At 34.6% G+C, this 115,343-nt stretch carries 85 protein-coding genes and 1 pseudogene (1 of these 86 running past the window's edge); 57 read left to right on the top strand and 29 right to left on the bottom strand.

The window, feature by feature from the left end:
* Positions 1 to 100 precede the first annotated feature (100 nt).
* Together ABDW27_RS03110 and ABDW27_RS03105 are read left to right on the top strand one after the other, a co-directional pair.
* Positions 101 to 1,519 carry a gluconokinase gene (locus ABDW27_RS03110; protein WP_343694595.1) on the top strand — a complete coding sequence of 473 codons (1,419 nt, stop codon included), beginning with the start codon at positions 101 to 103 and terminating at the stop codon, positions 1,517 to 1,519.
* 204 nt (positions 1,520 to 1,723) lie between these two features.
* Positions 1,724 to 2,158 (top strand): cupin domain-containing protein, encoded by a 435-nt coding sequence (locus ABDW27_RS03105; RefSeq protein WP_343694594.1) that lies wholly within the window; start codon positions 1,724 to 1,726, stop codon positions 2,156 to 2,158.
* A 9-nt stretch (positions 2,159 to 2,167) separates the two neighbouring features.
* Here ABDW27_RS03105 and ABDW27_RS03100 read toward each other — a convergent pair whose 3' ends face one another.
* The 3 genes from ABDW27_RS03100 to ABDW27_RS03090 form a co-directional block, all read right to left on the bottom strand.
* Positions 2,168 to 2,587 carry a hypothetical protein gene (locus ABDW27_RS03100; protein ID WP_343694593.1) on the bottom strand — a complete coding sequence of 140 codons (420 nt, stop codon included), beginning with the start codon at positions 2,585 to 2,587 and terminating at the stop codon, positions 2,168 to 2,170.
* Between the two features lie 32 nt (positions 2,588 to 2,619).
* A complete protein-coding gene (locus ABDW27_RS03095) occupies positions 2,620 to 3,216 on the bottom strand; it encodes a hypothetical protein (protein WP_343694592.1) in 597 nt (198 codons plus the stop codon).
* A 141-nt stretch (positions 3,217 to 3,357) separates the two neighbouring features.
* A complete protein-coding gene (locus tag ABDW27_RS03090) occupies positions 3,358 to 3,693 on the bottom strand; it encodes a hypothetical protein (protein ID WP_343694591.1) in 336 nt (111 codons plus the stop codon).
* Between the two features lie 479 nt (positions 3,694 to 4,172).
* Here ABDW27_RS03090 and ABDW27_RS03085 point away from each other — a divergent pair, with 479 nt between their 5' ends.
* Positions 4,173 to 4,721: a type 1 glutamine amidotransferase domain-containing protein gene (locus tag ABDW27_RS03085; protein ID WP_343694590.1), complete on the top strand. Its 549-nt coding sequence runs from the start codon at positions 4,173 to 4,175 to the stop codon at positions 4,719 to 4,721.
* A gap of 675 nt (positions 4,722 to 5,396) precedes the next feature.
* On the top strand, positions 5,397 to 5,627 hold the full coding sequence (locus tag ABDW27_RS03080) for a hypothetical protein (RefSeq protein ID WP_343694589.1): 231 nt from the start codon (positions 5,397 to 5,399) through the stop codon (positions 5,625 to 5,627).
* Positions 5,628 to 5,727: 100 nt separating this feature from the next.
* Here ABDW27_RS03080 and ABDW27_RS03075 read toward each other — a convergent pair whose 3' ends face one another.
* The 6 genes from ABDW27_RS03075 to ABDW27_RS03050 form a co-directional block, all read right to left on the bottom strand.
* Positions 5,728 to 6,456: a YEATS-associated helix-containing protein gene (locus ABDW27_RS03075; protein WP_343694588.1), complete on the bottom strand. Its 729-nt coding sequence runs from the start codon at positions 6,454 to 6,456 to the stop codon at positions 5,728 to 5,730.
* Positions 6,457 to 6,663: 207 nt separating this feature from the next.
* On the bottom strand, positions 6,664 to 7,242 hold the full coding sequence (locus ABDW27_RS03070; RefSeq protein WP_343694587.1) for a Swt1 family HEPN domain-containing protein: 579 nt from the start codon (positions 7,240 to 7,242) through the stop codon (positions 6,664 to 6,666).
* A 4-nt stretch (positions 7,243 to 7,246) separates the two neighbouring features.
* Positions 7,247 to 7,870 (bottom strand): DUF5343 domain-containing protein, encoded by a 624-nt coding sequence (locus ABDW27_RS03065; RefSeq protein WP_343694586.1) that lies wholly within the window; start codon positions 7,868 to 7,870, stop codon positions 7,247 to 7,249.
* A gap of 370 nt (positions 7,871 to 8,240) precedes the next feature.
* The gene (locus ABDW27_RS03060) at positions 8,241 to 9,326 is read right to left on the bottom strand and encodes an efflux RND transporter periplasmic adaptor subunit (RefSeq protein WP_343694585.1); all 1,086 of its coding nucleotides are present in this window, start codon (positions 9,324 to 9,326) and stop codon (positions 8,241 to 8,243) included.
* Between the two features lie 114 nt (positions 9,327 to 9,440).
* Positions 9,441 to 12,731 carry an efflux RND transporter permease subunit gene (locus ABDW27_RS03055; protein ID WP_343694584.1) on the bottom strand — a complete coding sequence of 1,097 codons (3,291 nt, stop codon included), beginning with the start codon at positions 12,729 to 12,731 and terminating at the stop codon, positions 9,441 to 9,443.
* Between the two features lie 12 nt (positions 12,732 to 12,743).
* Complete coding sequence (locus tag ABDW27_RS03050; protein ID WP_343694583.1) at positions 12,744 to 14,129, bottom strand: TolC family protein; 1,386 nt, start codon at positions 14,127 to 14,129, stop codon at positions 12,744 to 12,746.
* Between the two features lie 162 nt (positions 14,130 to 14,291).
* On the opposite strand from ABDW27_RS03050, the gene ABDW27_RS03045 reads away from it, so the two are divergent.
* The 4 genes from ABDW27_RS03045 (at position 14,292) to ABDW27_RS03030 (ending at position 17,238) form a co-directional block, all read left to right on the top strand.
* Positions 14,292 to 15,329, top strand: a complete 1,038-nt coding sequence (locus ABDW27_RS03045; RefSeq protein WP_343694582.1) for a histidine kinase — start codon at positions 14,292 to 14,294, stop codon at positions 15,327 to 15,329.
* Positions 15,329 to 16,027, top strand: coding sequence for a LytTR family DNA-binding domain-containing protein (locus tag ABDW27_RS03040; RefSeq protein WP_343694581.1), 699 nt, complete (start codon positions 15,329 to 15,331; stop codon positions 16,025 to 16,027). Before ABDW27_RS03045 ends, ABDW27_RS03040 begins: the two co-directional genes overlap by 1 nt.
* Positions 16,028 to 16,117: 90 nt before the next feature.
* Positions 16,118 to 16,576: a hypothetical protein gene (locus ABDW27_RS03035; RefSeq protein WP_343694580.1), complete on the top strand. Its 459-nt coding sequence runs from the start codon at positions 16,118 to 16,120 to the stop codon at positions 16,574 to 16,576.
* A gap of 203 nt (positions 16,577 to 16,779) precedes the next feature.
* Positions 16,780 to 17,238 carry a hypothetical protein gene (locus ABDW27_RS03030; RefSeq protein ID WP_343694579.1) on the top strand — a complete coding sequence of 153 codons (459 nt, stop codon included), beginning with the start codon at positions 16,780 to 16,782 and terminating at the stop codon, positions 17,236 to 17,238.
* A gap of 82 nt (positions 17,239 to 17,320) precedes the next feature.
* Here the strand turns inward: ABDW27_RS03030 and ABDW27_RS03025 are convergent, their stop codons facing one another.
* The 9 genes from ABDW27_RS03025 to ABDW27_RS02985 form a co-directional block, all read right to left on the bottom strand.
* Positions 17,321 to 18,085, bottom strand: a complete 765-nt coding sequence (locus ABDW27_RS03025) for an SDR family oxidoreductase (protein ID WP_343694578.1) — start codon at positions 18,083 to 18,085, stop codon at positions 17,321 to 17,323.
* Between the two features lie 246 nt (positions 18,086 to 18,331).
* Positions 18,332 to 19,054, bottom strand: coding sequence for an SDR family NAD(P)-dependent oxidoreductase (locus ABDW27_RS03020; RefSeq protein ID WP_343694577.1), 723 nt, complete (start codon positions 19,052 to 19,054; stop codon positions 18,332 to 18,334).
* A 293-nt stretch (positions 19,055 to 19,347) separates the two neighbouring features.
* Entirely contained in the window at positions 19,348 to 20,271 is a 924-nt protein-coding gene (locus tag ABDW27_RS03015; RefSeq protein WP_343694576.1) for a helix-turn-helix transcriptional regulator, read from the bottom strand.
* Between the two features lie 268 nt (positions 20,272 to 20,539).
* Entirely contained in the window at positions 20,540 to 21,103 is a 564-nt protein-coding gene (locus ABDW27_RS03010; RefSeq protein ID WP_343694575.1) for a 2'-5' RNA ligase family protein, read from the bottom strand.
* 127 nt (positions 21,104 to 21,230) lie between these two features.
* The gene (locus tag ABDW27_RS03005; protein ID WP_343694574.1) at positions 21,231 to 22,601 is read right to left on the bottom strand and encodes an alginate export family protein; all 1,371 of its coding nucleotides are present in this window, start codon (positions 22,599 to 22,601) and stop codon (positions 21,231 to 21,233) included.
* A gap of 3 nt (positions 22,602 to 22,604) precedes the next feature.
* Positions 22,605 to 24,389: an amidohydrolase gene (locus ABDW27_RS03000; RefSeq protein ID WP_343694573.1), complete on the bottom strand. Its 1,785-nt coding sequence runs from the start codon at positions 24,387 to 24,389 to the stop codon at positions 22,605 to 22,607.
* Positions 24,390 to 24,567: 178 nt separating this feature from the next.
* Positions 24,568 to 25,257 (bottom strand): hydrolase, encoded by a 690-nt coding sequence (locus ABDW27_RS02995; RefSeq protein ID WP_343694572.1) that lies wholly within the window; start codon positions 25,255 to 25,257, stop codon positions 24,568 to 24,570.
* A gap of 226 nt (positions 25,258 to 25,483) precedes the next feature.
* The gene (locus ABDW27_RS02990) at positions 25,484 to 25,798 is read right to left on the bottom strand and encodes a hypothetical protein (RefSeq protein ID WP_343694571.1); all 315 of its coding nucleotides are present in this window, start codon (positions 25,796 to 25,798) and stop codon (positions 25,484 to 25,486) included.
* Between the two features lie 788 nt (positions 25,799 to 26,586).
* Positions 26,587 to 27,522: an alpha/beta hydrolase gene (locus ABDW27_RS02985; RefSeq protein WP_343694570.1), complete on the bottom strand. Its 936-nt coding sequence runs from the start codon at positions 27,520 to 27,522 to the stop codon at positions 26,587 to 26,589.
* Between the two features lie 403 nt (positions 27,523 to 27,925).
* Here ABDW27_RS02985 and ABDW27_RS02980 point away from each other — a divergent pair.
* The 8 genes and pseudogenes from ABDW27_RS02980 to ABDW27_RS02945 all read left to right on the top strand — a co-directional run bounded on the left by ABDW27_RS02980 (position 27,926) and on the right by ABDW27_RS02945 (position 38,087).
* Positions 27,926 to 29,520, top strand: a pseudogene (locus ABDW27_RS02980) (MFS transporter).
* Positions 29,521 to 29,610: 90 nt separating this feature from the next.
* Entirely contained in the window at positions 29,611 to 30,450 is an 840-nt protein-coding gene (gene kduI / locus ABDW27_RS02975; RefSeq protein WP_343694569.1) for a 5-dehydro-4-deoxy-D-glucuronate isomerase, read from the top strand.
* 4 nt (positions 30,451 to 30,454) lie between these two features.
* On the top strand, positions 30,455 to 31,246 hold the full coding sequence (locus ABDW27_RS02970) for a gluconate 5-dehydrogenase (RefSeq protein ID WP_343694568.1): 792 nt from the start codon (positions 30,455 to 30,457) through the stop codon (positions 31,244 to 31,246).
* Positions 31,247 to 31,272: 26 nt separating this feature from the next.
* Positions 31,273 to 32,676, top strand: a complete 1,404-nt coding sequence (uxaC, locus tag ABDW27_RS02965) for a glucuronate isomerase (protein ID WP_343694567.1) — start codon at positions 31,273 to 31,275, stop codon at positions 32,674 to 32,676.
* A gap of 193 nt (positions 32,677 to 32,869) precedes the next feature.
* The gene (locus ABDW27_RS02960; protein WP_343694566.1) at positions 32,870 to 33,892 is read left to right on the top strand and encodes a sugar kinase; all 1,023 of its coding nucleotides are present in this window, start codon (positions 32,870 to 32,872) and stop codon (positions 33,890 to 33,892) included.
* 10 nt (positions 33,893 to 33,902) lie between these two features.
* Complete coding sequence (locus ABDW27_RS02955; RefSeq protein WP_343694565.1) at positions 33,903 to 34,571, top strand: bifunctional 4-hydroxy-2-oxoglutarate aldolase/2-dehydro-3-deoxy-phosphogluconate aldolase; 669 nt, start codon at positions 33,903 to 33,905, stop codon at positions 34,569 to 34,571.
* Between the two features lie 210 nt (positions 34,572 to 34,781).
* On the top strand, positions 34,782 to 36,230 hold the full coding sequence (locus ABDW27_RS02950) for a tagaturonate reductase (protein WP_343694564.1): 1,449 nt from the start codon (positions 34,782 to 34,784) through the stop codon (positions 36,228 to 36,230).
* Between the two features lie 234 nt (positions 36,231 to 36,464).
* Entirely contained in the window at positions 36,465 to 38,087 is a 1,623-nt protein-coding gene (locus tag ABDW27_RS02945; protein WP_343694563.1) for an altronate dehydratase family protein, read from the top strand.
* Between the two features lie 305 nt (positions 38,088 to 38,392).
* Here the strand turns inward: ABDW27_RS02945 and ABDW27_RS02940 are convergent, their stop codons facing one another.
* Positions 38,393 to 39,421, bottom strand: a complete 1,029-nt coding sequence (locus ABDW27_RS02940; RefSeq protein ID WP_343694562.1) for a LacI family DNA-binding transcriptional regulator — start codon at positions 39,419 to 39,421, stop codon at positions 38,393 to 38,395.
* Between the two features lie 291 nt (positions 39,422 to 39,712).
* Here ABDW27_RS02940 and ABDW27_RS02935 point away from each other — a divergent pair, with 291 nt between their 5' ends.
* The 15 genes from ABDW27_RS02935 (at position 39,713) to ABDW27_RS02865 (ending at position 59,471) form a co-directional block, all read left to right on the top strand.
* Entirely contained in the window at positions 39,713 to 41,155 is a 1,443-nt protein-coding gene (locus tag ABDW27_RS02935; protein WP_343694561.1) for a glycoside hydrolase family 28 protein, read from the top strand.
* A 31-nt stretch (positions 41,156 to 41,186) separates the two neighbouring features.
* On the top strand, positions 41,187 to 44,291 hold the full coding sequence (locus tag ABDW27_RS02930; protein WP_343694560.1) for a TonB-dependent receptor: 3,105 nt from the start codon (positions 41,187 to 41,189) through the stop codon (positions 44,289 to 44,291).
* 12 nt (positions 44,292 to 44,303) lie between these two features.
* A complete protein-coding gene (locus ABDW27_RS02925) occupies positions 44,304 to 45,977 on the top strand; it encodes a RagB/SusD family nutrient uptake outer membrane protein (protein WP_343694559.1) in 1,674 nt (557 codons plus the stop codon).
* Positions 45,978 to 46,079: 102 nt separating this feature from the next.
* Complete coding sequence (locus tag ABDW27_RS02920; RefSeq protein WP_343694558.1) at positions 46,080 to 47,015, top strand: alpha/beta hydrolase; 936 nt, start codon at positions 46,080 to 46,082, stop codon at positions 47,013 to 47,015.
* Positions 47,016 to 47,025: 10 nt separating this feature from the next.
* Entirely contained in the window at positions 47,026 to 47,991 is a 966-nt protein-coding gene (locus ABDW27_RS02915; protein ID WP_343694557.1) for a DUF4861 family protein, read from the top strand.
* A 151-nt stretch (positions 47,992 to 48,142) separates the two neighbouring features.
* Positions 48,143 to 49,336 (top strand): glycoside hydrolase family 88 protein, encoded by a 1,194-nt coding sequence (locus ABDW27_RS02910; protein ID WP_343694556.1) that lies wholly within the window; start codon positions 48,143 to 48,145, stop codon positions 49,334 to 49,336.
* Between the two features lie 22 nt (positions 49,337 to 49,358).
* Positions 49,359 to 50,579, top strand: a complete 1,221-nt coding sequence (locus tag ABDW27_RS02905; protein ID WP_343694555.1) for a glycoside hydrolase family 88 protein — start codon at positions 49,359 to 49,361, stop codon at positions 50,577 to 50,579.
* Between the two features lie 200 nt (positions 50,580 to 50,779).
* Positions 50,780 to 52,378, top strand: a complete 1,599-nt coding sequence (locus tag ABDW27_RS02900) for a glycoside hydrolase 43 family protein (RefSeq protein ID WP_343694554.1) — start codon at positions 50,780 to 50,782, stop codon at positions 52,376 to 52,378.
* Between the two features lie 80 nt (positions 52,379 to 52,458).
* The gene (gene pelA / locus ABDW27_RS02895) at positions 52,459 to 53,574 is read left to right on the top strand and encodes a pectate lyase (RefSeq protein ID WP_343694553.1); all 1,116 of its coding nucleotides are present in this window, start codon (positions 52,459 to 52,461) and stop codon (positions 53,572 to 53,574) included.
* Positions 53,574 to 54,458: a pectinesterase family protein gene (locus ABDW27_RS02890; RefSeq protein ID WP_343695271.1), complete on the top strand. Its 885-nt coding sequence runs from the start codon at positions 53,574 to 53,576 to the stop codon at positions 54,456 to 54,458. The genes pelA and ABDW27_RS02890 overlap by 1 nt, the downstream gene beginning before the upstream one ends.
* 24 nt (positions 54,459 to 54,482) lie before the next feature.
* Positions 54,483 to 55,832: a glycoside hydrolase family 28 protein gene (locus tag ABDW27_RS02885; protein WP_343694552.1), complete on the top strand. Its 1,350-nt coding sequence runs from the start codon at positions 54,483 to 54,485 to the stop codon at positions 55,830 to 55,832.
* Positions 55,833 to 55,983: 151 nt separating this feature from the next.
* Positions 55,984 to 56,727 carry a rhamnogalacturonan acetylesterase gene (locus ABDW27_RS02880; RefSeq protein ID WP_343694551.1) on the top strand — a complete coding sequence of 248 codons (744 nt, stop codon included), beginning with the start codon at positions 55,984 to 55,986 and terminating at the stop codon, positions 56,725 to 56,727.
* 238 nt (positions 56,728 to 56,965) lie between these two features.
* Positions 56,966 to 57,415 (top strand): hypothetical protein, encoded by a 450-nt coding sequence (locus tag ABDW27_RS02875; protein WP_343694550.1) that lies wholly within the window; start codon positions 56,966 to 56,968, stop codon positions 57,413 to 57,415.
* 192 nt (positions 57,416 to 57,607) lie between these two features.
* On the top strand, positions 57,608 to 58,897 hold the full coding sequence (locus tag ABDW27_RS02870; RefSeq protein WP_343694549.1) for a DUF4861 domain-containing protein: 1,290 nt from the start codon (positions 57,608 to 57,610) through the stop codon (positions 58,895 to 58,897).
* A gap of 397 nt (positions 58,898 to 59,294) precedes the next feature.
* Positions 59,295 to 59,471 carry a histone H1 gene (locus tag ABDW27_RS02865; protein WP_012026201.1) on the top strand — a complete coding sequence of 59 codons (177 nt, stop codon included), beginning with the start codon at positions 59,295 to 59,297 and terminating at the stop codon, positions 59,469 to 59,471.
* 269 nt (positions 59,472 to 59,740) lie between these two features.
* Here ABDW27_RS02865 and ABDW27_RS02860 read toward each other — a convergent pair whose 3' ends face one another.
* Complete coding sequence (locus ABDW27_RS02860) at positions 59,741 to 60,496, bottom strand: LuxR C-terminal-related transcriptional regulator (protein WP_343694548.1); 756 nt, start codon at positions 60,494 to 60,496, stop codon at positions 59,741 to 59,743.
* Positions 60,497 to 60,716: 220 nt separating this feature from the next.
* On the opposite strand from ABDW27_RS02860, the gene ABDW27_RS02855 reads away from it, so the two are divergent.
* Complete coding sequence (locus ABDW27_RS02855) at positions 60,717 to 61,901, top strand: serine hydrolase domain-containing protein (protein WP_343694547.1); 1,185 nt, start codon at positions 60,717 to 60,719, stop codon at positions 61,899 to 61,901.
* 132 nt (positions 61,902 to 62,033) lie between these two features.
* Here the strand turns inward: ABDW27_RS02855 and ABDW27_RS02850 are convergent, their stop codons facing one another.
* Positions 62,034 to 63,074 (bottom strand): GntR family transcriptional regulator, encoded by a 1,041-nt coding sequence (locus ABDW27_RS02850; RefSeq protein ID WP_343695270.1) that lies wholly within the window; start codon positions 63,072 to 63,074, stop codon positions 62,034 to 62,036.
* 385 nt (positions 63,075 to 63,459) lie between these two features.
* Between ABDW27_RS02850 and rhaT the strand changes: the two genes are divergently transcribed.
* The 19 genes from rhaT (at position 63,460) to ABDW27_RS02755 (ending at position 95,657) form a co-directional block, all read left to right on the top strand.
* Positions 63,460 to 64,509: an L-rhamnose/proton symporter RhaT gene (gene rhaT / locus ABDW27_RS02845; RefSeq protein ID WP_343694546.1), complete on the top strand. Its 1,050-nt coding sequence runs from the start codon at positions 63,460 to 63,462 to the stop codon at positions 64,507 to 64,509.
* 24 nt (positions 64,510 to 64,533) lie between these two features.
* Positions 64,534 to 66,675, top strand: a complete 2,142-nt coding sequence (locus ABDW27_RS02840; RefSeq protein WP_343694545.1) for a bifunctional aldolase/short-chain dehydrogenase — start codon at positions 64,534 to 64,536, stop codon at positions 66,673 to 66,675.
* A gap of 198 nt (positions 66,676 to 66,873) precedes the next feature.
* The gene (locus ABDW27_RS02835; RefSeq protein ID WP_343694544.1) at positions 66,874 to 68,148 is read left to right on the top strand and encodes a TIM barrel protein; all 1,275 of its coding nucleotides are present in this window, start codon (positions 66,874 to 66,876) and stop codon (positions 68,146 to 68,148) included.
* Between the two features lie 43 nt (positions 68,149 to 68,191).
* Complete coding sequence (locus ABDW27_RS02830; protein ID WP_343694543.1) at positions 68,192 to 69,553, top strand: FGGY-family carbohydrate kinase; 1,362 nt, start codon at positions 68,192 to 68,194, stop codon at positions 69,551 to 69,553.
* 144 nt (positions 69,554 to 69,697) lie between these two features.
* On the top strand, positions 69,698 to 70,438 hold the full coding sequence (locus ABDW27_RS02825; RefSeq protein ID WP_343694542.1) for a (Fe-S)-binding protein: 741 nt from the start codon (positions 69,698 to 69,700) through the stop codon (positions 70,436 to 70,438).
* Between the two features lie 181 nt (positions 70,439 to 70,619).
* Entirely contained in the window at positions 70,620 to 72,023 is a 1,404-nt protein-coding gene (locus tag ABDW27_RS02820) for a lactate utilization protein B (RefSeq protein WP_343694541.1), read from the top strand.
* Positions 72,013 to 72,600: an LUD domain-containing protein gene (locus ABDW27_RS02815; RefSeq protein WP_343694540.1), complete on the top strand. Its 588-nt coding sequence runs from the start codon at positions 72,013 to 72,015 to the stop codon at positions 72,598 to 72,600. The genes ABDW27_RS02820 and ABDW27_RS02815 overlap by 11 nt, the downstream gene beginning before the upstream one ends.
* 388 nt (positions 72,601 to 72,988) lie before the next feature.
* Positions 72,989 to 73,894: a carbohydrate kinase gene (locus tag ABDW27_RS02810; protein WP_343694539.1), complete on the top strand. Its 906-nt coding sequence runs from the start codon at positions 72,989 to 72,991 to the stop codon at positions 73,892 to 73,894.
* A gap of 176 nt (positions 73,895 to 74,070) precedes the next feature.
* Positions 74,071 to 78,099: a two-component regulator propeller domain-containing protein gene (locus tag ABDW27_RS02805; RefSeq protein WP_343694538.1), complete on the top strand. Its 4,029-nt coding sequence runs from the start codon at positions 74,071 to 74,073 to the stop codon at positions 78,097 to 78,099.
* 666 nt (positions 78,100 to 78,765) lie between these two features.
* Positions 78,766 to 80,163 carry a hypothetical protein gene (locus ABDW27_RS02800; protein ID WP_343694537.1) on the top strand — a complete coding sequence of 466 codons (1,398 nt, stop codon included), beginning with the start codon at positions 78,766 to 78,768 and terminating at the stop codon, positions 80,161 to 80,163.
* A 45-nt stretch (positions 80,164 to 80,208) separates the two neighbouring features.
* Entirely contained in the window at positions 80,209 to 83,220 is a 3,012-nt protein-coding gene (locus ABDW27_RS02795; protein WP_343694536.1) for a TonB-dependent receptor, read from the top strand.
* A gap of 11 nt (positions 83,221 to 83,231) precedes the next feature.
* A complete protein-coding gene (locus ABDW27_RS02790) occupies positions 83,232 to 84,833 on the top strand; it encodes a RagB/SusD family nutrient uptake outer membrane protein (protein ID WP_343694535.1) in 1,602 nt (533 codons plus the stop codon).
* Position 84,834: 1 nt separating this feature from the next.
* Entirely contained in the window at positions 84,835 to 86,472 is a 1,638-nt protein-coding gene (locus ABDW27_RS02785; RefSeq protein ID WP_343694534.1) for a glycoside hydrolase, read from the top strand.
* A gap of 280 nt (positions 86,473 to 86,752) precedes the next feature.
* Positions 86,753 to 88,336 (top strand): glycoside hydrolase, encoded by a 1,584-nt coding sequence (locus ABDW27_RS02780; protein ID WP_343694533.1) that lies wholly within the window; start codon positions 86,753 to 86,755, stop codon positions 88,334 to 88,336.
* A 115-nt stretch (positions 88,337 to 88,451) separates the two neighbouring features.
* Positions 88,452 to 90,872 carry a sugar-binding domain-containing protein gene (locus ABDW27_RS02775; RefSeq protein WP_343694532.1) on the top strand — a complete coding sequence of 807 codons (2,421 nt, stop codon included), beginning with the start codon at positions 88,452 to 88,454 and terminating at the stop codon, positions 90,870 to 90,872.
* Between the two features lie 145 nt (positions 90,873 to 91,017).
* On the top strand, positions 91,018 to 92,385 hold the full coding sequence (locus tag ABDW27_RS02770; protein WP_343694531.1) for a glycoside hydrolase family 27 protein: 1,368 nt from the start codon (positions 91,018 to 91,020) through the stop codon (positions 92,383 to 92,385).
* The gene (locus ABDW27_RS02765; RefSeq protein WP_343694530.1) at positions 92,385 to 94,316 is read left to right on the top strand and encodes a family 43 glycosylhydrolase; all 1,932 of its coding nucleotides are present in this window, start codon (positions 92,385 to 92,387) and stop codon (positions 94,314 to 94,316) included. Before ABDW27_RS02770 ends, ABDW27_RS02765 begins: the two co-directional genes overlap by 1 nt.
* Positions 94,317 to 94,631: 315 nt before the next feature.
* Complete coding sequence (locus ABDW27_RS02760) at positions 94,632 to 95,039, top strand: hypothetical protein (RefSeq protein ID WP_343694529.1); 408 nt, start codon at positions 94,632 to 94,634, stop codon at positions 95,037 to 95,039.
* A gap of 225 nt (positions 95,040 to 95,264) precedes the next feature.
* Entirely contained in the window at positions 95,265 to 95,657 is a 393-nt protein-coding gene (locus tag ABDW27_RS02755) for a helix-turn-helix transcriptional regulator (RefSeq protein WP_343694528.1), read from the top strand.
* 49 nt (positions 95,658 to 95,706) lie between these two features.
* Here the strand turns inward: ABDW27_RS02755 and ABDW27_RS02750 are convergent, their stop codons facing one another.
* The gene (locus ABDW27_RS02750) at positions 95,707 to 96,039 is read right to left on the bottom strand and encodes a YegP family protein (protein WP_343694527.1); all 333 of its coding nucleotides are present in this window, start codon (positions 96,037 to 96,039) and stop codon (positions 95,707 to 95,709) included.
* A 183-nt stretch (positions 96,040 to 96,222) separates the two neighbouring features.
* Between ABDW27_RS02750 and ABDW27_RS02745 the strand changes: the two genes are divergently transcribed.
* The 3 genes from ABDW27_RS02745 (at position 96,223) to ABDW27_RS02735 (ending at position 98,568) form a co-directional block, all read left to right on the top strand.
* Positions 96,223 to 96,708 carry a copper resistance protein NlpE gene (locus ABDW27_RS02745; RefSeq protein WP_343694526.1) on the top strand — a complete coding sequence of 162 codons (486 nt, stop codon included), beginning with the start codon at positions 96,223 to 96,225 and terminating at the stop codon, positions 96,706 to 96,708.
* 143 nt (positions 96,709 to 96,851) lie between these two features.
* On the top strand, positions 96,852 to 97,976 hold the full coding sequence (locus ABDW27_RS02740) for an XdhC family protein (protein WP_343694525.1): 1,125 nt from the start codon (positions 96,852 to 96,854) through the stop codon (positions 97,974 to 97,976).
* Positions 97,966 to 98,568 carry a nucleotidyltransferase family protein gene (locus tag ABDW27_RS02735; RefSeq protein WP_343694524.1) on the top strand — a complete coding sequence of 201 codons (603 nt, stop codon included), beginning with the start codon at positions 97,966 to 97,968 and terminating at the stop codon, positions 98,566 to 98,568. Before ABDW27_RS02740 ends, ABDW27_RS02735 begins: the two co-directional genes overlap by 11 nt.
* Before the next feature lie 238 nt (positions 98,569 to 98,806).
* Here the strand turns inward: ABDW27_RS02735 and ABDW27_RS02730 are convergent, their stop codons facing one another.
* Positions 98,807 to 99,943, bottom strand: a complete 1,137-nt coding sequence (locus ABDW27_RS02730; protein ID WP_343694523.1) for a cysteine desulfurase family protein — start codon at positions 99,941 to 99,943, stop codon at positions 98,807 to 98,809.
* A 454-nt stretch (positions 99,944 to 100,397) separates the two neighbouring features.
* On the opposite strand from ABDW27_RS02730, the gene ABDW27_RS02725 reads away from it, so the two are divergent.
* The 3 genes from ABDW27_RS02725 to ABDW27_RS02715 are packed head-to-tail and all read left to right on the top strand — an operon-like array spanning position 100,398 to position 104,226.
* The gene (locus tag ABDW27_RS02725; protein WP_343694522.1) at positions 100,398 to 101,036 is read left to right on the top strand and encodes a 2Fe-2S iron-sulfur cluster-binding protein; all 639 of its coding nucleotides are present in this window, start codon (positions 100,398 to 100,400) and stop codon (positions 101,034 to 101,036) included.
* Positions 101,033 to 102,013, top strand: a complete 981-nt coding sequence (locus ABDW27_RS02720) for a xanthine dehydrogenase family protein subunit M (protein ID WP_343694521.1) — start codon at positions 101,033 to 101,035, stop codon at positions 102,011 to 102,013. The genes ABDW27_RS02725 and ABDW27_RS02720 overlap by 4 nt, the downstream gene beginning before the upstream one ends.
* A gap of 8 nt (positions 102,014 to 102,021) precedes the next feature.
* Positions 102,022 to 104,226: a xanthine dehydrogenase family protein molybdopterin-binding subunit gene (locus tag ABDW27_RS02715; protein WP_343694520.1), complete on the top strand. Its 2,205-nt coding sequence runs from the start codon at positions 102,022 to 102,024 to the stop codon at positions 104,224 to 104,226.
* 55 nt (positions 104,227 to 104,281) lie between these two features.
* On the opposite strand, the gene ABDW27_RS02710 is transcribed toward ABDW27_RS02715, so the two are convergent.
* From ABDW27_RS02710 to ABDW27_RS02685, 6 genes are all read right to left on the bottom strand, one after another.
* Entirely contained in the window at positions 104,282 to 104,845 is a 564-nt protein-coding gene (locus ABDW27_RS02710; protein ID WP_343694519.1) for a DUF2911 domain-containing protein, read from the bottom strand.
* Between the two features lie 103 nt (positions 104,846 to 104,948).
* Positions 104,949 to 106,766 (bottom strand): glycoside hydrolase family 2 TIM barrel-domain containing protein, encoded by a 1,818-nt coding sequence (locus ABDW27_RS02705; protein WP_343694518.1) that lies wholly within the window; start codon positions 106,764 to 106,766, stop codon positions 104,949 to 104,951.
* Positions 106,767 to 106,988: 222 nt separating this feature from the next.
* Entirely contained in the window at positions 106,989 to 109,310 is a 2,322-nt protein-coding gene (locus ABDW27_RS02700) for a glycoside hydrolase family 2 TIM barrel-domain containing protein (protein ID WP_343694517.1), read from the bottom strand.
* 160 nt (positions 109,311 to 109,470) lie between these two features.
* Positions 109,471 to 110,643 (bottom strand): glycoside hydrolase family 88 protein, encoded by a 1,173-nt coding sequence (locus ABDW27_RS02695; protein WP_343694516.1) that lies wholly within the window; start codon positions 110,641 to 110,643, stop codon positions 109,471 to 109,473.
* Positions 110,644 to 110,888: 245 nt separating this feature from the next.
* Positions 110,889 to 112,409 (bottom strand): RagB/SusD family nutrient uptake outer membrane protein, encoded by a 1,521-nt coding sequence (locus tag ABDW27_RS02690; protein WP_343694515.1) that lies wholly within the window; start codon positions 112,407 to 112,409, stop codon positions 110,889 to 110,891.
* 15 nt (positions 112,410 to 112,424) lie between these two features.
* On the bottom strand, positions 112,425 to 115,343 hold the 3' portion of the coding sequence (locus tag ABDW27_RS02685) for a TonB-dependent receptor (RefSeq protein WP_343694514.1). 84 nt of this gene lie beyond the right edge of the window; the window shows 2,919 of its 3,003 coding nt (coding positions 85-3,003); its start codon lies off the right edge, out of view — the gene reads right to left on this strand; its stop codon occupies positions 112,425 to 112,427.

The following is a 115,343-nucleotide window of genomic DNA, read 5'->3' as shown; positions in this document are numbered from 1 at the left end:
GCGACTTTTTACGTGTAGAAAGTAATATTTTTACAAGACAATTAGGAGTAATGGAATCAATTGGAGTATTACTTTTAAATTTATGGATTAAATAAATAATATGGGAGCATTGTATATTGGCATCGACATAGGAACAACAGCTACAAAAGCCGTTTGTTTTGATAAACAGGGAAATGTGCTTCGACAAATTGTGAAGTCGTACGAAATGTATCATCCCAAGCCGGAATGGAGTGTTCAAAAACCATACGAAATTCTACAAACCGTAAAGGAATGCATTAACGAGATTACAAACGGAATTCAGCCTCAGTTTATCAGTTTTAGTTCGGCGATGCAAAGCGTTATTGCCATTGATGAAAATGGAAAACCACTGACAGACGCTATTTTATGGGCTGATAACAGAGCTACGGGAATTGCCGAAAAACTTAAAAATTCAGATCTGGGAAAACACTTTTATCAAAAAACCGGAATACCAATTCATCCTTTTTCTCCCTTCTCAAAAATTGCCTGGTTTAAAGAATTTGACGCTGAACTTTTTTCCAAAACTTATAAATTCATCAGTATAAAAGAATATATCTGGCATCATTTGACCAATGAATATTATACAGACACCTCCATGGCTTCCGGAACCGGATTGTTAAACATTCATACTTTAGATTGGGATGATGAAGTTTTAAATTTCTTAAACATTAAGCCGCATCAACTATCTAAAGTTTGCGAAGTCACACATCAATGCAAAGGAATTTCAGATAATTTTCTTTATATAATGGGCGGTGGCGATGGTGCGCTGGCCAATCTCGGAACAGGCGCCATGAACAAAAATTGTATTGCTTTGACTATTGGCACGAGCGGAGCAGTGCGGCTACCTATTGAGAAACCTTATCTTGACGACCAAATGCGCACGCAGTGTTATCATTTGATGGACAATCAATATCTTACTTTAGGTGCTGTCAATAATGGTGCGATAATTTTACAATGGCTGAAAGAAACTTTGCTGAAAACCGAACAATCTTTAGAAGTTCTTATTGAAGAAGCCGCAAAAATTCCTGCGGGTTCTGACGGACTGCTTTTTGTACCTTATTTATTGGGAGAACGTGCGCCAATTTGGGATGCTTCGGCTCAGGGAACCCTTTTAGGAATGCAGATTACGCATACACAAGCGCACTTGGTAAGAGCTACTTTAGAAGGAATTTTATTTGGATTGTTCCAAATCACAGAGATTTTAATTCCGGATCCCGAACTTAGAAAAGAAACAAAAATTATGGCCAGCGGCGGATTTGGCAAAAGCGAACTGTGGCTCCAAATGGTTGCTGATATTTTTCAGATGCAGGTTGAAACTTCGCAAACTATCGAAGGATCTTCCTGGGGAGCTGTTCTTATAGGTTTAAAATCAATCGGCGAGGAGATCATAAATGATAACAAAACCGGACAAACCTATTTTCCTAATACAGAAAATAAAAGTGTGTATGAAGCTGCGTTCAACAAGTTTAAAAAAATATATCCTTTATTGAAGGATTTTTAAGAGCCAATGTGATTTTTTTTTAGAGAATTACGGCGGAATGATTCGATTATTAAACTGGACTGAAGTCCAGCTCTACAAAATAGCTCGAGCCGTTGGCTCTTTCTTTGAAAGAAATAAAATTCCGAAGGAATGATCCATATTGTAGGGCTGGACTTCAGTCCAGTTTAAACAAAAGAGATTTTTTCGTAACATAACAATAAAAAAATGAAACCAACAACCATAATAAAAACCACAATTGCAGTTTTGTTTCTCCAGCAAACCTATTCTCAGGAAACCAAAAAAGAAACCGGACAACCAAAATACACAATCGAAAACTGTGTCAATCATTTTGAAATAGACAAAGCCACGAAAACAAAAGTGGGATATCAATACTGGTTTGCCGATAAAGATTTTACTCTGGAAAACACCCTTAAAATGAGTATTGTCGAACCCGGAAAATCAACACATGCGCCACACAAACACATCGAAGAAGAACTTTTCTATATTCTGGAAGGCACGGCAGAATTCTATCTCGACGGAAAAACCATAACTGCCGGACCAAATACCAGTCTTTACTGTCCGTCAAACGTAGAACACGGAATCAAAAATGCTGGAAATACCGATTTGAAATATTTGGTAATTAAGAAAGATTTGAGGTAGAATTAATAACTACCAATATGTAAAACTATTCCATTGTAGTTGAAAGGACTTAGCTTTAACTTTCCATATTATATAATCGGTGTCATCATATTCATCATAAGGTTGATTATTTTTCCATGTGACAATATCCAATTCTATATAATTTTCTATTTCTACAATTTGTTTAATATCTGTGATGTAATAATCATTATTAATATTAATTAGATCCGTTTCTTCTTTAGATCTATTAAAATGAAATGATTCTGAAATAATATCTTTAAGTACTAAAACTGACTTTCTAGCTGTAATTTTATTTTGATAACCTTCTTCGAGAAAATTGCTTAATTCAATAAGATGAAAATTAATTGACAGGACATTATTATTTTTTTCGAAAGAATTGATAACGCATTTCTTTAATCGATTTAAATTGCTCTTTATGATGTAATGCATTATATATGTCTATTGCTTTATAATATAAATATTTACTTTTTAGTCCTGTCCTTTGCCAAATGATTATTTTTCTTAGAATATCCAGCTTCTTCTACATTAAAAGAGTCGATAATTCTGTTCATCCTTTCGGTATATTGTTTTTCTTTTCTCGACTCTGTCCATGACATAATTTGATAATATCTTTCTTTTCCCTGTACAATTGCAAATCGGTAAAAAATATCAAAACCGTCGCTTGATCCAGAGATTGAAAACACAATAGCATTTGAAGAATTAATTTTCTTTTTCTTGATATCGTATATTTTAAAATTCTTAATATCAGCTTTTTTTAAGTGACTTAAAGTCGCATTATAATATCCGTCAAGATCCGGAGTTGCATTTAATAAATTATTTTCGATAGCATTTACGAAATCACTGCTAGATTCATCAATTACAATAACATAAAATTCATCCAACGGATTTTGTAATTGCAAAGAAGCTTCTTTATTTAATTCGGTAGTTACGCCAAGGTTTTCGGGAACAGAGATTGAATATTTATTTTCAACTGTTTTTTTGTCAAATTTTTCATTGGCAGGAACCTGATCACAGGAATAAAATACTATAAGAAGTAATAAAGGAATAATTTTTTTCATGTAATAATTTGGGTCTATTTAGCTGATGTAATATTAAGTTAAAATCAAATAATGTCCAAGATTTGCAGTCTGGTTTTTTAGAAATACCGTAGATATACGCAGCTAAAAAGTGTACAAAATTTTTGATGTAAAATTCAATAGCTAAAGTTTGTGTTTTTCAAAATAGGCTTCGGCCATTGTTATAACTTCTTCTTTTGAAACAAAACTATATTTCAGGTCGTTTTTTAGGGTAAAACAATCACCTGTTTTTGGAAAATGCTCCTGACCATCAACGCTAAAAGAGTCTATAGCAGTAAGCCATAGATTTCCGTTTTGATCTTTAAATGAAGCTATTGAGTCGTTTAAAGCGATAAATATTGTTTTGTTGAAAGTGTCGAGAATTGAAGCCGGTTTGCGTGTTTGAAAATCACCTAATATGCTAATGTTAGAATTGTATTTTTGAGACAATAATTGGATGATTTTTACAGTAATGGGCATAAAAAAAATATTTTGTTTTTGGGGTCAGGTTTGTAAATGTAAGACATGGCTTTTGATAAAAACAGCCTCTAAAAGTTTTAATTATATTAAAATAAGCTTTTTTTTGAAACTTAATCAATTGGCAGAAGTTTGGAATATTTATTTGAATGACAACTGTAGTTATCCTTTTAAAACAAAACCTCGATTTTATAGATCGAGGTTTTGTTTTAAATATTTGTCTGTTATAACTCTAGCGTAATCAAAAAAAGAATAATAGCAAGTAGTAATGATCGAATTCCAAAAATTAATATAGGGTATAAAATAGTAAACCAAATTGACTTAAATTTTATATAATTTCATTTTATTGTTTAATAAAAATTTGATTGTCAATTAATTAACTTTTATTAAAGAAAGCTTTAACACGTTCTGTTTTCTCTGGCTTTTTCAAATAACTAATTTTAGGTAAATCAAAAATTAATAACGTTTAAATATTTGAAATTATGAAAAAGAATATCGCCATATTAGCCACAAACGGTTTCGAAGAATCAGAATTAGCATCGCCTAAAGCCTATCTGGAGGAGCAAGGCTGGAATGCAGATATCGTCAGTTTGAAATCTGGAACCATCAAATCTTGGAAAGACGGAAATTGGAGCAACGAATATAATGTTGATGTTGTATTAGATCAGGCAAATGAAGCCGATTACGATGCTTTGGTTCTGCCTGGAGGAGTTATAAATCCTGATTCATTAAGAAGAGAAGAAGCTGCAGTAAATTTTGTTCGTTCCTTTTTTGAAAGTAAAAAACCAGTAGCCGCAATTTGTCACGGACCTCAAATTCTGGTTGATGCTGATGTTTTAGAAGGTCGAAAAGTAACTTCATTCTTTTCTGTTAAAAACGATTTGAAAAATGCCGGAGCACAATGGGAAGACTCAGAAGTAGTCGTTGACAACGGATTAGTAACCAGCCGAAACCCAAATGATTTACCCGCTTTTAATAAAAAAATGGTCGAAGAAATTAAAGAGGGAATACACGAGCGCCAGAGAGTCTAAAAAAGAAATTTCTATTTAGATTTATCAAATTAGGAAAATGCAGGATCATATTTTGGTCTTGCATTTTTTTATTGTGTAGCCCCTAGTTTTAACTAGGGCATTATAAGATTAAATAGTAACATGGCTTTAGCCAAAACAAGCATTTTGGCTAAAGCCATACTATGTTTATTATTAAACCTCCAGCTAAAGCTGGAGGCAATTGATTCTTTTAATTAAAATGTGTTTTTTAAATCTGCAAAAGAAAATTCCGGAGGAATGAAATATTTATAGATTAAAAAAACGCACCGACCAAAAGCTCCAGCGGAGCGACATATTGTAGACAAGATTTCACCCCGCTGGGGTTCTTTTGAAATGGGTAAAATTGTTTCTATAAATATTTCGCCCCGCTGGGACTTTCTCGAGACAATTCATATAATTTTAAAATATTATTTCTACTAATGATTTTATACATTTGCTATAATATAAAGTTGATAAATATAGAAATATAATTGAAAGAAAAATCTTTCTTTTTAAACAGTTTTCGTATATTTGGATTTCCTAATATTACGACTTTGAAATTAAAAAAGATTTGCCCTTGCATAATGTGTGCGGTATCGGAAACGACCGCAAATACTGTCGTAAGTATTAGGAACACTAAAATGCAAGGGTTTTTATATTCCTAATTTTACGACAATTATGAAAACAAACACACTTTCCAAAGAAGCCGAAACAAGGCTGCTTGATTTTTTCAACCATATTATAGATCCCGAAGATATGGCGAAAGTATTAAGACAAGTAAACTGCATTTTAGCTTTAGCCGTAATGCGACAACATGAAACCCTCCAAATAGGACTAACTAATTTTGAAGACAATTATTATTGGCTTAATGAATTGGCGGAGGTTTTGAATCCTTATTTGAGTGAATAGTGTTTTAATTGAAAAACCTCGATTTTTTTTAAGATCGAGGTTTTTTGTTTTGATTTCTTTCTTTAGCGCAGTCACTATCAATGTGATTGCAGTAATACAACTATTCTTTGCTGCTTTCTAAAAGTTCTCTTCCAAGGTTAGTTAAACTCCAAAGAACAGTATTGTCTTCTTTTGAAACAATTTTGTTGGTTACACCGAGCGTTCTTAATTCTTCTAGTATTTTTATAACTACAAAACGATTTGACTCTGTAACTTTAGCTATTCCATGAGAAGTTCTAAATTTAAATTTTGAATGGTCAAAAGCTTTTATAATTTTTTCTATAAGATTACGAGAATTACTTAAATTATCAGGTAAAATATCTTGAATAGATTTTAATTCTTTTTTTTCTATTTCTATTGTATCCGATTCTGATTCAGTTGAAACCAATACATCTACTTTTTCTTCAGTAGCTTTTGCCGAGTCAATAGCCTCATTAGCTTTATTTTTAGTTTCTTGCAAATCTTTCAAAATTTTCTCACCCATTGAATTAATGAATCTGTCGGAAAAATAGCCTGCAATGAAACAAAATCCTGCGAAAACAAAGTAGTTTATTGAATCAAATTTATTATTGTCTTTTATTAAATTACTTGATAACATATTCAGTAAAAGAGGAACAAGAATTGCTGCCCCAATACTATTAAGTAAATATTTTATAACAATTTTTACTTCACGTTTATCTTCGCGTTGTTGAAAGTAATACGTAAAGAAATTTATGAGGCCGGCAAGCCCGCCAATGATGATGATAATTAATGCAAGTATTATTCTATGATAATCTGTAACGCAATTCATTTTGGTCGTTTTTAGTTTTTTTGCAATATGTTAAATATTCCCATTACTCGCATGGACTTCATTCGTACACAGTTGAAAATATTTTTACAATAATTTTATTTATGTAATTACATTTTAAATTTTAGCTGGTTTGTTGTCCTAACATATTTGCTCTAGCTTAATGAAGCTAATTTTTTTCAATTTTTGTAAAAAAAATTATATTATAAATTATTCCATTAATCTAAACCAATCTTTTACTGCTAAGTTTAATCTTACAACTTCGTCTTCTGCTAACGGACAACAATGTGCAATTGGTCCTCTAAGTTGGTTTAAGCTACTCATAATCTTGATGAAAGCTCGTTCATTTCTAAATAGATTTTCAAATGCTTCCCAATTAGCTTTTACTATTTCAGTTAATTCACCAAAGGTAGTATAATCAATTTTTCTCTCCGATCTTTGAGTAAAACCTGATTCGGCTTCGCGTTTTATATTACCATCTGCATTTCTTCTTATATCTTCTTTTACTTTTAAATCCCACCAGTTTTCCCCAAATTTTTCTAACATAAGTTGGAGAACGAGACTTCTGATTGATGTTTCTAGGCAATAGAAAACTTCATAATGTTTTCCCATGTCTCTTGCTTCTTTTCTAAAAGATGAATCAAATTGCTTGTAGTAATCTTGTTCTTTAATTTCTTCTTTAGTTTTTCTGCCTAGATCAATATCAATATCTTGTTCAATCTTGTCTAAAGAATTTTCTGCTAAAGAATTTGATAGCACAAATAATTTAATTCTAGCTTCTATATCCATAAAATTAATCATTTAATAGGTTTTCTTTTAACGATTTGAATATAGCATTATAAATTGCAGGATCGTCAGTTTTAGGTAAAACTAAATTAATAGTGTAGTTTAAACCTAGATTTACTCTTTTTTTTATGCTATCAGAACTAGAAGTGACTTGCTTTTCAATTTGAGGAATTGAATTATCTAAAATATTCTCTTCGATATCTCCGAACTCTGCAATAGATTTTGCATTCCAAAATGTATTTACAATATTCTCAAGAACTTTTGAATCATGTGCAAGCCCAGTAGCTTCCATAATTAAGCCTTTAAGGTTCGCCTTATCAAGCTTATCAGCATTTTCATCTTTAAGAAAAATTTCAGCATATCCTTTTTTTAATCCTTCACCTAGGCTACTCTTTGAAGTGGATGGGTTACGAAATTTTTTGTATAATGCAGTTGGAGTACCATCACTATTTATAAAACCTATCTTCTTTGCCCAAGGAATAAAAGTTCTATAATTGCCACCTTTAAAGCCAAGTGTAGTAGTTAGAAAATCACCATTAAAATTGTCAGGAGTTCCTGCTGTCTTTATTTTTTCTAATATTTTTACAATTGACCCTGCAACTGAAAAACTAGGTAAGTTTATTGATGACATAATATATTTTGTTTTGATTAAAAATTAAGTATTAAACAAATATCATTTTTTCATGGTAGATCTTTTTATGGAAAACCATATTGACTTTAATTAATCCGTAACAATTTTAACAATAAAAAAAATGAAATAAACAAGTAGTTTTACCTGTTTATTCAATAGTTAAATAAATTCTGAGTATTCTGAAATAATCAATATATTATTATATACAAGGTTTTAAAAACCTTGCAAGAGAGCATAAAAAAAGGTGGTACAAAAAGCACCGCCCCTTAGGCAAATTTTAGATTTTGCATTTTAAAACCAGTAACTATTTTAAAATGCCGCATTAAGCGTACAGTAATTGGTAATCACTAAAATGAAGGCTAAACGCAGGTTATTCGTTTATTGGGTCACCTTCCTTAGTTTCTTCGCTGGCAATTTTAACCAATTTATCTTTTGGGTTTAAGTCGCCAAATATTTCGATTTTGTCGTCGATTTCTCTACCTTTTTTAATATCAACTCTTGTTGCTTTGTGGTTTACCACTTTAATGACAAACAAACCTTCTGCAGAACTTACCACTGCTGATTTCGGAACTACAAATGTGCTGTCTTTTGCGTTAAGCGGTAATAAAACTTCAGCCACCATTCCTGGTAATAAATTACCTTTTGTATTGTGAACGTCCATTTCTACTCTTTCAGAACGCAGTTTTAAGTCTAAAGCGCCAGACATTCTGGTAATCGTAGCTTTAAAAGTTTCCGGTAACGATTTTACGTTAAAACTCATTTCGTCGCCATTATGTAAATATCCAGTATACAATTCCGGAACCGAAACTGCTAAACGTAATTTACTTTGCTCCTGAATCGTTAATAAAGGCAAATCAGATCCTTTTCCTGCCGGACCAACAAATGTTCCTAAGTTTACGTTTCTGGCTGCTACAACACCATCAAAAGGCGCACGAATCTCTAAATAACCTCTTATAATCGAAACTTCTTTATGAGCTGCAATTGCTGCCTGATATTGTGCGTAATCAGAATTCTTTTTTCCGCTTGCCATTTCTAAATCGTTTTTAGAAATAGTTCCTTCTACTTTGCTCGTTTCGTACAAACGGTTGTAAGTACTTTTGCTGGTTGCATAAATCGCTTCCATAGATTTTAGTCTCGATTCGGCTGCAGCTAATTGTGAAGTGATTTCAGGCGCTTCTAAAACAATTAAAAGCTGTCCTTTTTTTACTTTAGAACCAATATCTACTTTTAAGGTTTTTACGAAACTGCTCACTTTTGCATACAAGTCTACTTGTTGAAAACCAGTTAATTCGGCTGGTAAACGCAATTCTGTGCTCAGTTTTTCTTTTTCTAAAAGAAACGTTTCTGTTTTAGGTTCGATTTCTGCTACAACTGGTTCTTCTTTTTTAGAATTACAGCTGTTCAGGAAAAATAATGCTGCGAAAAACAGCGCGCTATATTGTATTTTATTTTTCATTTTTTGGTTTTATATGATAAATATGTTTTTTAAGTATACGGAAAGTATAAAAGTTTATCGAAGTATTTTCGCGACGTTTGTAACTTTATACTTTATGACTTTCGACTTTCGACCTTATGACTTTCCAACTTTCGACTTACTTATTGATGAAATATAATGGATGCTTTCTTCGTCTTCAGGATCTAAAGAAACAGATTGTGTCGTTGTTTTTTCTTGTGCCCACGCAAATATCTGCGGAAGGATTAACAGTACGGCAAATGTAGAAAATAATAATCCACCAATAACCGCTCTTCCTAACGGAGAAACCTGATCGCCTCCTTCACCGTGTCCAATTGCCATTGGTAACATACCCATAATCATCGCAACAGATGTCATGATAATCGGACGAAGACGCAGCGCTGCCGCTTCTCTCGCAGATTCTAAAGCATTTCCGTTTATTTTTCGAAGCTGTTCGGCATTCGTGACTAATAAAACGGCATTGGCAATAGAAACCCCAACCGACATGATGATCCCCATATACGATTGTAAGTTAAGCGTAGAACCTGTAATGGTAAGCATTAATAAAGCACCTAAAACTACAGCCGGAACAGTTGTTAAAATTACCAGCGAAACTTTGAACGACTGGAAATTAGCGGCCAACATTAAGAAGATTACAAATACGGCAACCAATAATCCTGATTGTAAACTGCTTAATGTTTCTGTCAGTACAGTACTTAATCCAATTGGCGTTATGAACAAACCACGCGGCAACTCGCCTAATGAACTAATTGTTTTGCTTACATCATTTGTAGCCGTTCCTAAATCGGTCTGGTTGATGTTGGCAGTAACGGTAATGTACGGCATGGCCCCTAAATTGTCATTTTCTCCACTTACTACAGTTGGTGTAATTTTGGCAACGTCACTTAAAACAGGACGAAGCGAGTTCTTTAATACCGGAATTTCTCCAATATCAGTTTTGCTTTTCATTTTATTTAATGGTACCTGAACCTGAACGTTGTATGATAATCCCGCTCTTTCGTCAACCCATGTATTTTTTTCCGTATATCGTGATGATGAGGTCGAAGCTACAAGCGAACGTGAAATATCGTTCATATCAACTCCTAATTCGGCAGCACGGGTTCTGTCAATATCAATATTCATTGCCGGATAGTGAATTGGCTGACCAATCTGCACGTCTCTGAAATACGAAATTGCTTTTAGTTTATCTACGATTTGATTGGCATACAATTCATTTCGTTTTTTGTCTTTCCCTGCAATACGAATTTCAATTGGAGTAGGAGAGCCCTGGCTTAAAACTTTATCCGTTAATTCGATTGGTTCAAAAGAAACTTTAGTATTAGGCAGTACTTTTTTAAGTCTGGCTCTAAATTCGTCTTTAAACTCGTCCATGTCTGCCTCATAGTCTTTCAAACTCACTTGGAAAACAGCTTCGTGTGAACCCGCCATAAAAAGGTAAATCGGGTTAATTGAGAATAAAGACGGGTGTTGTCCAACATATACAGAAGAAATTCCGATGTGTTCTTTGCCCACCATTTTTTTCAATTCTTTCAAAACAATGATCGCTTGTTCTTCTGTTCTTTCCAAACGTGTTCCGTCGGGAGCGCGCATTCTCAGCTGAAACTGACTTGAATTGGTTTTTGGAAATACATCTTTACCAATAAAAGTAATCAATGTAACCGCTAGTAATATGGCAGAAACCAGATAAACAACCGTTGTTATTTTTTTATGTACAAATAAGCGGTCGAGAGTTCTCATAAAACGAATTTTAAAACGCTCAAAAAGACTTATTTTTCCATTGCTATTGGTGTCTTCTCTTTCTACATATCCTTTTTTCTGAGTGATCAGATTTTGTTCAGATTCAGGAGTCAGACCACAATCATTAAATTCAGCTTCGTCATCTGTAATTTCCGGTCCATGTGCGTGTTTTTCATGTCCTTTCATTAACCAGTTCGCCATTACAGGAACAAATGTCTGCGAAAGCAGGAATGAAATAACCATTGAAAATCCAATTGCTAAAGCCAAAGGTAAAAACAATGCTCCCGGAATGCCGACCATCGTAAAAGCAGGTGCAAATACCGCCAAAATACATAATAAGATCAATAATTTAGGCAAAGCAATTTCCTGACAGGCATCCCAAATAGCGAGTGCTTTTGGTTTTCCCATGTCGAGATGCTGGTGAATATTCTCAATCGTAACCGTACTTTCGTCCACCAAAATACCAATAGCAAGAGCCAATCCTGATAAAGACATTAAGTTGATTGTTTGTCCAAATAATTTCAGGAATAAAACTCCCGAAATAACCGAAATCGGAATCGTCATAATTACGATCAAAGCGGCACGTCTATCTCCTAAGAATAATAAAACCATTAATCCCGTTAAAACCGCTCCGATAATACCTTCGGTAATCAAACTTTTAACCGAGTTAATTACATAAACAGACTGGTCAAATTCATACGATAATTGTACGTCTTCCGGTAAAGTACTCTGAATTTTAGGAAGTTCTTTTTTCAATTTCTGAACCACATCCCAAGTCGAAGCATCTCCGGCTTTTGCAATACTAATATAAACTGAACGTTTTCCGTTTACCAAAGCATAACCCGCTGTAATATCGGCACCGTCTTTTACCGTTGCCACATCACCTAATTTTAAATTTTGTACACTTCCTTTGAATAACGGAATCTGTTCGAAATCTTTAACTTCTTTAATCGTATTGTTGGTTGGCGTAATGTAGTTTTTATCGCCCATACGCACGTTTCCTGATGGAGCCGTCTGGTTGTTTACACGAATTGCTTCAACAATTTGATCTGGTGTCATATTGTGCGAACGCAATAAATCCGGATCTACGTTTACTTCAATAGTTCTTGGGCTTCCTCCGAAGGGAGCCGGAGATAATAAACCGGGAATAGAAGTAAAGGAAGCACGAACGTAAACGTTGGCTAAATCCTGTAATTCGTTGTTTGAACGTATTTTACTGCTCAAAACCAGTTGCCCAATTGGCAATGAAGAAGCATCAAAACGAATGATAAACGGAGGCTGTGTTCCCGGAGGAAAAGCCGCCTGAATACGGTTTGAAAGCGCACTTAACTCGGCAGCAGCCTGCGCCATGTTGGTTCCTTCATAATAGGTTAATTTCATGATCATTAACCCCTGAATATTTTTGGTTTCTACGGATTTGATACCGTTAGAAAATGGTAAAACGTTTACGTAGTTTTTGGCAAAATAAGCCTCCATCTGGTCTGGTGTATAACCTCCAAACGGATGCGCGATGTATATAACCGGCAAATTCATTTTTGGCAGAATATCTACCTTAATGTCTTTGATGGCACCAATTCCGAAGAAAAATAGACCCGCAACCAATACTAATATGGAAATGGGTTTGCGGAGTGCAAAGCGTATTAAATTCATTGAGATCTATAATTAAAATTCATTTATAAATAAGTCAAAATTGCCCGTTGCAGCAACTTTCAGCAAGAACGACTGCCATACATTATTATTGACAATATCACGATCGATTTCGGCACGGTTTAAAGTGTAAATCGTTTGTGTCAAATCAGTTAAATCGGTTAAACCGTTTTTATATAAAGTCGATTTCTGAATGTAAGCTCTTTTTGCGGCATCAACCTGAATTGGCGCTTCGGCATAATTTTCAAGCGTAATTTTGATTTTATCTTCAGCAAAAGTCAACTGCGATTTCAGTTCTCTGTCGGCCTGATTGTATTCTTCCTGTAAAGCCTGAGAAACAAATTTCTGAGCGCTTACTTGTTTGCTTGATCTAAAAGGCGTCGTTAAATTCCATGTAATCCCAACTCCAACCAAATAATTGGTACGATCCGGATTCACGCCATCCCAGTAATTTCTGCTAAAAGCATGCTGGTCTGTCGCATAACTATTTTCAAATCCCGAAGCTCTGGTTTGTAAAACACCAAAAGCACTCATTGTTGGGTAATAAAAACGTTTGTACAGTTTAACCTGCTGATTGCTGTAATCTATTTTTGTTTTATAGTATTGTAATAATGGATGAAGACTGTCTGTTGCGGCATTTTCCTTAATTAATTCTTTCGGAATCTGCGTTACAAAAAGTGTATCGGCAACAAAATCCTGTGGCGCAACGCCCATTAAATCAACCAGTTTGTTGTTTTGTTCTTTTACGAAGTTACGAGCAAGATTTAAAGCAATTTTAGCTTTTGAAACTTCGGCTGTAGCCAATGTAGAATCTACTCCGGCCAATAATCCGTTTTTAACTCTCGCAACCGCTGTCTTTTTGAAAACTTCGGCACGATCCAGATTTTTCTGCTGCGAAATCAACAATCTCTGGCTCGCTAATAAATTCAAATAAGCAGCAGAAATTTTGATTTCCTGCTGGAATTTTTCCTGCTGTAAATCTTTTTCTTTAGCCTGAACATCAATTTTAGACAAATTGATTCTTTCCTGTGTTTTTCCAAAAGTGAAAAAATCCCAGTTCATGTTAACCAGATAAAGTGCGCCAAAAGCCGAATTCCAGTTTTGTTCCGGCAACGGAAGTCCTGATGAAGCCACTCCTAAACCACCAAATCCGTATAATGGTCCATTTTGTCCATTTACGGTTCCGTAATCCTGCTGTGCCGATAAATTAAGATTCGGCAGATAATCACGGCGAGTTTGTTTTAAGAGTTCTTTTGAAGCGTTGGTGTAATTGCTTTTTGCTTTGACCGACCCGTAATTTTCAAGCCCTGTTTTTATTGCTTCTTTTAAAGACAAGGTTTGAGAATAACCGATTGAGGCAAAAATCAAGAAAAATAATAAGGTAATTTTTTTGAAATACATAAACTCAAGTGTGAAATTATGCGACAAATTTATTTCTCTTATGCTGATAAAAGTCAGGTTTAGTGATGTACTGCAATTAAAAATGACCAATTCAATTGGTCATTTTTTAGAAATAATAATTAAATATTTGTCCGTACTTTGTGAACTATTTAAGTTGAAAAAATGAGCATAAAATTTGATAATATTCTGGATAACAAGTGGTGGCAGGAAATTGCCGTCGTCGCGTTTTCCTTCACCATATATACCCTGAAAAACGACTGGATGTTATTTAGTTCTTTAACATCTGTATTAATGGGCATTTTCTTTTACTGTATTCTTTACATGCATGCCCAGTTCAATCGTTTCTTTCTTTTTCCAATACTATTCAAAACCCGTCGTCCCTTTACTTATCTGCTTTTAACGCTTTTTGGCGTTCTTGTTTTCTCAATAGTTTTGTATGAGATTACCATGCTGGATATGTTTAAAAATCTTTATTTCTATCAAAACTCGCATCAAAGAAGTTATTTGTACCAATTGGCAAGCGTTTTGGGAACTTTGGTTTGTATTCTGAGTCCGATTATTGTTTTTAAATTCTACAGAATCCACAGAAAACGCACCGAAGAAGCATTGCTTTTCAACCAAATGCAGTTGAATTCTTTAAAAGGACAATTGAATCCACATTTCTTATTTAATACTTTTAATACGCTTTACGGAATCAGCTTAGAATTTCCGGACAGAACGCCGGATTTAATTATGAAGGTTTCACAATTAATGCGTTATCAATTAGAAAGTAACAGTAAACAATGTGTATCTTTAGAAGACGAATTAGAGTTTATAAACAGTTACGTTCAGCTTGAAAAAGAACGTGTTGGCTATCGTTGTGATATTACTTTAGATTCTAAAGTTGACAACGAAAATGCCTATAAAATTTCGCCAATGCTTTTAATTGCATTTATAGAAAATGCCTTTAAACACGGAACCTGCGCGATTGAAAAATGTTTCGTTCAGATTTTTATTACTGTTGAAGACGGACAGCTTCATCTTCATGTTGTAAATTCAATTCCGACAAAACAAACAGATGTTGTTTCTACCAAAATTGGTTTAAAAAATACAATCGAAAGACTGAATTTAATTTTCGGAAAAAATTATACACTCGATATTCAGGAAAACAAAAAAACTTATATTGTTGATTTAAAACTGCAGTTGAAAAGATTTGCGTAATGAGAGATCCAAAAAAATGCATTATTGTTGATGATGAGCCGGCAGCGCATTATGTTTTAGCCAATTATATAAAACAAAATCCGCAGTTAGAATTGGTTTTTCAGGGATATAATGGCATTGAAGCAATGGATTATCTTAGAGAAAATAAAGTTGATTTGATGTTTTTGGATATTAATATGCCGGAAATTTCAGGTATGGAATTATTGAAAATTATTCCCAATCATCCTAAAACTATTTTAACCACAGCTTATTCTGAATTTGCACTTGAAAGTTACGATTACGGAGTGATTGATTATTTGCTGAAACCTATTTATTTTCCAAGATTTTTGAAAGCTGTTGACCGCTTTTTTTCAACAGAAAATGTAAAAGCAAAGGAAGAAGAAGCTATAGTAAATTCTATCTCTGTAAAAATTGACGGTTATTTTATTGATATCGAATTAGATCAGCTTTTGTACGCGCAGAGTTTTGGAAACTACGTAAAACTTCATACGATAAAACGAACATATCTGGCCTCAATTACGACAACCGAACTCGAAAAATGTCTTCCGGAGAAAAATTTTATGCGTATACATAAATCTTATATTGTGGCTTTGGACAAAATTGACACTACTGAAAAAGATTTTGTCATTATTAAAAATGAAAAATTACCTATTGGAATAACCTACAAAAGGGAATTGACCGACAGACTGAAAAAGTAATATTCTTTTTATTAAAAAATATTTGGAAATTATTTAAAAAGTAATAATTTTATTACGCTGTTTTTGGTTGTTTAATTTAATAGTCAAATCATGAAAAACATACTTTTAATAATAATTTTATGCTGCAGCGGTTTTTTAAGTGCACAAAATGAAGTAGTAACACCGCCTGAAAAAGTGAAATTTACTTTTGAAAAAGAATATCCAAACAAAGTTCCGGTTTGGTCTATTGATTATGTTGGCGATGATAATGATGAAATTAGATACGAAGCAAAATTCAACACAGATAAAAATGTCAAAGCGCTTGCGGTTTATGACAACTTAGGCGTTTTAAAAGCTTTTGAACAGCAAATTCCATTAAGCAAGCTGCCACAAAAGGCACAGAACTATTTGAAGAAAAATTACTCACTAAAAGCGATAAGAGAAATTGCGGTTGTTGTAAATGATAAAAATAAAACGACTTATGAAGTGGGCATAGAAAAAGATTCTAAATTTTATGATGTTGTTTTTGATCAAAATGGAGGCTTTGATGTTAGCATAGAAAAAAATTAACGAACACTTACTAATTCAATTATATTTAAAACGGCAAACCCGATGAGTCTTATGCTTATCGGGTTTTGTTTTGTTTTTAAAAATCTCAAAGTTTATTTCGTTTTATCATAAAATGTAGTAATTTTACCACAATTTTTAATTGTAATTTTTTGAATATGAAAAACGTTTTTTTCTTTTTTACCTTTTTGTGGTGTAACTTTTTAATGTCACAAAGCATTCTTCTTCCGTCAGAAAACATTATAAAAGCTTTTGAAAAGCAATATCCTAAAAAAAATCCAAATTGGTCTATGCAATATGGAGCTAAAGAAGATGATATTACATTTATAGCAAAGTTTAAAGCCACAGGAAATACTCAGGCTTATGCTGTTTATGAAAGCAATGGAAATTTTAAAGCCTATAAAGAGCAGATTCCAGGTAGTAAACTGCCAAAAGAGATACAAGCTTACCTTGATGCCAATTATCCGATTAAATCAAATACGAAATCAAAAACTAAATCTAAAGTAAAGGTAAAAACTCCCGCTGTACCTGCCAGAGAAGCTTATTCTGTTGTAGACGCCAAAAATAAAATGACTTATGAAGTGAAAACCAAAAAGGATGGAAAAAATTATAGTCTCCTTTTTGATACAGAGGGTAACTTAATCAAAACAATTCAGATAGGATAAAAAAATTACTCGTTTTAAAATAGCAAACCCGACAGGTTTTCAAAACCTGTCGGGTTTAATTCTCTCAACAGAAATAAATAAATTACAAATTCATTCCACCAGAAGCTTCTATTCTTTGGGCATTTACCCAACGAGCATCTTCAGTACATAAAAAGGCAACAACACCCCCAATATCATCTGGTAAACCAACTCTTCCTAAAGCCGTTACTGATGCAATTTGCTGGTTTAATTGTTCATTGTCACGAACAGCTCCGCCTCCAAAATCAGTTTCAATTGCGCCTGGAGCTACCACATTGGCTCTGATTTTTCTTGCGCCTAATTCCTTTGCCTGATATTTGGTTAAGGTTTCAATTGCGCCTTTCATAGAAGCATAAGCTGCATAACCGGGAAATGAAAATCTTGCCAGACCAGTAGAAATATTTATAATTCCGCCGCCGTCATTCATTACATTTAATCCTTTTTGAGTCAGGAAAAATGGACCTTTGAACTGAATGTTAGTTAATTGATCAAATTCAGCTTCCGTAGTTCCAATGAAAGAATTATGGATTCCGATTCCGGCATTGTTTATTAAAAAGTCAAATTTATCGGTTTTAAATGTGTCTTTTAAAGTTGTTTTAACTGCTTCAAAAAAAGCATCAAAAGTTCCTGAGTCAGCAACATTTAATTGAAGTGATGCGGCTTTCTGTCCTAAGTTTTCAATTTCTTTTACAACAGCATCTGCTTCATCTTTTTTGCTGTTATACGTTATAATTACATCAAGTCCCTTTTTAGCAATTGCAATTGCCATATTTTTTCCTAAACCTCTGCTGCCTCCGGTAACAAGAGCTATTTTTGTATTTACTGCCATTTTTATAATTGTTAATTGTTAATGGTTGATTGTTAATGGTTGATTGTTAATGGTTAATTGTTAATGGTTAATTGTTAATGGTTGATTGTTAATGGTTAATGGTTAATGGTTAATTGTTAATGGTTTATTGTTAATGGTTTATTGTTAATGGTTTATTGTTAATGGTTTATTGTTAAATGTGGAGGTGAGATGTCAAATTCTTTTTTGTCTTTTTTAATTAACAATTCACCATTCATAATTCATAATTTAAGAGTGCATTGCATTAAAATGATTTCTTAATTCTTCTGCGCTTGCATTTAATCTTGTTTCGCTGGTTCCGAAAGTCAATTCAGGTCTTCCTTCTTTTAACTGTTCGAAAATAGATTCTATAAAACTGCTTACGCTTGGATGTGCATCGTGCAATCCAATTCCGCCTAAATCAGTATTTAATGCTGGTGGAATGATTTCGATTACTTCGATGTTTTTTGCTTTTAGCAAATGACGAAGTGAAAGTGTAAACGATCTAAAAAACGCTTTTGTAGCTGAATAAACCGGAACTTTTGCAAAAGGAGAAAATGCCAGTCCAGAAGTTACATTCATTACAGTTGTTAAAGATTTCAATTCAATAAATAAAGAAGTTAAATGTAACGGTGCTTCAATATTAGTACTTATTTCCGTTTTCATATTTTCGTAGAAATCAGTATCTGTTATCGACATCCATTTTTGAATTCCGGCGTTGTTGATTAATACGTTTAAATCAGGATGGTTTTCAGAGATCCATTTGTAAAGTGCGATTCTTTCTTCTTCTAAAGATAAGTCGCATACTTTTGTAATTACGGTTGGAAATTTTGCTTTTACTTCGTTTAAAACAGATTCTCTTCTGCCGCAAATAATTACGGTATTGTTTTCCTGAATAAATCTTTCAGTAAGTCCAAGTCCAATTCCGCTTGCACCGCCTGTTATTAAAATTTTGTTGTTTGATAAATTCATCTTTTTGATCTTTTAAATTGATAAGACAAAGGTAGGAGCAAAGTAGATGTGGGGAATTGTAAATATCAAACCGATGTTTGCGAAATTCAAATCAGATATTGGAATTAAAAATTAAAAATTGATAATTAAAAATTCTAATTCTCATTTTATGTCTTACTGAGCGAAGTCGAAGGACGCGCAAAGTAGGACGTACTGTATGGATTTAGCATGCGATCCTTCGACTTCGCTCAGGAGGACAAGCTTTGCGGTAATCTACAATCTAAAATCTAAAATCTACAATCCGCAATCTAAAATTAACTCCTAAAAGCAATCGGCGTAAAAGAAGTTTGTTTTTTGAAGAAGTTAGAAAAATGTGCTAGTTCTTCAAAACCAAGTGAATAAGCGATTTCAGAAATATTCCAATCTGTTTGTTTTAAAAGGATTTTCGCTTCGTTTGTTAATCTGGTGCTGATTAATTCTGTTGTGGTTTTTCCGGTGTTTTCTTTTAAAACTTTGTTTAAATGATTGACATGAACAGATAATCTTGCAGCAAAATCTTTTGCAGTTCTAAGCTCTAATCGTTGATGCGGTGATTCGATAGGGAATTGTCTTTCAAGTAATTCGGCAAATAAAGAGGAAACTCTCGCTGCTGAATTGTGTTTAGAATATAAAGCTGTTATTGGCTGTAATTTTTGTCCGAAATGAATCAGCTCAGCAACATAATTTCGAATTAAATCGTATTTATAAATATAATCTGAATTGATTTCTTTTTGTATCTTTTTGAAAATCAACGCTACTTCTTCAACTTCTTCATCTGATAACTGAAAAATAGGATAGCCGTCTGAAGCAAAAATAGGCAGTTCGTCCAAATCGATTCCGCTTTTACTTTTCGATAAAAATTCACTTGTAAATACGCAAAACTGTCCACCCTGATTAGTATCCTGTGGAAGATAATTATACGGAATTTTTGGTGTTGCAAATAACAATCCCTGTTTTTCTATTTCAATTATTTTATTCGCGTATTCTGCTTTATTATGTCCTCTTATTAAACTTATTTTATAGTAAGCTCTTCTATCATAAGGCATTCCGGGTTTTCCTTTCATGCGTTCTAAAAGCTCCTTAATATCAAAAACATTAAAATGACCGATTTCTTTTTGAATGTCGTTTGGTAATAACGAAGTAGGTTCTACGGTTGAACCTACGGTAATATCATGGTAAAATGAATCTAGAGATTTCATATTGTTTCGAATTGTAAAATTCAAATATACAAAAAATTTTGGCACACGGATTTTACAGGTAAAAACAGATTTGCACAGAGGTTAGTCTTTGCGAGGAACGAAGATCGAAAGGTTTTCAAAGTATTTATTCGCATTTTATGTCATTTCGACGAAAGGAGAAATCTGCGCAAGTAGCTCTACAAAGATTGTCGATTAAGATTACGGAGCTACTTGCGCAGATTTCTCGTTCCTCGAAATGACAAATTATACGTTTTTCTGTAAAAAAAAATCAAAACAAACTTCCCTGAACAAACTCAGGCTGAACATTTCCATTAAATGAAAAAGTATCAATTACAAAAAACTGTTTTTTGACAGGATCAAGTTCTCTTAAAACAATTTCTTTGCATAAAAAATCAATATCGATTGTAGTGAAAAGCTGTGATGCAATTTTAAGATTTTCTGGAGTTAATTTCCTGCCGATTGACATATGCGGATCATCACTCTTTTTGAGTTTTAAAGATTTTAAAGATTCCTGAACCTTTTTCATAATTGGTTTCAGGGCGTTTTTAGAATCTTCATTTGGAGCTATAAAAAAGGCTCCGGCATTTTCGTAAAATCCAAAATGATCTAAATAAACTTGAAATGAAGTAAATGTATCGCAGATTTTAAAAAGCTTTTGTTTGTATTTTTTAATTTCGGATTCGTCAATTGTGAATTCACAAATCGTAATATGTCCAACAGAATTACAGCTGTTATACCAATCAATTTTGCTTTTTAAATAATCTTTCATTGTTTTGACAGAATCAATAACATCTTGCGAAGGATAAATGGCAGCGGAATATTTTTTCTCCATTATTTGGATTTTGAATTACACAAATTTAGAATTTAAATTGTGCTGTCAACGCTTTACAAAATAATCTTTTCGCTCAGACGGATTGAAATCCGTCTCTACAAAATGCATCGAACCTTCGGTTCTTTTATTAAAACTTAAATTGTGCTGTCAACGCTGCATAAAAATAATCTTTTCCAGAACCAACTTCTTTTAAAAATGAACCTGCATTAAACCATCCCGTTTCCAGAGTAAAACCTAGATAATTATTCATGTCATAATTTAGATTTGAAATCAACTGAGAGCCTATAAAACGTTCTGTTGTGTCTTTCCCGGAATATAAAAGCTGCATGTTGGGTGCATATAAACCGTCACTTAAGGTTTGTCTCCAGAAAATATCATAATCAATTCCAAGTCCCCATTTTTCGGATAAACTGAAATTAATGGATGGATGAACATCTATTAAATTTGATGGGCCAATTAAAGCTACTAACCCAAAATAAGCGCCTCTTGGATATAAAGGATTAAAGGTTTGTAAATCACCATCTCCAGAGTTTTTATCACCCGAAATGATTTCTGTTTTAAGTCCTATTTCTGGACTGAATTTTATATTTTCGAAAGTATAACAGGCAAAAGAAGATAGTGTCCACGCCGAAATTGTTTTTTGATTGATGTTTCCGAATTGGTACAAACCTTCAAAATCATATTTCCAGTTTCCTTTGTTTTTCCAGATTCGTGTTCCGATAGATTGTCTGTTTTCTTCGCCAATGGCATCATCAAAAACAGATCGGCTTTTCCATAATCCTAAATAATAGAAATCAATATTTTCAATAAAAGGGACTTTATGTATTACCGTATAACTTCCCCAGAATTTGGCATTTTCATTAAAATTATCGTTAAATGTTCCTTGTTTATTGGCAATTGGATGCGTGAAAAAAGCGTCTGACTGCCAATTGTTTTTTTTATAGAATAATTTCAATCCGTCAAAAGCAAGTCGGCTGTTTGGACCTTCGCGCACTGCGATTAAACGCTGAGAACCGTATAACATTTCTTGTCTTCCAGAACGGAGTGTTAACTGTTCATTTTCTTTTCGGATAAAATCAATATCCAGAAAAGCCTGATGAATGTCTAACTGATTTTCATCAACCGGACTTGGATCTGTTTTGCCATTTGCTAAACTGCTTTGTAATTCAATAAAGGTTCTGAAAGCTCCCAATTGAACATTGGCATGAAGCAAATAACGTGATAATAAATAGCCATCGTTTTCATCAATTTCGTCTCCCCATTTGTTATTAACGGTATAAGTATATTGCAGTCTCGCTTCACCGCCAATCGAGGCGTAGAATTTATCGTTTTTTCCTAGCGGAATATATTTGATTTTCTCGTATAAGTTTTTCGTCGAATCGGCTTTTAGATAAGTGAAATCATCATTATATCGCAGCTTTTGAAAAACGGGTTTCTGCTGTGCATGGGCTGTAAAAATGAATCCCAAAAGCAGCAATATTCTGAATGTATTTTGCATGGTTTAATTTTTTTGATAACCTCCAAAGTAATTTACCGGACTCCAGTCTGGAATTGCTTTTGGTTTTTCGTTGGCGAAAGTTCTAAAATCATTGTCGGCGTAAACTACTTTTCCGTTTACCACTGTCAGTTTTGATTCGATGTTTAAGATTTTTTCTTCAGATGTATTAAAATAATCATCAGAAAGAATTGAAAAATCAGCCAATTTATCAGCAGTAAGCATTCCTCTGTCTTTTTCAATATTAATTAACTGAGCGCTTCCGTAAGTAAATAGTTTTAAAGCAGTCGTTCTGTCTACAATATTTTCGTCATTCATGTATTTTAAACCGCCCAAAGTTTTTCCGGTTGTTAACCAATACAAACCAACCCACGGATTGTAACTTGCCACGCGAGTTCCGTCAGTTCCCATTCCTACTTTAATTCCTAATTCGAATATTTTCTTTAACGGAACTGTGTTTGAAGCAGCGGTTTTTCCATATCTTTTGATGAAACTTTCGCCCTGATACGCCATTCTATGCTGAATTGCGATTCCTCCGTTTAAAGCTTTAATACGTTTTAAGTTCTCTGTAGAAACTGTTTCAGCGTGATCAAAGAACCATAAAAGACCGTTTAAAGGCGTTTCTTTATTGATATCTTCAATTACATTTAAAAATCTTGTAATGCTTTCGTTATAAGTAGCGTGAATTCTAAATGGCCATCTGTTTTTAATTAATAAAGACAAAACTTCTTTTAATTGTCCTTCCATTGCCGGGCTTAATTCTGGTCTTGGTTTATCGAAATTTTCAAAATCTCCGGCACTCATTACCAGATTTTCTCCGGCACCCTGAACATGATATTCAACTTTGTCTGAATCATGGTCGTCGCAGCCTTCGCCAATTTCAACCGTATTAATCCACTTGGTATAATCGTTTAATTCGCTTCCAGCTTTTTGTGCAAACAAATAATAAGGCATTCTAATGGTTAAATCGCTGTCTTTGCATAAACCATTTGTTACGCCATAATCATCGGGAAAGTTTTGAAATCCGCCTCCAGCATCCATAATTGCCGTTACGCCCAGACGATTCATTTCGGTCATAAATTGTTTGGTCGAATTGAATTTTTCTTCTTGTGTTAATTCTGGAAGTTTCGCCAGTGTCGAATATAAAATGAAAGCATTTGGTTCTGCAACTAATAAGCCTGTTGGATTTCCGTTTGGATCTTTTTCAATTAATCCCGCATTTGGATTGGGCGTATTGGCATCGATTTTTAAAGCTTCTAAACCTGCTTTGTTCAAATAAGCGTGTCCGTATAAATGAAGAATAAAAGTTGGAACATCGCCTGTTGCTTCGTTGATTTCAGCTAAAGTGGGCAGTCTTTTTTCTTCAAACTGGTAAGCATTCCATCCGCCTACAACACGAACCCATTGTCCTTTTGGAGTTCTTTGCGCCTGTTCTTTTAACATTGCTAAAGCTCTTTTTAAAGAACGAACGCCGTCCCAGCGCAATTCGGTATTAAAGAATCTTCCTCCGCGGATAATGTGCATGTGAGAATCGAATATTCCGGGAATAATGGTTTTTCCTTTAGCATCGATTATAGTGGTTTTTTTGTCTTTTAATTTTAAGATTTCGCTGTTTGTGCCTGTCTTTAGGATTTTTCCATCGGCAACCGCCATAGCTTCTACAATTGTATTTTTATTGTCTAAAGTGTGAATTACAGCATGATGCACAATAAGAGTCGCTTTTTTATTTTGACCAAAGCCAGGAAGGGAAATAAGTAAAAGAAAAGCTAATATTTTGAAAGAGAGTTTCATAGTGGAGGTTTTTGTTTGGTTTTGGACATTTAATTAAAAATTGAGAATTAAAAATTAAAAAAATCTCCTAGATCCGCTAAATCTGCGTGAAAAACTGAAAAGATTGAATCTGTTTTTAATGACAGCTTTATTTAAACTTTTAATTTTTAATTCTCAATTTTTAATTTCTAAAATTAAATTAATGTTTCAACATTTCGTGTGCATATTGAACACCAACACCATAAGCACCACCGTATTTTTTAACTAAATCGGTAACAGGTACATAAGTTTCCTGACGAGCCCAGTCGCGTTGTAATTCTAATAAATATTGTAATGAAGTTATTGGGTGAGCACCAGCCTGAACCATGCGGGTTACAGCCATTTCGTGAGCTTCTTTAGAAACGTCACCGCTTGCATCTGTAATTACATAAACATCATAACCTTCGTTGATTGCAGATAATACTGGTCCAACAATACAAACGCTTGTCCATAAACCGCCAAATACGATTTTCTTTTTACCTGTAGCAATAATGGCTTTACGGGCAGGAACATCTTCCCAGGTGTTCATTGTAGTACGATCGATATAGTTTGAAGATTTTTGAGGATAGAATTCTTCAATTTCTCTGAAAACAGGTCCGCTGAATGATTTTTCGGCAACCGTTGTTACCACAGTTGGTACTTTAAATATTTTTGATGCTCCAGCTACTAAAGCGGTATTGTTACGTAATTGATCGATTGGAATGTTGCTTACTGCAAATGCCATCTGGCTTTCGTAATCAATTAAAACTAAAGTATGATTTGTTGGATCTAATAATGCCGGGCTTGGTTTTTGTGCGAAACCAATAAAAGTTACTAATAATAATGCTGTTGTTAGGATTAATTTTTTCATGATAATGTGATTTTGTTGTTAATTAAAAGGTTTAAAAATATTTTGTATTTGACTTTCAGTTTTTTGCATTCAAATTAAATGCCTTGTTTATAATGTATTGATTTTAAAAGGTTTTTTCAGAAAAGGCAATAGTGATCCTAGCGATATATCGTCAATAAAATTGGATATTCGTTAAATGAATTTTCGTTATGCTTTTAGTGAATTTTTAAAAGAGAAAAATGGGCGCCTAAATTTTTCCTTTAAGATGTAATCGGTGAAGAATTTCTGATTTTAATAATCCGCTTCCCCCGCCAAAATGTTCAATTACTTCTACGTCTGGCTGATGTTTTAAGCAAAATGAACTAAATTCTTTTTCGACATGATCTTCGATTCCGGAACTCAAAAGAACGACGTCGATTTTGTGATTCTGAAAATATTCCTGAGCTTCTGTTTCATTGCTGAAAGAAACTGCGTTCCAGTCTTCATAAGCATTTACAAGGCGAAGTAAAATAGCCAGAATTGCTTCGTTTTTTCCGAGTAATAAGAATTCAAGAGTTTTCATTTTTTTTCTAGTTTCTGAGGTTCTGAGATGCTAAGTTTCTAAGTTTTCTTCACTTTAAAAATTAGCTTTGACAGAACTTCTAATTTACTTTACAAATTTATTGCTTTCATTTTTGTTTCAACTTAATCTAGAATAAGAAAGATTCTGAGGTTCTAAGATGCTAAGATTCTAAGATTTTCTTTTTTATTTTTGATTTCAGTTTTTGACAGAACTTGTAATCTACTATGCAAATTTATTAGTTTCAATTTTGTTTCAACTTAATCTAGGATAAGAAAGATTCTGAGGTTCTAAGATGCTGAGAAACTAAGGTTTTCTTTTTTATTTTGATTTCAGTTTTTGACAGAACTTTTAATTTACTATGCAAATTTATTAGTTCCGATTTTGCTTTGGCTTAATCTAGAATAAGAAAAGATTTTAAAATTCTATTTTGATCTTTATCAGAATAAAAATTTAAAATCTTAATGCTTTTTGAAGAAATACGGAAAACCCGTAATAGGAATTGAAAAACCTCAATTAGATTTGTCACCGTTGAGATACTGAGATAATGATTTATCACTTTTTAGATCTTTAACGTTAAACTGTTTTTGGAGAAACAATTTTTTTAATTTTTTAAAAATAAGACATATTCATTTAGTGGGTAACTTGTAGAAATTTGCAAATAATACAAATGTCTAAATTTTTTATAGGTTTTTAGATTAGGTTAAAGACCCTTTCTAAAAACCTTTTTTTATGCAATAAACCGTAGGTTTAAAGTAAACGACAAACCATCAACCATCAACAATTAACGATTAATAATTATTCGCCTTCAGCCATTCTTCACATTCTCTTGTCCAGTTTTTACTGGTGTCATTTACGCCTAAACCAAAACCGTGACCGCCTTTTTCATATAAATGTAACTCCGCTGTAACTCCATTTTTCTTAAGGGCTAAATAGTAGTTTATACTATTTTCAGGAATCACAACAGTATCGTCGGTTGCGTGAATTAAAAAAGCTGGAGGTGTTTGTGTAGTAACTCTCTTTTCATTTGAAAATGAATTTATTAAATCCTCAGAAGGATTATTTCCTAACAAGTTAATTTGCGAGCCTTTGTGAGTAATGTCATTTTGCATGGAAATTACAGGATAAATTAAAAGAGAAAAATTAGGTCTCGCACTTACTTTATAATCAGACTCATACACTTTATCATCGTAATGTGTTGATAAAGTTGCAGCTAAATGTCCTCCTGCAGAAAAACCTAAAATTCCAATTTTATTAGGATCAATATTCCATTTAGCAGCATTTTGTCTTACATAACGAACGGCTTCCTGTGCGTCCTGAAGTGGGCCAACATTTTTGTTTTTCATGATTAAATCGCTCGGCAGACGGTATTTCAGTACAAAAGCCGGAATTCCTAAACTATTAAACCACTGTGCCACTTTTGTGCCTTCTTTATCAATCGCTAAATGCTGATAACCGCCGCCCGGCAGAATAATTACTGCAGTTCGATTGGGTTTTGTTACCGAAGGAAAAAATGCTGTTAGAGTAGGTTTTGTAACCATACTTGTACTTTGTACTTTGCCATCATTTACAACTTCTTTCTCTTTATAATCTGGCGCTTTAATTTCATCCGGAATTTTGTTCCATAGAGGCAGTACCTGATTTTGTGCGTTTGTATGAAATATTCCTGAAAAAAGAATACATAATAAAGCGGCTTTTCTTAAATATTGTTTTTTTGTGTTTTTCAATTTTAATTTAATTATTTGTTTTACAATTGTTTATTTCATTTTTGAGATAGATTTTAAAATAAAATCCAATAAGCGAAAGGTAATAAATTGCCTATTACATTTACAGGGTTTCGGTACAATTTTACCCCTAAATACGGATAAATTTAGCCTGTTAGCTTTTAACAAATATATTGTTTAATGTGTAATTTTGAGTTCTTTTTTTTACGCAATGTCTTAAATTTGATACAGAAAATAATTTTATATATAATTTATTTGGAATATAAAGATTAAAAACTATATTTGTGCAATCGATTACATTATTGCGATCATATAATTTTAATCAGTTGATTCTAATGAGGTTAAATTATGCATTTCGTGTATTGATTTCAAAAGAAAAATATCTAACTATAATAACCACACAATCATGAATCAAACTGATACTGTTACAGTAAACCAAAATAGTAAAGCTGCAGGGAAATACCGTTGGAGTATATGCGCACTGTTGTTTTTTGCCACCACAATTAATTATCTGGACAGACAGGTTCTTTCATTAACATGGAGCGAATTTATTGCGCCGGAATTTCACTGGACTAATACTGACTATGGTGATATTACCGCTTTGTTTTCAATATTTTATGCCATTTCATTAATATTTGCCGGAAGATTTGTGGATTCGTTAGATACTAAAAAAGGATTTCTTTGGGCAATTGGAATTTGGTCAATAGGAGCCTGTCTTCATGCTTTTTGCGGAATTGCTACTTCTGGAGTTATTACAGGTAATTGGTTTGTTGGTTTTGAAGGTTCGAAAGAAATAATAGGAGCTCTTAGCGATACCAGCAGAGTTATCAGTGTAAGTGTTACATTGTTTATTTTTGCCCGTCTTATTCTGGCAATTGGAGAAGCAGGAAATTTTCCTGCAGCCATTAAAACTACGGCAGAATATTTTCCTAAAAAAGACAGGGCTTTTGCAACTAGTATTTTTAATGCAGGAGCAACTGTAGGTGCTTTAGCAGCACCAATTTCAATTCCGTTTATTGCAAAATCATTCGGTTGGGAAATGTCTTTTATTATCATTGGAGCACTAGGATTTATCTGGATGGGGTTTTGGATGTTTATGTATGATAAACCAGAAAAACATTCAAGAGTAAGTGCAGAAGAACTGGCTTATATTCAGCAGGATGAAATTGCTGATAGTAAAATTGAAGGTTATGTTCCTGAAAAAACTTCAAAAGTTTCATTTATAGAATGTTTAAAATACAATCAGACATGGGCATTTGCTTTTGGTAAATTCATGACCGATGGTGTTTGGTGGTTTTTCCTGTTCTGGACTCCGGCTTATCTAAGTTCTGTTTACGGAATGGATTCCACTCAATCGGCACTGCCTTTATTTATTCTTTATGCGATTACATTGTTGTCTATTATAGGAGGCTGGCTTCCAACTTATTTCGTAGAAAAAAAGGAATGAACCCATACGAAGGAAGAATGAAAGCGATGTTAATTTTTGCATTTTTCCCTTTATTGGCTCTAATCGCACAGCCTTTAGGATATATTAGTTACTGGGTTCCAATTATTATCATCGGAATTGCAGGTGCTGCGCATCAGTCCTGGTCGGCCAATATTTTTACCACTGTAGGCGATATGTTTCCTAAAAAAGCAATTGCAACCATTACAGGAATTGGAGGTTTAGCAGGAGGTTTAGGATCAACTTTAATAAACAAAGGTTCAGGAGTTTTATTTGATTATACACAGAAAAACTGGAGTTTAGTAAACGGTCAGCCATTGTTAGAAAAATATCCTCAGTTTTTAGATCCGGAAACTGCTAAAGTATTTTTAAAAGAGCAGGGAGTAGGTAATCTGGGAGATTTCTTAAAACATTTGTCTACATCTGGAGATACAGTTGTAAACGGTATAAATTCAGGATATATGATTATTTTCTCAATCTGTGCAGTTTGTTATTTAATAGGCTGGGTTGTAATGAAAACTTTAGTGCCAAAATACCGTCCGATTACAAATCTATAATTAACTTTATTTTGAAATAATTTCATTGGAATTATGGTTTTTCAATATAAAAAATTAAATTTGTGCAATCGATTACATTAAATTAAAATTATGACAAAGTATAGTTCAAGATACGCATCAAGCCCAGAAGCTGTAAAAAAATATGATACACAGCAGTTGAGAGAAGAATTCTTAATCGACGACTTAATGCAGGAGGATGAAATCGTATTAGTTTATTCTCATTACGACAGATATATTGCAGGATCTGCAGTTCCGGTAAAAGGAGATTTACCTCTTGAAACAATCGATCCGCTAAAAGCGCCTTATTTTTTAGAAAGAAGAGAATTAGGAATCATTAATGTTGGCGGAAACGGTTCTGTTGTAGTAGAAGGAACAACTTATGAATTAGGATTTAAAGATGCTCTTTATATTGGAGCAGGAAATAAAGAAGTAATTTTTAAAAGTGCCGACAGTAAAAATCCGGCTAAATTTTACATCAACTCGGCACCGGCACATACAACATATCCTACCAAGAAAGTAAGTTTAGCTGAAGCTAATAAATTACAGTTGGGAACAATGGAAACGGCAAATCACCGTACAGTAAACCAAATGATTATTGGAAGTGTGGTTACAACCTGCCAATTGCAAATGGGAATGACGGAATTGAAACCTGGAAGTGTTTGGAATACTATGCCGGCACACGTACACGACCGCAGAATGGAAGTGTATTTTTATTTAGATATTCCGGAAAATCAGGCAGTTTGTCATTTTATGGGACAGCCGCAGGAAACAAGACATATCTGGATGAACAATCATCAGGCAGTAATTTCTCCGCCTTGGTCAATTCACTCAGGATCAGGAACCAGCAATTATACTTTTATCTGGGGAATGGCGGGTGAAAATTTAGATTACGGAGATATGGATGTTTGTAAAATCACTGATTTAAGATAAGAAAATGACAAACTTATTTGATATAAAAGGAAAAATTGCCCTTATCACAGGAAGTACACACGGACTGGGAATGGCAATGGCAAAAGGACTTGGACAAGCCGGAGCAACAATTGTGGTAAACGGAAATTCGTCTCAGGAAAAAATTGACAATGCTGTAGCTGAATTGAAAAGCGAAGGAATCGATGCAGTTGGTTACAAATTTAATGTAACTGAAGAAAACGAAGTAAAAGCCGCTGTTGCTAAAATTGAAAGCGAAGTAGGGCCAATCGATATCTTAATCAACAATGCGGGAATTATTAAAAGAATTCCATTATTGGATATGGAAGTTTCAGATTTCAGAGAGGTAGTTGATATTGATTTAGTAAGTCCGTTTATCGTTTCTAAACATGTTGCAAAAGGAATGATCAACAGAAGACAAGGAAAAATCATCAACATTTGCTCGATGATGAGTGAATTAGGAAGAAATACAGTTTCGGCTTACGCTGCTGCAAAAGGAGGGTTAAAAATGCTGACAAAAAATATGGCAACAGAATGGGCAAAATACAATGTTCAGATCAACGGAATCGGTCCGGGTTATTTTGCTACAGAACAAACAAAACCAATTAGAGTTGACGGACATCCGTTTAACGATTTTATTATAAGCAGAACACCGGCTGCAAAATGGGGAGATCCGAGTGATTTAGCCGGAGCCGCCATATTTTTATCATCTAAAGCGAGTGATTTTGTAAACGGTCATATTTTATATGTTGACGGTGGAATCCTTGCCACAATTGGAAAACCTTCAAACGAAGAATAATTCTCAAAAATATATTTTAAAAAGACATGAGCTCAAACACATTCATACACGATAATTTTTTACTAGAAAATAAATACGCTGAAGAGTTGTATCACACTTACTCTAAAAACCAGCCAATTATTGACTATCACAATCACCTTAATCCTCAGTTTATTGCAGAGGATAAGATTTTTGATAACATTACCAATGTATGGATAAAAGGAGATCATTATAAATGGCGTGCAATGCGTACATTAGGGATCAACGAGCAGTTTGTAACCGGAAATGGCTCTGATAAAGATAAATTCTTAAACTGGGCAAAAACTGTTCCGTATACAATGCGTAATCCTTTGTATCACTGGACACATTTAGAATTAGCGCGTTATTTTGATATTTATGATTTATTAAATGAAAAAAATGCTGAGAAAATTTATATCGAAACATCAGAAAAAATAAATTCTCAGGCATACAGCACGCAAAACCTTCTTAAAAAAGTAAACGCTGAATTAGTTTGTACTACCGAAGATCCGATTGATTCTTTAGAATTTCACCACAAAGTGAATAAAAATCCAATTGGATTTAAAATGAGTACAGCTTTCAGACCTGATAAAGCCATCTTAATTTCAAACGATGGTTATAATGCATATCTGGACACATTAGGGGATGTGTCCGGAATTGCAATTAATACATACGCTGATTTACTTTCGGCATTAAGAGACAGAATTGAGTTTTTTAATCTGAATGGCTGTAAATTAAGCGATCACGGTTTAGATCAGATTTATTTTGAAGAATTTACAGAATCTGAAATCAATGTTATTTTCAAAAAGAAAAGAGAAAACAGAGTAGTGACGCCAGAAGAAGCTTTAAAATTCCAAAGTGCCGTTTTATTATTCTTATCAGAAACGTATCATGAATTTGGATGGGTGCAGCAATTTCATTTAGGAGCCTTACGTAACAATAATGCCCGTATGCACAGAATTTTAGGGCCAGATACAGGTTGGGATTCTATTGGAGATTATCCTCAGGCTCAAAAATTATCAGGATTTTTAAATGCTTTAGACAGCAAAGATAAATTGACTAAAACAATTATCTACAACTTAAATCCGGCTGATAACGAAGTTATGGCAACTATGATTGGAAATTTCAACGACGGAAGTGTTCGCGGAAAAGTACAATTAGGTTCTGGATGGTGGTTTTTAGACCAGAAAGACGGAATGACAAAGCAGTTAAACGCGCTTTCAAATATGGGATTAATCAGCTGTTTTGTTGGAATGCTTACAGATTCAAGAAGTTTTCTTTCATTTCCAAGACACGAATATTTCAGACGCATTTTATGTAATCTTTTGGGAGATGAAATCAAACGAGGAGAACTTCCAAATGATATGGAATGGATTGGAAAATTAGTTGCAGATATTTCATACAACAACGCTAAAGAATATTTTAAATTTTAATTTTTTTTTGAACCATTAAGATATTAAGGAAATTAAGTTTTGAGCTTAAAATTTATTTTAAGATGAAAAGATAATAAAGCAGAAAAGCTTAATAAACTTAATTTTTTAAAGTATAGAATTTAAAAAGTAAAGCTTAATTCTCTTAATATCTTAATGTTGGAAAAAAAAATACTGGTAAAAACAATAAAAAAATATGAGTAGAGTAGTTGCATTTGGAGAAATCATGCTGCGTTTATCAACAGAAAGACATTTGCGTTTTTCGCAGTCTACGGCATTTGGTGCTACATACGGAGGCGGAGAATTTAACGTATGTGTTTCTTTGGCCAATTATGGCGTAAATGCTGAATTTGTAACAAGATTACCTCAAAACGAGATTGGTTTATCGGCATTGAAAGAAATGCGAAAAATGAATGTCGAGACTAAAAATATAGTATACGGTGGAGAACGTTTAGGAATTTATTTTCTTGAAACAGGAGCCGGAACACGTGGCAGTAATGTAGTATATGATCGTGCACATAGTGCGATGGCAACTATTGAAAAAGGGCAGATTGACTGGGATAAAGTTCTCGAAGGAGCCGAATGGTTTCACTGGAGCGGAATTACACCAGCGATTTCTCAAACTGCTGCTGAGGCTTGTTTAGAAGCTATTAAAGCAGCTCATAAAAAAGGAATTAAAATTTCATGCGACTTAAATTACAGATCAAAATTATGGCAGTATGGTAAAACGCCAAGCGAAGTTATGCCGGAAATGCTGCAATATAGCAATGTAATTTTAGGAGATATCGATACCGCTTATTTTATGTTAGGAATTCCGAAAGTGAATCCGAATTATCAGGATGAAAAAACGCTTCCGGTTTTATACGAAAAGTTGTTTCAATTGCTTCCTAATTTAAAAATTGCTGCAACAACACTTCGCTATTCTGTTAGTGCTTCACATCAAAGAATTGGAGGAATTCTGTTTGATGGAAAAGCCATTTACAGTGCAGCAGTAAAAGAAGTAACTCCGGTTGTAGACAGAGTAGGAAGCGGCGACGCTTTTATGGGAGGATTAATTTACGGATTGTTAGAATATCAAAATAATAACCAGAGAGCATTAGATTTTGCCGTGGCGGCTTGTTGCTTAAAACATACCATTGCAGGCGATTACAATTTGGTTACATTAAAAGAAGTTGAAAATATGATTGATGGTGATGGTTCTGCATTAGTATCAAGATAATAAAATAAACATGGCAAAATTTTCAAGAATAGAAGTTGCACAAACCATGAAAGATAACGGAATGGTGCCGTTGTTTTTTCATTCGGATATTGAATTAAGTAAAAAAGTTTTAAAAGCTTGTTACGACGGAGGTTCCAGATTAATGGAATTTACAAGCAGAGGCGACTTTGCACATGAAGTTTTTGGAGCTTTAAATAAATATGCTTTAGCAGAACTTCCGGGAATGATTTTAGGAGTGGGTTCAGTTACAGATGCGGCTTCGGCATCATTATACATGAGTTTAGGAGCTAATTTTATTGTAACTCCGGTATTTAGAGAAGATATTGCCATTGCCTGCAATCGTCGAAAAGTACTTTGGTCACCGGGCTGCGGAACGCTTACAGAAATTGCAAGAGCGGAAGAATTAGGCTGTGAAATCGTAAAATTATTTCCGGCTGATACTTACGGTCCGGAATTTATAAAAGCTATAAAAGGACCTTGCCCGTGGACAAATATTATGCCTACAGGCGGTGTTTATCCAACTGAAGAAAGTTTGAGTTCATGGTTAAACGCAGGAGCGACATGTGTAGGTTTAGGTTCGCAGTTAATTTCAAAAGATATATTAGAAAAGAAAGATTTTGACGGTTTAACAGCTAAAGTTCGTCAGGTTCTTGACATCATAAAAAATATAAGAAAATAAATAAGGAGTAATCATGCCAATCCTTATTTAGATTGCGTTTTTTTTAGATTTTAGAGATTGTAATTGAGCATTACGCTTGAAAAATAAATCTTGTGACTCCTCACAGCAAGATTTGTTTTAATGCGGGTGTAATGTTTCTTTTACAATGTTATAAAGTTGATCAATAAGGTATTAAGTGGTTATTTATAACACTTTAAAGTTAAAATTAAAATGGAAAAAATAAACAGATCAAATTCAGAGTTTTCAAACAAACTGCCTATAAAAATAGTTCAATTTGGAGAAGGTAACTTTTTAAGAGCCTTTGTAGAATATGCTATTCAGAAATTAAACCAAAAAGCAGATTTTAATGCGGGAATAGCTGTAGTTCAGCCTATTGATAAAGGTTTGGTGAATATGATCAATGCGCAGGACGGATTGTACACTTTGTTTATGAAAGGTGTGAAAAAAGGTCAGGAAATTCAGGAAAAAGAATTGATTACCAATATTGTAAAAGCAGTTGATCCATATGCTTCTTTTCAGGAATATTTGTCTTTGGCAAAAGAAGAAGAATTAGCTTTTATTATATCAAATACAACTGAAGCAGGAATCGAATATATTGCTTCAGATCTTCCTACAATGCAGCCTCCTGTATCTTTCCCTGCAAAATTAACCGTACTTTTGCATGAAAGATTTAAACATTTTAATGGCGCTGAAGATAAAGGATTAACCATCATTCCTTGCGAGTTAATTAATTACAATTCAGATACTTTAAAAGAAGTTATTTTAAAATATTGCACAGACTGGAAACTAGGTCAGGAATTTGTTTCCTGGATTTTAAACAGCTGTTCTTTCCACAATACTTTAGTTGATAGAATTGTTCCGGGATATCCAAAAGATCAAATTGAAGAATATAACAGCCAGTTAGATTATAAAGACGATTTAATCGTTAGTGCCGAAACTTTCTTTTTATGGGTTATTGAAGGCGACGACGAATTGAAAGCAAAACTTCCGTTTGAAAAAACCGATCTTGATGTAAAAATCGTCGAAGATATGCAGCCTTACAGAACGCGCAAGGTTAGAATTTTAAATGGAGCGCACACCGCAATGGTGCCGTTTTCATTACTTTACGGAAACGAGACTGTAAAAGAAACGGTTGATAATCCGTTTACGGGAGAATTCATTAATAAAGCTGTTTTTGAAGAAATCAACGAAACTTTAAATATGGATAAAGACGAACTGGCAAGTTTCTCTGAAGAAATTTTAGACCGTTTCAGAAATCCATTTATCAAGCACTTATTATCATCAATTGCTTTAAATTCAATTTCGAAATTTAAAGTTCGTGTTTTACCAAGTTTAACAGGATATGTAAAAATTCACAAAAAACTTCCGGTTCATTTAACCTTTGCATTTGCAGCTTTAATTCGTTTTTATAAAGGAACTTGGAACGGACAAAGTTTACCGGTTAATGACAGCGAAGATATTGTTTCGTTTTTCAATAGCCTATGGACTTCAGATGATTATGAGAAAATAGCAAGACTGACTTTGCAGAATAAAAATTTCTGGGAAGAAGATTTAACTGAAATACCTTCGTTAACAAATGCCATTACAATTGCTTTAGAAGAAATTGATTCAAATGGAATTGAAGCAGGTTTTGCGAAGTTTCAGGAAAGAATAAAATAAAATATTTTATTCACAATAAAGAAAATCTAATTTGATCTGCTTTAATCTGTATAAATCTGCGTGAAAAATCGATATGCAAAAAATATTTCACGCAGATTTATACAGATTAAAGCAGATTTACACAGATTTAAATCTAAGCTGGAGGATAAAATTTAGAAGAAATAATTTTAATCAAAGGTTTAAAAATAAAAAGAAAACAAAAAGAGCAAAAAGAACAAAGAACAAGGGTTAATTATGGCAACGCAGAAAAAATTAATAAAAGTTCACCCAACCGATAATGTTGCGGTTGCTTTGGTGGATCTTACAGCAGGCGAAGTAATTGATTTCGAAGGAGAATCAGTTACCGTTGAGTCTGATGTAAAAATGAAACATAAGATTGCAATGGTTCCTTTTAATGTAGGAGACAGAATCATTATGTACGGTGTTTTAGTTGGTAAAGCAAGTGCCAGAATCGAAAGAGGAGGATTGCTTTCTACAGCAAATGTAAAACACGAAAGTGATAAAGTTACTGGTAAAACAGAAACGATTGGCTGGAATGCTCCAAATATTGACAAATGGAAAGACAGAACCTGGCAGGGATATCACAGAGAAGATGGACAGGTTGGAACTGAAAATGTTTGGTTATTCTTCCCGTTGGTATTTTGTGAAAACAGAAATATCGAAATCTTAAAAGATATTTTTGAGAAAGAATTGATGAAACCTAAAGAAAATGATTATCAGTTATTATTACGTTCTTTAGTAAAATCAGAAACGGGTGGAGCAGGAAATCAGGAAGCTTCAAACGATGCGAATTTATTCAACAATATTCAGGTAAAATTCATTACGCACCAAGGCGGCTGCGGCGGAATTCGTCAGGATTCTCATAGTCTGGCTAAACTTTTGGCTGGTTATGTAAACAATCCAAACGTTGCCGGAGCAACTGTATTGAGTTTAGGATGTCAGAATCTTCAAATTTCGATTTTCAAAGATGCTTTAAATGCAATTAATCCAAATAGTAAAAAACCGGTTTTAATTTACGACCAGCAGTCTATCGGAACAATTGAAACAATGTTGAGCAGTGTGGTGAAAGATACTTTTGAAGCCATTAAAAAAGCAAACGAAATAAAAAGAGAACCAGCTCCATTATCTAAACTTAGAATTGGTTTAGAATGTGGTGGATCTGACGGATTCTCTGGAATTTCTGCAAATCCTACTTTAGGTGTAACTTCAGATTTATTAGCAGCTTTAGGCGGAACTACAATCCTTTCTGAATTTCCGGAATTATGTGGTGTAGAGCAGGAATTAGTAAACAGATGTGTTGAAGACGAAAGCGGAAAACGTTTCTTGGATTTAATGCAATGGTATGAAAAAACGGTTGTTGATGCGGGTTCGGGATTTGATATGAACCCGTCTCCGGGGAACATTAAAGATGGTTTAATTACCGATGCAATGAAATCAGCCGGAGCAGCTAAAAAAGGTGGAACTTCGCCAATTACAGGCGTTTTTGATTACGGAGAATATATCACAAAACCAGGTTTAACTTTGCTTTGTACGCCAGGAAACGACGTTGAATGTACAACGGCAATGGTGGGTTCTGGTGCCAATATGGTATTGTTCACCACAGGTTTAGGAACTCCTACAGGAAACCCAATTGCGCCGGTTGTTAAGATTTCTTCTAACACGCAGTTAGCAAACAAAATGTCTGACATCATCGATATTGATACTGGTGGAATCATCACGGGAGAAAAATCAATTGAAGAAATGGCAGATGAAATGCTGGAATTTATCATAGAAGTTGCCAGCGGTAACGTTACAACAAAAGCGGCACTTTTAAATCAAAATGACTTTATTCCTTGGAAAAGAGGAGTATCACTTTAATTTTTAGGTACAAAGGTACAGAGATACAAAGTGACAAAGGTTTATATGTAGAGACGCACAGCTGTGCGTCTTTTTTTTAGAGAAAGCTCCAGCGGAGCAAAATATTTATAGAATTGCAATAAGACAGACAAACAAAAACTCTGGAGGAGCGACATCTATTTGGTTTGCAGAAAAAATATGTCGCTCTTCCAGAGCTTTTGTTGTAATTATTTATATTTAGCTTTAAATATTTCGCTTCTCCGAAGTTTGCATAAAAAGCTTATCCTTAAATGAGCTTATATCACTTATATGGTTTATTTTTTTATCTAGAAATTGGTTCTTGACGAAGATTTACGGATGTGTAATTCAGGTGCGAGAACAACCTTTTTCTCAATCTTAATGGTGTCTGTTTTATCAACTTGTTCTAAGAAAACACGCGCCGACATTTTCCCCATTTCAAGAGGCGACTGATCTACAGAAGTAATAGACAATTCCATGAATTTAGTAAAAGGTTCGTTACTAAATCCAGCCACACAAAACTCATTCGGAATACTGATATTTCGCTCTTTTAACTCCTGAATAGCGCCTAAAGCGGCAAAATCACTCGCAGAGAATATAGCATCTGGCGGCGTTTCTAACTGCAATAGTTTATCTACAGCTTCTTTTCCGGCTTCGACCGCACTTTTAGTGTAAATTACATATTCTTCATTAAAATCAATTCCGTGATCTAATAAAGCTTGTTTATAGCCTAAAAATCGGTTTTTGAAAATTTCAAGAGATTGATCTCCGGAGAAGTGAGCGATTTTTCTACATCCTTCATTAATTAAATGTTTGGTTGTTAAATAACCGCCTCTAAAATCATTTATGGTTACAGAGCTTACACCTTCAATATGTTTACTTCTGTCAAAAAAGATCAACGGAACATTTTTTTGAAGCACATATTGAAACGCACCGTCATTTTCGTCGGTTACATCAGTTACAGACATTAAAATTCCGTCAACCTGAGCATCAATTAAAGTATATAAATTTTCGTTTTCTCTTTTTTTACTCTCGTGAGTCTGGCAAATAATTACCTGATAACCATGGGGATGCAGTTCTTCTTCAATTCCCCGGATAACAGAGGCAAAAAAGTTGCTGTCGATACGCGGCACAATTACGCCAATATTATTACTTCTACCGCTTTTTAATGCTAAAGCAAGTTTGTTTTGCTTATAGTTCATTGAGGCAGCAGTTTTAATAACCAACTCACGAGTACTTTCTTTAATCTTCGGGTTGTTATTCAACGCTCTGGAAACAGTAGCTGCAGTGATATTTAATTTTTCGGCAATATCATAAATGGTTACTTTTTCGCTCATTAAAAAGGGTTTTTACTAGTTAAATTCTATGACAAAAATACGTTTTTTTTATATAATCTGATATTTAATGTTATCGATTACCATAATGAATTACTACAACGTTTTATATTCTACAATGATAATAAATTATAATAATTTTTGCATTAAATGTAATTATAATTCTTAATAAAAATTAAAAATACAATTTATTTCTAAATAAATTTGGTTGACTGAAACATATTTTTTACTTTCGTGTAATCGATTACATGAATTATTGATCTTTTCGATTATCAAACACGAAATTTCACTGAAATGATTACAAACATGGTTACAGCCCGCAAATCAGTTGTTTTTTTAAGTATAATGGTTATTTTGACTATATCATGCTCAAAAAAAATAAATGTTGTTCAGGAATCTGATCCGTGGAAAACAATGGAATTAACCGTAAAAAATCTCCCTCAAACTCATTTTCAGGAAAAAACATATAATATTAATGACTTTGGAGCTGTCGCTGACGGGCATACTTTAAACACAAAAGCGTTCGAAAAAGCAATTAAAATTTGTGCCGAAAATGGAGGTGGAAAAGTATTGGTTCCGAATGGAAAATATTTAACCGGAGCCATTCATCTTGAAAGTAATGTAAACCTGCATTTAGAAGACCATGCAGAAATTCTTTTCAGCTTAAATCCAAAAGATTATCCAATCGTTCATACTTCCTGGGAAGGAACAGAAGTAATGAATTACTCACCGCTTATTTATGCTAAAGGAAAAACGAACGTTGCAATAACCGGAAAAGGAACTTTAAACGGTCAGGCCGATAGCACAAACTGGTGGATTTGGTCTGGAGGAAAAGGCTACGGCTGGAAAAAAGGAATTCCGTCTCAAAATGATCCAACGAATCGTGAAGTTCTGGTTGATATGGCAGAAAAAAATGTTCCCGTTGAACAAAGAATTTTTGGTGAAGGAAGATATTTACGACCAAACTTTATTGAATTTTTTGAATGCAATACGGTTTTAGTAAAGGATATCACCGTTATAAATTCTCCATTTTGGATTTTGCATCCAATTAAAACCAATAATATGATTATTGACGGAGTAACGGTAAATAGCCACGGACCCAACAACGACGGCTGCGATCCGGAATATTCTCAAAATATCATCATTAAAAACTGCACCTTCAATACGGGAGACGATTGTATTGCTATTAAAGCCGGACGTGATGCCGACGGTAGAAGAGTTGCTATTCCAAGTAAAAATATCATTGTGCAAAACTGTAAAATGATCGACGGTCATGGAGGTGTTGTAATTGGCAGCGAAATCTCAGCAGGAGTAAACAATGTTTTTGTTGAAAACTGTTTAATGGACAGTCCGAATCTGGATCGCGCCATTCGCATAAAAACCAATACCAAAAGAGGCGGGATTATCGAGAATATTTATGTTCGAAATCTGGAAGTTGGAACCGTAAAAGAATGCGTTCTGCTGGCTACGATGTTCTATAATGTTTATGGCTCGCAAACCGGAAATTTTATGCCAATAGTACGAAACATCAGCCTTGAAAATGTAAATGTAAAAAATGGCGGTAAATACAGTGTTTTAGCCGAAGGATATAAAGAATCGCCAGTAGAAAATATCACACTCAAAAATGTCAAAATAGAAAAAGTAGACTCGGTCTATTTATTAAAAAACGTAAAGAATATCAATTTTATAAATACTTATATCAATGGGAAAAAAGCAGAACCAATAAAAAACTTATAACTATCATTAAACCAAACCACGAAAACCACTTATGAAAATTAAACAACCATTACAGAAAAAAATAAAATGCAATCTTGTATTTTTATTTTTCCTGAATTTCCTTCTGAGCAATACCATCAATGCTCAAACAACTACAATAGAAGGAAAAATTACAGATGCAGCAGGATTATCACTTCCGGGCGTTAATATTCAGGAAAAAGGAACAAAAAACGGAACTTCGACTGATTTTGAAGGAAGTTTTAAAATCAACGTATCAAACCCTAAAGCTGTTTTAGTAATCAGCTATTTAGGATTTCAAACGCAGGAAGTAAGCGTTGCCGGAAAGAAAAACATCAATGTAAGCCTTGCAGAACAACCTAACTCCTTAAATGAAGTTGTAGTTGTGGGATATGGATCTGTAAAGAAAACAGATTTAACCGGATCTGTAAGCACAATCAGTGCAGCGACCATTACAGAAAGAAATACAACAAGTCCGTTAGAAGCCATTCAGGGAAGCACGCCAGGAGTACAAATTTCATCAAGTTCAGGACGTACCGGAGACGGATTTAAAGTTGTTATTAGAGGAAATAATTCATTAGTAGGATCATCTCCATTATATGTTGTGGATGGCGTTCCTGTTGATAATATTGACTTTTTGAATCCACAGGATATTTCCAGAATGGACGTTTTAAAAGATGCTTCTTCGGCAGCAATTTACGGTTCAAGAGGAGCCAGCGGAGTTATTATCGTAACAACAAAAAGCGGTGCTAACGTAAAATCCGGAATCAATGTAACTTTTGATTCTTCTTATGGTACTAAAGAAGCAGCGAGAATGCCCAAAATGATGAGCGGAGAAGAGTGGTGGAAATTCCATCAGGTTGCTTATATGAGTGCAACACCAAACACTCAGACTCCGGCTCAGTTAGCAGCATTAGCAGGAAATCAAAGTCCGTTATTAGTTTCAAGAGCCAATAATGGTTATAGTTTTGATTGGGCAGATGCTGTTTTGAAAACGGGTATGACGCAAAACAATTACTTAAATGTTACAGGACGCTCTGATTCTGGTTTGAGTTATAATTTAGGATTCGGAATTCAGAGTGATGAAGGACTTATCGATAACGACGGAACAGATAAATATTCTTTTAAATTAGGATTAAATCATAAAATAAACGACAAATTTACAACCGGCGCCAACGTTACTATTGCCCGTGTAGATACACAATTAGGAAGTGATTTAGCAATGCAGGATGCTTTCAGATTAAGTCCGTTAATGTCGCCGTGGGCAATTGATGCTGATGGAAATGAAAAAGTGGGAACTTTATTTTTCCTTCCGGGAAAACTAACTTATCCTGATGGTTCATGGGCGATTAACAAAACAAGTACAGTGAATCCATTAATGGAAATTGCTAATTCTTCGCAGACAGAAAAAACATGGCAGACAGTTGGAAATGTTTTCTTTCAATACCAGCCGTTGAAATGGCTTTCGTTTAAAACCACTTTTGCAGCCGGAATAGAAAATACGGTTACAAGTGCCGCTTATGGCGCGCAGACTAATGCAGGAGTTACATTAAACGGAAAAAATTCAGCATCAATTAAAAACTTCAATAATTTCAATTACACTTGGGATAACCAGATTGACTTAAAACATACTTTTAATGAAGTGCATGATTTCAGTGTTTTATTATTACAGAGTTTATACTCAAATGTTGATGAAACGTCTTATTTATATTCTAATAATCAGCCCTTTGATGTAGGATCTGATAATATGGGTTCAGGAGTTCAAACGAGTTATAACATTAGTTCTGGATATCAAAAAAACACTCTAAGTTCGTATGCCGTTCGTTTAAACTATACGTTTAAAGACAAATATTTATTGACGGCTTCTACAAGATGGGATGGTTCATCGGTATTATCAGCAGGAAATAAATGGCAGAGTTTCCCTTCTGTAGCTTTAGGATGGAAAATCAATAAAGAATCTTTCCTAGCCAACAGCAATGTAATTTCAGACTTAAAACTTCGTGCGAGTTTAGGTTATACAGGAAATGATAATGTGGCGCCGTATACTTCTCAGGCCTTATTAAATCAGCAGACTTTTTATGCAAACGGAGCCAATGTCGTTTCGGGATGGCAGTCTGAAAATCTGGCTAATCAGAATTTAACGTGGGAAAAAACAAGAGAGCTCAACTTTGGTCTTGATTACGGATTCTTCAAAAACAGAATTTCAGGAAGCGTTGATGTTTACGACAGACTTTCTGACAAACTAATTTACAAACAACAGCTGCCAGCAGAAAGCGGATGGAAAAATACTTTCGCCAATGTAGGTTCTGTGAGTAATAAAGGAGTTGAAGTTTTGCTTACGACAAAAAACATCAAAAGTGAAAATATCAACTGGGAAACCACTTTTACATTTACTAAAAACGTAAACAAATTAGAATCTATTTACAATCAGGATAAGGTAAGCGATATCGGAAATAAATTAATTCTGGGATCAGAACTCAATCCAAATTACAATTATGTTTACGATGGTGTCTGGCAGGAAAGCGAAGCAGCACTTGCAGCTTCTTACGGACAGGCTCCGGGGCAGGCGAGACCAAAAGATTTAAACGGTGACGGTAAATTTAATCAGGATGACAGAACGGTAATTGGAAATGCAAATCCGGAATGGCAGGGAAGTTTATATTCTAAATTGACTTTTTGGAATTTTGATTTCAACTTTTCTGTGCTGACAAGTCAGGGACAAACTGTTTTGAGTACGTTTCACCAAAATTTTGCCGATGTAAGCGACAGAGGACGTCAAAAACTGGCAATGGATTATTTTATTCCAACAAACAGTACGGGTATCGAAGCTAATGCCAACAATACAAACCCAAGACCAGGACCTGTAGCAACAGGTGCAGGAGCTTACTGGACCTCTTTATTTGGTTACTACAGAGATGTTTCTTATGTAAAAATCAAAAATATATCTTTAGGATACACATTAGATTCTGAATTATTGAAAAGATTAAAAATCAGTAATTTAAGGGTTTATGTGAATGTTTTAGACCCATTTGTATTTACAGATTTTGACGGATATGATCCGGAATGGGCCGCTTCTCCTTTTGGAGTAAACCGCCCGGCATCTATAACTACCCAATTGGGATTAAGTGTTAAATTTTAATAAAGATATCAAATGAAAAAGATAATAGTAATGTTAGGAATAGCTGCTTTGGTTTTAAACTCTTGCAGCAATTATATAGAAGAAGAAAGTCTTTCAAACGTTCCTGCCGACGGTACTTATAAAACCGCTGCCGGATTTCAGTTATTGGTTAATACAAACTATGCATGGCTAAAAGGAATTTACGGAGGAAATCCGTGGTTGTTTGAAGCCGGAACCGATATGTATGCAGAAGGAAGAACGCCGGAACCAGCTGGTTTAAGCCAATATACACTTTTGATTCCGTCTTCGACAAATGTAGAAGATTTGTATAACTCTTGTTATCAATTAATTCAGTCGGTAAACAAAACTATGTATTATTCGACAGTTACAGAACAAACCGCTAATTTGAACACTTTGGTAGGTGAAGCCAGATTTTTAAGAGCCAACGCTTATTTCTTATTGGTACAGACGTATGGCGGAGTTCCAATTGTAAATGAAAATATTACAAGTCCGGTTTTATCTTTCCACAGAAATACTGCCGAAGAAGTGTATACACAAATTATTAGTGATCTGGATGCAGCTTTAGCAAGCGTAGGAACAAATGCTTATGCGACAACCGGAAAAGTAAACAAAAGAGCCGTAAACGATTTATTGGCTAAAGTATATTTAACCAGAGGATATGAAACTTTTGGTAAAGCCGATGATTTTGCAAAAGCGGCCGCTTATGCAGATGCTGCAATTGGCGGACAAACTCTGGCTCTTGCTTTCGATCAGTTGTTTAAACCGGGTAATGATCTAAATGCCGAAACTATTTTTTCTGTACAATACGACAAAGCTTCAACAAGCACAAGCCCGACAACATTAGGAAACAATCAGTTTTACTATTTCAGTTCTTATTTAGGCGGAGCCGAAACCGGAGCGCCATTAAGAAGTTATAATTTATGTCCAACAGATTACGCTTTAGGTCTTTATGAAAAAGGAGATAAAAGATGGGAAGCAACTTTTATGACTGAAATTCTCGAAGGCCCGGAAACCACAAACGGTGTAACCAAAACCGTTTTGTATTACCCATATTACAGAAGTACAAATCCGGCATCATTAAAAGTGAGACATTTTTATGAGCCAAAATGGTTTACTCCGGCAGACAGAACGGCTTGGGAAACAGCAAATGCGTCAAGAAAATCGGCGACATTTGTTTATCATCCTTGGGGAGAATATTCTGCAGCGCATACTTTAATTAAAAATTTAGACTGTTATACGATTCCTGTAAAGAAATTTGATGATCCGGATCCTACAACACCTTCAAGCACAGGACCAGTAAGTACAAGAGATATAATCGTTTCAAGATTGGGCGAAACCTATTTAATTGCTGCCGAAGCCTATTTAAAAGCAGGACAGGCAGGAACTGGTTTAGATCGTTTAAATGAAGTAAGAAAAAGAGCCGGAGTGGCGAATGCAACGGCAGCGGAATTCAATATCGATTATATTTTAGATGAAAGAGGAAGAGAACTTTTAGGAGAATACAAACGCTGGTTCGATTTAAAACGTACCGGAACTTTAGTAGCCAGAGCATCGGCACATAATTATAAAATAAAAGCGTCAAACTTTGTTGGAGTTGACGGTCAGCTTAAAATTTTAAGACCAATTCCGCAAGTGGCTTTGGACTTAAACCAAAATAAAGATTTTCCTCAAAATCCTGGTTATTAGTAATTTTTTAGTTTTTTGAGAACATTTGTTTTTTTGAAGAAGTTAAAAAGGAGTTTGGGCAGAACACCAAACTCCTTTCTTAACGAAAAGTAATTGATTGTAATGCGAAAAATAATTTTCATTTTATTCTTGCTTTCCTGTGTTGTAAAGGCACAGCAGACTTACAGTGTCGACACTTCGTACACGGTAAAAAGCACGTATAATAAATTGATAAAAAAATATCCTTCCATCACGATTCCGCTTATAGAAAAACATAAAGAACTTAATAAGATTACTGATGTTGTTTATTATAATGAAAACGGAAGAGCATTACATTTAGATGCTTTTATATACGACACCAGAAAACGAAATCCGGCAGTTATTATAATTCATGGCGGCGGCTGGAGATCAGGAAATAAAAACCAGATGAATGCTTTTGCAGAGGAAATTGCAGATAAAGGGTATTCTTGTTTTACAATAGAATACAGATTGTCGCTGGAAGCCAAATATCCGTATGGCATTTATGATGTTAAAAATGCAATTAAGTTTATAAAAGATAATGCAAAGAAATTCAAAGTAGATCCGGACAAAATTGCGGTTTTAGGCTGTTCTTCGGGAGGGCAAATGGCAGCTTTAATTGGTACTACAAATGAAAATCCTGCTTTTGATGATCCTTTAAATGAAAGTAAATCATCCTCAAAAGTAAATGCAATTATCAATGTAGATGGAGTTTTGGCATTCAGGCATCCCGAATCTTCAGAAGGAGAAATGGCATCGTTTTGGCTTGGAGGTACTTATGAAGAAAAAACAGAAAACTGGAAAAATGCTTCGGCTTTAAATCATACAGATAAAAATACTCCGCCCACATTGTTTATAAACAGCAGTATCGACAGGTTTCATGCAGGCAGAGATGACATGATAAAAATTCTGAATCAGAATAAAATTTACAATGAGGTTCATACAATCGAAAATTCACCTCATTCGTTTTGGTTTTTTCAGCCCTGGTTTGATCAAACGGTTCTTTACACGACAAATTTTCTAAACAAGATATTCAAATAATTTACATAGAATGAAAACAAAAATCACAATTGCAGCTTTATTTTTAATGGGATTAACCTCTGTAAATGCTCAAAAATATGATATTAATACAGCTAAAACATACGCAGAAATTTCCGCAAAAACTGATGGACACTGGGAAGGAAGAAAATACAAAGGCGGAACCGTTTTTAAAAATGTAGACCGATTAAAATTAGCTCCCGAACATACAGATCATTCTTTTGATATTCGTTATGAAGGTCCGGGCTGGGAGAATAACCGAATTGGATATCGTTTGTATTTGGATTGGAGAAATGCGATAGATATTTTTGGAAAAAAAACTTCTAAAATGATTCTGCCAATCGTAGGTCAGGATAATTTTGATTCCTATCATGAAATGAGCGATTGGGGAGCTGATATTTTAAAAGCCGGAAAAGGAATCGGAATTGGGTCAATCGATCGTTATTTAAACAATGAAAAACTGCATTTCCGCGAAGTTGATTCTACAATTGCAACGGTTGTAAATAAAGATAACGAATCGGGTGTAAAAGTAAATTATTATGGTTGGAAAACAGCTTCTGATAAAATAGATTTTACTTCAACTTTAACTATAAAACCAGATCAGCTTTATACAAAACATACCATTCAGGCTTCAAAAGAAATCAAAGGAATCTGTACCGGAATTGTAAAACAAAAAGAAACTGAATTGCTTAAAAAAGAAAGTAAAAATAAAAAATGGGCTTATCTGGCGACATATGGTACACAGTCTTTAGTTCCGGATAAATTAGGAATGGCTATTTTTTATGAAGTAAAGACAGTTGAAAGTGTAGCTGATACTGATTTGGATTATTTATTGGTTTTTAAACCTACAACAAAAGCAAATTCTTTTTATCTTTTAGGTGCCTGGGAACAAGAACAAAACGGAATAAAATCGAAAGAGGATTTCGTGAAATATCTTGATGCGCAATTGGATATTTTAAACAAAAAAGGGAAGATGTAAATTGTTTTTTGCCACAGATTTCAGGATTAAAAATGTTGTTTGAAATTAAAAATTAAAGATTAAAAATTAAAAAATCTGCTGATCTGCTAAATCTGCGTGAGAAAAAATAATCCAAATAATCCATTAATCTGTGGCAAAAAAAGATATAATTATGAGTAATAAAACAACAGCCTTATTGACATTATTTCTGCTTTTCAATGTTTTTGCAATTGCACAAAATAATTCTGAAACTGTATTGGCAGATGATTTGAAATGGTCAGAGAGAACGGCACTTTCTATTTTGGATAAATATCCCGAAGCATGGAAACTAGATGGAAATGACAGTCCGAAATGGGATTATAAAATGGGTTTTGTATTATCTGGTTTTGAGAAATTATATCAGGAAACCAATAATAAAAAGTATCTCGATTATATCAAAAATTACGTCGACGGAATGATTGATAGTGACGGAAATATTAAAAAATACGACACTAAAGAATACAATATTGATTGTTTGAATCCCGGAAAACTGCTGTTTAATTTATATGATGTAACGAAAGATGCACGCTATTTTGAAATCATTGGAAAATTGCGAAATCAATTAGAAAATCAGCCAAGAACCGCCAGCGGAGGATTTTGGCACAAACAAATTTATCCCAATCAAATGTGGATTGACGGTTTGTATATGGCTGAACCTTTTTATGCGCAGTTTACCATTAAATATGAAAAAGGAAGAAGTCTGGATGATATTGCCAAACAATTTCAATTGGTTCACGATCATATGATCGATAAAAAAAGCGGACTGGTTTATCAGGCTTGGGATGAAAGTAAAGAAATTGCCTGGGCAGATAAACAAACCGGAACTTCGCCAACAGTTTGGGGGCGCGGCATCGGCTGGTACATGACGGCACTGGTAGAAACATTAGATTATTTCCCAAAATCGCATCCCAAATATAAAGTTTTGGTTCAGTACTTAAATGAAATCGCAGCATCAGCAGATCAATATAAAAGTGATAACGGATTATGGTATCAGGTGGCAGATAAAACACAGTTGTATGCTAATTATACAGAACCTTCTGCTTCCGGAATGATAATTTATGCTTTCGCAAAAGGTACACGAAAAGGATATCTGCCTTCAAGTTATAAAAGAACGGCAAAGAAATCATTTGACAGTTTTATAAAAGAGTTTGTAAAAGTGGATAAAAAAGGAGAAGTCAATATTATCAATGTATCATCAAACGTAGGTTTGGGAGGAAAACCTTTTAGAGACGGAACAAATGATTATTACCTAATTGCCAAAACAAAAGAAAATGGCGCAATTGGTTTAGGAGCTTTTTTACTGGCTTCCATTGAATTAGAAAAATAAAAGAATTAAAATATATTTTGAAATGAAAAATAGAAGAAAACAAAGTTTTATGTCGGTTTTATTGGTTTGCGCGATGGCTTTAGCTGGCTGTAAAGCAAAATCACAAGAAACTGCAAAAAAAGAAATTACTATTTCTAAAGACATGAAATGGTCAGATAAAATGGCTCTAACGCTGATGAAACGTCACACAGAAAGCTATATGATCGACGATTCTAAAAAACCAAAATGGGATTATGTTCATGCATTGGTTTTACATTCATTTGAAGAATTATACAAGAAAAATCCTGATCCGCGCTATAAAGCCTATATACGTGCTTATATAGATGAACTGGTGCAGGAAGACGGAAGTATTAAAACATACGAATTTGATAAATATAATATCGATTTGGTTGTACCCGGACGTTTGCTTTTTGCTATTTATGACGAAACAAAGCAGGATAAATATTTAAAAGCGATGCAGTTGGTTCGCAAACAATTAGCAGAGCAGCCGCGTACAGCAAGCGGCGGTTTTTGGCACAAACAAATTTACCCAAACCAAATGTGGTTAGACGGTTTGTATATGGGTGAACCTTTTTATGCACAATACACAGCCACGTTTGAAAACGGAAAAAGTTTTGATGATATCGCAAAACAATTTGAGTTAATTCAGCTGCATGCCACAGATCCCAAAAAGGGATTACTATATCATGGCTGGGATGAAAGTAAAGAAATGCCATGGGCCAATAAAGAAACAGGAAATTCACCAAATTTTTGGTCCAGAGCTTTAGGCTGGTATGTAATGGCTTTAGTTGATGTTTTGGATTATATGCCAAAAGATCATCCAAAAAGAGCAGAATTAATTAAATATCTGAATAATGCATCTGCGGCTTTGGCTAAATATCAGGATAAATCTGGTTTGTGGTATCAGGTTACCGATAAAGGAGGAGAAAAAGGAAATTATCTGGAAGCTTCAGGTTCTTCAATGTTTGCGTATGCTTTTGCAAAAGGTGCTAACAAAGGATATTTACCTTCAAAATATAAAAAACTAGCTAACAAAGCTTTTGACGGATTAACTAAAATCTTAATTAAAAAAGTTGATGAAGATGGCGGTATTACTTTGACAAACTGCTGTCAGGTTGCAGGATTGGGTGGAAATCCATACCGCGACGGTTCTTATGAATATTACGTAAACGAAAAGAAAAAAGACAACGATCCCAAAGCTACAGGGCCTTTTATTTTGGCAGCTATAGAATTGAATAGATAAATTTTAATTGTTAATTGTTGATGGTTAATTGTTGATGGTTAATTGTTGATGGTTGATGATGAAAAACTGAAGTGAATGTTTAAGTTGTCATCCTGAGCGAAGTCGAAGGAACGCAAAGAAACTCCAATTGCAAATCACGATAGAAACCCGACAGGTTTTTAAAACCTGTCGGGTTTAAGTAAGAAGTAAATAATACCCAAATGAAAAATATAAAAATCATCTTTCTTCTTCTTTCTGTTTTCTCTTTTCAGAAAAATTCGGCACAAGTCTGGACACCAGATAATGGAGACGGAACCTATACAAATCCTATTATTCATGCTGATTATTCAGATCCTGATGTAGTGAGAGTAGGTGATGATTTTTACATGACAGCTTCTTCTTTTAATTGTATTCCGGGACTTCCAATTCTGCATTCGAAAGATTTAGTAAACTGGAAAATTTTAAGTTATGCATTGCCAAAACAGCCTCCTTTTGAAACTTATGATAAAGTACAACACGGAAATGGCGTTTGGGCGCCCTGCATTACGTATCATAACAACGAATTTTATATTTATTATCCAGATCCTGATTTTGGGATTTATATGATAAAAGCTAAAAAAGCGGAAGGACCATGGTCGGAGCCATTATTAGTAAAAGCAGGAAAAGGAATAATCGATCCGAGTCCGCTTTGGGATGATGACGGAAAAGCCTATTTAGTTCACGCATTTGCAGGCAGCCGCGCACAGATTAAAAGTTTAATTGTGGTTTGCAGCATGAATGAAGAAGGAACAATTGCCAATAATGATGAAGTAATGGTAATTGATGGTCATGAAGGAGAAGGTACAATTGAAGGTCCAAAATTCTACAAACGAAACAATTACTATTACATTTTTGCTCCGGCAGGAGGAGTTCCTACAGGCTGGCAGACCGTTTTAAGATCTAAAAATGTTTTTGGACCATATGAAAAGAAAAAAGTTTTAGAACAAGGATCAACCAACATCAATGGGCCACATCAGGGTGCATGGGTACAAACCCAAACAGGCGAAGACTGGTTTATTCATTTTCAGGATAAAGGTGCTTACGGGCGAATTGTTCATCTTCAGCCTATGAAATGGGAAAAAGACTGGCCGGTTATGGGACAGGATTTCGATAAAAACGGAATTGGAGAACCCGTTACCACTTATAAAAAACCAAATGTTGGTAAAAAATATCCAGTTGAAAACCCTGCTACTTCAGATGAATTTAATGAACCAAAATTAGGACTTCAATGGCAATGGCAGGCAAATTCGAAGATAAATTGGGGATTTCCAACCAGCATGGGATATCTGAATTTGTTTTGTGTTAATACGATCAAAGACAGTAAAAGTATTTTTGAGGCTCCCAATTTACTGTTACAAAAATTTCCTGCTGAAGAGTTTTCGGCGACAGCCAAAATAACTTTCAACACAAGATTGAACGGAGAATCAACGGGGTTAATTATTATGGGATTAGACTATAGTTATTTGTGCTTTAAAAACGATAACGGAAAATTATATCTTAGTCAAAAAACGGGAACTTTTAATAAAACAGTTTCAGAAACAGAAACGAAACCAATTTTAATTTCTACTAATACAATTTATTTAAAAGTAAAAGTTAGTAAAGGAGGAATTTGCAGCTTCTATTATAGTACAGATGATAAAAATTATCAGTCAATAGGAACTGATTTTACATCGAAAGAAGGAAAATGGATTGGAGCCAAAGTCGGACTTTTTGCTTTAAGTGAAAAAGTCACCAATGATTCTGGAAATGCAGCAGTAGATTGGTTTCGAATTACGAAATAATAAATAAGCTTTTTTTGGATGAAAATTAGTTTTAGTATTTAGAAAAATAAAAAAGAATAAAAATCTGTAAATTGATTACAATGATTGAATTAAAAAAAATAGCACTGCTTTTTATAGTTGGTTTTAGTTTTGCAGTTAATGCGCAAAACAATTATAAAAACTGGCCGGATATAATTCGTAAAAGCGAAGCTTCGTGGTTTGGAACAGAAGAGGCAAAAAAGATTGCTGAAAATGTTTTGTTGTATCAAAGAGACATTGGCGGCTGGCCAAAAAACATTCAAATGCAGAATGAACTAACTGCAGCGCAGAAGAAAGAACTGCTTGAAATAAAAAAAACAACTAAAGAAACCACAACAGACAATGGAGCAACAACTCAGGAAATGCTTTTTATGTCTAGAATGTATGCGCAGGTAAAAGATGAACGTTATAAAGAATCGTTTCTTAAAGGATTAAATTATCTGCTTGAGGCACAATATGCAAATGGCGGCTGGCCTCAATTTTATCCATTAAAAAAAGGATATTATACACATATAACCTATAATGATGATTCGATGGTGCGTATTTTAAATGTACTGAAAGAAGTTAGCGAGCAAACTGATTTTTATAGTATTAAACCATCAAAAGAAATAGTTGAAAAATCAAAAACAGCTTTCAATAAAGGAATAGACTGCATTATAAAAACACAATACAAACAAAATGGAGTTTTAACCGCTTGGTGCGCGCAGCATGATGAAGTAACTTTTGAACCGGCTAAAGCAAGAGCGTATGAACTTCCTTCTCTGAGCGGAAAAGAATCGGCTAAAATTGTTTTATTGTTAATGTCTATAGAAAAACCTTCACCAGAAATTGTAACAGCAGTTAAAAGTGCTTACGCATGGTTTGAGAAAACAAAAATTACAAATCTTGAAGAGAAACGCATTTTAAACGATGCAGGAAAAATTATAGATAAGAAAATGATTCCGGTTCAAAATGGAGATCCTATATGGGCACGTTTTATGGAATTAGATAACAATGAACCATTCTTTTGTGATCGCGACGGAATTAAAAAGAAAACTCTTGACGAAATTGGTTTAGAACGTAAAAACGGCTATGCCTGGTATACAGATGAACCAAAAGAAGTATTAAAAAAATACGCTTCCTGGGCGGTTAAAAATGGAACAAAAGCCCCAGAGGCTGAAAAAAAAAAGTTGAATTAATTACGGTAGCACAAGACGGTTCAGGTGATTTTACGAAAATTCAGGATGCCGTATATGCTACTCCTGCTTTTCCTTATGAGAAAATAACAATATTGGTAAAGAATGGGATTTACAACGAAAAAGTCAGAATTCCTGAATGGAACACCAATGTAATTTTACTCGGCGAAAGCAAAGAAAAAACCATCATTACATTTGATGATAATTTTTCTAAAATAGGCTTGGGCAGAAACAGCACATTTTATACTTCAACACTTTTAGTAGAAGGAGATGATTTTACAGCATCAAACTTAACAATTAAGAATGTTTCAGGAGATAAAGGGCAGGCAATAGCGCTTTCGGTAATAGGAAATCGGGCTAAAATTTCAAACTGTATTATTTTAGGAAATCAGGATACAGTGTATTTATCAGGAAAAAATGCAAAACAATATTTTAAAGATTGTTACATCGAAGGGACAACCGATTTTATTTTTGGAGGCGCTACAGCTTTATTCGAAAATTGTACAATTCACAGCATTAAAAGTTCTTATATAACAGCAGCTTCAACTCCGGAAGGTGTAGAATACGGGTTTGTTTTTAAAAACTGCAGTCTTACGGCCGAAGCTTCTGCAAATGCTGTATATTTAGGAAGACCGTGGCGTATTTATGCAAAAACAGTTTTTATAAACTGTGAAATGGGTAAGCAGATAAAACCGGAAGGCTGGGAAAACTGGTCGAAACCTGATGCCGAAAAAAAGAGTTTTTATGCTGAATATAATAATAAAGGTGAAGGATTTCAGCCTCAAAAAAGAGTTTCGTGGTCACATCAGCTTACAAAAACTGAATCCGATAAATACTCAGCCGAAAATATTCTAAAAGATACGGTTCCAAACTGGTATTCTAATTAACATAGGACTCTAATAAGATAAAATATGAATTTAAAAATTATACTGTTTTTATTAGTTTCTGGAATTTCTTTCTCACAGAATAATGATTTTCCAACTTCAAAAGTAGATTCTATAGTAAACAGAATTCAGCTTCCTGTATTTTCTGCTTATCAAATTAATATTTTAAAACTGGGAGCAAAAGGAGATTCTATTACAAATAATAAAGCCGTTTTTGATAAAGCCATGGCCTTGTGTAAAAAGAACAATGGCGGTACTATAATAGTTCCAAAAGGAGTTTACAAAATAAACGGGCCTATACATTTTGTTAGTGGTGTAAATTTAAAAATCGAAAAAGGCGCCAAAATAAAATTCAGCGACAATCCTCAAGATTATCTGCCATTAGTTCTCACAAGCTGGGAAGGCACTATGTTATATAATTACAGTCCTCTTATTTACGCTGTAAATTGTAGCAATATCGCTATAACCGGAGAAGGAACTATTGACGGAGAAGGAGGCAAAAACTGGAAAAGTTTTAAAGCCAAAGAAGAATCAGGGAAAAATCTCAGCCGTGAAATGAACCACAATAAAACAGCAATAGAAAACAGAAAATTTGGGGAAGGCTATTATCTGCGTCCACAAATGATTCAGTTTTTGAACTGTAAAAATATTTTGGTAGAAAATATCCGAATCGAAAATTCTCCATTTTGGTGCCTTCACCTTCTAAAATCACAGAGTATTACTATTCGTGGTATTAGTTACAAATCATTAAATCACAATAATGACGGAATCGACCCCGAATATTCGAAAGATGTTTTAATAGAAAATGTAACCTTTAACAATGGAGATGATAATGTTGCCATAAAAGCGGGTCGTGATCACGAAGGAAGAGCGAATACAGCCACACCAAGCGAAAATATCGTAATTAGAAACTGCAATTTTAAGGGATTACATGGTGTTGTAATAGGCAGCGAAATGTCGGCAGGAGTACAGAATGTATTTGTAGAAAACTGCAAAACCATAGGATATTTAAAAAGAGGAATTTATTTAAAAACCAATGCAGACCGCGGCGGTTTTATTAAAAATGTTTTTGTTCGAAATATACAACTAGATGAGGTAGAAGATTGTCTTTACATTACAGCAAATTATCATGGAGAAGGAAAAGGATATCAATCAGATATTTCAAATATTTCATTTTCAAATATTCTTTGCAATAAAGCCACAGAATCAGGAATCGTTATTCAGGGTTTTGCGGATAAAAAAATTAAAAACATAGTATTAAGAAATATAGAAATCAAAGAAGCCAAAAACGCTTTGTCGAATGAAAATGCAGAAAATGTTATAATGACGGATGTATTTATTGGAAAAAGAGCAACAATACCAACAGCGGCAAAATAGTTTTTTTTTGAGGCTCAAAGAGGCAAAGGTTCAAAGAGGCAAAGCTTAAAACAGCATTGTCATTTTGAGTGAAGTCGAAAGGCTCCATACGCATCAAACAATAAACAATAAACCACCAACCATAAACTATCAACCACCAACTAAAAACCAAATGAAAAAATACCTAATATTATTTGTAATTATTTCAACAAGTTGTCTGGCACAAAAAACAACCTTATATACGATAGGCGATTCTACAATGGCCAACAAAAAAGATCCTGACAAAAATCCGGAGCATGGCTGGGCGCAGGTATTACAGCCTTTTTTTAATGATAATGTAGTTGTTGTTAACAAAGCTGTAAACGGCAGGAGCACAAAAAGTTTCATCAATGAAAAACGCTGGGACTCTATATATAATAAATTGAAGAAAGGCGATTATGTTTTTATACAATTTGGGCATAATGATGAAAAAATAGAAGATTCAACCCGCTATACAAATCCGCATACCGTGTACAGGTATAATTTAATTCGTTTTGTAAAAGAAACACGCGAAAAAGGCGCAATACCGGTTTTACTTACTTCAATAGCCAGACGTAATTTTAATGAAAAAGGCGTTTTGGTTCCTACGCATGGAGATTATCCTCTTGAAACACGTTTAACAGCTCAGGAATATAAAGTACCACTTATTGATTTAGAATATTATACCGAATTATTAGAACAGTCATACGGACCAGAAAAATCAAAATTGCTGCATCTTCATTTTAAAGCTGGAGAAAATAGTTATTACGACAAAGAAAAGGCTGATGATACGCATTTATCTTTATTGGGTGCCAAAACAATCGCCCAAATCGTATTAAATCAAATTAGAACCAGCGACGATAAATCTATGGAAAAATTAAAAAAAGCAATCAGATAATTTTTTTCTTGCTTTACAATTTAAATACTTAATGCAGGTAATGTTTCGGTAACCTAACCTTTGATTTCATATATACCTTAATCTGTAAGTTTTAAGACTTTTTCGGGCAAAATTAAATCTATTTTCAAAAGAATTTTGCACCATCAAATTTAGATATTTCATTTTAAATACTTAAGAGAATACTTGGAACTAAAATTCCCGGTTCATCATTTTAACAGGTGATTTTAAAAAGAAAACAATGGAAAAAGAAAGAGTTTTGGTTAGGGATAATAAAGGTTTCTTTTTAAAGATGTTTAAAAGGAGATTCAAAGAAGAATTTGATTTTTACGAAGATTCTTTTTTACTTGGCAATGGTAACAACTCTAAAGATTTTGAGCGATCTGTATTTGTTGTTTATGATAAAAATGAATTAATTGATTTTTTAAAATTAGACAAAAAAGGAACCAACGTAATGGTTTGTTTCTTTAATAAAGACTTACATAATAGTTTGATGCATTTTGATGAAATAAAAAATTTAAAACTGATAGATGCTTCAAAACCAAGAACAGAAATTTTTAAAGACCTTACATCATATTTTAAAAAATCATCTGATTTTATTTCAAAAGTACCAGAAATTAAATTCTCAGGTTCAAACATTTATCAGATAAAGTTTGAAAGCTTTCAAAGAGCTTTATTTTTTATGATGTAAAATAAATACAACCTAACCTTATAAAGGTTTCATTAATTTCCCAATTGACGCAGTACAATTGGGATTTTTTTATTTACAAAAGCAGGAGAGGACAGGATAGAAAACATCTTTCACAAAACTATATTTAGAAGTTGAATAAAATCAATTTTGGTTTAAGATTAATTAAGTAAATTGGTTTAAAAATAAAAAAGAATGAAAAACAGCTTCAAAATTTACATGTCATTTGTGTTCGCAGCAATCATTTTTGAAAGCCCAAAAGCCCAGCAAAAATTAGATTTTACTACCATTACCTTAAAAAACACCAGCGATTTGGAATTAAAGGAAAAAGCAGTTTCAGTAAAAAGAAAACAGTTTTCTTTTAAAAATGAAACAGCAGGTTATCCTATTTTGTTGTGCAAAAATGATACAATTCCGGCGCAGGTAAATGATTTAGATGGAGATGGAAAGTGGGATGAACTATTTTTTGTGATTGATTTTTCTGCTAAAGAAGAAAAAAAACTTCAGTTAATATGGTCTCAGAGAAATCCTGAATTTCCGGTAAAAACCAGTGCAAGGTTTGGAAAAAGAGAAGGGAAAAACCTTCCTGTGCATCCTGATACACAGGAAATTTTAATGGCAGATCAGGTGCATAAAAAATTAGGTTATCAAAAATACCAAACCGATGGACCAACCTGGGAGAATGATAAAGTGGGTTTTAGGCATTATTTAGACGGAAGAAATTCTAAAGATGTTTTTGGTAAAAAACTTCCGGGCATTACTCCCGAAGATGTTGGAATAAACAGTAAAGGCGCCGTTGAAGATAATTATCATGTTATGTACGATTGGGGAAGAGATATTTTTCCTGTTGGAAATTCTGCCGGTTTAGGCGGTTTTGCTTTATTGGTTAATAATAAGATTAATAGGCTTGGAATTATTGCCAGCGACACCATAAATAATATAGAAAAAACTACTTTTAAAATCGTAAGCGAAGGTCCTGTTAATTCGGTTTTAAGTTATCATTATGAAAATTGGAAAGTTTCAGGAAACAAATATCAGGCGCAGGAAACGTCTTCAATCTGGCCGGGAATGTATGGTTATAGAAATACAATTTCTGTAAATGGTTTAAAAGGAAATGAAATGCTTTTGGTAACGCTCTCAAATCTAAATAACCAAAATCCTTTACAAGTAATTGATTCAGGAGATTTTGTCTGCTTTATTCAGCATGATAAATTGACTTATGAGCGCCAGTGGATTTTGGGTACGGCAGTCATTGTTCCAAAAGACGTTTACAAAGGCTATATAGAAGCTCCAAAAACAGGTCAGCTGACAGACTCTTATTTAATTAAACTTAAAGTGAAAAACAATCAGGAGATAAGTTATTACCCAATAGCCGGATGGGAATTAAGTCAGGATACAAACTTTAAAGATTCGGTTTATTTTTCTAATTACGTTACGAATCTGGCCAAACAGCTTTCAGCAAAAATTAAAATAGAGATAAAATAATTTTAAACTATTCAATTTTAAGATTTAGTCATTTTGACAATATTGCAGTAAATACTATTTATTTTAAGTTTTTTGTGTTTAATAGCTATTCGATCGGGTAATTTTTACTCAATTTTTCAACGGTCTAAAGAGAATTTTAAGCGAAAATCTGATACTTTACTTTAAATTTTGATTTTTTTACAAATCTATTTTTAGACGCTGAATAAAAATAAAAAAAAAATATTTTGATAGTAATTGTCTGATTAATAGTTTATTGAAAAGAAAGAATTTAAAAAAAGCTTAAAAGTAAATTTTGCGTTAACTCAAAGTGCGAAAAACAATGATAATTTTAACAGCAAATTTGTTGTAACTACCAATCAAACTTCTATTTTTGCGCCTTAATTTAATAATTATAAGCATGAAAGATCTATTAGTAAAAATCAACGCCGAAATTGAAACATTCAAAGCAGAAGCTGAATCTTTAACTGAAAAAGGTATTAAAGCTGCAGGACCAAGAGCTCGTAAAGCTACTTTGGAAATTGAAAAACTTCTAAAAGAATTCAGAAAAGTTTCTATCGAAGAATCAAAAAAATAATACAACTAAAACCTCGTCAACCGACGAGGTTTTTTTATGGGATTTTATGAGTTATGAGTTATGAGTTATGAGTTATGAGTTATGAGTTATGAGTTATGAGTTATGAGTTATGAGTTATGAGTTATGAGTTATGAGTTATGAGTTATGAGTTATGAGTTATGAGTTATGAGTTATGAGTTATGAGTTGAAGGCTTACAATCTCAGGATCTCAAATCTTTTAAAAAAACTTAGCACCTTAGAACCTTAGTCCCTCAGAACCTCAAAAAAAACTATATCCACTTAAGTTTTAATGCAAGCGTACAGGCTTCGGCTGTATTGCTGACTTTCATTTTTTCGATAATATTTTGTCTGTGACGGCTTACGGTATTGATACTGATAAAAAGGAGAGAAGCGATTTCTTTACTTTGTTTTCCCTTTTGCAGCATTTTTAGGATTTCTTTTTCTCTGCTGGATAAAAATGAAGCATTTTCGGATTCATTCTGTTTTATAATATTACCGTTTGCAGTATTTATGATAGCTCCTTCATAATGCAAAGCCAAAGAAAAATCAAAATTATAAAGACAAAGTGCCAATTCTACATCTTCATATTGATTTGAAAAATAAAACATTTTGTGCACTAGAGATTTATTAGCCGTTTTATCCTTCATTCTCAATTTACTAATCACACAAAAATCTTTTCGTTCCTCAACCGGAATGGTTTTAATAAACTTAAAGAAATGAAGTTCCAAAAGATATTTCTGTAATACATCATCAGGATTTAGTTTCCCAAAAAGATCATCTTCCCAAATACTTTCAATTTGACGAACCTCATTTTTTTTAAAGATATCAAGTTCATCAGCAATTTTTCCAGAGTATATATAACTTTTGTTGTTATACAAATCGCTTAAAACGGCGATTCCGTTTTCCAAGTCGGCGAAATTTTGTGCAATTTCCTGAAATGTTTTTAATTCTTCTGTGTTATTCAAATTACCCGAATTTTTCTGCAGCAATAGCTGTTTACTCAAATCATCTTTTATGTTTTTCATAAAAAAAATGGTTATTAATAAGTATTGTCTTATGCTTTTACGGGGGATATATTTGTATGATTTTTAGGATTGAAATATAATAAAAAATGGGATTTAAAATGATTATAAAATTCCTGATATTTTTATTAGACTTATTATCAGGCTATATTACTTGAATTGTCGTTTGAAAAAGTTGGATAAAAAGCGGAGTTAATTAACCACAACGTAATAAATCAGAAACATGAAACATTTTCTTTTAATTATTTTTTCAGCAGGTATTTTTTCTGTTCAGGCGCAAAATTCATCTTCAATAAAACGACTTGACGGAAGCACTATTTCTTCAGACAGTTTAACTGCAGCAATCGAAAAATTGATGGGCAAAGCCGATGTTAAAGGATTGGCTATATCAGTTTTTAATTCGAAAAAGCCTGTTTATATAAAAACTTTTGGTTTTAGCGATGTAGAAGCCAAAAAGAAGTTAGAGCCGCAGACAAACCTTTACGGAGCCTCTTTAAGCAAGGCAGTATTTGCAGTCTTGGTTATGAAAATGGTAGACGATGGCGTAATAACTCTGGATAAACCGCTTCAGGATTATCTGCCAAAACCTATTTACGAATATGAACCAAAGGTGTGGCATGAAGATTTTAAAGAATTAAAAGATTATCCCGAATACAAAAAAATAACAGCCAGAATGTGTCTGGATCATACGTCAGGTTTACCAAACTGGCGCTGGTTTGAATCAGATGAAAAATTAAAAATTAAGTTTCCGCCCGGAAGCCGATACAGTTATTCTGGCGAAGGATTGACTTATCTCCAAGTAGTTTTAGAAAAAATTACCGGAAAACCTCTTGAAGAATTGGCTCAGGAAAAAATATTCAAGCCACTCGGAATGACAGCTTCAAGCTATAAATGGCAGGAGAAATTTGAAAAAGATTATGCTTACGGATATGACAATGATGGAAAAGTGCAGGAGAAAGACAAAGATAATGCGCCAAGAGGAGCTGGAACGCTGGAAACTACTATAGAAGATTACAGCAAGTTTTTGACAGCAATGCTGAATAAAAAAATACTAAGCTCAAAATCATATAAAGAATTATTTAGTCCGCAGATACGTATTCATTCTAAAAATCAATTTGGTCCGGGCGCTTTAGAAGACGGAAACTGGAACGACGGAATCGAACTTTCATACGGTTTAGGCTGGGGAGTATTAAAATCACCTTACGGAACAGGAGCTTTTAAAGAAGGCCAGGGTTCAGGATTTCAGAATTACAGTATTATATTCCCAGAAAAAGGAATTGGAATGCTGATAATGTCCAATAGTTATAAAACAGGCGAAATCATAAAATATTTATTAGAAACAGGAATTAAAGATACTTATACACCATGGCAATGGGATCAGTATATTCCTTATGATGCTAAACCTTAATTTTAATAAAAGGCTTTAGTCAAAACTTAAATGTTTGGTTAAAGCCTTTTTGAATAACTTTTTATACCTCCAGCTAAAGATAGAGGTAATTAATAAAAACTTAGAACCTTAGCATCTCAGAATCTTAGTAACTCAAATAGAATTCCTATCAATAAAATTAAACGGAACTTTAAACTGTCCTTTTTCTTTATTCAAAATCATTCTGGCAGCAGTTTCTCCCATAATATTAAAATCAGTAGACATTACAGTAATGCCCAATAAATCCTTTAAAGGCGTGTCGTTGTATGAGATAACACCAATATCTTTTCCTAAAACAAATTCTTCGTCACGAATCTGTTTTACTAAATTAACCAAATCAGATTCTTCAATAGTGATAAATAAATCCCCTTTTTTAAGAATCATATCGTCGTAAACTTCACTCAGGATTTCAAAATTAATCTCGTGTTCAACACAAAATTTTCGAAATCCATGCAAAATTCTTCTCGGATATGGATAAACCGCTTTATCAGGATAAACCAAAATTAAGCGTTTGTATTTTGTTATTTTCGAAAGACCTTCTTTTAATGCATTATAAATATCATTTTCAAAATCCTGATAAATCTTAATGACATTATCGCTCGTTCCTAATTTTATATTGTCTAAAACAACTAATTTTTCCTGTGGAATTTTTTTAATGGCTTCAACCACTTCATCAGTAAAACTAAGATGTTTTAATTCGTCGGTTTTAAAATGAGTTGTAATAACATAGTAGTCATAAGCACCTTCAAATTTGTCAAGAATATTTAAGAAAAGCGTTTCATCACAGTGATAAATCTGAAGATCAACATGTGCATTGGCTCCTAAAGTATCAATGAAAGCGCTATAAGTCTTCATTTTATAAGAGCTCAGTTTATTGGTCAAAAACAAAACATTTACTTTCGATTCCAGTTTTGTTCTCGTGATATAATATCCTTTTCCCCTAATCGAAGAAATGATTTTTCTTTCTTTTAAAATATTATAGGCTTTTTCAACCGTATCACGAGACATATAAAACTCTTCGCTGAAACTGTTAATAGAGGGAATTTTTTGATTGATTTTTAAATTTCCGTTAGCAATATTCTGCAAAATCGAGTCAACAATCTGTTTGTATTTTGGAACCCTCGAATCTTCGTCTATTTTAATTAATTTAATCATGCTGGTATTTTGCATATCGAATTCATGTTTTGGGGCATGAAAAAGAATTTTTTAATTATAATTTTATAAAAAGCAGTTCTAAAAACCGCCTCATATACTGATTTTATTACTTTCCTTACAAAAAACTAAAATCCAATAAAGGTTTACTTTATTTTCAGGCAGTTATGCAGAATTGAGAATATAACAATTACGAAATCGATTGCTAAAATAGGATTTTTAAATTTATTTTTCCAATATAATACGAGCGTTCTTTGCAATTAGTTCGCACTTTTAACAAAAAATACACGAATCATAAAGGATAGTACAGGACAGTTTTGTTTTTTACATTACATTATTTTACAAAACCAAATTAACTATCACAATTAACCACAAACAAAATTAGTAAATGGAATCATTATTAGGAATCATTTTTCATTCTATCGGAGGATTCTCTTCGGGTAGTTTTTATATGCCTTTTAAAAAAGTAAAAGATTGGGCTTGGGAAAGTTACTGGCTTGTAGGAGGGTTTTTCTCCTGGCTGATAGTTCCTCCGGTTGCAGCTTATTTAACGATTCCGAATTTTACTGAAATTATTGTGAGTGCTTCTCCGTCTATTAGAGTCTTTACTTTTTCGATGGGTTTAATCTGGGGAATTGGCGGATTAACATACGGTTTGGGCGTTCGTTATTTAGGAATGTCGCTGGGAAACTCAATTACATTAGGATTTTGTTCTGCATTTGGGGCTTTAGTTCCTTCCATATATTATGATTTTAACCCAACCGATGGTAAAGTTTCTTTCTCTGATATGCTTTCTCATTCTGGCGGACAATTGGTTTTACTTGGCGTTGCAGTGTGTCTGTTAGGAATTGCTATTTCCGGAAAAGCGGGAATGATGAAAGAAAAAGATTTTGCTACAGGACATGAAGATAAGGATCAGGATTTTAGTTTGGTAAAAGGTTTAATTGTAGCAGTTATTTCCGGGATTTTAAGTTCGTTTTTCAATTACGGAATTGAAGCCGGAAAACCAATGGCGGAACAAGCCGTAATTAACGGATGCAATCCATTATTTCAAAATAACGTAACCTATATAGTTTTGCTTTGGGGAGGTTTAACAACCAATCTTATCTGGTGTTTGTACCTTAATTTCAAAAATAAATCTATTGGAGATTATACCAATAAAACAACACCAATTACAAAAAATGTTTTGTTTTCTGCGCTTGCAGGAACAATGTGGTTTTTGCAGTTTTTCTTTTACGGAATGGGCGAAAGCAAATTAGGAAACGGTGCCAGCTCATGGATTCTGCACATGGCGACCATTATTTTAACGGCTAATTTTTGGGGATTCTATTTAAAAGAATGGACTGGAGTTTCGAAAAAAACATTCAGAACTTTTATATGGGGAATCGGATTAATAATGCTTTCGATCGTTTTGGTCGGAATTGGGAACTCTTTGTAAATACTCAAAATATATATGATAACAATGTCAAATACTAATACAAAAAATATGAATTTTAAGCATGTAAGCTATCTTTGGGACGAAGCAAAAGCTCAGGAATTAGCTGGTGATGAAGTAGCGCTTTTCATTTATCGTTCTAACCTTTTGGGAGCCGATTTAAGACTGACAAATTACGGAGGAGGAAATACATCTGTAAAAATTACAGACAAAGATCCTTTAACTGGAGAATCTTCTGAAGTAATGTGGATTAAAGGTTCTGGAGGTGATATTGGTACTTTGACAAAATCAGGCTGTGCCGCTTTGTATTTAGACAGACTTCGCAACCTTGAAAATGTTTACAGAGGTATTGAATTTGAAGATGAAATGGTAGAATTATTCAACCACTGTATTTTTGATTTAGCTTCAAAAGCGCCTTCAATCGACACGCCTTTACACGGATTTTTACCATTCGCACATATTGATCACTTACATCCGGATGCCGCAATTGCAATTGCGGCAGCAAAAGATGGAAAGAAAATCACAGAAGAATTATTTAACGGAGAAATTGGCTGGGTAGGCTGGCAGCGTCCGGGCTTTGACTTAGGTCTTCAATTAAGAAGCTGTTTAGAAGAAGCGGCTAAAAACGGAAAAAAACTACGCGGAATCATGTTGGGCTCTCATGGTCTTTTTACCTGGGGCGATACTGCATACGAAAGTTATATCAATACGCTGGAAGTAATCGAGAAATGTGCTTCTTATTTAGAAGATAATTACGGAAAAAAACGTCCGGTTTTTGGAGGACAAAAAATCGAAAGCCTTGCAGAAGCAGACCGTAAATTAAAAGCAGCAAAAGTAGCACCGATTTTAAGAGGTTTCTGTTCATCAGAACGTCAAATGATTGGTCATTATACAGATGATGCCAGAGTTTTAGAATTCATCAATTCAAACGATCTTTCAAAATTAGCTCCGTTAGGAACATCTTGTCCGGATCACTTTTTAAGAACAAAAATCAGTCCGCTGGTTTTAGAGTTAGATCCAAACGAAGATTTATCTGATGTAAATGCGGTTAAAGCAAAATTAACTCCTGCTTTTGAAGCTTACCGTGCCATGTATAAAGATTATTATAATGCATGTAAAAAATCAAATTCGCCAGCAATGCGTGACCCAAATCCGGTTGTAATTTTATATCCGGGAGTTGGTATGTTTACTTTTGCTAAAGATAAAACAATGGCGCGTTTAGCATCAGAATATTATATCAATGCCGTAAACGTAATGAAAGGTGCAGAAGCCGTTTCAGAATATACTTCTTTGCCTCACCAGGAAGCTTTTGATATCGAATATTGGTTATTAGAAGAAGCAAAATTGCAGCGTATGCCAAAACCAAAAGCATTATCTGGAAGAGTAGCTCTTATTACAGGTTCTGCGGGCGGAATTGGAAAAGCTATAGCTAAGAAATTTGCTCAGGAAGGCGCTTGTGTAGTAATCAACGATATCAATGAAGAACGTTTACAAGGTGCAAAAGCTGAGTTTATCAAAACTTTTGGTAAAGATGCGGTATCAAGCACATTGCTAAATGTTACTGACGAAGTTAGTACAGAAAAAGCATTAGACGAAGCTTCTTTAGCTTTTGGCGGTGTTGATATTGTAGTAAATAATGCTGGAATCAGTATTTCAAAATCTATTGCAGAACATACTCTTGAAGAGTGGGACAGATTATACGATATCTTGGTGAAAGGACAATTTATTGTTTCTAAAGCCGGAATTGAAGTAATGCGCAAACAAGGTTTCGGAGGAGACATCGTAAATATCGTTTCTAAAAATGCAGTTGTAGCCGGACCAAATAATCCGGGTTATGGTTCTGCAAAAGCCGCTCAGGCGCATTTAACACGTTTAATGGCAGCTGAATTAGGAGCAGATAAAATTCGTGTAAACACAGTAAATCCTGATGCAGTAATCTCAGACTCAAATATTTGGTCAGGAGGATGGGCAGAAGGTCGTGCAAAAGCATACGGAATTACAGTTGAAGAACTTCCGGCTTACTATGCAAAACGTACATTATTAAATGAAATTATACTGCCGGATGATATCGCAAACGCTTGTTTTGTATTTGTTGGAGGCTTATTAGATAAGTCAACAGGAAATGCCTTAAACGTAGACGGAGGCGTTGGAATGGGCTTTTACCGATAAAATTTATTTAAGTTTTTTTATAAGTTTGTTTAAGCAAAAGTGGTTTTTTGTGGTCTAACGTTCGATTTTTCGAGCGTTAGATTTTTTTTAGACATACGATTTTATAAAGAAACCAATTACCATAAAATAGTAAAGTTAAACCAGAGTTTAGATTATATAATTTACATATCTTGTAGACTCTATTAAAATATAAGGATTATGATAATCGGATCAAATAATATTGAATCTCATAACGAGGGATTATTAAAAAAGCATCAAAATAAGCTGATTTTTACAGCATCAGAAATAGATAATACAGAATCGATTATCCAAAAACTAATCGATTTTCAAATCGCAATTCCATCTTGGGCATTAGGAACAGGAGGAACAAGATTTGGACGTTTTGCCGGAGGCGGAGAACCTCGTTCAATTGAAGAAAAAATCGAAGATGTTGGTTTGCTTCACAAATTAAATAATGCTTCAGGAGCTATTTCGCTTCATATTCCGTGGGATATTCCACAAGATTATAAAGCAATCAAAGCACTTGCCGCACAGCACAATTTAAAGTTTGATGCCATGAACTCGAATACATTTCAGGATCAGGCCAATGCAGAGCATACATACAAATACGGTTCATTACAAAACGTAAATAAAGCAGTTCGCAAACAAGCAATCGCTCACAATATAGAAGTTATAAAACACGGAATCGAATTAGGATCAGAGTCATTAACCGTTTGGCTTGCTGATGGTTCTAACTTTCCGGGACAATTAAACTTCCGTAAAGCATACCAAAATACCTTAGAAAGTTTAGAAGAAATCTACGATGCATTACCATCAAACTGGAAATTATTTTTAGAATACAAATGTGCCGAACCCAACTTTTATTCTACAACAGTGGCAGATTGGGGTCAATCGTATTCTTATGTTAAAAAATTAGGAGACAAAGCACAGACTTTAGTCGATTTAGGACATCATTTACCAAATGCTAATATCGAGCAGATTGTTTCTTTATTATTAATGGAAAACAAACTAGGCGGATTTCACTTTAACGATTCAAAATACGGTGACGACGATTTAACTGCCGGAGCTTTAAAACCATATCAATTATTTTTGATTTTCAATGAATTAGTTGAAGGAATGGACGCAAGAGGAATGAATCACGCCAAAGATTTAGGCTGGATGATCGACGCTTCGCATAACATCAAAGATCCGTTAGAAGATTTATTACAATCTGTTGAAGCCATTATGATTGCTTACGCACAAGCACTTTCTGTAGACAGAAAAGCTTTAGAAAAAGCACAAGAAGAAAATGACGTAGTAAAAGCACAAGAAATTCTTCAAAACGCTTTCCGTACAGACGTTCGCGCATTAGTTGCCGAAGCTCGTTTGCGTTCAGGAGCAGCTTTAAATCCGGTAGAATTATACAGAAGCCTTTCTGTTAGAAAAAATCTTATTGGAGAAAGAGGATTAAAAACATTGGCAACAGGATTATAATTATCAATTAACAATTGATAATTCACAATTTACAATTAAAAAAATGAATGTAGTTGCAATTTTTGATATTGGTAAAACAAACAAAAAGGTTTTTTTATTTGATGAAAACTATCGAATCGTTTGGGAGAAATCAGTCAATTTTGACGAAACTGTCGACGAAGACGGTTTTCCCTGCGAAGATATAGAATTGCTTAAAAACTGGATTTTTGAGCGTTTAGCAGAAATAAAAACATTAACCAATTATGTTTTAAAAGCCATCAATTTCAGCACATATGGTGCGAGTTTTGTCTACATTGATAAAGAAGGAAAAGTTTTAACTCCTCTGTATAATTATTTAAAAGATTATCCGGAGGATTTAAAAAATGACTTTTATAATAAATACAAAGGCAAAGAAGCATTTGCCGTAAAAACAGCTTCTCCGGTTTTGGGAAGCCTGAATTCAGGAATGCAGATTTACCGTTTAAAAGAAGAAAAACCAGACTTATTTGAAAAGGTAAAATACTGTTTACATCTGCCTCAGTTTTTGAGTTTTCTTTTAACGAATGAAGCTTACACAGATATTACAAGCGTTGGCTGTCATACCAATCTTTGGAATTTCAAAAAAATGAAATACCATAAATGGCTGAAAAGCGAAGGTATTTCAGGTAAAATTCCGCCGTTTTATTACGGAAAAGATGTTATAAAAACTAAAGATGGTCTGGCAGTAGGAGCAGGACTTCACGATAGTTCATCGGCGATAATTCCGTATACTATAAACTTCACCGAACCTTTCGTTTTATTATCAACAGGAACCTGGAGTATTTCCTTAAATCCGTTCAATAATAAACCGTTGACTTTTGAAGAATTGCAGCACGATTGTTTGTGTTATTTACAATACACAGAAAAACCTGTAAAAGCAGCAAGACTTTTTGCCGGAAACGAACACGAAGTACAAACCAAACGTTTAGCAGAGCATTTTAATGTTCCGGTTGATACTTACAAAGATGTTTATTTTGACAAGAATATAGTGTCTAATTTGAGAGCGTTGAATTTTCAGATTATTTATCCCAAAAAATATAATTTTGATATTCTGAAAGAATGTCCTTTTCAAAAAAGAGACCTTTCAACTTTCAAAAATTACGAAATCGCTTATCATCAATTAATGTTAGATTTGGTAGAACAACAGGTATTTTCAACTAAATTAGTCATTCATAACAGCCCTGTCAAGAAAATTTTTGTAGACGGAGGTTTCAGTAAAAATTCAATTTATATGAATTTATTAGCCGAAGCTTTTCCGGATGTTGAAGTTTATGCCGCATCAATGGCGCAGGCAAGTGCTTTGGGAGCTGCATTGGCAATTCATCAAAACTGGAATCCAAAACCAATTCAGAATGATTTGATTGATTTGAAATTTTATAAACATTAGAACAATTAAAAATTGAGAATTAAAAATTAAAAATGGATTTTTGTTTCTCGCAGATTTGGCAGATTGTGCAGATAAAAATGTGCAATACTAAATAAAAATCTGTTTAATCTGCCAGATCTGCGGGCTAAAAATAAATAATAAAAAATGAAAGTCGGACTATTTATACCATGTTATGTCGATCAGTTTTACCCAAAAGTAGGTATTGCGACATACGAACTCTTGCAGAAATTAGGCTGTGAAGTTCATTTTCCGATGGGACAAACCTGCTGCGGTCAGCCAATGGCAAACAGCGGTTATGCACATTTAACAAAAGGATGTGATGCCAATTTTATAGCTAATTTTTCCGGATTCGATTATATTGTCTGCCCTTCCGGAAGCTGCGTTTTACATGTAAAAGATCATTTGCATGATGAAAAAAATGAAGAAGCAGCGACAAAAATTAGAAATACCGTTTTTGAATTAACAGAATTTATAACTGATATTTTAAAAATAGATCACATAGACGGAAGCTTCCCTTTTAAAGTCGGAATGCACGTAAGCTGCCACGGACAACGCGGATTACATCTTTCGCAGATGTCGGAACTGAATGCACCATTTTTCTCCAAACCGGAACAATTGCTTCATAGCATAAAAGGATTAGATTTAGTTGCTTTAACCAGAAAAGATGAATGCTGTGGTTTTGGAGGAACATTTTGTGTTACCGAAGAAGCCGTTTCTGTAAAAATGGGACAAGACCGAATTAAAGATCACGAAAGCAATGATGTAGATTATATTACAGGCGGCGATATGTCGTGTTTAATGCATTTAGATGGAATTCTAAAAAGACAAAAAAGCCGAATAAAAACTATTCATATTGCTGAAATATTAAATTCACTCGAAAATTAATTTTTTTATACCATTAAGATATTAAGTAAATTAAGTTTAGTGTGAAATATTTAATGGTAAACAATAAGAGATTTAAGTGATTTTAAAGTAAGCTTAATTTTCTTTTAACCATAAAGAAATTAAGGTTATAAAGTTTAGCTTAATTTACTTAATGCCTTAATGGTAAAAACAATTTTTACAGATGTCATCAGAAAAAATAATACAGCATAGCGAAGCCGCAGCAAAATTCAACAAAGATGTAGAGCGTGTCAACTGGCACGATGAAACACTTTGGTTTGTGCGTGCAAAGCGTGATAAATCGGCACATCAAATTAAGGATTGGGAATTATTGCGTGAAACAGCTTCAAAAATTAAAGCCAACGTACTGTCTAATATTCACGATTATTTAGTTGAATTCGAAGCCAATGCCCAAAGAAACGGAATCATTGTACACTGGGCGGCCGATGCAAAAGAACACAACGAAATAGTACATTCGATCATGGCCAAGCATGATGTAAAGCAAATGGTGAAATCCAAATCAATGCTTACAGAAGAATGTCATTTAAACGATTATTTAGCCGAAAAAGGAATTGAAGTAATCGATTCAGATTTAGGAGAATATATTGTCCAGCTTCGTAAAGAACCGCCAAGTCATATTGTTTTACCCGCCATTCACCTTAAAAAAGAAGATGTAAGCGAAACTTTTCACGAACATTTGGGTACAGAAAAAGGAAATTTTAATCCGCAGTATTTAACCGAATCGGCGCGTCATAGTTTAAGAAATACATTCTTAACCAGAAAAGTAGCTTTAACCGGAGTTAATTTTGCTGTTGCAGAAACGGGAGAATTTGTAGTTTGTACAAATGAAGGAAATGCGGATATGGGCGCACATTTAGCCGATGTTCATATCGCCTGTATGGGATTTGAAAAATTAATTCCACAGCGCAAACATTTAGGCGTTTTCCTGAGATTATTGGCCAGAAGTGCAACAGGACAACCGATAACCACTTTTTCAAGTCATTTTAAAAAACCTAGAGACGGAAAAGAACTTCACATCGTAATTGTCGACAACGGCAGAAGTAAACAATTAGGAAGAGAAGATTTTAGAAATTCTTTAAAATGCATTCGCTGCGGTGCGTGTATGAATACTTGTCCAGTGTACAGACGCAGCGGTGGACACAGTTACCACAATGCGGTTGCGGGACCAATTGGTTCTATTTTGGCGCCAAACTTAGATATGAGCAAAAATGTCGATCTGCCTTTTGCCAGTACACTCTGCGGTTCCTGTACCAACGTTTGTCCGGTAAAAATTGATATTCACGATCAATTGTACAAATGGCGTCAGGTTTTGGTAAAAGACGGTTATACGCCAAAAGCAAAAACAATTGCAATGAAAACGATGGCAACGGTTTTAGCCAACCCAACGATTTTTAATATTGCCGGAAAATCAGGAAGATTTGTAATGAAAAATGTTCCGGGAATGGTCAATAATAAATTGAATAAGTGGTACGACCAGCGCGAAATGCCTGATGTTCCTGAAGAATCTTTTAGAGAATGGTATAAGAAAAATTCGAGAGAATCTAAAGCAAAATACAATGAGCAGTAAAGCTGAAATTTTAAAAAGAATAAAACAAAATCAGCCCGATTTAGTTACTGAATTACCTGATTTAAGTATTTTAGGTTCAGAAGATTTTGATATACTTGAAACTTATAAAACAGTTTTAAAAGGAATTGGAGGCGATCCTGTAGAAGTTTCAAATTATCAGGAAATCATCAACTATATAAAAGCGCATTATAATCTTAAAAAGAGAATCATTACAATGCTGCCAGAGCTTTCAGAGATAGCTTCTTTAGACTGGAATAATGATGATCCGCATTCACTTCAGGATGTTGAATTAACGGTTGTAAAAGCACATTTTGGAGTTGCAGAAAACAGCGCTCTTTGGGTAACAGATGATATTTTAGGACAAAGAGTTGCGCCTTTTATAGCGCAATATTTAGCGATAATTGTTCATAAAAATGATATCATTCGTACCATGCAGCAAGCTTATGAAAGAATAGGAAAACAAGAATATGGTTTCGGAACTTTTATTGCCGGACCTTCCAAAACGGCCGATATTGAGCAGTCATTGGTTTTAGGAGCGCATGGGGCGAGAGGATTGATTGTGTTTTTATTGGATTAAATGTATAGTCCCTACGGGACAAATTTTCGAGGTGAGATTGAAATGCTACCGATATTTAATCTCTCCGAGATATTCTATTGAAATAAATAAGACATTACAGATTAACTCCGTTAGGAGTTTTATATCGGTAGAAAAAACAATAGCATTCTCAGTTAAGCATACCCCGTTAGGGGTTTAATATCGGTAGAAAAAGAATCAAACGATAGCAGAAATACGCCGCTAGGAGTATATCGTCGGTAGAAAAAAAAATCAACACATATCGAATACTCCGTTAGGAGTATTTGAATCATTACAAAAGATATTATACAATAATCAATTTCTAGGTCAGTTTTAATTTAATTAAAAGTCTAACTTTATGTTTCAGGATTAACAAAAACAAAATTTAGGAATGAATAACGAAAAAAAACTCAAAGCGATAGCTTACGGAGAAGTGCTGTGGGATGTTTTTACCAACAAAAAAAAGATAGGAGGTGCACCGCTAAATGTTGCTCTAAGAATGAAATCGCTCGGCTGCGATTCTGCCATGATAAGCAGTGTAGGAAATGATGAAAACGGAAAAATCATAATAGAAACCGTTAAAAACCTCGGACTCGAAACTGCGGCTATACAAATTACAGAAGATTTCCCAACCGGATTAGTAAATGTAATTTTAGATAAAACCGGTTCTGCCACTTATGAAATAAAATATCCATCTGCCTGGGACAAAATTGAAATAAACGATATGGCTAAAACACTTGTAAATGAAGCCGATGTTTTAATTTACGGAAGTTTAGTCTGCAGAGATGAAGTTTCGAGAAAAACACTTCAAGAACTCTTGCAAACCAATGTTTATAAAGTTTTTGATGTCAATTTAAGAAAGCCTCATTATACGTATGAAATTTTGGTAGAGTTAATGAATGAAGCCAATTTTGTAAAATTTAATGATGAAGAAATTTTAGAAATAGCCAAAGCTTTAAAATCTCCGTTTACAACACTCGAAGAAAACATAAACTACATTGCAGAATTAACAAAGGTTGAAGCAATGTGCGTAACCCGCGGAAAAGACGGAGCGCTTTTGTTCTGGAACAATCAATTCTATGAGAATAAAGGTTATCCAATTGTTGTGGCCGATACGGTAGGAGCAGGAGACTCTTTTTTAGCAGGATTGATAACCTCTCTACTTACTGGAAATGAACCCCAAAAAGCTTTAGATTTTGCCTGTGCAATGGGCGCTTTAGTTGCAGGTTCGCCGGGAGCAAATCCAGAAATTTCTCAAGCTAAAATTGAGGAATTAATGCTTAGACAAAGAAAATAAACTCAGCGTTTATCATTTTGACGAAATATTATAGGTATAACTTTATTAAAAATGTTGCTCATCGATAAAATCTTATAATCCGTCGAATAAATGTGATTTTTATAATGCCATTTTTGTAAAATGCTGTCAAATTAGTTTATAATTGTATTTTTTACAAGAATATTAAAAATTACACTTTGAAGCATTTTTTTCTATATCTGCTGTTAATAAGCTTTGCATTTTCAGGATATTCACAAGATTATCCCGTTAAGTTTTTGGATATATCTGACGGATTGTCTAACAATTCCGTAACCACAATATTTCAGGACAGCGAAGGTTTCATGTGGTTTGGAACGTATGACGGATTAAACCGTTATGACGGATACAATTTCAAAGTTTTTAGAAACCGAATTAACGATCCAAAATCACTTCCTTTTAATACAATTTATAATATCGAAGGCGATTCCAGAAAAAATATCTGGGTTGGCGGCACAAATGGCGTTTGCATTTACAACAAAACTTCAGCAACATTTCATTCGGCAGAATATATTTCTTCAAATAAAAAAACTCAGACTTTAAAAGACATTATACATCAGATGCGCCCTGTTTCTGATAAACTTTTTTTAATAGCTTCTCAAAACTTAGGATTAGTAGCTTTTGAAAATGGTTCATTTACAGGAAACCCCATTCCGTTAACCGTTTTAGCAAATCAAATAAATGTCAACAACTACGATGCGATTGCCATTCAGGAAAACAAAAATAAATCAGGAAGCTGGGTTTATATTCGAAATGTAGGGCTTTGCGATTACAATTATAAATCAAAAAAACTGAAAGTTATTTTTCCGCTTTCGATAGGCGTAAAAGCGATGAAATTAGCTTTAGATGGCAATCTTTGGTTTGGAACAGATGAAGGACTTTTTCTGTTTAATACCAAAACCGGAGCGCTTTCAAAGAATTATTTGTCTAGTAAATGCAGTGTAACCGATATTCTCACAGATAAAAAAGGCGAAATATGGATTACAACCGATGGCTGCGGCATTTTTCAAATCAAAAAAAATATTCCCAACAATAGTATTAAAAAAGATCAGCTGGCCAAAAGTAATTCGGTTTGGAGTTTGTACGAAGACAAATCTGGTAATAAATGGTTTGGTTCTCTTCGCGGCGGAATCAGTATGCTCAGCGATACACCAAAATATTTTAAAAGCATAAAATACAATGCAAAAGATCCGGCTGATAACTTTATTTTGTCCTTCTGCGAAGACGAAAAAAAGAATCTTTGGATTGGTACAGATGGAGCAGGATTGAAATATTGGGACAGAAGAAACAATACGTATATAAACTATACAAATTCGCTTTCAAGCAGTTTTATTACCGGAATTGTTCGTGATAATAATAACGACATCTGGCTTTCGACCTGGGCTGGAGGCGTAAACCGAATCAATAAAAAGAATAATTCCGTAACACAGTTTTCATGTTACAATCCGTATACAAAACAAGTCGAAAAAAACATTTGGCTGGTTTACAAAGATTCAAAAGCCAATATCTGGGCAAGTGCTACAAACGAAGGTTCGTTATATCTGTTTGATCGGGTTCAGAATAATTTTGTCATTTTTGATAAATCGGTAAATAATCTTCAGTCTTTTACAGAAACCAGTGACGGAAAACTTTGGGGAGGAAATTATACTGATTTGTTTTCTATTGAAAAAAATGCACACAAAATTACCAAAACGTCTATCGGAAATCCAATTCGATGTATTCACGAAGACAAAGACAAAAATCTCTGGCTCGGAACTCAGGAAGGCGGTTTGCTTTTGTTTGACAGAAAAACAAATACATTTAAAAGACTCACAACAGATGACGGACTTCCGTCAAATACTATTTTACGATTATTGGAGGATAAAGAAGGAAATCTCTGGATGAGTACCTACAACGGTGTCTGTCGATTTGATAAAAAAAGAAAAACTTTTCGAAATTTTTCTGTAAACGACGGACTTCAAAGCAATCAGTTTAGTTTTAATGCCGGAATAAAATTGTCGACCGGAGAATTTCTTTTTGGCGGAATAAACGGTTTTAATATCTTTTTTCCGGAAGCCATAAAAGGTTTTAATCAACAGAACAATGTTTTACTGACTGATTTTTATGTAAACAATCAACCCATTGAAGAAAGTCAGGTTGAAGTAACCACCAATTCTGATGAAAAGAATGAAATCGAACTGGATTACGATCAAACCACATTGTCAATAGAATTTGTTGCGATTGATTATAACAGCGCTGACAAGATCAATTATGCTTATTTTTTGGAAGGCTGGGACGAACAATGGAATTATGTGGGTCAGGCTCGAAAAGCAAATTATTCAAGACTTCCGGAAGGGAAATATACTTTTAAAGTTAAAACAACCAATTTTAAAGGCGGATGGAATAAAGAAGTAAGTCTCGTTTCTATAGAAGTTTTACCGCCTTGGTACAGAACCTGGTGGGCGTATTCTTTGTATGTTTTGGCAATTGCCGGACTTTTATTTGTGTATTTGGATTATCAGAAAAACAAAGAAAAATTAAAATATAAAGTCAAAATTGCCGAGCTCGAGAGCAAGAAAGAAAAAGAAATTGCCGAAAAACAATCGTCGATGTTTACTTATATTTCGCATGAGTTTAGAACGCCGCTTTCGCTGATTATAAACCCATTGAAGAAAGCAGTTCAGAAAGAAAACGTAGAAAATGGCTCTTCGGGAAGTGATTTGGCCATTGCACATAGAAATGCCAGAAGACTTTTGAGTTTGGTAGATCAATTACTTCTTTTTAGAAAAGCAGAGAATGATGCCGATTCTCTGCGATTGTCTCCAATTAATGTAAATAATCTTTGTAATGAAGTTTATCAATGTTTTGTAAATCAGGCAAAAGATAAAAATATCCATTACCATTTTACAATTCCGGAAAACGAAATTATAATTATTGGCGATTATGAAAAAATTGAGATTTCGCTTTTCAATTTAATGTCAAATGCCTTTAAATACACCCCAATTGGAGGAGAAATAAATCTCACTGTAACAGAAAATAAAGAGGAAGTTTTCCTTGAAATTTCAGACAGCGGTGACGGAATCGAGAAAAAAGATATTGAAGTTATTTTTGAAAAATTCAAACAAATCAATTCAAAAGTATCTATCGGAACCGGTTTTGGAATCGGGCTTTTTATTGTGAAATATTTTGTAGATAAACACAAAGGAAAAGTTAGCTGCGAAAGTGAAATTGGAAAAGGAAGTAAATTTAAGCTGACTTTCCTTAAAGGAAACTCTCATTTTGAAAATATTGAAATTACAAACGAAGCTCCAAAAAGAAGTCAGTTATTTGATGAACTTATAATTGATGATGCTGAAGAAAATAATGCATCTGCCAATACTGTAGTTTCAGAAAGTGATTTCCAAAAAATAATGCTTACCGAAAAACGCACGGTTTTAATTATTGATGATAATGCCGAAATCAGAGCGTATCTGATAAAATTATTTTCTGATAATTATGTCGTTTATAGTGCCGAAAATGGAGAAGAAGGTCTAAAAATGACTAAAAAACATATGCCGGATCTTGTAATAAGTGATATTACAATGGAAGAGATGGACGGTTTAGAATTGTGCCGAAGAATAAAAGAAAGCAATGATTTGTCTCATATTCCGGTGATTTTGCTAACAGCGTCAAAAAATCCTGAAACTCATCTGCAGGGAATCAATGACGGAGCCGATGATTATATTACAAAACCGTTTGATGACGATATTCTTAAAGCGCGTGTTGAGTCGTTATTGCGAAACCGAAGCAATCTGAGAACTTACTTCTTAGACAGCATTACGCTAAAAGAAAATACACAGAAAGTTCCTGTAGAATATCAGCAAATGCTCAAAAAGTGTATTGACATTGTAGAAGCCAATATTCATAAAAAAGATTTTACGATTAGAACTTTTGCGCTCGAAATGGGAATGAGCCACAGAACGCTTTATACCAAAATCAAGATCATTTCGGGGCAGACTTTAAATGCTTTTATTCGTTCTTTACGAATTAGAAGAGCAGCCATGTTAATGCTCACAGAAGAAATGAATATTGCGCAGGCAAGTGCCGAAGTTGGTTTTGAAGACCCAAAATATTTCAGACAGCAGTTTGTAAAACTTTTTGGAATGACGCCATCAGAATACATTAAAAAATACAAGAGTTCCTTTAACTCAGATCTTAATATTATCAAATAAATTATACGCCAAATGTTTATTTCTATTCACTATCGTTACTCTTTTGTAACAGATACAGCTTTTTCATTATATAAATTCAAACGTTTGAGTTGTAAAAGTGGTTAAAAATAATAATTATGTAATGTTTAAAAATATGTAGGTATTTTTTTGTAGTTCGTAATTTTTAACTGCTAATATTGGTTAATTACAATTTTACCCTCCTTTTTTTTCCATTTTACCCCTCCTTTAAAGTGTTATTTAAACATTTCTTTGCAGTTATAGTAATGAAGTTAGTCACATTGCTATCTCATAAAATAAGTGTTTGTTTCGATAAGTTTTTATCCGTTTAAAAAATTGAGCCTTTTTTAAACATCAAAGTAAGAGTTGGTTTTACAGTATAACTTATCATACCCGCAGCGTCAAAACTGCGGGTAACATAACAAAGAGAAAGACTTATTAAGAAGAAAGATGATAGAATAAAGAGGAAAGAGGAAAGAAAAAAAGAGAAAAAATATACTAACCATTAACCAAACTCAACTTAACATGAAAATAACCAGATAACCATTTGCAATCTGTTTGGCCACAAAAGCAGATAATAAAACCTCAAAGAATAACCTACACATTTTAAACCGACTTTACGTTTTTAAAAAAGACAACTAACTAAACCTAACCTTAAACTTTAAGAAAATGAAAAAAAATATATTTTTATTTTTTCTTGCCCTTTTTGCCATTCTTTTTACCGGATGTCAAAATAACGAATCAGACTTTCCGAGTTCTGATGATCCTACGGTAGTGATATCCACAAAAGAAATTTATGGTGCACCAAGTAGAAAATTTGAAATTAAAGCCGCTTTGGCCGATGATTTAGGATTAAAAAGTGTCGAGATTCAAATTCCTGAACTATCTCTGGATAAAGTAATTTCATTTGCAGCCGATCCGCTTTTAAAATCATACGATTTAAGTTATTTCTTCGAAGTTCCGGCAGACAGAGGAACTTCTGAAGCTTTTAAAATTAAACTGATCATTACAGACGTTTCAGGAAATGAAGTAGAAGAAGAAATCAATTTACGTTTAGACGGAGAATTTGCTGCGCCTTCTATAACGATGGTTTCTCCAAAAGAAGGAGCTGTAATCCTGCTTTCAACAAGCAACGAAATGCCTGTAAATTTTGTAGTAAATGACGACTCAGGAATCGATTATGTTCAGATAAAATGTGATGCGCTTGGCATTGACGAAACCGTTCAGTTAACCGGTTCTCCACAATCGTATACTTTCAATAAAACGTATACGCTGCCAGTAACTGCTGCAGATTATGTATTAACAATTACGGCAAAAGATAAATTTGCAATTCCGAATACAGGAACTTTAAACGTAAATATTGTTGCAACAAATGAATATCCGGCTATTTATTTATGCGATCAGCCAAAAGGTACAAACCTTACGACAGATGCAGTGGGAGTTCCGATGTATTTCCATGAGAAAAACGGACAGGATTTCGAATTCAAATATTACGCAGATTCAGACAATAAAGAAGTGTATTTCTTAGGTCAGGAATCAGACTTTGCCCCACATTGTTTCGGATTAAATACTTCAGGAGAATTAGTGGATGATGTTACTTCAGCACCAATTATTCTGCCAACAAAAGGATATTACATTATAAAAGTAAATCCGAATACTTTAAAATATACTGCTGCAAAATACACGCCAACAAGTAAAGTCTGGGCAGATATTGCCAATGGATTATGGCATGATGACGAAGCTTTAAGAAAACCTTTCGTAAGCGTTTGCGGCGGCGGAATTCAGGGTGCAGATTGGGATACATGGACCGCTTGGGTTCAAACAGGATTGCATTTGGCAAATAATCCAAACAACCCTTATCAATTAGTGGGAGAATACACTTTAACAGGAACTATGGAAGCGACTTTTACCGGGCAATGGTGGAGTCCGTCTTGGAGATTGATTAAAAATGGTATTTGTACCATGTCGCCGGGAGAAAACGGAAATGCCAAATATCCTGCAGCAGCCGGAGTTTACAAAGTAGTTCTGGATACAGAGTTAGAGAGAGTTTTTATAACAAAGAAATAATTTGTTATCAGGCTTTTATAACATTAATAAATAAAACATCTTAATATGAAATTAAAATATATAGGTTTTTTTATTGCCCTTTTGTGCACTGCTGTATCATTTGGACAAATAAAAATAAAAGGAACCGTTAAAGATAAAGGCAATGTGCCAATTCCGGGAGTAAACGTAATTGTAAAAGGAACTTCAACATCTTCAGCGACAGATTTTGACGGAAATTATATAATCAGTGTTCCGGGAAAAAATGCGCAGCTTGAATTTTCATTCGTTGGATTTACAACGCAATTAGTATCGATTGGAGACAAAACAGAAATCAACATTGTACTTCAGGAATCAAGTCAGGCATTAGATGAAATTGTAGTTGTAGGTTATGCCGCTGTAAAAAAGAGCGATGTAACGAGTTCGATTTCTTCAATAAAAGGAAAAGAACTGCAAACTATGACGGTTGGTAACGTAACGGAATCTTTACAGGGAAAAGTTTCGGGAGTTCAGGTTGTAGGAGCAGGAGGACCGGGCGCGCAGCCAAGAGTTTTAATTCGTGGAATATCTACAGTAAACTTAAGTACAGATCCGCTTTATGTGGTTGACGGAATTCCGATGGGAACCAGCATCAATTTCCTAAGCAATAATGAAATTGAATCGATGGAAGTTTTAAAAGATGCATCAGCAAGTGCGATCTATGGTTCACGTGCATCAAACGGAGTTATTTTGATTACGACTAAAAAAGGAAAAGTGGGAAAAACAAGATTCAATTTTGACTTAAGTTCTGGTATGCAGATCATGAATAACCCTTATAATATGGCTGATGCCGAAGGTTATGCAACGATTATGAATAAGGCTTATAACAATTCTGGTTATTCAGATTATCTGCCAAATCCTTCTCAATACAGAGGAAAAACAACAGACTGGTGGAATGCCGGAATCAGAAAAGGAACGCCTGTTACAAACGCTTCTTTTGGCGCAGTAGGAGGTTCAGAAAAACATACTTATGCCGTAAGTTTAAATTATTATAATTCGGAGTCAATGTACGGCATTGGCGGCTGGGAAAGAGTTACGATGAGAATTGCCAATGATTTTAAATTCACAGATAAATTCTCTGCCGGAATCACTTTAAACCCACGTTATGAAACATGGGGAGCTCCGGGTAACTGGGCAGATTTTGATAAAATCGATCCAATAACACCAATTTACAAACCTGCCGATCAGTTAACAGGATTAGAAAACGAATACAGTATTTATGCACGTTCACCATCGTATATATGGAATCCTGTTGCAGCCGTAAAACGTTATGATGATTATACAGATCAATATAATTTAAACACAAACGGATATTTACAGTACGAACCCATAAAAGGTTTAGTAATTCGTACACAGGCTTCTGTAGAGGTTGGAGACAAAATCTGGAGCAAATTTACACCGGATTTCGTAATCGACGCTGCACATGAAAAAGCAGAAATTAATACCATTGAAAGAAGAGCAACAAACAATGTAGACTGGACTTGGCAGAATACGGCAACTTATACCAGAACATTTGGAGGAAAACACAACGCCTCTTTAATGATTGGTAATACAATGGAAGAATACAACGGAAACGATGTTTGGGGTTATGGAGAAGGAGTTCCGAATAACTCAGAATCGATGAGAGAATTAAACGCTGCAACCAAAAACAGAAACAGCGGCGGTAACAGCTGGTCAAGTTCATTGATGTCTTATATTTCACGTTTGTCTTATAACTACGACGGAAAATATTATTTCACCGGAACATTTAGACGTGATGGTTCTTCAAAATTTATGACCAATAATAAATGGGCCAATTTCCCTTCGGCATCCGTTTCATGGAGAATTTTAAATGAAGGATTTATGGATAAAACCAAAGATGTTTTAAGCGATTTAAGATTTAGAGCCGGATGGGGTAAAGTAGGAAACCAAAATTTACCAAGTGCTGTTTATCAGTCAAATATTGGTCAGGGTTATTATATTGTTGACGGAAAAGTGGTAGATACTTCTTATCCATCATCAATGGCGAATAAAGATATAAAATGGGAAACAGTTGAAGATATCAGTTTTGGTCTTGATTTCGGATTATGGAAAAACAAACTTTCCGGATCGTTAGAATACTACGAAAAGAAAACAAAAGATATGTTATTCCTAAAGCAGTTTCCAACCTACAGTGGTTTTCCGGGATATTCTACCATGTGGACAAACGTAGGTTCAATGAAATCAAATGGTATCGATTTACTAGTTTCTTATAAAGATAAAAAAGGAGATTTCTCATATGGTGTCGATGTGACTTTTACAACCGTAAATGTTAAGATGCTTTCGCTGTCTGCAGAGGGAGAAAAACTATATGGTTCAAGCAACAGAACATTAACTGTTAAAGGCGAAGAACCGGGTTATTTCTACGGATATGTTGCTGATGGTTTATTCCAAAATCAAACCGAATTAAACTCTCACACAGACGAACACGGAACAAAATTACAGCCGTATGCAAAACTTGGAGATGTTCGTTTTAAAGACATAAACGGAGACGGAAAACTGGATGACAAAGACAGAACAAAAATTGGTTCTCCTTGGGCAGATTACAATATTGGTTTAAACTTAAACTTTGCTTACAAAGGATTTGATTTAGTTGCGAATTTCTATTCAAGTGTTGGGAATGATCTGGTAAACCAAAATATTTCAGATTTATACAACGGAGCAAGTTTGACTAATAAAGTAAACGGATTAGATCAAATGGCTTGGCACGGAGAAGGAACTTCCAATTATGTACCTCGTTTATCAAAAGACGACAACAACGAGAACTTTACCAAATTCTCTTCATTATACATCGAAGACGGCTCGTTTGTACGTTTGAAAAACTTACAGTTAGGATATTCGATCTATAACAAATTCGGTTTAGACAAATTAAGATTGTCATTGTCAGGACAGAATATATGGACATGGACAAAATACACAGGAGTTGATCCTGAAGTAGGAGGAGGAGTTTTAGGATCAGGTTTTGGAGGATGGAATTATCCGGTACAGCCAACTATTCTGATGGGTCTTAATGTTGCATTTTAATAAAAACGATCATGAAAAAAATACTAGTATCTATAATAGCTTTTTCAATGCTGTCAATTTCATGCAGTGATTTTATTGAAAAAGAAGAAAGAGGAACGCAGACTTTAGAAAACTATTTTCAAACTGCTCAGGAATGCGAAAATTATGCTAATGAATTAACGCAGCGCTTGTTATTAGCAAAAGACTGGTGGACATTAACAGCACCGAGAGTTACCAACGAAATGTCTACGGATGATGCATGGATGGGAAATACAGGTCAGGACAGCGGCGCTCACAGACCCTGTTCACAATACATCATTACGCCGGATAATATGGGCGATATGAACAGTATTTATACAGCGCATTTTTACACGATCCAATCAGCTAATATTGGATTAGAAAAAATGGCAAATTCGCCAATTACCAATGCGCAGAGAGATCAATATATGGGAGAATCATTGTTTGTTCGCGCATACTGTTATTACGAATTGGTAAACCTTTTTGGAGGAGTTCCGTTATACACAAAATCATTAGGAACAGGCGATTTAACTTTAGAGCGCAGTTCGGCTGCAGATGTGTATGCACAAATAGAAGCCGACTTAAAAGACGCTGCAGCAAAATTGGAAAATGCTCCGGTAAAAAGAGATGGAAGAATAAACAAATGGGCCGCATATGCTTTATTAGCTCGTGTAAGTTTATTTCAGGAAAAATGGGCAGAAGCTAAAACGTATGCCAATAAAGTTATTACAGAAGGTCCTTTTCAGCTGGAAGCCAATTTCTTAAACATCTGGAATGTAAACAATCACAATGGTGTAGAATCAATTCTAGAAGCGCAGTCATCATCTGTACAAGATAAAAGTTTAGGATCAGCATTGCCAACTTTAGCAGGAGCAAGAGGCGAAGACAAGAAAAATTTTCCAAGTAATGATGCCGGAGATGTGTTAGACGGCTGGGGATGGTGTATGCCAACAAGCGATTTAGAAAACGCTTATTTATCTGAAAATGATGAAATTCGCCGTAAAAGCACCATCACAAAATGGGGAGAAGCCGCTTATGGAGATGAGGTTTTAAACCCAACACACAAATTCAGTTTAAATGATAATAAATCAGGACGTATCTGTCGCAAATATTATATTCCAATTGCAACGCGTCGTGCATTAGACAAAAAAGACGGACACTTGCCATTAAACATTCCGTTAATTCGTCTGGCAGAAATGTATTTAACCAGAGCAGAAGCCAATTATCACATAGGAGGCGATGCTTTGTCAGACATCAATATCATCAGAGCACGTGTACAATTAACTCCAAAAACAGGAATTTCGGGACCGACTCTTTTAAGACAAATCTACAAAGAGCGTCGTTTAGAATTGGCTTTCGAAGGATTACGTTTATTCGATATTCGTCGTGAAAAAGACCCAACAACAGGAAGACCGGTAATCGAATCTTTAATGGGACCAAACGGAACTTTTGTTCAATACAACCTGAACTCTACAGACGAGTATGAAACTACAAATACAAGAGAATCTCAGGATAAAGGAATCAATTTTGATCCGGCGAAACATTTATTGTGGCCAATTCCGCAATTAGAAATCGACTTAAGCAACGGTTTAATCAAACAAAATCCTGGTTATTAAGATGAAGTTTAAAACACAAAATAAAATAAGTCTGCTGTGTGCAGGCTTGCTTTTCGCTAACACTTTTTTGGTTAGCTGCGATTCTGAAAATAATGGAAATTCAAATTCAGAAGCTGCAGTTGCGGAATTAAAAATTAATCTGGATGCCAATCTTCAAACAATGGAAAGCTTTGGAGCTTCGGATGCGTGGCAGTGTAATTTTATCGGGAAAAACTGGCCTTCGGATAAAAGAAACAAAATAGCCGATTTATTATTCAGTAAAGAGGTTGATGCCGACGGAAACCCCAAAGGAATTGGATTATCGTTATGGCGTTTTAATCTTGGAGCAGGAAGTGCAGAACAAGGTGATGCCAGCGATATTACCGACGAATGGAGACGTACAGAATGTTTTACAACTGATGGTGTAAATTATAACATGAACAAACAAGCCGGACAGGTTTGGTTTATGAAAGCAGCCAAAGAACGCGGAGTTGAAAAATTATTAGCTTTTGCCAACAGTGCTCCGGTTTATTTAACTCAAAACGGAAAAGCACACGCCACCATAAAAGAATTTTACAATTTAAAAGATGGAAAAATGCCTGATCTGGCTGATTTCTGGGTAAACTCTTTAGACAAATTAAAAACAGAACACGGTTTAACAATCGATTATGTAAGTCCGTTTAACGAACCGCAATACGAATGGGACGGTACAAGTCAGGAAGGTTCTCCGGCTACGAATGCCAACATTTACAGTTTTGTAAATACATTATCTCCAAAACTGCAGTCAAAAGGATTAGAAGCACAGATTGTGGTTGGAGAAGCAGGAGCTTACGAACCGCTTTATAAAACCGTTTCAGGAAAAGAAAGCAGATCCAATCAGGTTGATTATTTCTTTGGAGCTAATTCAGCTAAAAAAATCAGTGGATTAAGCAACGTAAAGAAAACTATTTCGGCACACAGTTACTGGCAGGCATGGCCGTTAAACGAAATGGTTTCGTCAAGACAATTAGCAGCTTCGAGAATTCAGGGAGCAGGAAATATCAGTCTTTGGTCATCAGAATATTGTGTTTTAGAAAGTCCGGGAACTGCAGAATTACCAGGTGGAGCAGGTTCAGGAAGAGATTTAGGAATGTCTTTGGCACTTTGGACAGCAAGAATCATCAATACAGATATTGCAGTTGGCGGAGTTACTTCATGGCAATGGTGGACAGCGATTAGCCGAGGCGATTACAAAGACGGATTAATTCACGTAGACGATGGTGCCAGCAATGGAGCAGGAAATGCTGATTATTGTAAAAACGATGGTTATATCAGAGATTCAAAAACACTTTGGGCATTAGGAAACTTTTCATTTTTCGTAAAACCCGGAATGGTAAGAGTGCAAATTCCGAGTGTAGATAATGCCACTTCCGTGAATGATGTAATGGTAACCGCATATAAAGATGCAGCAAATAAAAAACTAGTAGTAGTTGCAGTTAACATCAGCAAATCGGCGAAAGCCTACAAATTAAATCTTGGTGGAGGAGCTTTAGTTGATGGTAAATTAACACCTTATACAACTTCTGAAACTTTGAGTCTGAAAAAAGGAACTGTGGTTGATGCGGCGGGATTTGAGATTCCGGCAAGGGCAATCGTCACATACATTGGAACTTATAAGTAAAGGTTCTGAGAGACTGAGAGACTGAGTTGCTAAGATGCTAAGGTTTTTGAAACCTGAGATTGACTACGCGCAAACTTTGTCAAAGTTTTAAACTTTGACAAAGTTAGTAAGCTCAAAGCGGCACAAACGAATAAGATTAACCACATTCTTGTCATCCCGAGGAACGAGGGATCTTCGCAAGTAGCTCGACAAAGATTGTTGATTTAGATTACGGAGTTACTTACGAAGATTCCTCCTCCGTCGGAATGACAAACATTGTGAAAAAAATAAGAATTAAAAAATGAGAAAAATATATATCTCGCTTTTATTGATAACAAGTTCGCTGTCATTTGCACAGCGAACCGTTACCATCAGCACAGATAATGTAGTACAAACCATGGACGGTTTTGGAGGTTCAGATGCCTGGAGAACTCAGTTCGTGGGGAAAAATTGGCCAGAGCAAAAAAAGAATGCCATTGCCGATTTACTTTTCAGTAAAGAAATCGATGCTGAAGGAAATCCAAAAGGAATTGGACTTTCGATCTGGAGATTTAATCTTGGCGCAGGAAGTGCAGAACAAGGCGAAAACAGTAAAGTTTCTGACGAATGGAGAAGAAGTGAATGTTTTTTGAATGCCGATGGAACTTACGATTTTTCCAAACAAGAAGGGCAAAGATGGTTTTTACAAGCCGCAAAGAAAAGAGGAGTTGAAAAGTTCCTGATTTTTACAAATAGTCCGCCGGTTTATATGACAAACAACGGATTATCTTTTGCCTCTCAAAAGAATAAACTGAATCTAAAAGATGGTGCAATTCCAAAATTTGCCGATTTCTTAGTTCAAAGTATTCAGGGATTGGAGCAAAAAGAAGGAATCAAATTCGATTATGTAAGTCCGATAAACGAGCCGCAATGGGAATGGATGTCAAATAACGGAACTACAAACAGTCAGGAAGGAACGCCAGCAACAAACGACGAAATCTATGCTTTAACAAAATCACTTTCGGAAAAGCTCAAAGCCAATAAAATGAGTACAGAAATTGTAATTGCAGAAGCTGGACAAATCAACTATTTATATGAAAATGTTAATGCCGAAAACCGAGACAATCAAATCGATTATTTCTTTGGAAAAACAAAAACGAATATTTCTAAACTTCCAAATGTAAAAAATGTCATTTTGGGTCACAGTTACTTTACGACATGGCCAATCGACAAACAGGTTTTAAGCCGAAAATTAATAGCAGCAAGCATCAAGCAAAATCCGGGATTGAAATACTGGCAGTCTGAATACTGTATTTTAGAAAATCCGGGAGAAACAGAAATTCCGGGCGGTTCTGGCGGCGGAAGAGATTTAGGAATGCAGACTGCTTTATTCGTTGCACGTTTAATTCACAACGATATTGCAGTTGCCAACGCCGCTTCATGGCAATGGTGGACATCTATAACCAGAGTCGATTACAAAGACGGTTTAATTTATTTGGATGACGGAAAAAGTAACGGCGGAACTGAACCTAATTATGTTAGAAACGACGGAGAATTTCACGATTCAAAACTGCTTTGGGCTTTAGGGAATTATTCCCTTTTTGTTCGTCCCGGAATGCAGAGAATTGATATTCCAAACCAAAATGAACAAGACGCAGCAAACGACGTAATGCTGACAGCTTACAAAGATGTCCAAAATAAAAAACTAATTGTAGTAGCCGTAAACTGCGGAAAATCTGCTCAAAAATACAAATTCCAATTATCAAAAGGAACGTTAAAAAACAATGAATTGACGCCTTACGTAACTTCTGAAAATTCAAACTTAAAAAGAAATAATGTTCAGAAAATAGATAATCTTGAGATTCCAGCAAGATCAGTAGTGACTTTCGTTGGAGAACTTCAATAAAATAAAGTTTGTTTCAAGTTTTAGGTTTCAAGTTTGCGAGTAACCTGAAACTTGAAACCTGAAACAAAAAAACTTAGAACCTTAGCATCTCAGCACCTTAGCACCTTTAAAAAAAATGTTTAGAAAAAAAATCATATTACCCGTATTTCTCTTCTCATGTATATCGGCGTTTAGTCAGATATCATTTGGAGATTCACAAAAAATAAACGACAACTGGAAATTCAATCTTCAGGAAACTCCGGATGCAAAAAATACAACCTTTGACGACAGTAAATGGCAGTCCGTAAACGTTCCGCACGATTGGAGCGTAAAAGGACAATTAAGCCCAACATTGGCAAGCTGTACAGGATATCTGCCGGGCGGAATTGGATGGTACAGAAAATCAGTAAATATTCCGCAGAGCAAAAGCGGTGAAAAAGTCTATTTATACTTTGAAGGCGTTTACAACAGAAGTGAAGTTTTTATCAACGGACATTCTTTAGGAAAACGTCCAAACGGCTATATTTCATTTACTTATGATGCCACACAATATGTAAAATTTGGAGGAGAAAATACCATTTCTGTTCGCGTAGATCACAGTCAAAGTGCCGATTCACGCTGGTATACCGGTTCAGGAATTTATAGAAATGTCTGGCTGGTATACGCAAATCCGGTTCATATTGGGCAATGGGGCGTTTATGCTTATCCAGAAGTGAAAAACGGAACGGGAACTTTAAATGTTGAGGTTGATGTAGAAAATGGTTCAGCTTTAAAATCAAGTCTTACGGTTGTAAATGAATTGATTTCGAAAGATGGAAAATCAGTAGCAAAATCTTCTTCAAAATTAGAAGTTGCTGCGAATCAAAACGGAAAAATTTCGACCAAATTAAATGTAAAAAATCCACAAATCTGGGATTTAGAAAACCCGAATTTGTATCAGCTTAAAACAACCGTTTTAAAAGACGGTAAACAAATCGATCAAACCGTAACCAAAACAGGTTTCAGAACTTTTACTTTCGATCCGAACAATGGTTTTGCTTTGAATGGAAAATGGATGAAAATGAAAGGCGTTTGTCTGCATCACGATGCGGGAGTTTTAGGTTCGGCAGTTCCGCGCGAAGTTTGGGAAACCAGATTAAAAACATTAAAAGAAATTGGTGTAAATGCCATCCGCACAAGTCACAATCCGCAAGCTCCGGTTTTCTATGAACTTTGCGATGAATTAGGAATTTTAGTTTTAAACGAAGCTTATGACGAATGGGAATTTCCAAAACGCAAATGGCTCGAAGGCTGGAATTACGGAACTCCGGGATTTGAAGGTTCGTTTGATATTTTTGCAGAATATGCTGAAAAAGATTTAGAAGATTTTGTACGCCGTGACCGCAATCATTTATCTGTTTTTGGATGGAGTATTGGTAACGAAGTTGATTATCCAAACGATCCGTATTCGCATCCGGTTTTAGATAAAGGAAAAGACGGTTTTGGACAAGCAGCTTATGGAGGTTACAAAAAAGATGCTCCGGATGCCATGCGTCTTGGAGCCATCGCAAAACGTTTAGTTGCCGCAGTAAAAAAATACGATAAAACACGACCAACAACAGCTGGTTTAGCAGGAGTTGCCATGTCTAACGAAACCGAATATCCGGGCGCTTTAGACATTACAGGATATAATTATACAGAAAGTAAATACCAAAGCGATCACGAGAAATATCCTAAAAGAGTAATTTACGGAAGCGAGAATGTTCACGATATGGAACCTTGGCTTGCCGTAAAAAACAACAAACATATTTTCGGACAGTTTTTATGGACAGGAATTGATTATTTAGGAGAATCGGGAAGATGGCCGTCAAGAGGATTTTACTCCGGTTTAGTTGATTTTGCAGGCGTTATCAAGCCAAGAGGATATTTCCGTCAGTCGCTTTGGTCAGATAAACCAATGGCTTATATTGGAACTTATCCGTTAACTAATGAAAAAGATATTTCTAAAGATGCGTGGGCAATCTGGAACTACAAAGACGGAGAAAAAATACGCGTAGTTTGTTATACAAATGCTGCAAAAGCTCGTTTAGAATTAAACGGAAAAGTAGTGGGCGAAACGAAACCTTACGACGAAAAAACCGGAATTATTTATTGGGATATTCCTTTTGCTTCAGGAAAATTAGAAGTAATTGGTTTAAACAAAGAGGATAAAGAGGTTAGCAGATTCAACATAACATCAACGCAGCAGCCAGTTGAATTAACCATTGCAGATAAAAATATCACAATCTCAAAAGACAAAGGCGTTGCTAAAATAATGGTTCAGGTAAAAGATCAAAACGGACTTGCGGTAATGCTTTCAGATAACGAAGTAACCTGCACAATAAATGGACCGGGAATTTTATTAGGATTGGAAGCCGGAAACAACAGCGACATGACAGACTATACAGATAATGTTCAGCGTGTATTTCACGGACATATTGCGGCTTATATTCAGTCAACAGGAGAAGCACAGCCCATTAAAGTTACATTTACAAGTCAGTGGTTAAAACCTGTTGAGGTTACGATTAACGTGAAATAATTATCAATGTAAAAATGTTCCGTAGGAACAATATATCGGTAGAAATATAATAGACCCGACAGGTTTTTAAAACCTGTCGGGTTTAATCTGGAATACGTAAAAAAAGTTTGTTATATTTAAAATGTGTAATTTACATTTATTTGACATGAAGATAAAAAATAGGATATGTGCTTTAGGATTGTTTTTGGTAATAATTTCTGCGAATGCACAAAACAAAACCTTCCAAAAAGACGAATTCAAACAATGGGCACAAACTCCGCCAATGGGCTGGAACAGCTGGGATTGTTACGGGCCAACCGTTGAAGAACAAGAAGTAAAAGCCAATGTCGATTATATGGCAAAAGAGCTAAAGAAATTTGGCTGGGAATATGTCGTTGTAGATATTCGTTGGTTTGTAGAAAACGACAAAGCAGGAGGTTACAACCAAACAGATCCGCGTTATGTAATCGATCAATACGGAAGATATTTGCCGGCTGTAAACCGTTTTCCATCGGCAAAAGATGGACAGGGATTTAAACCTTTGGCAGATTATATTCATAAAAAAGGATTAAAATTCGGAATTCATATTATGCGCGGCATTCCAAAAAAAGCCGTTGAAGATAAATTACCAATAAAAGGCACAAACGGAATTACGGCAGATCAGGTTTATTCAACAGCTTTGCAATGCGAATGGCTGAAAGATAATTATACAGTTGTGGCAGACAAACCGGGAGCGCAGGAATATTATAATTCTATTTTTGAATTGTATGCACAATGGGGCGTAGATTTTATTAAAATTGATGATTTATCAAGACCGTATCACGAAGGCGAAATCAACTTAATCAGAAATGCGATCGATAACTGCGGACGTAAAATTGTTTTAAGTACTTCGCCGGGAGAAACGCCAATTGAAGCCGCACCGCATGTAACCACGCACGCTAATATGTGGCGTATGGTAGACGACGTTTGGGACACTTGGCCGCATATTACACATTTAATGGATGTGGCACAAAAATGGTATCCGTATATCGCACCGGGAACATGGCCGGACTGCGATATGATTCCGCTTGGGCGAATTTCAGTTAGAGGAGAAAGAGGTGAAGACCGAATGACACGTTTATCCAAAGACGAACAATATACACTGATTACGTTTTTCAATATTTTTAAATCACCGTTGTTTTTTGGTGGAGATTTACCAAGCAACGACGCTTTTACATTATCATTATTGACCAATAAAAATGTGGTAAAAATGCATAACGAAAGCACAGCCGTAAAACAGCTTTTCCAAAAAGACGGACAAATTGCCGTGACTTCAAAAAATGCAAAAGACGGAAGTGTTTATCTGGCTTTGTTTAACATTTCAGATTCAGCATCGCAAAATGTTTCCGTAAATCTTTCTGATCTTGAAATTTCGGGTTCAGCTGAAATTTTAAATATATGGACAAACGAAAAATCCAAAACAACATCAACAACAATTACAGCCGATTTAAAACCGCACAGTTCCGTTTTATATCAAATAAAAAGTAAAAAATAATGAAGAAAGCACAGTTTAGCCTTGTATTATTTTTATCGATTTTTAATTTTTTACAAGCCCAGAATACAAAAGGAATTCCGCCCGCAATTGCCGAGAAAGATTTAACAGCCTATTTATTTGTTTATTTCACCGGAAATTCGGTCGAAGAAGAAGCAGTTCGTTTTGCCGTAAGTGCAGATGGTTATCATTATTATCATCTCAACAATAATAAACCGGTTTTAGACAGCAAAACAATTAGTTCAACCGGAGGCGTTCGCGATCCGCATATTTTAAGAGGAGAAGACGGAAAAACCTTTTATATGGTTTTGACCGATATGACTTCTTCAAAAGGCTGGGACAGCAATCGTGCGATGGTTTTGCTAAAAAGCACCGATTTAGTAAACTGGAAAAGCAGCGTAGTCAATATTCAAACTACTTTTTCCGGAAACGAAAACCTAAAACGTGTTTGGGCGCCACAGACAATTTATGACACCAAAGCAGGAAAGTATTTAATTTATTTTAGTCTGCAGTATGCCGGAGGTCCTGATAAAATTTATTACGCTTACGCGAATAAAGACTTCACAGGTTTAGAAAGTGTTCCGAAATTATTATTTGTACCAAAATCTGAAAGAGCTTGTATTGATGGAGATATAATTGAAAAAGACGGTGTTTATCATCTTTTTTATAAAACAGAAACCGAAACGGCAGGAATTAAAGTGGCCACAACAACCGATTTAACTTCAGGAAATTGGACTGAAAATGATAATTATCTGCAGCAGACAAAAGACGGTGTTGAAGGTTCGAGTGTTTTTAAACTCAACAATTCAGACGAATATATTCTGATGTATGATGTGTATACAAAAGGAAGATATCAGTTTACCAAAACAACAGATTTAGAAAATTTCAAGGTTATTGATAATGATATTTCTATGGATTTTAATCCACGTCACGGAACGATTTTACCGATTACACGTTCTGAATTAAAAAGAATTACTAATAAATGGGGATTACCTGCGAAATTTCCAAAAATAAATAATAATCCCGTTCTCGAAGGTTATTATGCTGATCCTGAAATTCTGTATTCAAACAAAACCAAAAAATATTATATCTATCCAACAAGTGACGGATTTGATGGCTGGTCAGGAAATTACTTTAAAACATTTTCATCCGATAATTTAAAAGACTGGAAAGACGAAGGAATTATTCTGGATCTTAGAAAAGATATAAGTTGGGCAAACCGAAATGCGTGGGCACCGTGTATTGTAGAGAAAAAGATAAAAGGCAAATACCAGTATTTTTATTATTTCACAGCAGCACAAAAAATTGGAGTCGCAGTTTCAGATAATCCAGCCGAGTCATTTAAAGACAGCGGAAAAGCATTAATCGCAGCTAGACCGGCAGGAGTAAACGGAGGTCAGGAAATTGACCCCGATGTTTTTACAGATCCTAAAAGTGGGAAAAGTTATTTGTATTGGGGAAATGGTTATATGGCTGTCGCCGAATTAAATCCCGATATGATTTCGATAAAACCGGAAACAACAAAAGTGATTACTGTTGATGAAACTTTCCGTGAAGGAACGTATGTAATTTACAGAAAAGGAATTTATTATTTCTTGTGGAGCGAAGACGATACAAGAAGTCCGAATTATAAAGTGAGATACGGAACTTCAAAATCGCCTTTGGGACCAATCGAAATTCCCAAAAATAATATTGTAATTCAGGGAAGACCAGATGTTGGAATTCACGCGACGGGACATAATTCGGTACTTCAAATTCCAAATAAAGACGAATGGTATCTGGTTTATCATAGATTTTCATATCCAACCGGAATCAAAATGGGAGACGCAGGCGGATTTCATCGTGAAGTCTGCATCGACAAACTCGAGTTTAATCTGGACGGAACTATAAAGCCAGTAATTCCTACTCACGAAGGAATTGAAGGTTTAAAATAATTTTTGTTTTATAATTTTTAAAAGCCATTTTTGTAAAAGGAAATGGCTTTTTTTATGGATGAAAATTTATATAAGTAAAACGCTATATCTTGTTTTAGAAATATAAGTAAAAAATGATAATTAGATTGAATTACAACCCTTAGTTATATTCTATAAGCTGGTTTGTAAGAAAAAAAAGGTGATTATGCGTAATATTGCGAAATGATGTGCTGTTAACCGCTGCAGTATTTCAAATATATTCATTTAAGCCGAAAACAATTTTAAAGAACGGCCTCTCACTAAGCTTTCTTTAAAAAGATTTAATTATTAATTATTATGTTCATTTCCCTTACTCACGATCAGGTACAATTTCAGTACGGATCAAAACAATGGCAGTACAGTTTTAATGAAATCGTAGAACTCGGACTGCTCAAAAAAAAGAAGTCCTATCTTTTTGAAAACAGTTCTTTTATTGCAGTTACAGCTTCCGCTTATTACTGTATGATTTTTACCAAATTAACAGAATTGTATTATGTAATTCCTGCATTACTCTGCTACACTTTTCTCATTATTCTGCGATTTCACAACAATACCGAATTCGATTATTTTGTTATTGTAAAAGACATTTACAAAAAAGAAACTAAAGTAAAAATAAATGCTTTAGACAGACCAACGATCGGAAAACAAATCGATCAGTATTTAAATTTCGAATACGAACGAATTTTAAAAAGTACACAAAACTAAATACAGAATGAATCAGCTATTAAACGAAATTTCACGTAACGATTTGATTTTTATAGTTGTCGCTCTGGTTTATGGTTTTATAATTATTATCAAAAAAAAATAAAAACCCGGATTTATCAGCCTACGATAAAAACAGTTTTTTATTCAAATTAAAGATATAGCTGCAATACCCCCTAAGTTTTCTGCGGCTGTTTCAGCTATACACGCCCGTCCCAAATCAAACTTATGGCAACTTCAATAAAAAACAAAATAAAAAGCATTAGAGAGTTAAAAAATTATACTCAGGAATATATGGCAGATCAACTTGGTGTCACTCAGGCAGGCTACAGTAAAATTGAAAAAGGCAGAACGATTTTATCCTATGTTAAATTGGTAGAAATTGCTAAGATATTAGAAGTCAGTGTAGAAGATATTATTAGTTTTGACAGTCAAAGATATTTCAACAACTATAATACAGTAAAAGGAAATAGTAATAACGGAAGTATATTAATTAATTCGAACAGCGATGAAGCATTAAAAGAACTTTATGAAGATAAAATAAAACTTCTCGAAAAACTTTTAAATAAAACAGAAGAAGAACTGAACTTATATAAAAGAAAGTTTGGTCAGTTATTATAAAAAACGAGGTCATCACGACCTCGTTTTTAGTTTTATATTTAATTTGTAATTAAGAAGTCTGATCATCAGTATCCGCATCAGAAGCATTCTTTTTTACAGATTCGATTCCGTTTTCTCTGGCAGAAACACTTTCATACATTTCGCTAGAACCAATAATTTGTCCGTTTCCGGCTTTTAAAGTAAAGTATGGTTTTCCGCTAGTAGATTCTTTTCTGTCATAACGACCATCATCCTGCGAGTTTGTTTTTACAGATTCGATTCCGTTTAAAGCAGCAGCTTTAGTTGTGTAGCCTTCACTAGTTAAAATTGTCTGGCCGTTACCAGCTTTCAAATTAAATTGAAATTCACCATTGGCTCTCGTAGTAATTACAAATTTTCCCATTTAGTCTTTTATTTAAATTAATTATTTTGCTATTGATAAAAATACAAAACTTCATAATACAATCACTAGTGCAAGAAAAAATAATCGTTTAGAATTTGTTAATTCTGGTATGCGGTATTAAATAAATTTATTTTAATTATAAGAAAATTCAGTATATTTGAAAGAGTAATAAATTAAATGATCATGAAAAATCTATTCGTTTTATTAGCAATTGCCATTCAGTTTGCATCTTGTAATTCAAAGAAAAGCCAGGAAGAAACAAAACCGTCGGTATCTGATTCTACAGATGTAAAAACTGAAAAAAGTACAGCAGAAAATGTTTTGATTTACGAAGGTTTACTGCCTTGCGCAGATTGCAGCGGAATTGAGACCATTCTCAAAATTTATCAGGGAAACGGAACGATGGAACAGCAAAAGTTTGAATTATCAAGCATTTATAAAGGAAAATCGCCTGAAAAAGAGTTTGTTGAAAAAGGAAATTTTAATACCGAAAGAGGTTTAGAAAATGATCCAGACGGAACAATCTTTATTTTGAATTGGGACAAACCTGCCGATAAACAACAATATTTCGGCTATTTTAGTTCAGACACAAAAAAGATTTATATGCTCGACAGAGATAAAAAAATAATTAAATCAAAACTGAACTATTCGCTGGATTTAAAAAAATAAAACCAGGGTAAGATTTTAAATCGTTATATTTTAAAACCAGATATTATAAACTTAAATGACATTCGGGCGTTTAAGTTTATAATATTTTTTATTTTTAGACTATCGAAACATCAATTCAAAATTTATTGGTGCCGATTTATTTTATGAAGGAAATCAACGAAATCTTAAAAGCATATTCAAAAGCACAAGAAGCAGGAAAAAAAACAGCTTTGGCAACAGTTGTAAAGGTTGAAGGCTCATCTTACCGCCAGCCGGGTGCACGTATGCTTGTTACCGAAGACGGAGAATTGACAGGCGCTATAAGTGGAGGATGCCTTGAAGGTGATGCTTTGCGAAAAGCCCTTTTGTCTATTCACCAAAAACAAAACAAATTAATTACGTACAATACCAGTAATGAAGACGATATAGAATTAGGATTACAGCTGGGCTGCAACGGAATAGTGCATATTTTGTTTGAATATATTGATGATCAAGTACCAAACAATCCAATTCAGCTTTTAAAACAATTAGAACTCGAAAGAAAAGAAGCCGTTATTGTAACCGTATTTTCTTTAAAACGAAATGCTTTGCAGATAGGAACCACTTTATTTTTTAGGAAAGACAGTCCTATTTTAAATCATAACAATGAAGCTTTGAGCTTAATTGAAGATGTAAAAGATGTATTGAAAACTAAAACATCGGTTGTAAAGAAACTTCAAAACGAGAACGACAACGAGGCTTTAATAGAATATATCAATCCGCCAATTTCACTTGTAATTGCCGGAGCCGGAAATGATGTTCAGCCTTTGGTAAAAATGGCTTCTATTTTAGGATGGAAAATTACAATTGGCGAAGGCCGTGCGACACATGCAACAGAAAAACGTTTTCCAAAAGCAGATTACCTAAAAACAGTAAAAGCTGAGGATTTTTTAGAAGATATTAAAATCGACGATCAAACCTATTTCGTTTTAATGACACACAATTACAAATACGATTTAGCCGTTTTAAAATTACTTTTAGAAACCAATTGTCAATACATCGGAATTCTCGGTCCGAAAACGAAATTAAACCGAATGCTCGACGATCTTCAAAATGAAGGAATTAATGTAAGTGAAGAACAGTTGGAGAGAATTTATAGTCCGATAGGTTTAGATATTGGTGCCGAAACTTCAGAAGAAATAGCATTATCAATTGTATCAGAAATTAAAGCTTTTTCGACTGGAAAAACGGGAACCTCTCTTAAATATAAAACCGGAAAAATACACGACGAAATCCAATATGAAAGATAAATTTCTACATAAAACCGGAATCGTCATTTTAGCTGCAGGGAACTCTTCAAGATTAGGCCGCCCAAAACAATTATTGGAATACAAAGAATCAACGCTTTTAAAAAATACAGTTTCAGAAGCTTTAAAAGTCCCAAATTCATTTGTTTTAGTCGTAACAGGAGCGAATAAAGAAATAATTGAAAAAGAGCTTAATTCGGCTGAAATAACTTTATGTTTTAATGCTGAATGGGAAAATGGAATGTCGTCTTCTATAGTGAAAGGAGTCAATGAACTTTTACACTTAAACCCCGATAGTGAACAATGTATTATTACAGTTTGCGATCAGCCTTTTATAAGCAATTTAGTGTTTGAAAATCTTATAAGTGAACATCATAAAACCCAAAAAAACATTGTTGCTTCTACCTATTCTGAAACTTTAGGAACACCGGTTTTATTTCATAAAAAACATTTCAATGAATTATTGGGATTAAAAGGGCAGGAAGGAGCTAAGAAAATTATTAAAAAGTATTCTGAAGACACCGTTTCAGTTTCTTTCGAAAAAGGAAATATTGATATTGATACGGAAGAAGATTACGACAAGCTTTTAGGATAAAGGCTCAAAGGTTCAGAGGTGCAAAGGCTGATAGGTTTTATATTCTAAGTACTATTTTTTTGTCATCCTGACGAAGGAAGGATCTTCGTAAGTAGCTCTACAAAGATTGGTGATTTAGCTTATGGAATTACTAGCGAAGATCCTTCCTTCGTCAGGATGACAAAAATGAGAAAAATCGGCTAAATCTGCAAAATCTGCGTGAAACAAAAAAAATAGACAACAGCTTCTGAAATTAAAACTAGACTTTCAATTCTTCTGCTAGAGCCAAAACCCGCTCAATAACTATATCAATATCTTCTTCTGTAGTAAATCGTCCCAAACTAAAACGAATTGAACTCAAAGCATCTTCATCAGATAATCCCATCGCTTTTAAAACATGGGAAGGCTCAGAAGTAACAGCCGAGCAAGAAGAACCATTTGAAACCGAAATATTTCCCAAAGCCATAATTAGCTTTTCTGAATTTACACCCGGAAAACAAATATTCGAAGTATTACAAATTCGGTTTTGAATATTTCCGTTTACAAAAGAATCTTTAAATTGTAATAAACCGATTTCTAGTTTGTTACGTAATATTTCGATTCTGTTTTTATCTTTTTCTAATTGATTTACAGCTATTTCTGCAGCTTTACCTAAACCGATAATTCCGGGAACGTTAAGAGTTCCACTTCGTAATTTTCGCTGTTGTCCGCCGCCAAGAATCTGAGGAAGTAATTTTAGTTTGGCTTTCGCCGAAATATACAAAGCACCAACTCCTTTTGGACCATAAAATTTATGTGCAGACAAAACCAAAAGATCAATTCCAAGAGTTTTTACATCAATCAGGATTTTTCCTGCAGACTGAGTAGCATCACACATAAACAGCACATTTTTATTTTTTAAAATGGTAGAAATTTCGCTGACATTTTGTATGACACCCGTTTCATTATTAGAAAGCATTCCGATGAAAACCAGTGTTTTAGCAGTAATTGTTTCATTTAAAAGATTAATATCTAAAAGACCGTCTTTATCAACTGGTAAATAGCTGATTTCGAATCCGATACTTTCCATAAAGTGACAAGTTTCCAATACCGCTTTGTGTTCTGTAGAAACTGTTATAATGTGTTTTTTTTCTTCATTAATCAAACCTTTAATCGCCAGATTTATGCTTTCTGTTGCGCCCGACGTATAAATAATTTCTTCCGTATCAGCATTAATTAAATCAGCAGTATGCCAGGCCGCATTTTCAACAGCTTCGTTAACCGTTAATCCTGCAATATGCTGACTTGTTGAGTTAGCGTAGAAATCTGTAAAATAAGGCAGCATGGCTTCCAAAACGCGTTCATCAACACGGGTTGTCGCATTATTGTCAAGGTAAATAGGTTGCTGATTCGGCATAGTAAAAACTTAATCTCGTAAAAATACAATTTTTCAAATTAAAGAAGAAATCAGCTTGATGCGCGTTTTTTTTAACGCAAAGCACGCAAAGGTTTATCGCAAAGAGCGCAAAGTTTTTTTTAAGTTAATTATCTAGATAATTGTAAAGTTCGCAAAGCTTTATCAATTCCAGCTTTGCGAACTTTGCCTTCGCTTAACACAATATGAGACAAAAAACCTTTGCGAACTTTGCGTTAAAAAACACCCCAAATATCAAATTCAGCTTTGCGAACTTTGCCTTTATTTACCGCAAACTGAGATAAAAAACCTTAGCGTTCTTTGCGTTAAAATCCACACCGAAATTGTAATTATTCTAAATAAGCCTAATGTTTGAATTTCATAATTTTTTGTGGATTAAGATTGTTAAATTTGTTAGGATGACCCAAAGTGATTTTGCTAATTTAAAATAGATAGAATGGCTTCTAAAAAAAATAATCCAAATGAAGTAACGGAGAATGACTCAAATTCTCGTCGTGACTTTATAAAAAAGTCGGGACTTTTGACCGCTCTCGCCTTTACACCGCCTTCGCTGGTAATGGCATCCGAGAATAAATGGGATGAAAAAATAGCTGAATATTTAGAGACAGTGCCGCTTTCTATCGAAGTAAATGGCAAAATGCATAATCTTAATATTGAGCCAAGAACTACTTTACTTGATCTTTTAAGAGAACAATTGCAGCTTACCGGAACCAAAAAAGGCTGTGATCACGGGCAATGCGGTGCCTGTACAGTTCACGTAAACGGAACCCGAATTTTATCGTGCCTGACTTTGGCAAGCATGCAGCAAAATGCTCAGGTGACAACAATCGAAGGACTTTCAAAAGGAAAAAAACTGCACCCAATGCAGGAAGCTTTTATCAAACATGACGGTTTTCAGTGCGGGTACTGCACACCGGGACAAATCATGTCGGGAATCGCCTGTATAAAAGAAGGTCATGCAAACAGCAGAGAAGAAATCAGGGAATACATGAGCGGAAATATTTGCAGATGCGGAGCTTACCACAATATCGTTGACGCCATAACTGAAGTGAAGGAAGGAGGGAAAGAGTTATGAAAAATTTCCAGATAATTAGAGCTTTATCATCAGGTTCAGCAGTAACAAATATCAGCAAAGAAAGTTCAGCGATGTTTATTGCAGGCGGAACGAATCTCGTTGATTTAATGAAAAAGAATGTTACAGCTCCAGATAAATTAATCGACATCAACGGATTAGACTTAAAGAAAATAGAATTTCTAAAAGGAAAAGTTTCGATTGGCGCTTTGGCAAAAAACAGTCAGGTTGCTGAGGATTCATCGATAAAAGAAAAACACCCTTTGCTGGCTTTGGCTTTAGCGGCCGGAGCATCTCAGCAAATCAGGCATATGGCAACGGTTGGAGGAAACATGCTTCAAAAAACACGCTGTTCATATTACTACAATAACGATATGCCTTGTAATAAAAGAAATCCAAAAAGTGGCTGCGGTGCGATTGGCGGTGCCAACAGAATGCACGCTATTTTTGGTGCTTCAGAAAGCTGTATTGCGGTTCACCCAAGTGATATGTGCGTGGCTTTGGCGGCTTTAGATGCTAATGTTTTAGTTGAAGGACCAAAAGGAAAACGACAAATTAAATTCACAGATTTTCATCGCCTGCCGGGAAATACGCCTGAAAAAGACAATACTTTAGAAAACAAAGAATTGATTACTTCGGTAGAAATTCCGGATAATAATTTTACTAAAAATGTGTATTATCTAAAAGTGCGTGACAGAACGAGTTATGCGTTTGCGCTGGTATCTGTTGCTGCGGCTTTAGATCTAAAAAATAATGTAATTAATGATGTGAGACTTGCCATGGGCGGTGTGGCACATAAACCCTGGCGATTAACTGAAGCAGAAGAGTTTCTGAAAGGAAAAACGGTTTCAGAAGAAATTTTTAAACAAGCAGCAAATTTAGCAATGAAAGGTGCAAGAAGTTACGGAGACAATGATTTTAAATTGACCTTAGCACCAAATGCCATAACGGAAGCACTTACAATAGCAGCATCAAAATAATTAGAATTATGAGCAAGACAAGTAATATTAATAGAGTTGACGGATTTGCTAAAGTAACAGGATCAGCAACTTATTCTGCCGAATATAAAACGCCTGGAGTTGTGTATGCCTGTTTGGTTGGAAGCACCATTGCAAAAGGAAGAATCAAAACCATTGATACTAAAAAAGCGGAATGGGCGCCGGGAGTTTTGGCGGTTATTACGCATTTGAATGTTGATAAACCTGTTGGCTATCAAAAAGCAAAAGACAAACATAATTTTGGACAGCCGCTTCAGATTTTCAAAGATGATTCGGTTTTGTATTACGATCAGCCAATTGCGTTGGTTATTGCGGATACTTTTGAACGTATGCAATATGCAGCAAGTTTAATTAAAGCCGATTATTTTAAAGAAGAACATTCGACAGAATTAAAAAAAGCGGCTGATAAGGAGAAAAAAGTCGATACCGATAAAGGAAATGATTATCACAGAGGTGTTCAGGATGGCTATAAAAATGCAGAAGTAATTTTAGAAGCTGAATATACGATCCCGACTGAAGTTCATAATCCGATGGAATTGGCTAATATTATTGCAAAATGGGACGGAAACAAACCTATTTTATATACCAAAAGCCAAGGTGTTGAAGGAACCAGAAAAAGTGTTGCCGGAGTTTTTGGAGTTCCTGCAGAAGATGTAGAAGTTCATTCTGAATATCTAGGAGGTGCATTTGGAATGGGATTGCATACCTGGCCCTATGAAATTGCGGCTTTAATTGGTTCTAAAAAATTAAACCGTCCAGTAAAATTGGTTTTACATCGCGAACAGATGTTTACCAATGTTGGTTTTAGACCTTTTACAATTCAAAAAATGGGTCTTGGGGCTACAAAAGCAGGAAAACTTACTGGTTTAACGCACGAAGCGGTTGCTATGACATCGAGTTATGAAGATTTTATGGAAGGAACGGTAAACATGTCGCGATTTATTTATGATTGCGAAAATGTTTCAACGCGTTACAGAATTGTGCCTTTAGATACTTGCACGCCAATCTGGATGCGCGGTCCGGGCGAAGCTACAGGTTCTTTTGCATTAGAATGTGCAATGGATGAAATGGCCTATAAATTAAACTTAGATCCAATTGAATTTCGAAAACTGAATTATGCCGAAAAAGATTTGGAACAAAATAAACCGTGGAGCAGTAAATATCTTCTTGAATGCTACGAAGGCGGAATGGAACGCATTGGTTGGAAAAACCGTAAAAATGAACCGGGTTCTGTAAAGGAAGGAAACTGGCTTGTGGGTTACGGAATGGGAACCGGAACTTTTGGCTGTTATAGAAGTCCAACTTCTGTAAAAGCAAAATTTTTACCAGACGGAAATCTGGTTCTGCAATGCAGCGTTAACGATATGGGACCGGGAACGGCCACTATGATGACAGCAATTGGAGCTGAAATTACCGGTTTACCTGTTGAAAATGTTATTATTGAAATGGGAAAAAGCGGATTGCCAAAAGGCCCAACGCAAGGAGGTTCGGCTACGACTTCTTCTGTAGGTTCAGCGGTACACGATTCTTGTAATTTATTAGTTAGTAAAGTATTGGAATTGGCTACGCAAAATCCAGTTTTTAAAGGAATTGCTATTACTGATTTGACTTTTGCAAATGGTTTGATTGCTGCTAAAAATGACAATTCTAAATCTATTGCTTTGACTTCTTTACTTGCTGAAAATAAGTTAGAAGGATTAGAAGTTGAAAATTTGTCAAAAGGAGCAGAGGAAGCTAAGAAATATTCTATTTATTCGTTTTCAGTTCACTTTGTAAAAGTATTAGTAAATCCGAATTTGGGTAAAATACGATTGGCTCACGTGGTTTCCTGCGCCGATATTGGAACGGTTATCAACCAAAAAACGTCTGCCGGACAAATGTATGGCGGAGCAGTAGGAGGTATCGGAATGGGATTGATGGAAGCTCTGGAAATCGATCATCGTTTTGGTCGTCCAATCAACAATAATTTTGCTGATTATCATGTTCCTGTAAATGCCGATATTGAAAAACAGGAAGTTTTCTTCGTAAATAAAAAAGATCCAATTAGCAACCCAATGGGAACTAAAGGTCTTGGCGAAACGGCTTTGGTTGGAATGGCGCCTGCAATTGCAAATGCTGTTTTTAACGCAACAGGAAAACGTGTTAGAGATTTACCAATTACACTCGATAAAATTATAGAAACCGTTAAGGTTTAAAACAAAAAAAGAGTCATTTTTCAATGACTCTTTTTTTATATCTGCAAAAGCTAAATTATTTAACCGTAATTGGCAATTCAACTGTTGTTTTATCCCATCCTATAACAAGATTAGCAACATTTCCCTGAGCTGTAAAAGCAATAGATAAAGCTTCGATTACAGTAGAAACTGGTTTTACAGGAACAGAAACTCTCACAACATCTTTGCTTTCATCATAAGGATATGCACCCCATAAATCTAGTTCTTTGTTGATGATGATTGTCCATTTGTCTTTTTCAGGAATAGCAAATAAGCTGTAAGTTCCTGCCGGAATGTTTTTACCATCAATTGTTACAGCTTTGTAAAATTTGATTTCGGTATTTTCATTAGCACCAACTCTCCAAACTTCTCCAAACTTAGTTAAATCTCCAAAAATAGTTCTTCCTTTTACAGAAGGTCTAGAGTAAATAACTTTGATAACTGGATTTGGATTATCACCTTTTTTGAATTTAACGGCTTTGTTTGGAAAATAAGAAATATCAACCGGACTTGCATCAAGCGGAGCAAATTTCACTACTTCCTGCGCCTGAACTGTAAAGGCAGCAAATAAAGTAACTGCCAATAAACATAATTTTTTCATAGGTTTACAATTTTTTAGAATAACTACAAAGTAAATTAATAATGAAGAAAAATCATATAAATTGCAGTCAGTTTTTTGTTAATGAATTGCTAACGGTGTGATTTTAATTTTGCTCTTTTTTCTTTTTATCATACCAATTCTGCATAATGTAAAAAGCTTTCTTTTTATTACCATCATTTGAGATTAATCCTTTACGGTTGTATTCGTCCTGAATTCCAGGAAGAAGTCTTCTTGGCGATCTGAAATCAACTAAAATCCATGGACTTAATCCGCTTAAATGAGGAATTTTTTCGATCATTTTCAGGTTTTGGATGTATAAATATTCCTGAAACTCTTCTGTCCAGCGTTCATTTTTTTCTCCGTGTAAACCTTGTTTGGCATCTCCTCCAAACTCAGAAACAATAACAGGTTTGTTGTATTTGGTTTTCCAGAAGATTTTTTCAGCATCTTCAAGTTTTCCGCCGTACCAGCCTAAATATTGATTGAAAGAAATAATATCTAAATAATCACCAATAGCATCGTTGATAGTTCCGAATCCTTCTGCATCGCTTTGTGTTAATAAAGCCGCACTGATTAATCTTGTATTGTCTAAAACTTTAGTATGGTCAACCAATTTTTTAATGAAAGCATTTCTAGCGTCAGAAATTGGCGTTTCATTTGCCATAGACCAAATAATAATACAAGCTCTGTTTTTATCTCTTGTAATAGCCGCAGTCAATTGATCTTCGGCATTTTTATAAGTGTTATCGTTTGTAAATTCAACTGTCCAGTAAACCGGAATTTCCTCCCAAACCATTAATCCCATTTTATCAGCTTCTCTGATAATGTTTTCATTGTGTGGATAATGCGCCAAACGAACATAATTACAGCCCAATTCTTTTGCCCAGTTTAATAAACGTAAAGCATCTTCCTGAGAATTCGCACGCCCGCCTTTTGCATTTTCTTCGTGAATCGAAATTCCTCTTAAAAAGATAGGTTTTCCGTTTAATAAAATTTTATCTTCCTTAGTTTCAATAGTTCTGAAACCAATTTTATCATTTAATTTTTGTCCGTTAAAATCGATTGTAACATCATATAATTTTGGATTTTCAGGCGACCAGTATGAGATTTTTTTAGCCGGAATTTCAAAATTTAAAATTCCGTCAGCACCAATTTTTCCTTTGTAATTGATTTTTAATTCAGGAATAGAAACTGATGCCTGATTTTTTGCCGGATCTAAATTATTGATTTTAATAAAACCTGAAATCACAGCATTATTATTCTTTTTAAGCTGAATCGTGTAATCTTCAACAAATGAAGCTTCTTCTTCAATTAGAGTCACATCGCGTGTAATTCCGCCATAATTCCACCAATCGGTATTAAGCGTTGGTACATCTTCTTTATGGCGTGTGTTATCAACTTTAATAACCAAATAATTATCTTTTGGTTTTATAATCGAAGTCACTTCATAATTAAATGGCGTAAAACCGCCTTCATGTCTTCCCAGTTTTTTTCCGTTTAAATAAACATCAGCTTTGTAATTGATGGCTCCCAAATACACAAAAAGACGTTTATTAGCTTTAAGATCATAATCAAAAGATTTTTTGAACCAAACTGTTCCTTCGTAATATTTCAGTTCAGGAACCTGCGAAGTCCAGTCGCCCGGAATATTGATTTTTGGCGATTTATCAAAATCGTATTCAACTAATTCCTGTTTGTTTTGGGCATGATAATTACTATAATATGCCGATTTTGGAGCTTTTTCCTGTTTGTCGTAAACATCGTGGTGAAAACTGTAATAACCTGTTTCATAAGGGTCAACGATATAATTCCAAACTCCGTTTAAAGATGTGGTATTTCGGTTTGGAACATTCGAAATTAAGCCTTGTGATTGTCCGGCGTAAAATGTGGTTAGTAGTAGTAATGTTAGGATTTTTTTCATTCTTATAGTTGTTTTTGTGTAATATTATTTGTGGTTTTACTGATCTGTAGTTCCTACGGAACATTATTTGGGCGTGATATTCGTTTTCGCCGGATTTTATCCGGCGCTACCGATATTTCGTTCCTAACGGAACTTTTTTAAATCCTTAGAATCTTTTTAATCTGTGGCTAAAAAAACTTAGCGAACTTAGCGTAAATCTTAGTTGCCTTTGCGGTTAAATATTTAAGGTTCAATCTTCAAATATTCACCTTTAAAACTCTGATTCAAAGCTGTCATTTCAATCGGATTTCCTGAGCCGTCAGGAATAACTTCTATCGATGCTTTTCCGTTTGCCATTTTTATTGATTCACTTCCCGTTGGCGTTCCTTGGTTTTTCATTGTTTTTCCGCCTTTCAAACATTGAAAATAAACACTTTCCTCATAATCCAGACAACGTAAATTGTTATTGTCAATTGCAATTGCCGTAACCAGATAATTACCATTTTTCAGTTTTTCTGATGATAATTGCAAAGATGAAGCCGTATCATTTTTTGTGAAACGGTAATTGACTTTTATCGTATCTGAAACCGTTTTGCCATCTTTAGTTTTTCCAATGGCAATCAGCGTATTATCTCCTTTTTTAAAATTAACATCCCAAGTTAAACCATTTGCAGGATATAGCGAAAGATTTCTTTGTTTTTCTCCAAGAGATTTTCCGTCGTGTAGTAATGTAACTCGCTCACAATTACTGAAAACGCTGATTGTTCGTGGCAAATTTTCAGGTCCCTGACGTTCTGTCCACGTATGCGATTCTATGTAAGCGAAAGGTTCTTTTGACCAATAACTTTTAAAAACATAATACGCATCTTTTGGATTTCCGTTTCGGTCGACCAAACCTTTTTGATTCATGTACGGAATATCATCTTCCGGACGTAAAGGCGTTGCAAAATCCTTAAATGCCCATTGAACATTTCCCACAAAATTTGGGTCATTCTCGGATATATGCAAGTGCCAGTCAAATAAATCAACGATATAATTTTCGCTCCAGTCGCCAATTTGGGCGATATTAGCCACTTTGGTCTGTACAATAGCTTCTTCCCAACCTTCAGCTTTTATGACATTTTCGCCCGTAACCGGATTTTCGCTGTGACGCCCAACGTGGCTGTCGCCGCCATATTCGGCATGAATAAAATGTTTGTATTCTTTTTTATAAACGTCAATTGCTTTTTGATAACTTTTATAACTTCCGGAATACCAGCCAGACCAGATAGAAGGAGAGAAGACATCCACAATATGTGAACCTTCATAATATTTTCTAATGGCTGTTTTTCTGGTTGGATCCAGTTTATGCGCCATGTCATTTAATTCCGTTAAAAAGACATTTGTTTTCTCGGTATTGTCTCCGTTAGGAAAATCCGGAAGCCAGTTCATTTCGTTTCCTAAAGACCAAATTATAATACTCGGATGATTGTAATTTTGATTGATGATTTCTGCCAGCATATTTTTGGTATTCGTCTGCCAAAGTTCATCGCCAATTCCGCCGCGGCACCATGGTAATTCATCCCAAACCAAAAGACCAAGTTCATCGCAGGCTTTATAAATTTCAGGGTCTTGCGGATAATGCGCCAAACGAACAAAATTTGCGCCCATATCTTTTATCGATTTCATATCGGCCCAATGCTGTGCGTTGCTCATGGCAGCGCCAACTCCGGCTTGTTCTTCATGACGATGTGTACCGCGAATCAACAAACGTTTTCCGTTTAAATAGAAAGGACCGTGATCTTTAAACTCAAACCATCTGAAACCTACTTTTTCAGAAACGCTGTCTTTAATTTGATTTTTTTCAGATAAAACAGCCTTTAAAGAATACAAATTCGGTTTTTCGGTATCCCAAAGTTCAGGATTTTTGATGTTTTCGAATGATATTGTTGAAGTTTTATCTGAAACAGAAATAGTTTTACTTGCAACTTTTTTCCCTTTCGGATTTTTGAGTGTTACGGTTAACGATAAATCTTTAGAATTATCAGGATTTACAAAAGAAGAAACAATTTGTACCGAAGCTTTTTTTGCCGAAACTTCCGGTGTTGTAATCTTCAAATTATCAATATGATTTTTGTATTTCGAAACAAACCAAACGTCGCGCGTGATTCCGCCATAAATAAAGAAATCACTTTTTTGAGACGGAATAATTTCAATGTCATAACTATTATCAACACGAACAAAAATATCGTTGTTTCCTTCTTTAATAAAATTGGTAATGTCTATTGAAAAACCAATATAACCGCCAATGTGTCCGCCTGCTTCTTTTCCGTTTACGTACACTTTTGTGGTAATATTTGACCCTTCAAAGTATAAAGAATAAACGCGGTTTTTATCAATATTCGAAATATTTAATTTCTTTTGATACCAGCTTGCATCGCGACGATAACCCGGATATAAATCGGTTGCATCTTCGGCATTCCAGGTATGAGGTAAATTTAATGAAGTCCAGTTCGTGGCTTTTTGTGCTTCATTTAGGTTTGATGTATGGTTTTCAAGATATAACCAATTGTCATTAATATTCATCTTTGTCTGAGCAAAAGAGCTGCTCAGACAAATCTGAAAAAAAACAAAAAGCGCAAAAATTGAAAAAGTTTTATTCGGTTTATTCATAGTTTTTTTAGGTTCTGAGGTTCTAAGATTCTGAGGCTAAAAACCTTAGTCCCTCAGCAGCTTAGTACCTTTGTTACTTCTTTCTTAATAATGCTTCCAAAAAATAATAGTCAGCGTAAATTATTGGTTCGTCAATTTCATCGTGTTTTGGCCAGTTTCCTGTGCTGTGATCGAATAGGAAAGGAGCCTTAATTTTAGAATCTAAAATATATTTATCTGTTTGAACCGATGCCATTAGTTTATCGGCGAAAGCCAGATAACTTTTATTATTTGTATAGCCGTACAATTCATATAATCCCGAAGCCATAACCATTGCTGCTGAAACATCTCGAGGTGAATTTGGAATGGCCGGATCTTTTAAATCCCAATACGGAATTCCGTCTTCCGCCAGGTTTTTATTATTCATAAAAAACTTTGCTGTGGCTTCGGCTTGTTTTAAATACGCCGGATCTTTTGTGTATCGATACGACATTGTAAATCCGTAAACTGCCCAGCCTTGTCCGCGCGCCCAAACCGAATCATCATTAAATCCTTGTAAAGTTGTTTTCTTTCTAACTTCTCCCGTATTCGGATTATAATCAATTACGTGATAACAAGAGTTGTCTTCTCTAAATTGATTTTTTAAAGTTGTGTTGGCGTGTTCAATCGCAATGTCGCGATATTTTGGATTTCCTGATAATTTAGATGCTTCAAAAAGCAATTCCAGATTCATCATATTGTCGATGATAACCGGATAATCCCAAATTTCTTTGTTGAAATCCCAGGAACGAATCGAACCCACTTTTGGATTAAACCTTGTGCATAAAGTTTCGGCGCCTTTAATAATTACTGCTTCGTATTCTTTCTTGTTTTCCACTTTCAGCGCTTCTCCAAAACTGCAAAACACTTTAAAACCTACGTCATGCGAATTACTGTTGACACTTTCTTTTTTACTGAAAGGAGTCCATTTTTGAGCTTGTTCTTTGTATTTTGAATCGCCTGTTAATCGGTATAACTGCCAAAGATTTCCGGCAAAAAAACCGCTTGTCCAGTCTCTCGACGGAACTTTGCGAATCTCATTGGTTTTGATATTCATGCTTCTTGGCATCGACATAGAATCTACCGGATAATCGAGTAACATTTTGTAACGCGTTTGGAGTAAATTATTTGCCGCTGCTGTACTTTTTGTTTGATGATTAACCCCAGATTTGCACGCTGTTACCAGCGATGCAAACCCCAGGATTAAAATGAAACTAACTTTATTCATACTACTAATTAATCAAATTTTTAGTTTCCAGACTAAATTTTATACGCGGATTTCATGGATTTATTTCGCAAAAATGCAGATTTTTTTCTCTCGCAGATTTGGCAGATTTGGCTGATTTTTCTATTTCCAGCAGATTAAAAATATTTTTTAATTCAATCTGCTTAATCTGTAAAATCTGCGGGAAACAATTTATTTGCACTTAAAAATTCTGCGAAAATCCGCGGTTAATAATAATTGTTTTTAAATTAATAACCAGGATTATTTGGTTTTAAATTTGGATTTATTGCCAGTTCTGTTCCCGGAAGCGGCCACAAATAATCTTTGTCAGGATTAAAATTGGCATGTGGTTCTAATCCATTCGGACCAAATACTTCAGGACCGTTTTTCAATCTTTTAATATCGTACCATCTGATATATTCAAATGCTAATTCTAATCTTCTTTCATCGATAACCATTTTTCTAAAATCTTCTTTAGATAAACCTGGTGTTACATTTGCCGGAAAAGAAACCTGTTTTCCTGCTTTATTTCTTGCTCTTGCACGAACTCGGTTTACATAACCATCGGCTTCTGTAGTTCCCGGATTAATTTCATTTAAGGCTTCTGCTGCAGTCAGTAAAACTTCGGCATAACGCATTGTGATGTAATTATGCTGGGAAGTTCTTCCGTTTGCACCTGCTTTTCCCGGAAAACGGAAATATTTTGCAATATGCGGACGCGGCGCTTTTTCGTTATCACTTGAAGGATAAACCTGCAATGATCCGCCCGGACCGGTTTTCTTTCTAATAATGGTATCAAAACTTACTGCTCGTCTGTAATCTCTTTGATCCCAGGTATTAAACACTTTTAATGACGGAACTGCAACCGAAAATCCCTGTCCGTAGCTGTAACTGTCATCTTTTAACGAACCTGTAAAAAACGCTGTATAATCCTGACCGTAATTTCCTGATGTTAAGTTATTAAAATCTACTGTAAATAATGGCTCTTTTAATGAAGCTGCTTTTGTAGCATTGAACAAATCCTGAAAATCGGCATCAAGACCTAAACCAAATTTAGCTTCGTTTGTAATAACATATTTTGCTTCGTCATACGCTTTTTGATACTGCCCTAAAGTTAAGTAAACTGAAGCTAAATATCCTGCTGCAGTACCTTTTCCCGGAACAGCTTTTACTTTTGGTTTGTCTTCAAGCCATTGTTTTGCAAATTCAAGATCGGCAATGATTTTTAGATAAACATCGGCTTCTTTTGTTTTTCCGATAGAATTTACCTGAGAAACATCATTCACTACAAAATCAATGTACGGAATATCGCCAAAAAGACGAACTAAATGATAGTAAGTAAATGCTCTTGCAAAATAAGCCTGTGCTACAATTGCGTTTACTTTTGCAGGATCTCCGGGTGTCTTTTTAGCACCTTCAATAGCTTGATTTGCAGCTGTAATAATGACATAAGACTGCGGCCAGAAGTTTGCCACAAGTGCATTTGTATCGTTCATCGACATGTCATTTACATCGATACGTGCTGCCTGCGTGGTTCTGTCGCCAATGTCCGCCATATCATCGCGAAGCATTAAAGCGATTGTAAATTCTCTTCCCCAATAATTATTGTGCGCGATGTTGGCAAAAGCTCCGTTTACAGCGGCCTGCAAATCATCGGTATTGTTGAAGAAGTTTTCCGGACGAATAATTCCTACCGGTTTTTCTTCTAAATCAGAACAGCTAAAAAAGGTCAGTGTTCCTAAGAATAGAAATGCTATATATTTTTTCATAATATTTTTATTAAACTAGAATTTTACATTAAGACCCATTGTAAACGTTCTTACGTTTGGATATCCTCCATAATCTAATCCTAAGTAAGTGTTACTTCTTGCATTAGTGTCGTTTAAATAGCTTGTTTCAGGATCTGTTCCCGGATAGTTTGTAATGGTCCAGACGTTTTGCGCACTCACATAAAAACGAACTTTACTCAATCCCATTTTCGAAACGATGTTTTCATTTAAGCTGTATCCTAAAGAGATATTTTTTAAACGAATGTAGCTTCCGTCATAAACAAATCTTGAGGTAACTCTTTTTGTTCTGGCCGCATTTTTAGGAACATTTGTATCTGTGTGTGTTGGTGTCCAGGAGTCTAAAACTTCAGTAGTAGCATTGTTGTTTCCAGATGCTAATTCCATTAAAGTATAGTTTAAGATTTCTCCTCCTTCTGAACCTTGGAAGAAAATATTCAAATCAAGATTTTTGTATGTAAAATCATTGTTTAAGCCAAAGATGAAATCTGGATTCGGATTTCCGATAATCGTTTTATCCTGAGAATCTAATTTTCCGTCACCATTATAATCTCTGAATTTTTCGCCACCCGCAGTTGTTTCGAAGTTTCCTGGCAAAACAGTTTCGCCCTGCTGAATTACGCCATCATAAATAAATCCAAAGAAAGAACCAACCGGCTGCCCAACTCTTAAAATCTGTGATTCTGTTGCCAAAAAGTGACCCGGAGCCGAGTTAATCAATAAATCTTTGTTATCAGCTAATTTCAATACTTTGTTTTTGTTTGAAGAAATATTGAAGCTTGTATTCCATGTAAAATCCTGACCTATAAAGTTTTTAGAATTAATACCCAATTCCCAGCCTTTATTTTCTAATTCTCCAACGTTTTGAAGCTGAGAAGCAATTCCCGAAACTCCCGGAAGTGGTCTGTTGAATAATAAATCTTTTGTGATCGTTTTATAATAATCGGCTGTAATGCTGATTCTGTTGTCAAATAAACCTAAATCAATACCATAATCCTGCTGATAAGATGTTTCCCATTTTAAGTTTGGATTATCTAATGAAGTTAACTGCACCGCATTTGTAATCACGTCACCGCTTACATAATAAATTTCAGAAAATCTCGAAAGCGTAGAGTAAGCACCAATTGATGGGTTTCCGGTTGCTCCGTAACTCGCTCTTAATTTAAGATTTGAAATCGTTTTGCTGTCTTTTAAGAAGTTTTCTTTACCAATATTCCATCCAATTGCTCCAGAAGGAAAAGTTCCGTATTTGTAGTTTTTACTAAAGCTTGAAGAACCATCTCGTCTGGCTGTGAACGTTAGTAAATATTTATCATCATAATCAAAATTCAACCTTCCGAAAGCAGAAATCAATTCGGTTTCAGATAAATTAGAATCTGGTTTTAAAAATACTGTTCCCGCGCCAAGATTTCTATATGAATTGGTATTCGTTAAAAATCCTCTTGAAGCCGCATACGAACTTTCATTTTTGTTTTTTTGATATGAATAACCACCAAGAACCGTTAAAACTCCTTTGTCGATAATTTCACGTTTAAAAGTCAAATAATTCTCTGTTAAGAAAGAAGAAAATCTGGTGTTGTTTACAGAAGCTTCTCCTTTGATATTTTTTCCTGCAATCAAAGTGGAAGGAATAAATCTTCCGGTTTGAGAATTAGTATCTGTTAAACCTAAAGTCGTTTTAAAATCTAAATCTTTAGTGATTTTGTACTGTCCAAAGAAATTATTTCTGTTGGTGATAGAAACCGTTTCCAGAATATTTTCCATCGCAGTTGCATACGGATTATCAATATCGTCACCAATAGGTGCCGTTGTTGTATATGTTCCGTCTTCATTATAAATTCCTTTATCCGGCATAAATCTGTAAGCCGATGCAATTACACCCGCAGCTCCCGTTCCTCCGGCGCCTGTTTGGCTCACAATTCCGTCTTTATTTTGTTTGCTTGTAAAAGTATTTAAACCCACTTTGAATTTTGGAGATAAATCGGCCTCAAGATTAGCAACAATCGTATATCTGTCAATTCCTGAATTAATTACAACACCATTTTGGTTGAAATACGTTCCGGAAACATAATATTTCACCGTATCTGAACCTCCGGAAAATGATAATTGCGTATTCGAAATCATTCCGTCACGATAAATCACGTCTTGCCAGTCTGTATTTGCAGGACCTTGCGTGTGTGTTGTAAAGCTTTTTCTGTACGCCGCAAACTGATCTGCATCTAATAAATCCAGTTTATTGTTTACCGTTTGCACAGAAGTCGAATTGCTGAATTCAATTACTGGTTTTCCCGGTTTTCCTTTTTTAGTAGTAACCATAATAACCCCGTTTGAACCTCTGGAACCGTAAATAGCAGTCGCAGAAGCATCTTTTAAAACCTCAATAGAAGCAATATCCTGAGGTGCCGGCATCGAAACTCCCGCAAAACCATCGACAACTACAAGTGCATCACCGCTGGCATTAATAGAAGTTCCTCCACGAACCCTGATTTTTACAGGCGCTCCCGGTTCACCACCATTATTGGTTTGTACCGAAACCCCCGCTGCACGACCCTGCAAAGCCTGCTCTGCACTTAAAACAGGATAAGCCGTTAACTCTTTTGCCGTTACAGAAGATACAGAACCTGTAATGTCACTTTTTTTACGGGTTCCATAACCCACAACTACCACTTCATCAAGAGTTTTGGTATCTGGTTTTAAACTTACGTTGATTGCAGTTTTGTTTCCAACCGGAATTTCAACAGTTTGATATCCTACGAAATTAAAAACTAAAACAGCATTTTTTTCTGAAACAAAAACAGTATAATTTCCATCCATATCCGTCGTTGCCCCAACAGAAGAATTCTTGATATAAACATTTGCACCAGGAAGCCCAAGTAAATCTTCGCTCGAAGTTACTTTTCCGGTAACTTTTCGTTC

It is taken from the genome of Flavobacterium sp., from assembly GCF_039595935.1.
Lineage (GTDB): Bacteria > Bacteroidota > Bacteroidia > Flavobacteriales > Flavobacteriaceae > Flavobacterium.
The sequence above is the reverse complement of the archived record's forward strand: the minus strand, read 5'-3'. Positions and strand labels throughout refer to the sequence as shown.

Bases quoted from the DNA above. Each gene is read 5' to 3' on its own strand.
- ABDW27_RS03110 (WP_343694595.1), top strand. From the start codon at position 101: ATGGGAGCATTGTATATTGGCATCGACATAGGAACAACAGCTACAAAA.
- ABDW27_RS03105 (WP_343694594.1), top strand. From the start codon at position 1,724: ATGAAACCAACAACCATAATAAAAACCACAATTGCAGTTTTGTTTCTC.
- ABDW27_RS03100 (WP_343694593.1), bottom strand. From the start codon at position 2,587: ATGCATTACATCATAAAGAGCAATTTAAATCGATTAAAGAAATGCGTT.
- ABDW27_RS03095 (WP_343694592.1), bottom strand. From the start codon at position 3,216: ATGAAAAAAATTATTCCTTTATTACTTCTTATAGTATTTTATTCCTGT.
- ABDW27_RS03090 (WP_343694591.1), bottom strand. From the start codon at position 3,693: ATGCCCATTACTGTAAAAATCATCCAATTATTGTCTCAAAAATACAAT.
- ABDW27_RS03085 (WP_343694590.1), top strand. From the start codon at position 4,173: ATGAAAAAGAATATCGCCATATTAGCCACAAACGGTTTCGAAGAATCA.
- ABDW27_RS03080 (WP_343694589.1), top strand. From the start codon at position 5,397: ATGAAAACAAACACACTTTCCAAAGAAGCCGAAACAAGGCTGCTTGAT.
- ABDW27_RS03075 (WP_343694588.1), bottom strand. From the start codon at position 6,456: ATGAATTGCGTTACAGATTATCATAGAATAATACTTGCATTAATTATC.
- ABDW27_RS03070 (WP_343694587.1), bottom strand. From the start codon at position 7,242: ATGGATATAGAAGCTAGAATTAAATTATTTGTGCTATCAAATTCTTTA.
- ABDW27_RS03065 (WP_343694586.1), bottom strand. From the start codon at position 7,870: ATGTCATCAATAAACTTACCTAGTTTTTCAGTTGCAGGGTCAATTGTA.
- ABDW27_RS03060 (WP_343694585.1), bottom strand. From the start codon at position 9,326: ATGAAAAATAAAATACAATATAGCGCGCTGTTTTTCGCAGCATTATTT.
- ABDW27_RS03055 (WP_343694584.1), bottom strand. From the start codon at position 12,731: ATGAATTTAATACGCTTTGCACTCCGCAAACCCATTTCCATATTAGTA.
- ABDW27_RS03050 (WP_343694583.1), bottom strand. From the start codon at position 14,129: ATGTATTTCAAAAAAATTACCTTATTATTTTTCTTGATTTTTGCCTCA.
- ABDW27_RS03045 (WP_343694582.1), top strand. From the start codon at position 14,292: ATGAGCATAAAATTTGATAATATTCTGGATAACAAGTGGTGGCAGGAA.
- ABDW27_RS03040 (WP_343694581.1), top strand. From the start codon at position 15,329: ATGAGAGATCCAAAAAAATGCATTATTGTTGATGATGAGCCGGCAGCG.
- ABDW27_RS03035 (WP_343694580.1), top strand. From the start codon at position 16,118: ATGAAAAACATACTTTTAATAATAATTTTATGCTGCAGCGGTTTTTTA.
- ABDW27_RS03030 (WP_343694579.1), top strand. From the start codon at position 16,780: ATGTCACAAAGCATTCTTCTTCCGTCAGAAAACATTATAAAAGCTTTT.
- ABDW27_RS03025 (WP_343694578.1), bottom strand. From the start codon at position 18,085: ATGGCAGTAAATACAAAAATAGCTCTTGTTACCGGAGGCAGCAGAGGT.
- ABDW27_RS03020 (WP_343694577.1), bottom strand. From the start codon at position 19,054: ATGAATTTATCAAACAACAAAATTTTAATAACAGGCGGTGCAAGCGGA.
- ABDW27_RS03015 (WP_343694576.1), bottom strand. From the start codon at position 20,271: ATGAAATCTCTAGATTCATTTTACCATGATATTACCGTAGGTTCAACC.
- ABDW27_RS03010 (WP_343694575.1), bottom strand. From the start codon at position 21,103: ATGGAGAAAAAATATTCCGCTGCCATTTATCCTTCGCAAGATGTTATT.
- ABDW27_RS03005 (WP_343694574.1), bottom strand. From the start codon at position 22,601: ATGCAAAATACATTCAGAATATTGCTGCTTTTGGGATTCATTTTTACA.
- ABDW27_RS03000 (WP_343694573.1), bottom strand. From the start codon at position 24,389: ATGAAACTCTCTTTCAAAATATTAGCTTTTCTTTTACTTATTTCCCTT.
- ABDW27_RS02995 (WP_343694572.1), bottom strand. From the start codon at position 25,257: ATGAAAAAATTAATCCTAACAACAGCATTATTATTAGTAACTTTTATT.
- ABDW27_RS02990 (WP_343694571.1), bottom strand. From the start codon at position 25,798: ATGAAAACTCTTGAATTCTTATTACTCGGAAAAAACGAAGCAATTCTG.
- kduI (WP_343694569.1), top strand. From the start codon at position 29,611: ATGACAAAGTATAGTTCAAGATACGCATCAAGCCCAGAAGCTGTAAAA.
- ABDW27_RS02970 (WP_343694568.1), top strand. From the start codon at position 30,455: ATGACAAACTTATTTGATATAAAAGGAAAAATTGCCCTTATCACAGGA.
- uxaC (WP_343694567.1), top strand. From the start codon at position 31,273: ATGAGCTCAAACACATTCATACACGATAATTTTTTACTAGAAAATAAA.
- ABDW27_RS02960 (WP_343694566.1), top strand. From the start codon at position 32,870: ATGAGTAGAGTAGTTGCATTTGGAGAAATCATGCTGCGTTTATCAACA.
- ABDW27_RS02955 (WP_343694565.1), top strand. From the start codon at position 33,903: ATGGCAAAATTTTCAAGAATAGAAGTTGCACAAACCATGAAAGATAAC.
- ABDW27_RS02950 (WP_343694564.1), top strand. From the start codon at position 34,782: ATGGAAAAAATAAACAGATCAAATTCAGAGTTTTCAAACAAACTGCCT.
- ABDW27_RS02945 (WP_343694563.1), top strand. From the start codon at position 36,465: ATGGCAACGCAGAAAAAATTAATAAAAGTTCACCCAACCGATAATGTT.
- ABDW27_RS02940 (WP_343694562.1), bottom strand. From the start codon at position 39,421: ATGAGCGAAAAAGTAACCATTTATGATATTGCCGAAAAATTAAATATC.
- ABDW27_RS02935 (WP_343694561.1), top strand. From the start codon at position 39,713: ATGATTACAAACATGGTTACAGCCCGCAAATCAGTTGTTTTTTTAAGT.
- ABDW27_RS02930 (WP_343694560.1), top strand. From the start codon at position 41,187: ATGAAAATTAAACAACCATTACAGAAAAAAATAAAATGCAATCTTGTA.
- ABDW27_RS02925 (WP_343694559.1), top strand. From the start codon at position 44,304: ATGAAAAAGATAATAGTAATGTTAGGAATAGCTGCTTTGGTTTTAAAC.
- ABDW27_RS02920 (WP_343694558.1), top strand. From the start codon at position 46,080: ATGCGAAAAATAATTTTCATTTTATTCTTGCTTTCCTGTGTTGTAAAG.
- ABDW27_RS02915 (WP_343694557.1), top strand. From the start codon at position 47,026: ATGAAAACAAAAATCACAATTGCAGCTTTATTTTTAATGGGATTAACC.
- ABDW27_RS02910 (WP_343694556.1), top strand. From the start codon at position 48,143: ATGAGTAATAAAACAACAGCCTTATTGACATTATTTCTGCTTTTCAAT.
- ABDW27_RS02905 (WP_343694555.1), top strand. From the start codon at position 49,359: ATGAAAAATAGAAGAAAACAAAGTTTTATGTCGGTTTTATTGGTTTGC.
- ABDW27_RS02900 (WP_343694554.1), top strand. From the start codon at position 50,780: ATGAAAAATATAAAAATCATCTTTCTTCTTCTTTCTGTTTTCTCTTTT.
- pelA (WP_343694553.1), top strand. From the start codon at position 52,459: ATGATTGAATTAAAAAAAATAGCACTGCTTTTTATAGTTGGTTTTAGT.
- ABDW27_RS02885 (WP_343694552.1), top strand. From the start codon at position 54,483: ATGAATTTAAAAATTATACTGTTTTTATTAGTTTCTGGAATTTCTTTC.
- ABDW27_RS02880 (WP_343694551.1), top strand. From the start codon at position 55,984: ATGAAAAAATACCTAATATTATTTGTAATTATTTCAACAAGTTGTCTG.
- ABDW27_RS02875 (WP_343694550.1), top strand. From the start codon at position 56,966: ATGGAAAAAGAAAGAGTTTTGGTTAGGGATAATAAAGGTTTCTTTTTA.
- ABDW27_RS02870 (WP_343694549.1), top strand. From the start codon at position 57,608: ATGAAAAACAGCTTCAAAATTTACATGTCATTTGTGTTCGCAGCAATC.
- ABDW27_RS02865 (WP_012026201.1), top strand. From the start codon at position 59,295: ATGAAAGATCTATTAGTAAAAATCAACGCCGAAATTGAAACATTCAAA.
- ABDW27_RS02860 (WP_343694548.1), bottom strand. From the start codon at position 60,496: ATGAAAAACATAAAAGATGATTTGAGTAAACAGCTATTGCTGCAGAAA.
- ABDW27_RS02855 (WP_343694547.1), top strand. From the start codon at position 60,717: ATGAAACATTTTCTTTTAATTATTTTTTCAGCAGGTATTTTTTCTGTT.
- ABDW27_RS02850 (WP_343695270.1), bottom strand. From the start codon at position 63,074: ATGATTAAATTAATTAAAATAGACGAAGATTCGAGGGTTCCAAAATAC.
- rhaT (WP_343694546.1), top strand. From the start codon at position 63,460: ATGGAATCATTATTAGGAATCATTTTTCATTCTATCGGAGGATTCTCT.
- ABDW27_RS02840 (WP_343694545.1), top strand. From the start codon at position 64,534: ATGTCAAATACTAATACAAAAAATATGAATTTTAAGCATGTAAGCTAT.
- ABDW27_RS02835 (WP_343694544.1), top strand. From the start codon at position 66,874: ATGATAATCGGATCAAATAATATTGAATCTCATAACGAGGGATTATTA.
- ABDW27_RS02830 (WP_343694543.1), top strand. From the start codon at position 68,192: ATGAATGTAGTTGCAATTTTTGATATTGGTAAAACAAACAAAAAGGTT.
- ABDW27_RS02825 (WP_343694542.1), top strand. From the start codon at position 69,698: ATGAAAGTCGGACTATTTATACCATGTTATGTCGATCAGTTTTACCCA.
- ABDW27_RS02820 (WP_343694541.1), top strand. From the start codon at position 70,620: ATGTCATCAGAAAAAATAATACAGCATAGCGAAGCCGCAGCAAAATTC.
- ABDW27_RS02815 (WP_343694540.1), top strand. From the start codon at position 72,013: ATGAGCAGTAAAGCTGAAATTTTAAAAAGAATAAAACAAAATCAGCCC.
- ABDW27_RS02810 (WP_343694539.1), top strand. From the start codon at position 72,989: ATGAATAACGAAAAAAAACTCAAAGCGATAGCTTACGGAGAAGTGCTG.
- ABDW27_RS02800 (WP_343694537.1), top strand. From the start codon at position 78,766: ATGAAAAAAAATATATTTTTATTTTTTCTTGCCCTTTTTGCCATTCTT.
- ABDW27_RS02795 (WP_343694536.1), top strand. From the start codon at position 80,209: ATGAAATTAAAATATATAGGTTTTTTTATTGCCCTTTTGTGCACTGCT.
- ABDW27_RS02790 (WP_343694535.1), top strand. From the start codon at position 83,232: ATGAAAAAAATACTAGTATCTATAATAGCTTTTTCAATGCTGTCAATT.
- ABDW27_RS02785 (WP_343694534.1), top strand. From the start codon at position 84,835: ATGAAGTTTAAAACACAAAATAAAATAAGTCTGCTGTGTGCAGGCTTG.
- ABDW27_RS02780 (WP_343694533.1), top strand. From the start codon at position 86,753: ATGAGAAAAATATATATCTCGCTTTTATTGATAACAAGTTCGCTGTCA.
- ABDW27_RS02775 (WP_343694532.1), top strand. From the start codon at position 88,452: ATGTTTAGAAAAAAAATCATATTACCCGTATTTCTCTTCTCATGTATA.
- ABDW27_RS02770 (WP_343694531.1), top strand. From the start codon at position 91,018: ATGAAGATAAAAAATAGGATATGTGCTTTAGGATTGTTTTTGGTAATA.
- ABDW27_RS02765 (WP_343694530.1), top strand. From the start codon at position 92,385: ATGAAGAAAGCACAGTTTAGCCTTGTATTATTTTTATCGATTTTTAAT.
- ABDW27_RS02760 (WP_343694529.1), top strand. From the start codon at position 94,632: ATGTTCATTTCCCTTACTCACGATCAGGTACAATTTCAGTACGGATCA.
- ABDW27_RS02755 (WP_343694528.1), top strand. From the start codon at position 95,265: ATGGCAACTTCAATAAAAAACAAAATAAAAAGCATTAGAGAGTTAAAA.
- ABDW27_RS02750 (WP_343694527.1), bottom strand. From the start codon at position 96,039: ATGGGAAAATTTGTAATTACTACGAGAGCCAATGGTGAATTTCAATTT.
- ABDW27_RS02745 (WP_343694526.1), top strand. From the start codon at position 96,223: ATGAAAAATCTATTCGTTTTATTAGCAATTGCCATTCAGTTTGCATCT.
- ABDW27_RS02740 (WP_343694525.1), top strand. From the start codon at position 96,852: ATGAAGGAAATCAACGAAATCTTAAAAGCATATTCAAAAGCACAAGAA.
- ABDW27_RS02735 (WP_343694524.1), top strand. From the start codon at position 97,966: ATGAAAGATAAATTTCTACATAAAACCGGAATCGTCATTTTAGCTGCA.
- ABDW27_RS02730 (WP_343694523.1), bottom strand. From the start codon at position 99,943: ATGCCGAATCAGCAACCTATTTACCTTGACAATAATGCGACAACCCGT.
- ABDW27_RS02725 (WP_343694522.1), top strand. From the start codon at position 100,398: ATGGCTTCTAAAAAAAATAATCCAAATGAAGTAACGGAGAATGACTCA.
- ABDW27_RS02720 (WP_343694521.1), top strand. From the start codon at position 101,033: ATGAAAAATTTCCAGATAATTAGAGCTTTATCATCAGGTTCAGCAGTA.
- ABDW27_RS02715 (WP_343694520.1), top strand. From the start codon at position 102,022: ATGAGCAAGACAAGTAATATTAATAGAGTTGACGGATTTGCTAAAGTA.
- ABDW27_RS02710 (WP_343694519.1), bottom strand. From the start codon at position 104,845: ATGAAAAAATTATGTTTATTGGCAGTTACTTTATTTGCTGCCTTTACA.
- ABDW27_RS02705 (WP_343694518.1), bottom strand. From the start codon at position 106,766: ATGAAAAAAATCCTAACATTACTACTACTAACCACATTTTACGCCGGA.
- ABDW27_RS02700 (WP_343694517.1), bottom strand. From the start codon at position 109,310: ATGAATATTAATGACAATTGGTTATATCTTGAAAACCATACATCAAAC.
- ABDW27_RS02695 (WP_343694516.1), bottom strand. From the start codon at position 110,643: ATGAATAAAGTTAGTTTCATTTTAATCCTGGGGTTTGCATCGCTGGTA.
- ABDW27_RS02690 (WP_343694515.1), bottom strand. From the start codon at position 112,409: ATGAAAAAATATATAGCATTTCTATTCTTAGGAACACTGACCTTTTTT.